The following is a 112,950-nucleotide window of genomic DNA, read 5'->3' as shown; positions in this document are numbered from 1 at the left end:
GGCGGCGGACATGGTCGACGACGTCAGCGAAGAAGAGAAAAAGCAGCGGCTGTACATTCTGCAGGATCGCATCAACCAGCAGGCGCTGCAGTTCAGCCGTCGCATGCTCGGCACCGTCCAGCGCATTCTGGTGGAGGGCACCTCGCGTAAAAGCGTGATGGAGCTGGCCGGGCGCACGGAGTGCAACCGTGTGGTAAACTTCGAAGGCACGCCCGACATGATCGGCCAATTTGTCGACGTGGAAATTACCGAGGTGCTGACCAACACCCTGCGTGGCGCAGTGGTGCGCACCGAACAGCAGATGGATCTGCGCGTACATGAATCCCCGCAGTCGGTGATCGCCCGTACCCGCAAAGAAAACGCGCTGGGCGTCGGCATTTACCAGCCCTGACGCCGCGGCGGCCGCCTTATCGCCGCCCGTTCGCGCTACTCCTTACCGTTTCTCCGCCGGGCGTCCGCGCCCGGTGATGTTCTTTTTTTATTTTTTTATTGTTGAAGAGGCGACATAACATGCAACTCCCACACTGCCCGAAGTGCAACTCCGAATACACCTACCAGGACAATGCCCTGTTCATCTGCCCTGAGTGCGCCCACGAGTGGAGCGACAGCGCCCCGGCGGAAGATCAGGACGCGCTGATCGTCAAAGACGCCAACGGCAACCTGCTGGCGGACGGCGACGCGGTCACCGTGATCAAGGATCTGAAGGTCAAAGGCAGCTCCTCGATGCTGAAGATCGGCACCAAGGTGAAAAACATTCGCCTGGTGGAAGGCGATCACAACATCGACTGCAAAATCGACGGTTTCGGCCCGATGAAGCTGAAATCCGAGTTCGTGAAAAAGAACTGATTCCCAGCGGCCTTGTTCTGTGATGACGCGGCGGGCTTTGCGCCCCGCCGCGTTTTTTCCTTATCTTCCCTTGAATTCCGCCGACGGCGCACAGATAGATCAGCGGTAAACTTGCGCCGTTGCGGCGCACCATGAATAATTCAAGAAAGAGAGTATTCAGGCTCGCCCTGAACGCGCGCGTCCCGGACGCGCTATGTGACATCAACCAGGCCCGATGTGACCTAGAGGAATAGTTTGAACGTCGCAACACAAGAAATTTTGTTAGAGCCCGCAGACAACAAGCGTTTGCTCAGCCTGTGCGGCCCGTTTGATGACAACATCAAGCAACTCGAGCGCCGATTGGGCATCGAAATCAATCGCCGCGACAACCGTTTCAAGCTGGTCGGCAAAAACCTGTGCGTGGTTGCCGCCGCCGATATCCTGCGCCATCTGTACGTGGATACCGCGCCGATTCGCGGCGTGATCCCGGATATCGATCCGGAGCAAATCCATCTGGCGATCAAAGAGAGTCGGGTGCTGGAACAGGTGGCGGACAGCGTGCCGGATTACGGCAAGGCGGTCACCATCAAAACCAAGCGCGGTATGGTGAAACCGCGCACGCCTAACCAGGCGCAGTACATCGCCAATATTCTCGATCACGACATCACCTTCGGCATCGGCCCGGCGGGCACCGGCAAAACCTACCTGGCGGTCGCCGCTGCGGTGGATGCGCTGGAACGCCAGGAAATTCGCCGCATACTGCTGACCCGCCCTGCGGTCGAAGCCGGCGAAAAGCTGGGCTTCCTGCCCGGCGATCTGAGCCAGAAGGTCGATCCTTATCTGCGCCCGTTGTACGACGCCCTGTTCGAAATGCTGGGCTTCGAGCGCGTGGAGAAGCTCATCGAACGCAATGTGATCGAAGTCGCGCCGCTGGCCTATATGCGCGGCCGCACGCTGAACGACGCCTTTATCATCCTGGATGAGAGCCAGAACACCACCATCGAGCAGATGAAGATGTTCCTGACACGCATCGGCTTCAACTCGAAGGCGGTCATCACCGGCGACGTCACCCAGATCGACCTGCCGCGCAACCAGAAATCCGGCCTGCGCCATGCGGTGGAAGTGCTGTCGGACGTGGAGGAGCTGAGCTTCAACTTCTTCCACAGCGAAGACGTGGTGCGCCACCCGGTGGTGGCCCGCGTGGTCATCGCCTATGAGGCCTGGGAAGCCGCCGAACAGAAACGCAAAGACGCGATTGCCGAGCAACGTAAGCGCGAGGCGCTCGCCGCCTCCGAGCAGGAGACACCATGAGTCAGGTGATTTTGGATCTGCAGATTGCCTGTGAAAGCAGCGACGGCCTGCCGGATGAGGCCACCTTCCAGCGCTGGCTGGAAGGCGTGCTGCCGCAATTTCAGGAAGAGGCCGAGGTCACCGTGCGTCTGGTGGACGAAGCGGAAAGCCACGAGCTGAACCTGACCTACCGCGGCAAAGACAAGCCGACCAACGTGCTCTCTTTCCCGTTCGAAGCCCCGCCGGGCATCGAGCTGCCGCTGCTCGGCGATCTGATCATCTGCCGCCAGGTGGTTGAGCAGGAAGCGATTGAGCAAGGCAAAACGCTGGAGGCCCACTGGGCGCATATGGTTGTCCACGGCAGCCTCCATCTGCTAGGGTATGACCACATCGAAGACGATGAAGCCGAAGAAATGGAGTCTTTGGAAACCGAAATCATGCACGGACTGGGTTATCCTGATCCGTACCTGGCGGAAAAAGACCCCGTCTGACGTCAGCCGTTTACCCCACAGCCCCCATGCGGGGCTGTCGCTGACGCCCCTTAACTCTGACATGAGTGACAGTAACTAAAACGCCATGAGCGACGACCATTCACAAAGCAATGACAGCCCCAGTCCCAAGAAGGGGTTCTTTACTCTTATCCTTAACCAGCTGTTCCACGGCGAGCCCAAAAACCGTGGCGATCTGGTCGAGCTGATCCGTGATTCCGAACAAAACGACCTGATCGATCCCGATACCCGCGACATGCTGGAAGGCGTGATGGATATCGCCGAACAGCGCGTGCGCGACATCATGATCCCCCGCTCCCAGATGGTGACGCTCAAGCGCAACCAGACGCTGGAAGAGTGCCTGGACGTGATTATCGACTCCGCCCACTCGCGCTTCCCGGTAATCAGCGAAGATAAAGATCACATCGAAGGCATCCTGATGGCCAAGGATCTGCTGCCGTTCATGCGCGCAGACTCCGAGCCGTTCAGCATCGACAAAGTGCTGCGCACCGCGGTGGTGGTGCCGGAAAGCAAGCGCGTCGACCGGATGCTGAAAGAGTTTCGCTCCCAGCGCTATCACATGGCGATTGTCATTGACGAATTCGGCGGCGTGTCCGGCCTGGTCACCATCGAAGATATCCTGGAGCTGATCGTCGGCGAGATTGAAGACGAATACGACGACGAAGACGATCTGGATATCCGCCAGCTCAGCCGCCACATGTACACCGTGCGCGCGCTGGCGCCGATCGAAGACTTCAACGACGCCTTCGGCACCCATTTCAGCGACGACGAGGTCGATACCATCGGCGGTCTGGTGATGCAGGCCTTCGGCCACCTGCCGGCGCGCGGGGAAACCATTGAAATCGAAGGTTACCTATTTAAAGTTGCCATGGCAGACAGTCGACGTATCATCCAGGTTCATGTAAAAATTCCGGACGACTCTCCACCACCGAAACTGGAAGATTAAATCCAACATGGCTAAAGCCTCATTACTTGAACGCCAGTGGGTTCGCGCCCTGCTGGCGCTGTTGTCAGGTGCCGGCGGGACGCTGGCGTTCTCGCCCTACGATTTCTGGCCCGCGGCCATCGTCTCCCTGTTCGGCCTGCTGGCCGTTACCCTCAATCGCACCACCAAACAGTCTGCCCTGCTCGGCTTTGTCTGGGGCTTCGGGTTGTTCGGCAGCGGGATCAACTGGGTGTATGTCAGCATCGCCGATTTCGGCGGCATGCCCTTCGCCGTCAACATCTTCCTGGTGGCGCTGCTCGCCGCTTACCTGTCGCTGTATACCGGGCTGTTCGCCGGGCTGCTGACGCGCCTGTGGCCGGCCACCCGCTGGTGGCGGCTGGCCATCGCCGCGCCGGTGCTGTGGCAGGTGACCGAATTCCTGCGCGGCTGGGTGCTGACCGGCTTCCCGTGGCTGCAGTTCGGCTATAGCCAGATCAACGGCCCGCTGAAAGGCATCGCGCCGCTGCTGGGCGTCGACGCCATCACCTTTGTGCTGATGGCCATCGCCGGCCTGCTGGTGTACGCCGTCAATCAGCGCCGTCTCTCGGCAGCCGTGATTGCCGCCGCGCTGCTGCTGTTGCCGTGGCCGCTGCGCCAGCTGCAGTGGTTTACCCCGCAGCCGGAGAAAGCGGTGAACGTCGCCATGGTGCAAGGCAACATCGCTCAATCGATGAAATGGGATCCGAAAGCGCTGGTCAGCACGCTGCAAACCTATCTGGACGAAACCCGTCCCTACATGGGCAAGGCGCCGATCGTCATCTGGCCGGAATCCGCCATTCCGGATTATGAAGCCAATCAGAACGGCTTCCTGACGATGATGGACGACCTGATGCGGGCGAAGAACAGCAGCCTGATCACCGGCATCGTCGACGTGCGTGCCACGCCGCAGGGCCAGCAAATCTACAACAGTGCCATCGTGCTCGGTGAACCGACGCCGTACAGTTACCCGGCCAACGATCGCTACAACAAGCACCACCTGGTACCGTTCGGCGAGTTCGTGCCGCTCGAGACGCTGCTGCGGCCCCTGGCGCCGTTCTTCGACCTGCCGATGTCCTCCTTCAGCCGCGGCGACTACGTACAACCGCAGCTCAGCGTACGCGGCTACAACCTGACGGCGGCCATCTGCTACGAAATCGTGTTGGGCCAGCAGGTGCGCGATAACTTCCGCCCGGACACCAACTTCCTGCTGACCATCTCCAACGATGCCTGGTTCGGCCACTCCATCGGCCCGTGGCAGCACTTCCAGATGGCACGCATGCGGGCGCTGGAGCTCGGCCGACCGCTGCTGCGCAGCACCAATAACGGCGTCACCGCCGCGGTGGACGCGAATGGCGAGGTGATCGCCGAGATCCCGCAGTTCACCCGTCAGGTACTCGAAGTGAAAGTCACGCCGACCACCGGCTTCACGCCTTATGCGCGCTTCGGCGCCACGCCGCTGTGGGTGATGACCCTGTTGCTGGGCGGCTGGGCGCTGATATTGGGCCTGCGCCGCAAATAGCCCTCTTCGTCGGGGCGCACCCGCTGCGCCCCGCTTTCCCGTCAAATCTTCCCTCAGTCAGAAAACGCCGTTAAATCAACGCGGCTGGCACACTCCTTGCTTTTATCTATGGCGACATCGCGCGCCGGTTTACTTTTGCTGACGTTTTGTCGCACCTGCGCACATTTTGGGTGCATTGAACGCACCGCATGGGTGCGCCGGCGTTTTGTTGCATTGATTTGGTGCGCGCGGCGTCTCAAAAAATGAAACATTTTAGTTTCAAGGTGTTCACAATCGGTTATTTTTTAACAGCGTTCAGTTCATAAGACTATCTTTATAACTTGAGCAATAAACAGTCGATTTAACCTGACGCTCTTTAGTCAGAGCCACAACAACAGTAAAGGAGTTGGACCATGCAAATGCGTAAATTGGCGTTATCGTTACTGCTGCTCGGTGCGGCAGGTAGCGTGGCGCACGCGGAAGACCTGACCGGTACGCTGAAGAAAATCAAAGACAATGGCGTGATCGTTGTCGGCCACCGCGAATCGTCAGTGCCGTTCTCCTACTACGACAACCAACAAAAAGTTGTGGGCTACTCTCAGGACTACTCCAACCAAATCGTTGAAGCCGTTAAGAAAAAGCTGAATGCACCGAATCTGCAGGTGAAAATGCTGCCGATTACCTCGCAGAACCGCATCCCGCTGCTGCAAAACGGCACCTATGATTTCGAGTGCGGCTCCACCACCAATAACCTCGAGCGCCAGAAACAGGCCGCCTTCTCCGACACCATTTTCGTGGTCGGCACCCGCTTGCTGGTGAAAAAAGGCTCCGACATCAAAGACTTTAAAGACCTGGCCGGCAAACCGGTGGTGGTCACCTCCGGCACCACCTCTGAAGTGCTGCTGAACAAGCTGAACGACAGCGGCAAGATGAACATGCGCATCATCAGCGCCAAAGACCACGGCGACTCCTTCCGCACTCTGGAAAGCGGCCGCGCGGTGGCCTTCATGATGGACGACGCCCTGCTGGCGGGCGAGCGCGCCAAGGCCAAGAAGCCGGATCAGTGGGAAATCATCGGCACACCGCAGTCGAAAGAAGCCTACGGCTGCATGCTGCGTAAAGACGATCCTGCGTTCAAGAAACTGGTCGATGACACTATCGCCCAGGCGCAAACCTCCGGCGAAGCGGCCAAGTGGTTTGATAAATGGTTCAAGCAGCCGATTCCACCGAAAAACCTCAACATGAACTTCGAACTGTCGGACGACATGAAGCAGCTGTTCAAAGAACCTAACGACAAGGCATTGAACTAAATAGAATGACAGCCGGGGCGGCCGCCAGGCCAAACCGGCCCAGTTGATGACTGGGACAGACAGGTATGAGGGGGGCCGTTCCCCTCCCTCATTTTCCCCAAGGCGCATCACCGACATCCGCACACAATAAGCCAGCCAGACTGGCCGCGCGGCGATCGGCGCTCATCAAGTCATCAATCTTCGGCGCTCTGCGCCCGTTTACCGGAGTTTGTTATGTCAATAGATTGGAACTGGGGTATCTTCCTGCAGCAGGCCCCGTTTGGGAACACCACTTACCTCGGCTGGATCTGGTCCGGCTTTCAGGTCACGGTGGCCCTCTCCGTCTGTGCATGGATTATCGCTTTCTTCGTCGGTTCGCTGTTCGGTATCTTGCGTACCGTACCCAACCGCTTTCTTTCCGCCCTCGGCACCTGTTACGTCGAACTGTTCCGCAACGTGCCGCTGATCGTGCAATTCTTTACCTGGTATCTGGTGATCCCCGAGCTGCTGCCGGCCAATATCGGCACCTGGTTTAAAAGCGAGCTGGATCCCAACGTGCAGTTCTTCGTCTCTTCCATGCTTTGCCTGGGATTGTTTACCGCCGCCCGCGTTTGCGAACAGGTGCGCGCCGCCATCCAGTCCCTGCCGCGCGGCCAGAAAGCGGCCGGGCTGGCGATGGGCCTGACGCTGCCGCAAACCTACCGCTACGTGTTGCTGCCGAACGCCTACCGGGTGATCGTGCCGCCGATGACCTCGGAGATGCTCAACCTGGTCAAAAACTCCGCCATCGCCTCTACCATCGGGCTGGTGGACATGGCCGCGCAGGCCGGCAAGCTGTTGGATTACTCCGCACACGCCTATGAATCCTTTACCGCCATCACGCTGGCTTATATCGGCATCAACGCCGTTATCATGCTGTTTATGCGTCTGGTCGAAAAGAAAGTGCAGTTGCCTGGCAACCTGGGGAGTAAATAATGTACGAATTTGACTGGGCGTCGATCGTCCCAAGCTTCCCGTTTCTGCTGCAGGGTATGGTAATCACGCTGAAGATCACCGTGACCGCCATCGTGGTCGGCATTCTGTGGGGTACCGTGCTGGCGGTGATGCGCCTGTCGCCGTTCAAACCGATCAGCTGGTTCGCCACCCTGTACGTCAACCTGTTCCGCTCGGTGCCGCTGGTGATGGTGCTGCTGTGGTTCTACCTGGTGGTTCCAAGCTTATTACAACAGGTTCTAGGCTTATCGCCGAAAACCGATATTCGCCTGATCTCGGCTATGGTAGCCTTTTCCCTGTTTGAAGCGGCCTATTACTCGGAAATCATCCGCGCCGGCATCATCAGCATCTCGCGCGGCCAATCCTCCGCCGCGCTGGCGCTGGGCATGACCCATTGGCAATCCATGCGGTTGGTGATCCTGCCGCAGGCGTTCCGCGCCATGGTGCCGCTGCTGCTGACCCAGGGCATCGTCCTGTTCCAGGATACCTCGCTGGTTTACGTACTGAGCCTGGCCGACTTCTTCCGCACCGCGTCGACCATCGGCGAACGCGACGGCACCCAGGTTGAAATGATCCTGTTCGCCGGCTTTGTCTATTTTGTTATCAGCCTCGCCGCCTCGGCGCTGGTAAGCTATTTGAAGAAAAGGACTGTTTGATGATATCCCTGAAAAATGTTTCTAAGTGGTACGGTCACTTTCAGGTGTTGACCGATTGCACCACCGAAGTGAAAAAGGCGAAGTGGTCGTCGTCTGCGGTCCTTCAGGTTCCGGCAAGTCCACCCTGATCAAAACCGTCAACGGCCTCGAGCCGATCCAGCAGGGCAATATCCTGGTGAACGGCACGCCGGTCAACGACAAGAAAACCAACCTGGCGCAGCTGCGTGCCAAGGTAGGCATGGTGTTCCAACACTTTGAGCTGTTCCCGCACCTGTCTATCATCGACAACCTGACGCTGGCGCAGGTGAAAGTGCTCAAGCGCGACAAATCCGCCTCACGCGAGAAGGGTCTGAAGCTGCTGGAGCGCGTCGGCCTCTCCGCCCATGCCAACAAGTTCCCCGGTCAGCTGTCCGGCGGCCAGCAGCAGCGCGTCGCCATCGCCCGTGCGCTGTGCATGGATCCTATCGCCATGCTGTTCGATGAGCCGACCTCTGCGCTCGATCCGGAAATGATCAACGAAGTGCTGGACGTGATGGTCGAACTGGCGAACGAAGGCATGACCATGATGGTGGTAACCCACGAAATGGGCTTCGCCCGCAAGGTGGCGAATCGAGTGATCTTTATGGACGAAGGCAAAATCGTCGAAGACCGCAACAAAGACGATTTCTTCAACAACCCCGAGTCCGATCGCGCCAAGGATTTTCTGGCCAAGATCCTGCACTAAACGCTCTGCCTATGCGCCCCGCCAGGGGCGCATCTTTTCCCCCGGCACTAAAAGCGCTTGTTTCTCCCCGGTTTTGATCCGATGCTCGCTGGATAACAAACAGAGGAGAAAGAACATGCCCCGCCCTATTATCATCGATTGCGATCCCGGCCTCGACGACGCCATCGCGCTGGCTATGGCGCTGCGTTCGTCAGAACTGGACATCAAAGCCATCACCACCTCCGCCGGCAACCAGACGCCGGAGAAAACCCTGCATAACGCGCTGGGCCTGTTGACCCTGATGCAGCGCGAGGACATACCGGTCGCCGCCGGCGCCAGCGGCCCGCTGATGCGCGAACTGGTGATCGCCGACTATGTCCACGGCAAAACCGGCATGGGCAACACCCACCTGCCGACGCCGACAATCAAACCCGATCCCCGCGGCGCCGTCGAGCTGATCGCCGACTTGCTGCGCGCCAGCCCGCAGCCGATAACCCTGGTGGTGACCGGCCCGATGACCAATATCGCCCTGCTGCTGGCCCAGCATGCCGAGCTGAAAAGCCATATCGAACGCATCGTATTCATGGGCGGCGGTATGAACGCCGGCAATACTACGCCTGTCGCGGAGTTCAACATCTTCGTCGATCCCGAAGCCGCCGAAATGGTGCTGAAATCCGGGGTGCCGCTGACCATGGCCGGGCTGAACGTCACCCATCAAGCGCTGGTGTTGCCGCAGGATATCGAGCGCATTCGCCAGATAGACAATCCGGTCGCGCAGGCGGTCGCGGAGATGCTCGATTTTTACCTGCCGCTGTACCTCAGCCATCCGCGCGGCCTGCCCGGCGCTGCGATGCACGATCCCTGCACCATCGCCTGGCTGCTGGCGCCGCAGCTGTTCACCGGCGTAGAACGCTGGGTCGGTGTGGAGACCAAAGGGGAATACACCGTCGGCATGACGGTGGTGGACTATTTCCAGCAAACCGGCAACGCGGCCAACGTGGAAGTGCTGACCAGCATCAACCGCGAGGGTTTTATCGATCTGCTGGCCGAGCGCCTGGCGCGTTATTGATCCCATCGGGGCGCGCTCGCGCCCCTCATTCAACTTTTTTGATTTAACTCAGCGAATTTTTGCGCTATCACTGTTGATGGCTTGCCTCTACCATGCGTTTACACCGACTGACATCGTCACCGATTAAACTTCGCCTGGAGATAAGCCAATGAGCCGCGTACTGGTCCTGAAATCAAGTATTCTGGGTGAATATTCCCAGTCTGGAAAATTAGTCGATTTTTTTGTTGAACAATGGCATGAAGCTCACCCAGAAGACACGTTCACCGTGCGCGACTTGGCTAACCCAACGCTGCCGGAGCTGGATGGCGAAGTGATGGCTGGCTTTACCGCCGGCGACAACCCGCTGACGCCGCATCAGCAGAGCACCCTGGCGCTTTCCGATGAGCTGATTGCCGAGCTGAAGTCGCACGACACGCTGATCATCAGCGCCCCGATGTACAACTTCAACATCCCGACGCAGCTGAAAATCTACTTCGATCTGATCGCCCGCGCCGGTCAGACGTTCCGCTACACCTCCGCCGGTGCCGAAGGGCTGGTGACGGGCAAGAAAGCGATCGTCATCTCCAGCCGCGGCGGCATCCACGCCGACACGCCGACGGATCTGATCACGCCGTACGTGAAGCTGTTCCTGGGCTTTATCGGCATCACCGACGTTGAATTCGTACTGGCGGAAGGCTTCGCCTACGGCCCGGAAGCGGCGGAGAAAGCCGCCCAGGACAGCCGCGTCGCGGTCGCGCAGAAAATCCCGGCCGGCGTCGCCGTACCGGCCAGCGCACCGGCGCAGGCGCAAGCCGCCCCAGCAGCCGTCAGCGGCGGTTTCCTGAGCAACCTGCTGAAGAAACTGTTCCGTTAAACGCCGGCCTTAGTGTTCCCCGCCCTGGCGGGGAACGTCATCAAGGCTCAAACGGCCGACGCTGGAACTGGTCGTGACCGCATTTCGGGCAAAGCGGCAGCACCTCCGGCGTGTAAAACGCCAGATGGTAGTGACACTGCTCGCACACCAGATTGCCCAACCCCACCACTTCACCGCTGTGATAAACGCCGTGATGGCTGACATCCTTGAACACTTCACGCCACTCCAGCTGGGTTTTGTCGGTGATATCCGCCAGTTCCTGCCACAGGCTCTCTTTGATCACCCGCATAAACACGCTGTCGGTAAACTCGTCCCGGCTTTCCTGATAGCTGCGGGCGAACTCTTCCAGATCGCGCCGCACCGCCTGCGTCACCTGCCGCACCTCGTCGCGGGTCAGATCTTCGGCCTCGTTCAACCGCCGCTCCGCGCTGGCCACCAGTTCGTCGATATCGCGTTCACCGTTTTTCAGGCGTTCGGTCAGTGATGCCACCAATTCGCGGTAATACTGAGCAACCTTGTTCATAGACTCTCCTCGATAAACGCTGCGCCGGGCTTGGCTGTAGGGATACCCCTAAGCTACTTGTTCTTATTTTAGCCGTAAATGACTGATGTCACTTGGCAAGACGCGGGATCCGCAGGTTGTGAGCCGCGTCATGGCGGCGTTTTTTTTAAATGCGCCGAGTCAGGCGCTTGGAGTTGTTGCCGAGAGGTCTTATCAGCTATGCTATGCGGATCTACGAATACTAAATGTTCATTGCGTTGCCTCTGACCGGGGCAACGGTTTACACCTACAGGACCACCGGCCGCCATGCAAGAGCAATACCGTCCAGAAGACATAGAATCGAACGTACAGCTTCACTGGCAAGAGAAGCAGACTTTCAAAGTTACCGAAGACGACAGCAAGGAAAAGTACTACTGCCTATCCATGCTGCCTTACCCGTCCGGCCGACTGCACATGGGCCACGTTCGTAACTACACTATCGGCGACGTGATCTCGCGCTATCAGCGCATGCTGGGTAAAAACGTACTGCAGCCGATCGGCTGGGATGCGTTCGGCCTGCCGGCGGAAGGTGCGGCGGTGAAAAACAACACCGCACCGGCCCCGTGGACCTACGACAACATCGAATACATGAAGAACCAGCTGAAACTGCTGGGCTTCGGCTACGACTGGGATCGCGAAATCGCTACCTGCCAGCCGGAATACTACCGCTGGGAACAGTGGTTCTTCACCAAGCTGTATGAAAAAGGCCTGGTCTACAAGAAGACCTCGGCGGTGAACTGGTGTCCGCACGATCTGACCGTGCTGGCCAACGAACAGGTTATCGACGGCTGCTGCTGGCGCTGCGACACCAAGGTCGAGCGTAAAGAGATCCCGCAGTGGTTCATCAAAATCACCGCTTACGCCGATCAGCTGCTGAACGATCTGGACACGCTGGAAAGCTGGCCGGAGCAGGTGAAAACCATGCAGCGCAACTGGATTGGCCGCTCCGAAGGCGTGGAAATCACCTTCGACGTGGCGGACAGCGAAGAGAAGCTGACGGTTTACACCACCCGTCCCGACACCTTCATGGGCGCCACCTACGTGGCGGTCGCCGCGGGCCACCCGCTGGCGCAACAGGGCGCGCGCAACAATCCGGCGCTGACCGACTTCATCGACGAATGCCGCAACACCAAAGTGGCCGAAGCCGAAATGGCGACGATGGAGAAGAAAGGCATGCCAACCGGCCTGTTCGTTGTCCACCCGCTGAGCGGCGAGAAGCTGCCGGTGTGGGTCGCCAACTTCGTGCTGATGGAATACGGCACCGGCGCCGTGATGGCGGTACCGGCGCACGACCAGCGCGACTGGGAATTCGCCACCAAATACGATTTGCCGATCAAACCGGTGATCCTGAACCTCGACGGCAGCCAACCTGACGTGAGCGCCGAAGCGATGACCGACAAAGGCGCGCTGTTCAACTCCGGCGAGTTTGACGGTCTGGACAACGAAGCCGGCTTTAACGCCATCGCCGACAAACTGGTCGCCAAGGGCGTGGGCCAGCGCAAGGTCAACTACCGTCTGCGCGACTGGGGCGTCTCCCGTCAGCGTTACTGGGGCGCGCCAATCCCGATGGTGACGCTGGAAGACGGCACCGTGATGCCGACGCCGGAAGATCAGCTGCCGGTGATCTTGCCGGAAGACGTGGTCATGGACGGCATCACCAGCCCGATCAAGGCCGACCCTGAGTGGGCGAAGACCACCGTTGACGGCCAGCCGGCGCTGCGTGAAACCGACACCTTCGACACCTTTATGGAGTCTTCCTGGTACTACGCGCGCTATACCTGCCCGCAGTACGACCAGGGCATGCTGGATCCGGCCGCCGCCAACTACTGGCTGCCGGTCGATCAATATATCGGCGGTATCGAACACGCCATCATGCACCTGATGTACTTCCGCTTCTTCCACAAGCTGATGCGCGATGCGGGCCTGGTGGATTCCGACGAGCCGGCCAAGCGCCTGCTGTGTCAGGGCATGGTGCTGGCCGACGCCTTCTACTACACCGGCAACAGCGGCGAGCGCGTCTGGGTATCTCCGGTTGACGCCACGGTCGAGCGCGACGACAAGGGCCGCATCATCAAGGCCACCGATCCGCAAGGCCGTGAACTGGTCTATGCTGGCATGAGCAAAATGTCGAAGTCGAAGAACAACGGCATCGACCCGCAGGAAATGGTGGAAAAATACGGCGCGGACACCGTGCGTCTGTTCATGATGTTCGCTTCACCGGCAGAAATGACGCTGGAGTGGCAGGAATCCGGCGTGGAAGGGGCTAACCGCTTCCTGAAACGCGTGTGGAAACTGGCCTACGATCACGTGGCAAAAGGCGCGGTACAGCCGCTGGATGTGGCGTCGCTGAACGAAGATCAGAAAGCGCTGCGCCGCGATCTGCACAAAACCATCGCCAAGGTGACCGACGATATCGGCCGCCGTCAGACCTTCAACACCGCGATCGCCGCCGTGATGGAGCTGATGAACAAGCTGGCCCGCGCGCCGCAGGAGAGCGAGCAGGATCGCGCGCTGCTGCAGGAAGCGCTGCTGGCCGTGGTTCGCATGCTGTATCCGTTCACCCCGCACGTGTGCTTCACCCTGTGGCAGGCGCTGGGCGGCGAAGGCGACGTGGACACCGCGCCATGGCCGGTTGCCGACGAACAGGCGATGGTCGAGGACTCCAAGCTGGTGGTGGTGCAGGTGAACGGCAAGGTTCGCGCTAAAATCACCGTATCTGCCGATGCGACCGAAGAGCAAGTGCGCGCGCGCGCTGCCGAAGAGCATCTGGTGGCTAAATATCTGGACGGCGTCACGATTCGCAAAGTGATCTACGTTCCGGGCAAACTGCTTAACCTGGTTGTGGGTTAACACAAGGAGGAGTTGTGCGACAACGTATTCTGACGCTGTTGCTGGGGTTGGCGGTGCTGGTCACCGCCGGCTGCGGTTTTCACCTGCGTGGCACCACGCAGGTGCCTAATGAAATGAAAACGCTGATCCTGGACAGTTCGGATCCTTACGGACCATTGACGCGCGCGGTGCGTGAGCAGCTGCGTTTGAACGCCGTGACCATCGTCAGCGATCCGAAGCGTAAAGACGTGCCTTCTCTGCGCATCGTCGGCGCGACGGAAAGCCAGGATACCGCCTCGATCTTCCAGGACGGTAAAACCGCCGAGTACCAGCTGGTGCTGACCGTGCAGGCCCAGGTGCTGCTCCCGGGCCACGACCTGTACCCGCTGTCGGTAAAAGTGTTCCGTTCGTTCTTCGACAACCCGCTGACCGCGCTGGCCAAAGACTCCGAGCAGGAGATCATTCGCCAGGAAATGCGTGAGCAGGCGGCGCAACAGCTGGTGCGCAAACTGCTGACCGTGCACGCGGCGGAAGAAGAAAACCGGCAGAAAGCCGCTGCCGTCGGCGAACGAGCGGCAAGCCAAACCGCACAATGATCCGCATTTATCCGGAACAACTTGCCGCGCAGCTCCGAGAGGGGCTGCGCGCTTGTTATTTATTGAGCGGCAATGAACCGCTACTGCTGCAGGAAAGCCAGGATCTGCTCCGGCAGGCTGCGCAACAGCAGCAGTTCAGCGAGCACTACAGCATTTCCCTCGACGCCCATACCGACTGGGACGCCATCTTCGGCATCTGCCAGGCGATGAGCCTGTTCGCCAGCCGCCAGACGCTGCTGCTGATCTTCCCGGAAAACGGCCCGACGGCGCCGATCGGCGAACAGCTGACCAAGCTTGCCACGCTGCTGCACGAGGATATTCTGCTGATCCTGCGCGGCCCGCGCCTCACCAAAGCGCAGGAAAACAGCGCCTGGTTCAAGGCGCTCAGCCCACACGGCGCCCTCGTCAGTTGCCAGACGCCGGAACAGGCACAGCTGCCGCGCTGGGTCGCCACGCGCGCCAAGGCGATGAAGCTGGAATTGGACGACGCGGCCAATCAGCTGTTGTGCTACTGCTACGAAGGCAACCTGCTGGCGCTGTCGCAGGCGCTGGAGCGGCTGTCGCTGCTGCACCCGGACGGCAAACTCACGCTGCCGCGCGTCGAACAGGCGGTGAACGACGCCGCCCACTTCACGCCGTTCCACTGGCTGGATGCCCTGCTGGCCGGCAAAAGCAAGCGCGCCTGGCATATCTTGCAGCAGCTGCAGCAAGAGGACGTGGAGCCGGTGATCCTGCTGCGCACCTTACAGCGCGAACTGCTGCTGTTGCTGACGCTGCAGCGCCGCATGGCGTCCGCGCCGCTGCGCACGCTGTTCGATCAGCACAAGGTTTGGCAGAACCGCCGCCCGCTGGTGACCCAGGCGCTGCAACGCCTGTCCGGCGCCCAGCTGCAGCAAGCGGTACAGCTGCTGACGCAAATCGAGCTGACTCTTAAGCAGGACTATGGCCAGTCGGTCTGGCCGGAACTGGAAACCCTGTCGATGCTGCTGTGCGGCAAACCCCTGGCCACGAGTTTTAGCGATGCCCACTAATCCGGAACACCCCACCGTTTTGCACGCGCTGTTCGGCGGCACCTTCGATCCGATCCACTATGGCCACCTGCGGCCGGTGGAGGCGTTGGCCGCCGAAGTGGGCCTGAATCGCGTCACGCTGCTGCCTAACCACGTGCCGCCGCACCGCCCGCAGCCGGAGGCCAATGCGCAGCAACGCTTGAAGATGGTCGAGCTGGCGATCGCCGGCAACCCGCTGTTTGCGGTCGACGATCGCGAACTGCACCGCACTACCCCCTCCTACACCATCGAGACGTTGGAAACGATTCGTAAAGAGCGTGGCGCCGCCCAGCCGCTGGCGTTTATTATTGGCCAGGACTCGCTGCTGACATTGCATAAATGGCACCGCTGGCAGGCGCTGTTGGACGTCTGCCACCTGCTGGTGTTGGCGCGCCCGGGCTATAACGATCGCATGGACACGCCGGAACTGCAGCAGTGGCTGGAACGCCATCGCACCGTCGATCCGGCGCAGCTCAGTCGTCGCCCGCACGGCCACATCTATTTGGCCGATACGCCGGAATTGGAAATTTCCGCCACCGAGATCCGCCAGCGCCGCCATCAGGGCCTCAACTGCGACGACCTGCTGCCACGCCCGGTGCAGCGCTATATCGAGTTGCAGGGTTTATATCGCTAGCGAAAGGTGCGTGATATACTGCGCCGCTATTTTTCAGGTATCCGCTGAAAACCCCGGAAACCTTAGCTGGCCGGGCAGTCACCAGTTAGCTGGCTTTCAGCGGCAGCCTGCCGAAATCATTATCCGGTTACGCCGCAGCGTGCGCATATTGCCCGCTGCAGTCGACTGAACAGAACACACCCGAGGGGGAACCTTTGCAAGGTAAAGCGCTCCAAGATTTCGTCATCGATAAAATCGATGACCTGAAAGGCCAAGACATTATCGCTCTGGACGTACAGGGCAAATCCAGCATCACCGATTGCATGATCATCTGCACCGGCACATCGACTCGCCACGTGATGTCGATCGCCAACCACGTGGTACAGGAATCCCGTGCCGTAGGCATGGAGCTGTTTGGCATGAAAGGCCAGGAAGCCTCCGACTGGATCGTAGTCGATCTGGGCGAAGTGATCGTGCACGTGATGCAGGAAGAGAGCCGTCGCCTGTACGAGCTGGAAAAACTCTGGAGCTAAGCGGTGAAACTGCAATTGGTGGCGGTCGGCACCAAAATGCCAGACTGGGTGCAAACCGGCTTTATGGATTACCTGCACCGCTTTCCCAAAGATATGCCGTTTGAGCTGACCGAGATCCCGGCGGGCAAACGCGGCAAAAACGCCGACATCAAGCGCATTCTGGACAAGGAAGGCGAACAGATGCTGGCGGCGGTGGGCAAAGGCAACCGCATCGTTACGCTGGATATCCCAGGCACGCCGTGGGAAACGCCGCAGCTGGCGCAGCAGCTTGAGCGCTGGAAGCAGGATGGCCGCAACGTCAGCCTGCTGATCGGCGGCCCGGAAGGGCTGGCGCCCGCCTGCAAAGCCGCTGCCGAGCAGAGCTGGTCGCTTTCTCCGTTGACGCTGCCGCATCCTTTGGTGCGCGTCCTGGTGGCCGAAAGCCTCTACCGCGCCTGGAGTATTACAACAAATCATCCTTACCACCGGGAATAGCCGGTGGTGACCGTGACAGAGTGAAATAAAGCAGCGGGATGAAAATAGAACGTAACCCTTTTCGCGACTATACGGCTGAATCCGCCCTGTTTGTACGCCGCGCCCTGGTGGCGTTCCTGGTCATCCTGGTGCTGTCCGGCATCCTGATCGCCAACCTGTATAATCTGCAAGTGGTCCGCGTCGAGGATTACCGCACCCGCTCCAACGAAAACCGCATCAAGCTGGTGCCCATCGCGCCCAGCCGCGGCATTATCTACGATCGCAACGGCACCCCGCTGGCACTCAACCGCACCATTTATCAGCTGGAGCTGATGCCGGAGAAGGTTGACGATCTCAAAGCCACGCTGCAGGCGCTGCGCACGGTGGTCGATCTGACCGACGACGACATCACCAATTTCGAAAAAGAGCGCAAGCGTTCGCGTCGTTTCGTCTCCATTCCGGTGAAAACCGCGCTAACCGAGGTGCAGGTCGCCCGCTTTGCGGTCAATCAGTTCCGCTTCCCCGGCGTGGAAGTAAAAGGCTACCAGCGCCGCTACTACCCCTACGGTTCCGCCCTCACCCACGTCACCGGCTATGTGTCGAAGATCAACGACCGCGACGTCGAACGCCTGGATAAAGACGGCAAGCTGGCCAACTACGCCGCCACCCACGATATCGGCAAGCTGGGCATCGAACGCTATTACGAAGACACGCTGCACGGCAAAACCGGCTATGAAGAGGTCGAGGTCAACAACCGTGGCCGGGTGATCCGCCAATTGCACGAACAGCCGCCTTCCGCCGGTCAGGACGTTTACCTGACGCTCGATCTTGATTTGCAGCGCTATATCGAGCAGCTGCTGGTCGGCAGCCGCGCCGCGGTGGTGGTGAGCGATCCACGCACCGGCGCCATCCTGGCGATGGTGTCCAACCCGAGTTACGATCCAAACCTGTTCGTCGACGGCATTTCCAGCAAGGACTACCAGGGGCTGTTGAACGATCCGAATCGCCCGCTGATCAACCGCGCCACGCAGGGGGTCTATCCGCCTGCATCAACGGTGAAGCCTTACATCGCGGTGTCGGCGCTGAGCGCCGGAGTGATCACCAAAAACACCGTGGTGTTCGATCCCGGTTGGTGGCAACTGCCCGGCTCGGAAAAACGCTTCCGCGACTGGAAAAAATGGGGCCACGGCCGCCTGAACGTCACCAAGGCGCTGGAAGAGTCCGCAGATACCTATTTCTATCAGGTCGCCTATGACATGGGGATCGATCGGCTGTCGACCTGGCTGACCAAATTCGGTTACGGCCAGTACACCGGCATCGATCTGTCCGAAGAACGATCCGGCCTAATGCCGACGCGCGAGTGGAAGCTGAAACGCTATAAAAAGCCGTGGTATCAGGGCGACACCATTCCGGTGGGTATCGGCCAGGGTTACTGGACCGCCACGCCGATCCAGATGGCCAAAGCACTGAACACCCTGATCAACGACGGCACCGTCAAAACGCCGCACCTGCTGCAGAGTACCCGCGTCAACGGCGCGCTGGTGCCGTTCAAACAGGAAGAGAGCACGCAGATCGGCGATATTCACTCCGGCTTCTGGGAAATCGCCAAAGACGGCATGTATGGTGTGGCCAACCGTCCGAACGGGACGGCGCGCAAATACTTTGCGGACGCACCTTATAAAGCCGCGGCGAAATCGGGTACCGCACAGGTATTCGGCTATGAAACCTACAACGCCCACAAACTGGCGGAGCACCTGCGCGATCACAAACTGATGACCGCCTTCGCACCGTTCAACAATCCGACGGTGTCGGTCGCCATCATTCTGGAAAACGGCGGCTCCGGTCCGGCGGTGGGAACCATCACCCGCCAGATCCTCGACCACATTCTGCTGGGCGACAACAATACGCAATTGCCAAGCGAGGCCCCGCTGCCGCCTGGCGTAGAAGGTGACTAAGGTAGAACATGACTGAAAGCCAACAAAAAGGCTCGATCTGGACCAAAATCCACATCGACCCGACGTTCCTGCTGCTGATCCTGGCCCTGTTGGTCTACAGCGCCTTCGTGATGTGGAGCGCCAGCGGCCAGGACATCGGCATGATGGAGCGCAAGATCGGGCAGATCGTCATGGGGCTGATCGTGATGGCCGTCATGGCGCAAATCCCGCCACGCGTGTACGAAAGCTGGGCGCCCTATCTGTATATTTTCTGCGTGATTTTGCTGATCCTCGTGGACGCCTTCGGCCAGATAAGTAAAGGCGCGCAGCGCTGGCTGGATCTCGGCGTGGTGCGCTTCCAGCCGTCGGAAATCGCCAAGATCGCCGTGCCGCTGATGGTGGCGCGCTTTATGAACCGCGATGTCTGCCCGCCTTCGCTGAAAAACACCGCCATCGCGCTGGTGCTGATCTTCCTGCCAACGCTGCTGGTGGCCGCGCAGCCAGATCTGGGCACCTCGATCCTGATCGCCGCCTCCGGCCTGTTCGTGCTGTTCCTGTCGGGCATGAGCTGGAAATTGATCGCCGTCGCCGCCGTCGCACTGGCGGCCTTTATCCCGGTGCTGTGGTTCTTCCTGATGCACGGCTATCAGCGCGACCGCGTCATGATGCTGCTCGATCCGGAGAGCGACCCACTCGGCGCCGGCTATCACATCATTCAATCCAAGATAGCCATCGGCTCCGGCGGCCTGTCCGGCAAGGGCTGGCTGCACGGCACCCAGTCGCAGCTGGAGTTTCTGCCGGAGCGCCATACCGACTTTATCTTCGCCGTGTTGGCCGAAGAGCTGGGGCTGATCGGGGTATTGGTGCTGCTGGCGCTCTACCTGCTGGTGATCATTCGCGGGCTGATGATCGCCGCCAAGGCGCAAACCACCTTCGGCCGCGTCATGGTCGGCGGCTTGATGCTGATTTTGTTCGTTTATGTCTTTGTTAACATCGGTATGGTCAGTGGCATTTTGCCGGTAGTTGGCGTACCTTTGCCTCTGGTCAGTTACGGGGGTTCGGCGCTGATAGTATTGATGGCCGGTTTCGGCATCATCATGTCGATCCACACGCATCGGAAAATGCTGTCTAAAAGTTTATAAGAGGTGAGTAATGCGTAAGGAATGGCTTTGGATCGGCGTCGCGGCGGTGTTGCTCTCCGCCTGTACCGCCCCGACCACGGAACAGCAAGCCCCTCCGCAGCCGTACAACGGCCCGGTGGTGGAGATCGGTGGCGTCGAGCCTCAATATGAACCCTATAACCCTAATAACATGCAGGATTATAAGGTTAATGGCGATACTTACCGCATCGTAAAAGATCCGCAGAACTTCTCGCAGACCGGCCTGGCGGCCTGGTATGGCGAAGAAGCCAACGGCAACACCACGGCGCTGGGCGAGCAGTTCGACCCCAACGGTCTGACTGCGGCGCACCCGACCTTACCGATCCCAAGCTATGTGCGCGTCACTAACCTGGCCAATGGCCGTCAGTTGGTGGTGCGCGTCAACGATCGCGGGCCTTACACCAAGGGCCGTATTATCGATCTGTCGAAAGCCGCCGCCGATCGCCTCAACCTGTCGAACAACACCAAGGTCAAAGTCGATTTCATCAACGTGGCGCCGGACGGCACGCTGAGCGGCCCAGGCACCATCGGTACCATCGTGGCGAAGCAGAGCTATGCCCTGCCGTCGCGCCCGGATCTCGGCGCCAGCGGCATGGGCACCCCCATCCAACAGGACGTGCCGGTCGCCAGTGGCGCGGCGGTACGCCCGATCGATAACAGCACCCTGCGCACCGACGACGACAACGCCCCAGCAACCGGCGGCAACGCCGGTAGCGGCCGCAGCGGTTTCCTCGGCGCGCCAAGCGCATTGCCGGCCGGCGTGCTGGAAGGTTCGGAGCCTGAAGCCGCCGCCGTGGCTGCACCGGTCGCGGCCGGCGCCGCAGCTGCCGGCATGGCTGCCGCTTCCTCCTCCGGCGGTTACGTGGTACAGGTCGGTGCGCTGAGCAGCGCCGAGCGTGCCCAGAGCTGGCAGCAAAGCCTGAGCCAACAGTTTGGCGTCCCGGGCAAAGTGGCGGCCAACGGCAACGTTTATCGCGTCCAGCTCGGCCCGTTCAGCAGCCGTCAGCAGGCGGCCCAGCTGCAGCAACGCCTGGCGAGCGAAGCGCAACAACAGTCTTTCGTTACTGCTGCACCCTGAGCATTAAGCCCGGTGGGCATTCACGGCCGATAAGCGGTTATTTAGCTGAAACATTTTCTTGCAGCTAAAAGGGCACTAACCGCAATTAGTCAGATGAATGGGTAATGCCTGCCGGGATCGCATCTGCTATAGTGTGGCTCGTTTTTTAACTTTACTTTCACGGATGTTGTAGTCCCGATCATGAAACAAGTAACTTCTTTTCGCTTAATCAAAAGCATCGCCCTCGGCACCGTTATCGCAATGAGCGCAGCCTCCGTTGCGCACGCCGATGACGTTAACATCAAAACCATGATCCCAGGTGTCCCGCAGATCGATGCGGAAGCGTACATCCTGATTGATTACAACTCCGGCAAGGTGCTGGCCGAGATGAACGCCGATGCGCGTCGCGATCCGGCCAGCCTGACCAAAATGATGACCAGCTACGTCATCGGCCAGGCGCTGAAAGCGGGTAAAATCGGCCAGGACGATCTGGTGACCGTCGGCCAGGACGCCTGGGCGACCGGCAACCCGGTGTTCAAAGGCTCCTCGCTGATGTTCCTGAAGCCGGGCGATCGCGTGCCGGTCTCCAAACTGACCCGCGGCATCAACCTGCAGTCCGGTAACGACGCCTGCGTGGCGATGGCCGACTACGTCGCCGGCAGCCAGGACGCGTTCGTTAACCTGATGAACACCTACGTCAGCAAGCTGGGCCTGCAGAACACTCACTTCCAGACGGTACACGGCCTGGATGCCCAGGGCCAGTACAGTTCGGCGCGCGACATGGCGCTGATCGGCCAGGCGCTGATCCGCGACGTGCCGGAAGAGTACGCGATCTACAAAGAAAAAGAGTTCACCTTCAACAATATCCGCCAGATGAACCGCAACGGTCTGCTGTGGGATAACAGCCTGAACGTCGACGGCATCAAAACCGGCCATACCGACGCGGCGGGTTACAACCTGGTGGCTTCGGCGACCGAAGGCCAAATGCGCCTGATCTCCGCCGTGATGGGCGGCCGCACCTACAAAGGCCGTGAAGCCGAAAGCAAGAAACTGCTGACCTGGGGCTTCCGCTTCTTCGAAACCGTGGCGCCGCTGAAAGTCGGTAAAGAGTTCGCCTCCGAGCCTGTCTGGTTCGGCGATGCCGACCGCGTTGAGCTCGGCGTGGACAAAGACGTCTACCTGACCATTCCGCGCGGCCGCATGAAAGATCTGAAGGCCAGCTACGTGCTGAACACGCCGGAAATTCACGCGCCGCTGGCGAAAAACCAGGTGGTGGGCAGCATCAACTTCCAGCTGGACGGCAAAACCATCGATCAGCGCCCGCTGGTGGTGATGAACGAAGTGAAAGAAGGCGGTTTCTTCAGCCGCATCGTGGACTACATCAAACTGATGTTCCACCACTGGTTCGGTTAACGGTTGAAACGGGCGAAATTGCCCCCATATACTGAATAACATTAACTCCCGCCCCGGCGGGAGTTATAATTTATAGATTAGCTAGCACTCTGGAGCGCACGCACATGCAAAAAACTAAACTGAACGAACTGCTCGAATTCCCTTGCTCGTTTACCTACAAGGTGATGGGCCTGGCGCAGCCTGAGCTGGTTGACCAGGTAGTTGAAGTGGTGCAGCGCCATGCGCCGGGCGATTACAACCCGCAGGTCAAGCCAAGCAGCAAAGGCAACTACCACTCCGTCTCCATCACCATCAATGCCACTCACATCGAGCAGGTCGAAACCCTGTACGAAGAGTTAGGCAACATTGAAATTGTTCGCATGGTGCTGTAATTCCAGCATAAACCCCTGCTTATCAACCCGGGATGGCGCAGCGTCTTCCCGGGTTGCGCATTTTTGGTCAGCGAAAGGCTGGCCGCAAGCCGGAGCGCCCGGTATAATGGCTTTACCACTTCTGTAACCTGACGATGACTCTTTTGCAACCAGACAAGATCATTTTGCGTCAGCTGGGGTTGCAGCCCTACGCGCCTGTATCCCAAGCCATGCATAACTTCACCGACAGTCGTACCGAGACTACGCCGGACGAACTGTGGCTGGTACAGCATCACCCGGTGTTCACCCAAGGCCAGGCCGGCAAAGCCGAGCATGTGCTGATGCCCGGTGATATCCCGGTGGTCCAGAGCGATCGCGGCGGCCAGGTGACCTACCACGGCCCGGGTCAGCAGGTGATGTACGTGATGGTCGATCTGAAACGCAACAAGGTCGGCGTGCGTCAATTGGTCACGGCGATAGAAGATACGGTTATCAACACCCTCGCCCACTTTCGCCTCGCATCGCGCGCCCGTCCGGATGCGCCTGGCGTGTATGTGGGGGAGCAGAAAATCTGTTCGTTGGGTTTGCGGATCCGCAAAGGCAGCTCATTCCACGGCCTGGCCCTGAATGTGGCGATGGATCTCAGCCCCTTCCAACGCATCAACCCTTGCGGTTACGCCGGCATGCAGATGACGCAGGTCAGCGCGCTGGCGCCCGGCGTTGGCCTTGAAGACATACACCCAATCCTGGTACAGGAATTTGTTCATTTACTCGGCTACCAGACGGTCGAGCTTCGTAACTGGAACCTGCACGATTATGAGTAAACCAATTCAGATGGAACGCGGCGTCAAATACCGCGATGCTGACAAAATGGCGCTGATCCCGGTCAAAACGGTGGTCACCGAACGGCAGGAGCTGTTGCGTAAACCCGAGTGGATGAAGATCAAACTGCCTGCCGACTCAACGCGCATTCAGGGCATCAAAGCCGCGATGCGTAAAAACGGCCTGCACTCCGTCTGTGAGGAAGCCTCGTGCCCTAACCTGTCCGAGTGTTTCAACCACGGTACCGCCACCTTTATGATCCTCGGCGCTATCTGCACCCGCCGCTGCCCGTTCTGCGACGTGGCCCACGGCCGCCCGATCGCGCCAGACGCTAACGAGCCGGAAAAGCTGGCGCAAACCATCGCCGACATGGCGCTGCGTTACGTGGTGATCACCTCGGTTGACCGCGACGACCTGCGCGACGGCGGTGCTCAGCACTTTGCCGACTGCATCTCGGCCATCCGCGCCAAGAGTCCGAACATCAAAATTGAAACGCTGGTGCCGGACTTCCGCGGCCGTATGGATCGCGCTCTGGAGATCCTCACCGCCACGCCGCCGGACGTGTTTAACCACAACCTGGAAAACGTGCCGCGCGTCTACCGCCAGGTGCGCCCGGGCGCCAACTATGAGTGGTCGCTGAAGCTGCTGGAGCGCTTTAAAGAAGCTCACCCGGATATCCCGACCAAATCCGGCCTGATGGTCGGCCTGGGCGAAACCAACGCGGAAATCGTTGAAGTGATGCGCGATCTGCGTCGCCACGGCGTGACCATGCTGACGCTGGGCCAGTACCTGCAGCCGAGCCGTCACCACCTGCCGGTGCAGCGCTACGTCAGCCCGGCCGAGTTTGACGAGATGAAAGAAGAAGCGATGGCGATGGGCTTCACCCACGCCGCCTGCGGCCCGTTCGTGCGTTCGTCTTACCACGCCGATCTGCAGGCCAAAGGAATGGAAGTGAAATAACGCGTAATAGTTTGTTACGCTAAAGACGGCGGAAACGCCAAAAAACGGATGTCCGCAAGGCATCCGTTTTTTATTGCGCGCAGTCAGACGGAATTAAACGTCTTTCTTTTCGACGCTCTGCTGAGCGGACTGGCTCTCGGCGGTGCTGTTGCCGGCGGCCGGCGGCGTGCTGTCGTCGCCCACCGCTTTTTTAAAGCCTTTCAGCGCCGCGCCAAGATCGGCGCCGAGCGTGCGCAGTTTGCTGGTGCCGAACAGTAAAATCACCAACACCGCAATCACCAGAAGTTTGGTAATGCTGATACCTTCCATACTCACCTTCTTATCATAGAGCGCTGTGTGAACAGCGAGAAAAACTGACCTTGCCTGCGAATATTTAGCGACTTTCCTTCGGCTCACACAACCGCAACATGTAACAGAGTGAGATCCGTTGCAGGAATGTCACGCAACCTCGCGGCGTGAATCCCAGACTATTCTTAGTTTATCACCCGCATGATACGCTGCCGTGATACTCATCAGGGAGATGCCGGATGTATATTGCCCCATCCATTTTCGATGCCCGAAAATCCGGCCTCAGCTTCGCCAAACGCACCTATCTGCCCCGCGTCGCCGGTCTGGGGCTCGGATTTATCTGCGTTTGCGCCGCGCTCTATCCCTTGGCTCCGCCCGCGGCGGTCTGGCTATTGCTGGCCTTTCACGGCTTTCTCTGGCCGCATCTGGCCTATCGCCTGGCCTACCGCGCCAAAGATCCGTTCAAAGCCGAGATCCGCAACCTCTTGATCGACTCCGCCTTCGGCGGCTTCTGGGCAGCGATGATGGCGTTCAACGCGCTGCCCGCCATCGTCATCCTGTCGATGATGAGCATGAACAACATCGCTTCGGCCGGCAAAGCGCTGTTTGTCAAAGGATTGGCGATTCAATTGGCCACGGCGATGCTCACCGGCGCGCTGCTCGGCTTCCCGTTTCATCCATACAGCACGCCGCTGCAAGTCTATCTGTGCCTGCCGATGATCTACCTTTATCCGACGTTGCTGGGGCTGGTGACCTACCGCACCGCCAAACGGCTGGCGGAAAAAAAACAGGAGCTGCAACACATCAGCACCCGCGATGGGCTGACCGGCTTATATAACCGTCGCCACTGGGAACATCTTCTGCATCGCCAGTTCGATAGCTGCCGCCGCTACCAGGACAACGCCACGCTGATCCTGATGGACATCGACCGCTTCAAAACCATCAACGACACCTTCGGCCATGCGCTGGGGGATGAAGCCCTGGCGGTATTGGCGGAAGAGCTGCTGATCGGCTTGCGCAACGTGGATATCGTCGGGCGCTACGGCGGCGATGAGTTTGGCGCGGTGCTGCCGAACACTAACGCCGAACAGGCGGAAATCGTCCTGCACCGCATCCAGCAGCGGCTGGACGCGGTCAGTTTCAAGGAGGCGCCGCAGCTGCGGCTGCAGATCAGCGCAGGCATCGCTAACTACCACCCCGCGCTGGGCGGCTATCTTGACTGGCTGAAAGCGGCCGACGGTGCGCTCTATCGGGCGAAGCATAATGGCCGCAACCGGCTGGAAACGGCAGTGCCGCCAGGGGAGTAACTTACTGACTTAATAACTTGGCAAAATACTTCGGCGCTTCGACAAAGCCTTCGCGCCGGTAAAACGTATGCGCTCGCTCGCGGCGACTGTGGCAATGGACCTCTAACCGATCGCAGCCGCGACGGTGCGCCAGCGCCTCGCCCTCCGCCAGCAGCCGCCGGCCTACGCCCGCGCCGCGCGCTCGGTCATCGACGCAAAAATAGCTGATGCGGCCAATGTCGCCGGCCAACGCCAGCTGCGGCAGGAAATGCAGCGACAACACGCCCAACACCTGCTCCCCGTCCGTCGCCACCAGCAGCGCCTCATCCGGATGCGCCAACAGTTGCTGCATGCGCTGCGTCAGAAACGCCTCGGTGCCGGGATAATCCAACGCCGTCATTAATTCGGCGATAGCATGGCGATCGCTCAGGCGCGCCGTTCTGATTTGCATAGGGTGACCTCGCAGAGTGTCGATACTACAAAATAGATGGCGTTAGGTGTAACATCCACCGGGTACGGCAAAAAAGGCCGTGCGGCACGCTGGAGATGACATTCCTCCCTAACCGCCTTCACAGGCTGATGATGTCTACGTAACCTCTCGGAGAGAGGCGCGTAGCGTTACGCCTGTCCCTTTCCGAGTCCCGTGAATTTCTCTGATTGAAAGGTAGTTGCCCCATGTTGAGTTCTTTACTGGCCGTATTTATCGGCGGCGGCGTCGGCAGCGTTTTGCGCTGGGCGGTAAGCATGAAAATGAATCCGCTGAATGCCCACATTCCGCTCGGTACGCTGATGGTCAATCTGATCGGTGGTTTTATCATCGGTCTGGCGATGGCGATTTTCACCCGCATGACGCATCTGGATCCCACCTGGAAATTACTGATTACCACCGGATTCTGCGGCGGCCTGACTACCTTCTCCACCTTTTCGCTGGAGGTGGTATACCTGATGCAAGATGGCCGCTTCGGCTGGGCGCTGGCCAACATGCTGCTCAACCTGGCCGGCTCGCTGGCGATGACGCTGCTGGCCTTTATGCTGGTGATGTGGCTCAACGGGCGCTAAGCCCTTAATGTTTCCTTAATCTTGCATGCGCATAATCTCATCCAGTACTCCTGACTGGATGAGAAACCGCTATGTTTAGCCTGCCGAAAACCGCCGCCGAAGCGATTGCCATTGCGCTGTGCGTCCTGATCGTCGCCGCCTTTATCAAATCCTATCTGTTCGCTTAAGCGCCCTTACCCGCAGCACGCGTTCATCTTGCGTCTTTCCGGCCGTTTACACTACAATTGAGAATGAACGTTCACACCCAAAAATGTGAACCCGGCTCACGCGTAGCAAAGGATCGGGCAGATGCTCTCCCCCAACGACAGTAAACAGGCCAAGGTGCAGGCGCGCCGCGATCAGATCGTCGAAGCGGCGAAAATCAGTTTCCGCCGCCACGGCTTCCACGCCGCCAGCATGGCGGAGATCGCCCAAGGCTCGCAGCTCAGTGTCGGTCAAATCTATCGTTATTTCGCCAATAAAGACGCGATTATCGAAGAGATCGTCAACCGCATCATCACTAACAAGATGCAGCGGCTGGAAAACCTTGGCGATCACATCAACCTGATCGCCGGTACGTTGGCGGCGCGCACGCTGTTTCAGCAGCCGGGCGAGAGCGAAACCGATCACATGCTGATGCTGGAAGTGACCGCCGAGGCCACGCGCAACCCGGTGGTGGCCAAACTGCTCAGCGATGCGGAAGCGCGGCTGTTTCGCCACGTGTGCCACAATCTGCAGCGGCTGTATCCCCATTTCAGCGCGGAGGAGATCGCCGCCCGGGTGGAATTTATCGCCGTCATGAGCGAAGGCACCGGTTACCGTATCCTTACCACGCAAAAAGCCGATGCGTCCCTGCTGCGCGATCTGTATCAGCAGGCCATTTCTCACCTGTTCAGGAAACTCTAATCTCCCATGACCAAACACTTAGCCAGACAGCGTCTGGTGTACGCCGTCGTGCTTGGCCTGCTGGCCGCGCTGGGGCCGCTGTGCACCGATCTCTACCTGCCCGCCCTGCCGGAAATGGCGGGTGAGCTGAATACCTCTACCGCCGCCGCGCAGCTCAGCCTGACCACCGGGTTGCTCGGCCTGGGCGTCGGCCAGCTGATTTTCGGCCCTTACAGCGACAAACTGGGCCGCATGCGCCCGCTGCTGCTGTCGCTGATCCTGCTGCTGGGCGCTTCGCTGTGGTGTGCCCTCGCGCCCAGCATCGACCAACTGCTGATCGCCCGCCTACTCCAGGGCATCGCCGGCGCCGGCGGCGCGGTGATTTCCCGCGCCATTGCTCGCGATCTGTACGCCGGCCATGAGCTGACCCGTTTCTTCGCCTTGCTGATGCTGGTTAACGGCCTGGCGCCGATCGTCGCACCGGTGCTGGGCGGCGTGATGCTGCAGGTAATGAATTGGCGCGGTATCTTCGGCGTGCTGGCGGCCATCGCCGTGCTGCTGTTCAGCCTGTCGGCGCTGAAGCTGCGCGAATCCCTGCCGATCGAGCGCCGCAGCCAGGGCGGTATCCTGGCGATGCTGATGTCGCTCGGCGGGTTGCTGACCCAGCGCTATTTCATGGGCCTGTGCCTGACACAGGGCTTCGTGATGGCCGGCATGTTCGCCTATATCGGCGCCTCGCCTTTCGTCTTGCAGCAGATCTACGGCCTCAGCCCGCAGATGTTCAGCCTATGCTTCGCCATTAACGGCGTCGGCTTGATCATTGCGGCACAGCTGGCCAGCCGTCTCAGTGCGCGTTGGGGGGAACGCAGGGTGTTGAGGGGCGGGTTAACGCTGGCGGCCGTCGCGTCGCTGTTGCTGCTGTTGGCCGCCGCGCTGCATGCGCCGCTGGTCGTGTTGCTGGTGCCGCTGTTCTTCTCGGTAGCGGTGATCGGCATCGTCGGCCCGACCGCCTCTTCGCTGGCGATGCAAAGCCAGGGAGACAAAGCGGGCAGCGCCTCGGCCTTGATCGGCGTGTGCATGTTCGCCCTCGGCGCCTGCGCCGTGCCGCTCACCGGGCTGGGCGGCACCTCGGGCCTGTCGATGGCGCTGACCATCGTCGGCTGTTACGCCATCGCCATCCTGCTGTTCGGCCTGTTGGCCCGCCGCAACGACGCATAACGCGCCCAATAAAAAACCCGCTCAATGAGCGGGTTTTAAGAAATTCAGCTACGCAGCTTAGATAGCAGTAACGTTAGCGGCAGATGGGCCCTTGGCACCGTTCGTGATTTCAAATTCTACACGCTGGCCTTCAGCAAGCGTTTTGAAACCGTTGCTAACGATGGCAGAGAAGTGGACGAAAACGTCCTTGCTACCATCTTCCGGAGTAATGAAACCGAAGCCTTTGGATTCATTAAACCACTTAACGCTACCTTTAATCTTAGACATCAAACTTACCTTTAACGTGAATGAAAGACACAAAACCTGTGTCGATTACAGTACAGCAAGCAGGCAGGATTTTGTCCACCACCGCGATCACAGAAATCCGATAAAGAGTGAAAAAATCCGTGTTGTCCGGTGTAAATGGATTGCACCGGTTGCGATACGTTACCGTTCCAGGCCAAACCTCTCCCTGCGCCGGCGAACAACGAGCGAACGCCCAAACTCGCCCGCTTCCCCCAGCGTTGACGCCCCCATGCAGACGCAATCGCTATGAAATATAACCAGATGGTCTTTTTGCTTCGGCGGTCCCTGCACTAGGGTTAGGGTTTATTTCCCACTGTGAGCCAAGCCTATGACCAGCCAATTGGCAGACAAAATCATCGCCTATCGGCGTGAGCTGCACCAAAACCCGGAACTTTCCAATCACGAATTCGCCACCACCGCCCGGCTGACCCGCTGGCTGGAAGAGGCAGGCATCCGTCTGCTGCCGCTGGCGCTGAAAACCGGCGTCGTGGCGGAGATCGGCAGCGGCAAGGGGCCGATTATCGCGCTGCGCGGCGACATTGATGCCCTGCCGATCGACGAAATCGCCGACGTGCCCTTCAGCTCGCAAAACAGCGGCGTAATGCACGCCTGCGGCCACGACTTTCACACCTCGGTGATGCTCGGCGCCGCGCACCTGCTCAAAGCGCGTGAGGCCGAGCTGCCCGGCACGGTGCGCATCTTCTTCCAGCCGGCGGAAGAGACCTTCAACGGCGCCCGGCACCTGATCGACGCCGGCGCGCTGGATAACGTTGCAGCGGTATTTGGCCTGCATAACGCGCCGGAGCTGCCCACCGGCACCTTCGCCACCCGCGCCGGGCCGTTCTACGCCAACGTCGATCGCTTCCAGATCCTCATCACCGGCAAAGGCGCCCACGCCGCCAAACCGGAACAGGGCGTCGATACCATCGTCACCGCCAGCCAGATCGTCGGCGCGCTGCAGACGCTGCCCAGCCGCAGCTTCAGCTCGCTGGAATCGCTGGTGGTGAGCGTGACGCGCATCGAAGGCGGCAATACCTGGAACGTGCTGCCGCAAACCGTGGAGCTGGAAGGCACGGTGCGCACCCACAGCGACGCGGTGCGCCGCCAGGTGCCTGATAAAATTCGCCAGGTGATCGACGGCGTTGCCGCCGCGCTCGGCGCGCAGGCCGAACTCCACTGGCAACCGGGGCCGCCGGCGGTGATCAACGACGCCCATTGGGCGGCGTTCAGCAAAACCGTCGCCGCCGAGGCCGGCTACCGGGTCGAAGAGGCGGAGCTGCAAATGGGGGGTGAAGATTTCGCGCTGTATCTGCATCACGTGCCGGGCGTCTTCGTCAGCATCGGCTCCGCCAGCGAGTTCGGCCTGCATCATCCGCGTTTCAATCCCGATGAACGCGCCCTGTTCCCCGCGGCACAATATTTTACGCTGCTGGCGGAACGCACGCTGCAACAGCTCACTACCGCGCCAGAAAAAGCCCTCAGCAACGCCTGAATAACGTGAAATAGTATTTCCCCGACGCCGCAGATACCGCGCCGGGGATTATTATTTTCGCTCGCCGTGATATTTGCAGTTTTCAACATTTGAATATGCTGTTTTGTTGTTTTACATCCCGTTGCCGCTCATCAATAGTGGACACATCAGACACCGCGCGCCTTTGCGGCGCATGACAGGATAATCACGATGAGCGACAACGCGAATAATCAACGGCAATTACGGCTGGGCGCCATTCTGCACGGCGCATCGGGAAATATGTCCGCCTGGCGCCACCCGGATGCCACCGCCGACGCCAGCATCAACCTCGAATTTAATATCGCCTCGGCGAAAAAAGCCGAACAGGGGAAATTCGATTTCGTCTTCGTCGCCGATGGCTTATATATCAACGAAAAATCCATTCCGCATTTTCTTAATCGTTTCGAACCGCTCACCCTGCTGGCCGCGCTGGCCGCCGCCACCGATAAAATCGGCCTGGTAGGCACCCTTTCCACCTCTTACAGCGATCCGTTCACCGTCGCCCGCCAGTTCGCCAGCCTCGACCACCTGAGCAACGGCCGCGCCGGCTGGAACGTGGTGACGTCGCCGCTGGAAGGCTCGGCCAAAAACTTCTCGCGCGCCGAACACCCGGAACACAGCCTGCGTTACCGCATCGCCGGCGAATTTCTCGACGTCGCCAAAGGGCTGTGGGATTCCTGGGAAGACGATGCCTTTGTGCGCAACAAGGCTAGCGGCGAATTCTTCCGCACCGGCAAGCTACACACCCTCAATCACCAGGGAGAGTTCTTCTCGGTGCAGGGGCCGCTGAACATCGGCCGCACGCCGCAGGGGCGCCCGATCCTGTTCCAGGCCGGCGCCTCCGAAGACGGCAAACGGCTGGCGGCTCAACACGCCGATGCGATCTTCACCCATCACGACACGCTGGAACAAGCGCAGGATTTTTATCAGGACGTGAAGCGGCAGCTGGTGGAACAGGGGCGCGAGCCGGACGACCTGCGCATCTTCCAGGGCGTCAGCGTGATCGTCGGCGACGACGACGCGGACGTCGAGCGCCAGTACCAGGAGACCGCCCGCCTGGTCAGCATTGAGAACGCCCTCAACTATCTTGGCCGCTACTTCGAGCATTACGACTTTTCCCGCCATCCGCTGGACGCCCCCTTCCCGGACATCGGCGATCTGGGGCAAAACAGCTTCCGCAGCACTACCGACGCCATCAAGCTCAGCGCCCGCGAACGTAACCTCACGCTGCGCCAGGTGGCGCTGGAAGCCGCCTCGCCGCGCCCGGTGTTCAGCGGCACGCCGGAAGCGGTGGCGGACGGTCTGCAACGCTGGTTCGACGGTGAAGCCGCCGACGGTTTCATCATCAGCGGCGGTACGCCCAGCGCCTTCGGCCACTTCGTCGATCGGGTGGTACCCATCCTGCAACAGCGTGGCCTGTTCCGTCAGGCGTACCACGGCGATACGCTGCGCGAGCACCTGGGCCTGAAGCGCCCGTTGAACAGATTCACCCAATAATAAGATCGTTTTCAGGGATATCCGCTATGCAGAAAACCGTTACCGCCGCCCTCGTGGCGGCCTTGCTGAGCCTGACCGGCGCCGCGCAGGCGGGCACCGGCATCGATTTACAGGCCAATGAAATCCCGATCCACGCGCCGAAAAACCCGCAGGCGATCGCCAAACTGCCGGCCGATTTCCACTTCGTGAAGCCGGGCCAATTCACCGTTGCAATCGCCGCGCTCAACACGCCGCCGCTGGCGCTGTTCGCCGCCGATAACCGGCGGCTGATCGGCAGCGAAGTGGATATCGCGCAGCTGGTGGCCGACAGCCTGGGGCTTGAATTAAACGTGGTGCAAACCTCGTGGGAAGACTGGCCGCTGGGGGTGGTTTCCGGCAAATATGACGCAGCCATCACCAACGTCACCGTCACCAAAGAGCGCAAAACCCGCTTCGACTTTGCCACCTACCGCATCGATTCGCTCGGCTTTTACGTCAAAACCGGCGGCAAGATCGCGACGATCAAACAGCCTGCCGATATCGCCGGATTAAAGATCATCGTTGGCTCCGGCACCAATCAGGAAGCAATTTTGCTGGCGTGGGACAAACAGAACCGGCAGCAGGGGCTCAAACCCTTCCAGCCGATCTACGTGACCGACGATGCGGCCGCCACGCTGGCGATCCAGTCCGGCCGCGCCGACGCCTACTTCGGGCCGAACGTGCTGGGCGCCTATAAAGCGGCGCTGAACGGCCGCACCCGGCTGGCGGGCACGGTGGAAGGCGGTTGGCCCAAGGCGGCACACATCGCCGTCACCACCCGTAAAGGCAACGGCCTGGTGCAGGCGGTGAACGAAGCGCTGAACGGCACGATCCGCGGCGGGCAGTACGATCGGGTGCTCAACCGCTGGGGCGAGAGCGTCGAACGCCTTGCGCAGTCGGAAATCAACCCGCCCGGCCTGGGCGATTAGGAGCGCGCGATGACGCAAGACACTTTCATTCAGACGCTGCCGACCGACCCACTGATCGCCCCGGTGATCGAGGGGCTGTTCGGCGAATATCGCCAGCGTTACGGCGACTATTTTGGTGACCAGGAACCGGAAGCGCTGGATCTGTACGCGCCGCCGCAAGGGGCCTTCATCGTGCTGCTGCGCGCCGGTGCGCCGATTGCCATGGGCGCCTTCAAACGCTATGACGCACAGACCGCCGAGCTGAAGCGCATCTGGACGCGAGGCGATCTGCGCCGCCAGGGCCTGGCACAGCGGGTGTTGCAGCAGTTGGAAACGCTGGCGTTGGCGCAAGGATATCGCCAGCTCTATCTGACCACCGGCTTTCGCCAGCCCGAAGCGGTGGGCCTGTATCTGAACAACGGGTATCAGCCGCAGTTCGATCCCACCGTCGACAGCGAGGTTTACAGCCGCCCGCCCTACGATGGCCGCCTGCCGTTCCGCAAAAGCCTGATTGCAGAGGATGCGTGTTGTTGCGCGTCGGAAAGGAAAATCGCCTAAGGCCCCTTTATCTGTATCAGGAGACATGACATGTCCAAACAAGAAGTCTTGAAAGTGGTGCCCGCCCGCTATCCGCTGCGGCTGATCGGCGCGCTGTTTTCGCTGTTTATTCTGGCCGCCATCGTACAATCGGTGGCGGGTAACGCGCGCTGGGAATGGGGCGTGTTCGCCGAGTGGTTCTTCGCGCCGGCGGTACTGGCGGGGCTGGGGCAAACCCTGCTGCTGACGCTGCTCGGTACGCTGTTCAGCATCCTGTTCGGCACCCTGTTGGCGCTGGCGCGCCTGTCGCGCTCCTACCTGCTGGCGTCGCTGGCCTGGGGCTATATCTGGCTGTTTCGCTCTCTGCCGCTGATCCTGGTGCTGATCATTCTGTACAACTTCTCCTATCTGTATGACGCCATCTCGCTGGGCATTCCCTTCACCTCCGTGGTGTTCGCCAGCTTTCCCACCATCGACATTCTCGGCCAGTTCGCCGTGGCGGTGCTGGGCCTGACGCTGGTGCAGTCCGCCTACACCGCCGAGATCATCCGCGGCGGCATCCTGGGCGTGGATTACGGCCAGCACGAGGCGGCGGCGGCGCTGGGCCTGCCGGGCTATCGTCGCACCTTCCGTATCATTCTGCCGCAGGCACTGCGCTCCATTATTCCGACCGGCTTCAACGAGATCATCAGCCTGGCGAAAGGCACCTCAATCGTTTACGTGCTGGCGCTGCCGGAGCTGTTTTACACCATTCAGGTTATCTATAACCGCACCCAGCAGGTGATACCGCTGCTGATGGTCGCCACCGTCTGGTACCTGTTCATCACCACCGCGCTGTCGGTGATCCAATACTATATCGAGCGCTATTTCGCCCGGGGCGCGGTGCGCGAACTGCCGCCGACGCCCTGGCAGAAACTGGCCGGCTGGCTAAAACGTTAGGAGACCCACATGTCTGAAGCCATTGATTATTATGCCTTGCCCGAGCAGCCGGTACGCAATCTCACCCCGGTGCCGGCACGCGGCCTGATCGAAATCAGCAACGTCAGCAAGTTCTTCGGCAAACACAAGGCGCTGGACGACGTCAGCCTGACGCTGCAGCCGGGCACCGTTACCGTGATCCTCGGCCCTTCCGGCTCCGGCAAATCGACGCTGCTGCGGGCGATCAACCACCTGGAGCGCGTCGACGAGGGCTTTATCCGCATCGACGGCGACTACGTCGGCTACCGCCGCAAGGGCAACCGGCTGTACGAGCTGAAGGAAAAGGCCATCCTCCGGCAGCGCATCAACGTCGGCTATGTGTTCCAGAATTTCAATCTGTTCCCGCACCTGACGGTGCTGGAAAACATCATCGAAGCGCCGGTGGTGCACAAAATTCACTCCCGTGAGCGGGCTAAGGCGGTCGCCTATGAGCTGCTGGATACCGTCGGACTGCGCCACAAGGCGGATGCCTACCCGCGCCACCTCTCCGGCGGCCAACAGCAGCGCATCGCCATCGCGCGCGCGCTGGCGCTGAACCCGAAGGTAATCCTGTTCGATGAGCCGACCTCCGCGCTCGATCCCGAGCTGGTCGGCGAAGTGCTGGACGTGATTAAAGGGTTGGCGGATCTGGGTGTCACGCTGGTGGTGGTCACGCATGAAATCGGCTTTGCGCGCGAAGCGGCGGATCGGGTGGTGTTTATGGTCGACGGGCAGATCGTCGAACAGGGCGACGCCAGGCAGGTGCTGTCCCAACCGCAGCATCCGCGCACCGTTAACTTCCTCAACAAAGTGCTGTGATCGTCGGGGCGCCGTGGCGCCCCGCACCTGAGCCGCTTATAGGCCGGCGAAACGCCGCTTCTCGGCGGCGAAATCCAGCGGGCGGATCCCCTGCTGGTTTTTATCCTCGTCGGTCAGCAACGCCGGCGGAATAAACCAGGTCACCTCGAACAGCAGTCCGTCCGGATCGTGACCATAAATGCTTTTGTGCACGCCATGATCCTCTTCCAGCCCGAGAATACCGCGTTCGGCCAACTGGTGACGAATGCGCTCCAGCTCTTCCAGACTGTCCACCTCCCAGGCCAGATGGTACAGCCCGGCCGGTGGCTCATGCTCCGCCGGCGGCTCGTTGTTGGCGCGAAACACCCCGGCGCGCTGCTGGCCCAGATTCTTGCTGAACAGCGCCAAATCGTGATCGTTTTCCGAATCGGCGGCCTGGGTAAATACCGCGCGATCGGGGCTGTCGGACGGCTTCAGCTTGAAGCCCAAGACCTGATGATAAAAGTCGGCGCTCTGCCGCACATCGCTGACATACAGCACGGCGTGATTGAGACGTTTGATGCCCATCGATATTCCTTTTTCGCATTGAATGAAGTCAGCATGAACATAGCATGTGGCCAGGAAGCCGCTAAATGCCGTTATCGCATGACTAAATGCCGCCCGCGCAATCTGTCGCTGCAAGGCATTCCGCGCTATCATAAGCGCTGTATTGAACCCTTTTGTGAGAATAGCGATGAACGGCAAGATAACGACTTTTTTTGAAGACAAAGGCTTCGGCTTTATTACCGACGAGAACGGAGAAAATCGTTATTTTCACGTGATTAAAGTGCAGAATCCGGAGCTGATTAAGAAAAACGCGGCGGTCACCTTCGAGCCAACCAACAACACCAAAGGCCCGTCGGCTTATGCGGTAAAAGTGTTGGCGCCCAGCAAATACATCATCATCGCCAATGAAAGAATCAAGATCACCAGCATCAAGTCTTTTAATACCTTCACCAAGGAAGTGCCGGTCAAAGCCGACGTGGATAAAGAGAACACCGTGCTGTCGGTCGGCCTGCTGATGAACCGCATTCGCCCACAGTCCGAAGATCAGGCGCAGACCATGCAAACGCTGCGCATGCTGACCATTACCACCTTCCAGAACACCACCCATACCTTCTCCGAGCACGAGATCGATATGGATGAAACCATCAAGGCGCTGAAAAGCCTGTAAATATCTGCGTACGGAAAATAACCAACGAAATTTGTCGTTGCCTGTGTTAGCGTGAGTTTTCACCTGACACAGGCTATTGATATGTCCGATTCCAGCAGCGTCAAAGGTTTTATCAACCGCTCCACCCAAATCGTCTGCCCTAAATGCGGCTATGTTACCCGGCAAAAATGCGCAGCAATGCTGCAAGATGTGATACTGATTTGCCCTAATTGCGAAACCCGCTTCGAGCCCAGGCAAGGCTGAAAACGGTTAACGGAACAGGATATGCTCGACGCTGTTGCCGTTGATCACGTTGAACGACTCCACCCGATTACGCCCCTGCGATTTGGCGCGATACAGCGCGATATCCGCCATATTCATCAGCTGTTCCAACGATTTCACCTCATTCATCGCCAGGCTGGCGACGCCGACGCTGATGGTGATTTTCAACGTCTGCTTGCCTTCCGCCTGCAGCTCCGTCTGCTCCACCAGCCGGCGCAAATGTTCCCCCAGCGCCACGCCCTGCGCCGCCAGCGCGCGCGGCAGCATGATAGCAAACTCTTCCCCGCCCAAGCGGCCGAACAGCTGATCGTGACGCAGCTCGCGCCGCACGATGTGCGCGAACGACGCCAAAACCTGATCGCCGGCGCTGTGGCCGTGCGTATCGTTGATCTGCTTGAAATGATCAATGTCGATCAGCAGCAGCGACACCGCCTCTTTGGAACGGTGTTTATGCTCCAGCAACTCGCCCGCTTTGCGGGTCATCGCGCTGCGCGCCAGCACCCCGGTCAGAAAATCGTGGTTGGCACTGTGCTCCAGACGTCGCATCAGCTTGCGGTTGGCGGCGATGGAGCTGGCGAGGATCAGCGGCCCCATCACCAGCATGGCGATGCCCAATCGGGCGGACATCAGGGTATCGAGGAAGGCGTTGTGGTTGTTCGGCGTTTCATAAAGCACCAGGTTGGCAGAAATGCTGCTGATCTCGGTCATGCCGGTCAACAACGTCAGCAACGTCACGGGGAACAGCGGGTAGCGTACCGCGCACCACAGCAGCGCCGGGATCGGGAAGGCGATGGCGCCCGGCCCGCCGATATAGACGCTGAACGCCAGCGACAGCAGCAACGCCAGCAACGGCAGGCAGCCTTTCAGGCGCCAACGTACCTGCATGCGCAGCAGTTGCTTCAGCCGCGGCGCCGCCATCAGCACCGGCAACAGCAGCAAGGTCGTCGAGAATTGCTCACTGAACCAAGCCAGCCAGGCGATCACCACCGTGTTGTTATAGAGGCTATCATTACGCAGCACCGACAGCGTCGACGCCACCGCCGCGCCGGCCAAACTGGCGCTGAACATATAGAGTATCGCCTGGGGCTTGCCCATGCGCCGTTGAGATTGTGGCAGCATCAGCATGATGCCGTAACCGACGGCGATCAGCGACATGTTGCAGGCGTTCAGCCACAGCGCCAGAGACCAACCTTCGCCGGTGCTGAGATCGGCGGCGACCATGCCCAGATAGGTGGTAAGCCAGCCGAGCGGCGTGCCGTAAATGGGTTTGCGCAGCAGCAGACCGAGCAGAATCGCATTCACTGGCCAAAATAAGGAAAGCGAGCCAATCGGCCGGCTAAGAATACCCACCAGGGAAAGCAAAAAAGCCAGCATGAAAAGATTGATCAGCTGAACCGTTAGCGGCAGGCCATGCCTGGCGTTTATTCTGGCGTTCATCGCCTTGCCCATATTTTGCTAATAACCAGAATAATAATGTGCATACTCTCTCGCCCGGCCAGTGAGGGATAGTCAACCCGGATTTCAACCAAAAAAGCCAGACAAATCAATAATAAAAAACGTTAACATTTAATTAACAGACTTTTCTTAGCCCCGTTCGGCTGCGGCGGGCACACCCGCGTAGCGTCAGCAAATAATGGCTACTCTGCTGTCAGCATAGCGCATAGCGTAATAGGTCGCCGACGGCGTCAATTACATTAATAAGCTTGTGGTTATTGGTCGTTGAATGATGTTTGAATAACTGCGCGATTATTTTCCTGCAACTGGGCCGCCCGTGCAATAACAACCCAAAAAAAGCCCGCATGAAGCGGGCTTGCTTGAACAACAGCAAATCGACAGTTACAACACGGCCATGCCTTGCATGCCCGTGTTGCCACGCAGTATAGCGGTGAAAGCTTAAGCAGACCTTAGCAACAAAAAACCCGGCCTAGGAACCGGGAATATTTGTACGAAATGCAGTGTTAGCCCAAGCAGGCTAATAACATTTCGCAGCCTACACGCCAATTGTGCAGAGAAAATGAACGCGGCATCCGTTCAACCGCACCGCCACCCCATCTACACGGCAAGGCCTTACGCCAGTTTGGCGGCAAAGCCCGCTACGCGCTGGCCATAGAGCTTGGCGGTCGCCAGATCGCCCGACAGCATCTCATCCACGCCGGCATCCGCCGGGGTCTGCACCAGCAGCCCCACCGAACCGCCCAGGTTATTGACGTCGGTACGCTGCGCCGATTTGGTGTTGGCCGGCAGCAGCCCCAGACTGACCCACAGGCCGCCATGTTGCGAAGCCAGCGTCTGCAGCGCGATCAACGTGACCTGCTTGTCGCCGTTCAGGCTGGCGCTGTTGGTAAAGCCGCCGAACACTTTGTCCTGCCACTTGCGGCCGAACCAGGCTTTGGAGCTCGCGTCGGCGAATTTCTTGAACTGCCAGGACGGGCCGCCCATATAGGTCGGCGAGCCAAAGATGATGGCGTCCGCCTCATCCAACGTCTGCCAGGCTTCGTCGCTGATGTCACCGTTCTGATCGATGGCGATCAGTTCCGCCCCCGCACCTTCCGCCACGACTTTCGCCAAACGCTCGGTATGGCCGTAGCCGGAATGAAACACCACTACTGTCTTCGCCATAGAAATTCTCCACTCATTGCACAAAGGCACCGACGGCGCCCCCTCTCGCGTTCAATCTAATCAAGCGCGCAGCGGCTGAATACCGAATAAAACTGACGGTGTTATTCAAAAAAATCGCGTTACGCACCGCCGGGTATGCGCAGATAAAAAAAATCCCGCACAAGGCGGGATAAACTTAACAGGGATGGGGTAATACACTACAGGGAATGGATAACACACAACATCATCGGGTAGAGCTACAGTACCAATCCCAATGTATAGAACTGTCATCCCCGCGTAAGTTTGCTCGGCCAGATGTAACGCCGAATGGGAAATATGACATTTTGCTCAACGCACCACGAACAGGCGCGATTCGAAACCGCCGCTCTTGAAGGTGCCGGTATTGACCCACCCTGTCGGCGAACGGCCGAAGTCCTGATTGAAATCCCCGCCGCTGACCAGCCAGACCCGGCGATGGCCTTTCGATAAAACGCTGAGCTTATCGACATAGGTCTGCGCCGCTCGATCGTGGAAAAAGGTACCGAAGCCATAGGCATTGGGCTTGCCCGAAATGCCGTTGGGCCTGGCCGGGGTATACAACAGGGCGCGATAGCCCTGCTTGTTGTAATACACGTAGCTCAGGTAGTTGAACATGTTGCTGACCACCACCGCATCGTTAGGCTGATAGTGGCTGTTGATGTAGTGCACCATCACTTTGAACTCATCTTTCTCGACCGGGTAGTCGTTACGCACGCCGCAGCCGAACAGCAAACTGAAGAACAGCAGCAAAGAAATCCCGCGCACCCGGCTTTTCGTGCCGGCGATCAGCACGCCCAACACCAGCGGAATGCCCAGCGCGGCCGAATAGAGGTAGCGATCGACAAACAGCGGCGAGCGCCAGGAAATGGCGAATACCAACGTCACCGGGATCAGAATGCCGCCGAGCAGCAGCAGCGAGAATGTTCTCGGCGTCTCCCGCCGCCACAGTAGCAATGAACATAAGGCGATAAACATCGCCGGCAGCAGCCAGAGAATGACCGTCGGATAATTGCTGCCATCATGCCCAGTGAGAAAACGCCAATACATCGCCGGCAGATCGCCCCAGGAAACCTGAGGGATCCAACCGACGTCGCCGCCGACCCGCAGCTCGGCGATATGCGCCAGCAGATTGAACAGCACCAGCAGCCAGGGAATGTAGGCCACCCCGATCGCCACATTGGCCAGCCACCACGCCGGCTGCTTGATGTAACGTACGCCTTCGCGGCGGCACGACAGCGCCAGCAGCACCAGCCAGTGAGCGATCAGCGTAAAAATCGTGAAGTAGTGGGTATAAAAGCTCAGCGTCATCAACAGCGCATACAGCGCCAGATAGCGGCGGTTATCCGGTGTTTTCAGCCATTTCGCCAGCACCATGGCGGCGGCGATCGCCAGCATCCCCATCAGCGCGTACATGCGCGCCTCCTGGCTGTAACGCACCGCCATCGGCATGATTGCCATCAGCCACCCCGCTATCAGCGCCGCCCGCTCATTGGTCAACCAACGGGTAAAACGCATCGCCAGCGCCACCGTCATTACGCCGAACACCAGGCTCAGCGAGCGGGCCGCCATGATGCCGTCGCCAAACAGCGCCATCCAGCCATGCAGCAACAGGTAATAAAGCGGCGGGTGAACATCGAAAGAAGCGTGGTACAGCAAAGCGCCCACGTCATAGCGGCTGGTCAGTACGCTGGAGGCTTCATCGCACCAAAAATACCGATCTGATAAGGAAATAAATCGCACGATCGCCGAAAACGCCACGATCGCCAACGCGTAATGTTTGTAACCGATGCCCTTTAAGCCGTTGTTGCTCAAAGAAACATTCGATACCTGCTGCAGTGACATAACGGCATTCCGCCCAAGAGAACCACACCGTGTGGAGACGCAGCGTCATCATTGCCGACGGCGGGTAAATGGCGGGTAAATCAGTGCGAAAAAGTCGGTGCAATCACCGCGGCGCCGCACGGCCCTCAGCGGATTTCAACGCTGATATCCGGGTAGGCTTTCTCCCCGTCGCTGAGGTAATGCCCCAACGCCCGGTAAGCCATGACGTACAGCACGGCGGCGGCGCACAGGCACAGCAAGGTCACGAGCAGGAATCTGGATTTGCGCACGATAGGCTCCATGGGGAAATTTTCGCCTATTGTAGCGCGGCAAAATAAACGAAAGTTCAATTGCCGGCGGGTCAAGCGCCTCGCACTCACTCGGCGAGGCGGCTTCATCTCATTTCTTCAACATGTAGATAAACGAATCGACGGTTTCGCCGCCGGCGGTGGAGACGCTGACCGCCACCCGTTCATACCCCTCACCTTCGAACGCATCGATAGTCGGCCAGTGGTTGACGAGATTAGCTGAACGGAACAGAAAACCGTTCACGCGATTGCCGCTGTTATCCAACACGATGCCTGGGTAGCCCATCTCGGCGCCCCAGCCTTCGTTAAGCAGCGATCCGCCGACGCTGCCTTCTTCCCAGCTGCCGCCGATGGCTTCCATAATGTGCGCGTTGGGTCTGCCCGGCCCCAGGGTGCCGTAAACGAATAAGCTTTGCATGTTGCTCTCTGCCACTGACTAAAAGTTAGCGAACGAACATAGCATGGCGCTCAATGGCGAGCCAACGAGAGTATGGATTACGCAGTCGAATTTTTGAGGGAACAAGTCGGGGGGAAGAAAATCAAGGAAGTAATGGCACGCCCTATAGGATTCGAACCTATGACCTACGGCTTAGAAGGCCGTTGCTCTATCCAACTGAGCTAAGGGCGCATTGAGATGCGGCAACCTGTGGTTGCGGGTTGCGATTATACGGTCAGAGGTTAGCGAGTCAATGCCTTTTCATGACGTTACGGCGGCGACGGCGCTTTATGGCGTTTTTTCCGCCAGCGCCCGCGCTATGTTACGGTGCGCCAGGCCGACCGCGGTATCGCCTGGTGTGCGCTCAGCCTCTTGCCGCCCACCGCCCCGCCGCAGACAAAGGCGCGTAGACTGTACCACTGCGGCAATATCCCCCCAATCGGCATGCTCAACCACCTGCATATTGCAGGTCGCTTCCCCCCTTTCCCCCAATGCGGAGTCAGGGCGTGCGCTGTTTAAGGATGCCTGGCTCCACGGCGCCCAAGCCAGCAATAGCGCGCAACCTCCCCATGCGCTGCCGTTCATGCGCACAGCTTCCGCCACAGCGCGCTCAGGCGCGCCCGCCACGACGGCGCTGCCTGGTGCTGGCCGAGCTGATGCAGCGCGGTGAGTTGCGCACTGCCCGCCGGATGCCGTGAAGAATCGAACACCGTCTCCCCTACGTGTTTAGGCTCCGCCGGTTGCTGATCAGGTTGATGATGCAACGGATAAAGCCGGGTTATCGCTCTCATGATCCTGCCCTCTTTCGCCCTGTGTATGGCCCCAGCGTATGCAAATGCAGGTAAAAATGGCGTAGAGGATCCTGAGGCCGATATAAAAAAAGCGTAAATCGCCGTCGGCAACGGCGGCGAGGGTGATTCTGCGCCTGACAGCGCGCTCAGCTTCTGCCAGAATAGCGGCATCCCCGCTTTTCTTAATTGATGGATTTCCACACTGATGTCAGCAAAGATTATTGATGGTAAAACGATTGCGCAGCAGGTTAGAAACGAAGTGGCTGAGCAAGTGAAACAACGTCTGGCGGCCGGCAAGCGCGCCCCAGGGCTGGCGGTTGTGTTGGTCGGCGAGAATCCGGCTTCGCAAATTTACGTCGCCAGCAAGCGCCGCGCCTGCGATGAAGTCGGCTTCCTTTCCCGCTCCTACGACCTGCCCGCTGCCACCAGTGAAGCCGAGCTGCTGGCGTTGATCGACCAGCTGAACGCCGACGCAGAAATCGACGGCATTCTGGTGCAGCTGCCGCTGCCGGCCGGCATCGATAACGTCAAGGTGCTGGAACGCATCCACCCGGACAAAGACGTCGACGGCTTCCACCCGTACAACGTCGGCCGCCTGTGCCAGCGCGCGCCTAAGCTGCGACCGTGCACGCCGCGCGGCATCGTTACCCTACTGGAGCGTTATAACATCGATACCTACGGCCTGAATGCCGTGGTGGTCGGCGCGTCCAACATCGTCGGTCGCCCGATGAGCATGGAGCTGCTGCTGGCCGGCTGCACCACCACCGTCACCCACCGCTTCACCAAGAATCTGCGTCATCACGTCGAGAACGCCGATCTGCTGGTGGTGGCGGTCGGCAAACCGGGCTTCATTCCGGGCGACTGGATCAAACCGGGCGCCATCGTGGTGGACGTCGGCATCAACCGCTTGGAAAGCGGTAAAGTGGTGGGCGACGTCGATTTCGACGCCGCCAGCGAGCGCGCCGCCTACATCACCCCGGTGCCGGGTGGCGTTGGCCCGATGACCGTTGCTACACTGATCCAAAATACCTTGCAGGCCTGCGAGGAATATCACGACGTTCAACCTAAATAAGTAAGGCAGTATGGAAATTTTCAATCTGGACAATCATCCCCACGTCGAACTGTGCGATCTGCTGAAGTTCCAGGGCTGGTGTGAAAGCGGCGGCGCCGCCAAAGAAGTGATCGCCGAAGGGCGGGTGAAAGTCGACGGCAAGGTCGAAACCCGCAAACGCTGCAAGATCGTCGCCGATCAGGTAGTGGAGTTCAACGGCGGCAAGGTCATGGTTAAACCCTAACCCGCAGCCATAGAAAAAGGCGCTGAATTCAGCGCCTTTTTTGTTTTTCCCTGCGGCCGGATTACTTACGGCGCCAGGTGGTGCCCTGCGGGCCGTCTTCCAGCACGATGTTCATCTCGTTCAACCGATCGCGAGCGGCATCCGCCAGCGCCCAATCCTTCGCGGCGCGCGCTTCGTTACGCTGTTTGATCAGCGCTTCAATCTCCGCCACTTCGCCGTCGTCAACCTGAGCGCCCCCTTGCAGGAACTGCTCCGGCTCCTGCTGCAGCAGGCCGAGCACGTTCGCCAGCTTGCGCAGTTCCGCCGCCATGCCGTTGGCCGCCGCCATGTCTTCACCCTTGAGGCGGTTAACTTCGCGCGCCAGATCGAACAGCGCCGAGTAGGCTTCCGGGGTGTTGAAGTCGTCGTCCATCGCTTCGCGGAAGCGGGCTTCGAACGCTTCGCCGCCGGCCGGTGCGGCGTCGGCATCGGTGCCGCGCAGCGCGGTATAGAGGCGCTCCAGCGCGGTGCGCGCCTGTTTGAGGTTCTCTTCGCTGTAGTTCAGCTGGCTGCGATAGTGGCCGGACATCAGGAAGTAACGCACCGTCTCCGCATCGTAATGGCCGAGCACGTCGCGGATGGTGAAGAAGTTATCCAGCGATTTGGACATCTTCTCTCTGTCGATCATCACCATGCCGGAGTGCATCCAGTAATTGACGTACGGCCCGTCGTGGGCGCAGCTCGACTGTGCGATCTCGTTCTCGTGGTGCGGGAACATCAGATCGGAACCGCCGCCGTGAATGTCAAAGTGGGTGCCCAGCTGCTTGCAGTTCATGGCGGAGCATTCGATGTGCCAGCCTGGACGGCCCGGCCCCCACGGCGACTGCCAGCTCGGCTCGCCCGGCTTGGACATCTTCCACAGCACGAAATCCATCGGGTTGCGCTTCACGTCGTCGATTTCCACGCGCGCGCCGGCCTGCAGCTGATCCAGATCCTGGCGCGACAGCAGCCCGTATTGCGGATCGCTGTCGATGGAGAACATCACGTCGCCGTTGCTGGCCACATAGGCGTGATCGCGATCGATCAGGCGCTGGGTGATCTCGATGATCTCGGCGATATGCTGGGTCGCGCGCGGCTCTTGATCCGGGCGGTCGATCAGCAGCGCGTCGAAGTCGGCGTGCATTTCCGCCAGCATGCGTTCGGTCAGCTGGTCGCAGGTTTCATGATTTTCCGCCGCGCGGCGGATGATTTTGTCGTCCACGTCGGTGACGTTGCGCACGTAGTTCAGCGAATAGCCGAGGTAGCGCAGGTAACGCGCCACCACGTCGAAAGCGACAAAGGTACGACCGTGGCCGATGTGACACAGGTCATAGATGGTTACCCCGCACACGTACATGCCCACTTTCCCGGCATGAATGGGTTTGAATTCCTCTTTTTGACGACTCAGGGTATTAAAAATCTTTAGCATCGGGAGATTCCGTGGTGTGCGTGATAACAAAAAAGATAACCGGGCTTCAGGTTTCCGCCCGGTAGCGTATTGAAACCTGAAGCCTGATCTATTGCAAGGTTAAGGCCATGCTTTGCTGGCTTCACGCGAAGAAAACGCGCAAAATTCGGCGGTCAGCGCAATTGTTATAATATAACATAAACACAATTACCACAGACAGTGCACGGTTGAGCCGCTGCTGACTCGCTAGGGCGGATATGTTATAAGGGCGGTCTGAATGTTCACTCGCTTTACGTGACGTCTCACTTCACCTTGTTAGGATTAAAACTATGGTTACTTTCCACACCAATCACGGCGATATCGTTATCAAGACCTTTGCTGACAAAGCGCCGGTTACCGTTGAAAACTTCCTGAACTACTGCCGCGCCGGTTTCTACGACAACACCATCTTCCACCGTGTGATCAACGGCTTCATGATCCAGGGCGGCGGTTTCGAGCCGGGCATGAACCAGAAAGCGACCAACGCGACTATCAAGAACGAAGCCAACAACGGTCTGAAAAACACCATCGGCACCCTGGCAATGGCACGTACCAACGATCCGCACTCCGCCACCGCACAGTTCTTCATCAACGTGGCTGACAACGACTTCCTGAACTTCCGCGGCGAAAACGCGCAAGGTTGGGGCTACTGCGTGTTTGCAGAAGTGGTTGAAGGCATGGACGTGGTCAACAAGATCAAAGGCGTGAAAACCGGCCGCAGCGGCATGCACCAGGACGTACCGGTAGAAGACGTCGTGATCAACAGCGTGACCGTCAGCGAGTAATCGCGGCTGCATGAGTACGCTGTTCATCGCAGATCTGCACTTGTGCGCACAGGAACCGGCAATCACTGCCGGTTTTCTGCGTTTTTTACGGCGCGAAGCGGTGCACGCCGACGCGCTGTACATCCTCGGCGACCTGTTTGAAGCCTGGATCGGCGACGACGATCCCGAGCCGCTGCATGCGGAGATCGCCGCGGCGCTGAAAGCGCTGCAACAGGCCGGTGTGCCCTGCTATTTCATCCACGGCAACCGCGATTTTCTGCTCGGCAAACGCTTCGCCCGCGCCAGCGGCATGCAGCTGCTGCCGGAAGAAAAAGTGCTGGAGCTGTACGGCCGCAGGATCCTGATCCTGCACGGCGACACCCTGTGCACTGACGATCAAGCCTATCAGCAATTCCGTCGTAAAGTGCACAACCCGCTGATTCAAAAACTGTTCCTCGCGATGCCGCTGCGCTGGCGACTGAAGATCGCCGCCAAGATGCGCGCCCGCAGCCAGCAATCCAACCAGTACAAGTCGGACGCCATCATGGACGTCAACCCGCAGGCGGTCGAGCAAACCATGCTGCGCCACGACGTGCACTGGATGATCCACGGCCATACCCATCGCCCGGCGGTGCACCGGCTGGCATTGAGCAACGGCGAAGCCCATCGCGCGGTGCTGGGTGCCTGGCACGTCGAAGGATCGATGATCAAAGTCAGCGCCGACGCCGTCGAGCTGATCTCATTCCCATTCTGAATTCCGCACTGGCGCGCGAGTAAAAATTCGCGCTTTCGCCGGTGAAAACCGGCGACGCAACCGTTTTCCTCGCCGTGCGCTCATGGTATGCTCTACGCCCTCATTCGGCCCTCAGCCGACGCCAGAAAAATCACAGGAGCCTTACACCCATGGGAGCCAACGCCGCTTCAGCCGCCACTACCGGGGCTAAAATCGCAATTGTAATGGGATCGAAAAGTGACTGGGCCACCATGCAGTTCGCCGCCGAAGTCCTGACCCAGCTCGATGTCCCCTTCCATGTCGAAGTCGTTTCCGCTCACCGCACGCCGGACAAGCTGTTCAGCTTCGCCGAGCAGGCTGCCGCCAACGGCTTTGACGTGATCATCGCCGGCGCCGGCGGTGCGGCGCACCTGCCGGGCATGCTGGCGGCGAAAACCCTGGTGCCGGTGCTGGGTGTGCCGGTGCAAAGCGCCGCGCTGAGCGGCGTAGACAGCCTGTACTCCATCGTACAGATGCCGCGCGGCATTCCGGTGGGCACGCTGGCGATCGGCAAAGCCGGCGCCGCCAACGCCGGGCTGCTGGCGATGCAGATCCTGGCGCTGCACGACGCCGCGCTGGCGCAGCGTTTGGCGGACTGGCGTCAGGCGCAGACCGAAGACGTCTTGAACCACCCCGATCCGCGGGAGGACGCATGAAGCCGGTTTGCGTACTGGGCAACGGTCAACTGGGGCGCATGCTGCGCCAGGCCGGCGAACCGCTGGGCATCGCCGTCTACCCTGTCGGCATCGATGCCGAACCTGAAGCGGTGCCGTATCAGAACAGCGTCATTACCGCCGAGATCGAACGCTGGCCAGAAACCGCGCTGACGCGCGAGCTGGCGACCCACAGCGCCTTCGTCAACCGTGACATCTTCCCGCGTCTGGCGGATCGCCTGACGCAAAAACAGCTGCTCGACCAGCTCGGCCTGGCGACCGCGCCGTGGCAGCTGCTGGCGAGCGCCGCCGAATGGCCGCAGGTGTTCGCTGCGCTGGGCGAGCTGGCGATCGTCAAACGCCGGGTCGGCGGCTATGACGGCCGCGGCCAATGGCGCTTGCGCCCGGGCCAGGAAGCCGAACTGCCGGCCGACGCCTATGGCGAGTGCATCGTCGAGCAAGGCATCAATTTCTCCGGCGAAGTGTCGCTGGTGGGCGCGCGCGGCCACGACGGCCGTTCGGTATTCTACCCGCTGACCCACAACCTGCATGAAGACGGCATCCTGCGCACCAGCGTGGCGCTGCCGCAGCCCAACCCGGCACTGCAGCAACAGGCCGAGCAGATGCTGGCGGCGATCCTGAACGAGCTGAACTACGTCGGCGTGATGGCGATGGAGTGCTTTATCGTCGGCGATCGGCTGCTGATCAACGAACTGGCGCCGCGCGTGCACAACAGCGGCCACTGGACGCAAAACGGCGCGTCCATCAGCCAGTTCGAATTGCACCTGCGCGCGATTCTCGGCCTGCCGCTGCCGCAGCCGGTGGTGAGCACGCCGTCGGTGATGGTCAACCTGATCGGCACCGCCGTCAACGAACAGTGGCTGTCGCTGCCGCTGGTGCATCTGCACTGGTATGAGAAAGAGGTGCGCCCGGGCCGCAAGGTCGGCCACCTCAATCTGAACGACCCGAGCGCCGCCGATCTGCGCCAGGCGCTGCAGGCGCTGGCACCGCTGCTGCCAGGTGAATACCAAAGCGGGCTGGCCTGGACACAGCAGAAGCTGGCTTAACGGTTTATACCGCCGAAAAGAAGAAGGTTCAGCCCAGGCTGAACCTTTTTTTTGCCGCAAAGATCAACGCGAGCCGATGTTGCGCAACGGTTTGCCGGCCATCAGATTGCGTTCAATATGTTCCAGAGAAATATTTTTCGTTTCCGGGATCAGCGCCAGCGTGATGAAAACAAACAGCACGTTAAGCCCCGCATAGACCCAAAAGGTGTGAGCGCTACCCAACGAATTCAGCATGGTCAGGAATGTCGCCCCCACGATCATATTGGCGATCCAGTTAGTGGCGGTGGAACAGGTGATGCCGAAATCGCGGCCTTTCAATGGCTGGATCTCTGAGCACAGCACCCAAATCAGCGGGCCGGCACTCATGGCAAAGCCGACGATAAACATCAGCAGCATGACGATGGCGAAATATTGCTCCGCCGCCGAGTTCATGCCGATGTTCATCATGGTTCCCAGCGCCCCCATGCCGACGGCCATCACGATAAACCCAAGGATCAAAGTGGGCTTGCGGCCCCAGCGGTCTACCAGCCCAATAGCGATAAAGGTGGCCAGCACGTTGACCAGACCGACGATCACCGTGCCCCACATCTGCTGTTCCGTACTGGCGAAGCCCGCCAGACCGAAAATCTTCGGCGCGTAATACATGGTGACGTTCATCCCGGTGAACTGCTGCATCACCTGAAGAAGAATGCCAAGGAAAACCGCGCGGCGGAAATTTTTATTGCCTTTGAACAACGCCCAACCGCTTTGCTTCAGTTTGAGGCTTTCACGAATTTCATTCAGTTCATACTGCGCCTGGGCACTGCTGTCGCGCAGCTTCTCCAACACCTGACGCGCCTGCTCATGACGATTGCGCGAAGCCAACCACCGCGGGCTGTCAGGTAAAAAGAACACGCCGACCAACAACAGCCCGGCCGGGATGGTGATGACGCCCAACATCCAGCGCCAGGCACCGGTATAGCTGAATGCCGTATCAGACAGGTAAGCGGCCAGAATGCCGATGGTGATCATCAATTGATACATCGAGATCATGCTGCCACGGATTTTCTCCGGCGCGATTTCAGAAAGATAAATCGGCGCGGTATAAGAAGCGATCCCCACCGCCAATCCCAGCAGAATACGTGAAACGATCAACACCTCCACGTTGGGGGCGAACGCAGAACACAGCGATCCCGCCACGAAGAGGATAGCGCCGATCATCAAACTGTATTTGCGCCCCAGCCGGAAGTTCATCCAACCGCTGCCGATAGCGCCGACGGCGGCGCCAAACATCATTGAGCTGACCACCCACTCCTGCTGAGAGCTGGTGATCTGAAAAGTCTCGGTAATAAACGGCAGGGCGCCGGCGATCACGCCGATATCAAGACCGAACAGCAGGCCGGCCAAGGCGGCTAAAAAACAGACGAAAAAAGTCATGCCGACATGAGTCGGGCTTTTCTCCGCCGGTGTCACTTTGACGGTATCGCTCATACAGCCTCCAGGAGAAAACGGTCATCAGTGTGCGACATGATAGGAGGCAATGCGTCGAAGATAAGTGAGTGCGATCACATTAGTGAAAACGGTTACATTCCATTAAAAATGGATATGCTGTTTTTCAAGGTGGATAAAGTCGCTTAATTTATGCATAACCCTATAAATTAATGCATAAAATAGGCGAAACCGACCTGATATCCGTTGCACCGATTATCAAAGGTAGCCGTATTGACACAACATAAATGTAATCGATTTCACTCAAGGTAGGCATGAAGAGGAATAGCACCAGTAACGCGCCCAAGAAAAACGGCAGGCCCGGCCACGCTTGGCGGCAACGGACCTGCGACAGCAAGATCAGCCCTCATAACTGCGGAACAGCGCCCGGCCGCGCAGCAGGCGCACGCCCAGCCAGCCGCCGCACAGCGACAGCAGCAGCGCGCTGGCCAGCGGCAGCGCCCACCACAGCACCGGCGTCGGCGTCCACGGGAAGTCAAACACCCGGCTCTGCAGCAGCCACAGCGCCGCCTCGGCGCCTACCGCCGCCGCGATGCCCGCCACCAGCCCCAGCAGGGCGAACTCGCACCACAGCGTGCGGCGCAGCAGCCGTTTGCCGGCCCCCAGCGTGCGGTACACCACCAGCTCCTGGCGGCGCTGACGCATGCCGACCTGCACCTGTGCCAGCAGCAGTAGGCCGCCGCACAGCACCACCAGAACCACCATCACCTCCAGCGCGCGGCTGACCTGTTGCAGCACGCCGCCGACCTGTTTCAGGATCGCGCCGATGTCCAGCAGGCTGAGCGTTGGGAACTGGCGGTTGAGCTGGGTCAGCATCTGGCCGTCGCCGTCGTAGCGGAAGCTGGTGAGCCAGGTCTGCGGCTGGCCGTCCAGCGCGCCCGGCGGGAAGATAAAGTAAAAGTTCGGCTTCAGGCTTTCCCAATCCACCTGGCGCAGGCTGGTGACTTTGGCGCTGAACGCCTGGGTATCGCCGCTGAAGGTCAGCGTGTCGCCCAGCGTGATCTTCAGCCGCCCGGCGATACCTTCATCCATCGAGACTTCGCCGCTTTTCGGCGGCCAATTGCCCGCCACCAACGGATTGTGATCCGGCAGTTCGGCCAGCCAGGTCAGGTTCAGCTCACGGTTCACCGCCTCGCCGCCCGGATCGTCTTCATGCACCCGTTCGGTCGCCACCTGCTGGTTTATCTCGGTCAGGCGCACCCGGACGATCGGGTAATAGGTTTCCGGTTTGATCTGGTGCTGCTGCAGGAAGGTTTTCACCTGCGGCACCTGCGCCTCGGTCATGTTGAGCAGGAAATAGTTCGGGCTGTCCGGCGGCAGCTGTTGCTGCCAGCGTTCGAGCAGATCGCCGCGCAGCACCAACAGCAGCGCCAGCAGCATGAACGACAGCGAGAACGCCGCCAGCTGGCTGATGGTCACCCACGGCTGATGCAGCAGGCGGTTGACCGCCAGCCGCAACGCCAGGCTCTTGAGCGTGATGCGGCGCAGCAGCAACAGGCTGCCCCAGCCGATGCCGCCCAGCAGCAGCGCCAGTACCGCCATACCCGCCAGGATCGCCCACAGCAGCGTGCTGGCCCCCATCAGCGTCACCAACAGCGCCACCACGATCGCCACCGTCACCGGCAGGAAGTAGCGCAGCGGCCAGACGTTGGCCACCACATCGCGGCGCAGCACCCGCAGCGGCTGGGTAGCCAGCAGTTGGCGATACGGCCGCAACCCGACCAGCAGCGAAATCAGCACCAGCGCGCCGAGCGCCCACAGCCACGGCCAGGCGCCGGCGGCGGGCAATGCAGCCGGCAACACCGGTTTCAGCAGGCGAATCAGCAGCGCTTCGAACGCCAGCCCGATCGCCCCGCCGCACACCGCCGCCAGCGCCATCACCGCCAGCCACTGGCCGACGATCAATTTACGCAGCGCGCCGCGCCCGGCACCAAGAGTTTTCAGCACCGCAATCAGATCGTAGCGGCTGCGGCAATAGTGGCTCATCGCCACCGCCACGGCAGCGATCGACAACAGCAGCGTCAGCAGAGCCGACAGCAGCAGGAACTGTTGGGAGCGCTGCAGCGACTTGCCGAGCGCGCTGCCGGACTCCTGTAGCCCGAACCAACGCTGATCCGGCGTCAACTGCGGCGTCAACCGCGCTTCGTAACGCTGAATATCCGGCTCGGCGCCGGCGAACATGTAGCGGTAGGTCAGCCGGCTGCCCGGCTGCACCGCGCCGGTCTTATCGACGTCCGCCAGGTTGATCATGATGCGCGGCGCGGTCTGGAACGGGTTGAAGCCGGCGTCCGGCTCCTGAATGATTTCACCGGCGATGCGCAGCGTGGTGTCGCCCACCTCGAGCGAATCCCCCACTTTCACGTTCAGCAGCGCCAGCAAACGCGGTGCCACCAGCACGCTGCCCGGTTCGGGCTGGATGTTGGCCGGGCGCGTTTCCAGCTTGCCGTACAGCGGATAGGCCAAATCGGTGGCTTTCACGTCCGCCAGCTGCGGCCGATCGCCGGCATAGGTCATGGTGGTGAACGACAGCTGACGACTCACCTTCAGCCCCTGTTGCTGCGCGTCCAGCAGCCAGCCTTCCGGCACCGGATGCGCGCTGCGCAACACCCGATCGCCGGCGATAAAGTCACGGCTCTGCTGGCTGAGCCCTTTGTCCATGCGATCGCTGATGCTGCCCAGCGCCAGCACGCAGGCCACGGAGAGCGTCAACGCCAACCAAACGATCAGCAGCGACGGCGAGCGCCATTCGCGCCAGAACCAGCGCCAGATCATGCTTCCTCCCACAGCTTGCCTTCACGCAGCCGCAGCCGCCGCTGGCAGCGCGCCGCCAGGGTTTCGTCATGGGTCACCAGGATCAGGGTAGTGTCAAAATCGCGGTTGAGGGAAAACAGCAGGTCGGCGATGCGATCGCCGGTCTGACGATCGAGGTTGCCGGTCGGTTCATCGGCGAACAGCACCCGCGGTCGGCCGCTGAAGGCGCGCGCCAGCGCCACGCGCTGCTGCTCGCCGCCGGACAGCTGCGCCGGCAGGTGATCGAGCCGTTTCCCCAATCCCAGCTGTTCCAGCAACTGCACCGCCTGCTCGCGGCTCTGTCTGTCGCTCTCGCCGCGCAACAGCGCCGGCAGCTGCACGTTCTCCAGCGCGTTCAGCGTCGGCACCAGCATGAACGACTGAAACACGAAGCCGACATTCCTGGCGCGCAGCGCGGCGCGCCCCTCTTCGTCCAGCGCGGTCAGCGACTCGCCGAGCAAGCGCACCTCGCCTTCGCTGCCGTCATCCAGCCCGGCCAAAATGCCCAGCAAGGTCGATTTCCCCGATCCGGATTCGCCGATCAGGGCGATCGTCTGCGCGGGTTTGACAAGCAGCTCGACTCCGGTAAGGATGGTGAGCTGATGCTCACCCTGACCAACGTGTTTACTAAGATGATGAACTTCAAGAACGTTTTCCGCTGGCATCTTCCCTTCCTTTTGCTGTTGGGATTATTCAGTTTACGCGCTGCCGCCGCCGATACCTTGTTGATTTTGGGCGACAGTTTAAGCGCCGGCTACCGCCTGCCGATCGAGCGGGCGTGGCCGACGCTGTTGGCCGAACAGTGGCAGAAAAAATCGGGCGCGCCGCAGCTGGTCAACGCCAGCATCAGCGGCGACACCGCCGCGCAGGGGCTGGCGCGTCTGCCCGCGCTGCTGAAACAGCATCAGCCGCGCTGGGTGCTGATCGAGCTGGGCGCCAACGACGGCCTGCGCGGCTTCCCGGCGCAGGACGTACAGCGCGATCTCGGCCAAATCATCACGTTGGTGCAGCAAGCCGGCGCGCAGCCGCTGCTGATGCAGATCCGCATCCCGCCGAACTACGGCCGCCGCTATACTGAAGCGTTCAGCGCCGTCTACCCGGCGCTGGCCAAACAGTTCAACATTCCGCTGCTGCCGTTCTATATGGAACAGGTGGTGGTGAAGCCGGAATGGATGCAGGATGACGGATTGCATCCCAATGGGGACGCCCAGCCGTTTATCGCCACCTGGATGGCGGAGCGCCTGGAGCCTCTAGTAAAGCATGAGTCTCACTAAATTAGGGTCGTACACTAGGTAAAGTTATGCAAAAAGCGGTATTGATAACCGGCTGTTCCAGCGGGATAGGCTTGATTGCGGCGCAGGATCTGCGCAACCGCGGCTACCGGGTGCTGGCTGCCTGCCGCAAACCGCAGGACGTGGAAAACATGCGCCAGCTCGGGCTGGAAGGCATCGAGCTGGATCTGGACGACAGCGCCAGCGTCGAGCGCGCCGCCGCCGAGGTGATCGCGCTGACCGACGGCCGCCTGTACGGCCTGTTCAATAACGGCGGTTTCGGCGTTTACGGCCCGCTCAGCCGTATTTCGCGCAGCCAGCTGGAGCGGCAATTCGCCACCAACCTGTTCGGCACCCACCAACTGACCCAACTGTTGTTGCCCGCGATGTTGCCGCACGGCGAAGGGCGCATTATTCAGACCAGTTCGGTGATGGGCCTGGTTTCCAGCGCCGGGCGCGGCGCCTACGCCGCCAGCAAGTTCGCGCTGGAAGCCTGGTCGGACGCGCTGCGCATGGAGCTGCACGGCAGCGGCATTCAGGTCAGCCTGATCGAACCGGGGCCGATCTCCACCCACTTTAGCCAGAACGTCAACCAGGCGCAGAGCGACAAACCGGTGCACAATCCCGGCATCGCCAAGCGCCTGACGCTGCCGCCGGAGGCCATTCTGCCCAAACTGCGCCACGCGCTGGAAAGCCCGCGCGCCAAACTGCGCTATCCGGTCACCCTGCTGGCGCACGCGATGAGCGTGCTGCGCCGCATTTTGCCGGGCCGCTGTCTGGATTGGCTGCTGCGCAGCAACGCTTAATTCGCCCGACGGGGTTGAAGAATGGCGGCGCGCCCCCATCTACACCCCATGGCTCCGCACGATCAGAGAGAAAAAAGATGCTAGCTCAAGCTGTTGTTGATATTAACGAAACTAACCTGCACCAGACGCTGGAACAGTCGATGTCCATTCCGGTGCTGTTCTACTTCTGGTCCGAGCGCAGCCAACACTGCCTGCAGCTCACGCCGGTGCTGGACAAGCTGGCGGCGGAATACGCCGGTCAGTTCATTCTGGCCAAGGTGGACTGCGACGCCGAACAGATGATCGCCTCCCAATTCGGGCTGCGTTCGATTCCGACGGTCTACCTGTTTAAAGACGGTCAGCCGGTCGATGGCTTCCAGGGCCCGCAGCCGGAAGAAGCGATCCGCGACTTGCTGCAGCGTTTCCTGCCGAAGGAAGAAGATCTGAAACTGGCGCAGGCGCAAGAATTGCTGGCCGCCGGCAACGCCGCCGAAGCGCTGCCGCTGCTGAAAGACGCCTGGCAGAGCAGCCAGCAGCGCAGCGACATCGGTCTGACGTTGGCCGAAACCCAGATCGCCCTCAGCCGCAGCGAAGATGCCGAAGCTGTGCTGGCGACCATCCCGCTGCAGGATCGCGATACCCGCTATCAGGGCCTGGTGGCGCAGATTGAACTGTTGAAGCAGGCGGCGGACACGCCGGAAATCCAGCAGCTGCAACAACAGGTGCAGCAGCAGCCGGACAACGTCGAACTGGCGGTGCAGCTGGCGCTGCAGCTGCATCAGGTCGGGCGTAACGAAGAAGCGCTGGAACTGCTGATGGGGCATCTGAAGAAAGATCTGGCCGCCGCCAACGGCAGCGCGCGCAAAACCCTGATGGACATTCTGGCCGCGCTCGGCACCGGCGACGCGCTGGCCGCTAAATATCGCCGCCAGCTGTACTCCCTGCTGTACTGATATCCGTCATACTTGAAGCTGCATCCAGGCGGCAAATGTGAAAAGCCCTGGGAGCTTAGATAACTAAGTGACCAGGGCTCGAACGTGCAGCCAGCTTGAAATATGACGGGGATTAGCGATAGACCCGCACCCCGCCCTCCACGCCCGCCGGGCTGAACAACACCTGCCACAGCTGAATGTTGCGCGAACGGAACGCGCCGGCGCAGGCGTTCAGGTAATAGGTGAACATGCGTTCGAAGCGCTCGGAATAACCGCCCATCAGATCCGGCCACGCCCGTTTGAAATTCTCCAGCCAGGCCATCAGCGTGCGATCGTAATCGGCGCCAAAGTTGTGCCAATCCTCCATCACGAAACGCCCTTCGCTGGCCTCGGCGATATGCCGCACCGAAGGCAGGCAGCCGTTGGGGAAGATGTATTTGTCTATCCAGGCGTCGACGTTGAGATCGGTTTGATTGGAACCGATAGTGTGCAGCAGGAACAGACCGTCGGGCTTCAGGTTGCGCGCCGCGACGCTGAAATAGGTGTCGTAGTTTTTCGGCCCGACGTGCTCGAACATGCCGACCGACACGATGCGATCAAACTGACGATCCAGATCGCGGTAATCCTGCAGCAAGATCTCGACGTCCAGCCCGGCGCAGCGTGCCTGCGCCAGCTTCTGCTGCTCGGCCGAAATGGTCACGCCGTGCACCGAGACGCCGTAGTTTTGCGCCGCAAACTGCGCCAATCCGCCCCAGCCGCAACCGATATCCAGCAGCGTCATGCCCGGTTTCAACTGCAGTTTTTCGCAGATCATCCTGAGCTTGGCCTGCTGCGCCTGCTCCAGCGTCTGCGCCTCTTTCCAGTAGCCGCAGGAGTATTGCATATAAGGATCGAGCATCGCCCGGAACAGGTCGTTGCCGATGTCGTAGTGCTCTTTGCCCACCTGCCAGGCACGCTTGCGCGATTGGCGATTGAACAGCCGGGCATAGGCGATGCGCGCGATGTCGCTCAGGCTTTTCGGCAACCGTTCATCGACGCCGGCCTGCAGAATGCGGGTGAACAGCATGTCCAGCCGTTCGCACTCCCACCAGCCGTCCATATAGCTTTCGCCGAAGCCGAGCGAGCCTTCCTGCAAAATGCGTTTGAACAGCGCCGGGTTATGCACCCGGATATCCCAGGCGCGCGGGCCGTTGATGGCGACGCCGGCTTCCGCCAACATCTCCTCCACAATGCGATACCAACGATCCTTCTTCTGGGCGAGTTCATCAACACTGAGCGAATCCATAACAATCCTTGGCCGAAATGTCATTTCAAAAAGCATAGTCGCAAATAAAAATGACAACTTTTTGACGGTAAATACAGGGGGTGTTTTTACTCTAGCCAAGGCGAGCAACAGCATGAAATGAATAAAAATTATTGAAATCATGCCATTTAGGCATACTTATTTTTCAGCTGTGCCACACTTGTCGTGACAACACTCTGTTCCAGACGCGGGATCCACCGCTCGCGGGTTGCGTCAGCGCCCTGGATTAAGTCGCGGTATCAGTAGGCATTTTTCCGGCGCTGACGTAATATCTGTTTACATATGTCTGACAGGAGGTTTGCATGCTTACTTTTATTCCCATCGTGATCGTCGTCGCGCTGATTGTGGTGTTCGCCGGCGTCAAAATTGTGCCGCAGGGGTTCCAATGGACGGTAGAACGCTTCGGCCGCTACACCAAAACGCTGATGCCGGGGCTGAACCTGGTGGTGCCGTTCATGGACCGCATCGGCCGCAAAATCAACATGATGGAGCAGGTGCTGGATATCCCTTCCCAAGAGGTGATTTCCCGCGATAACGCCAACGTCGCCATCGACGCGGTGTGCTTCATCCAGGTGGTCGATCCGGCGCGCGCCGCCTACGAGGTTAGCAACCTCGAACAGGCGATCGTCAACCTGACCATGACCAACTTCCGCACCGTGCTCGGCTCGATGGAGCTCGACGAAATGCTGTCGCAGCGCGACAGCATCAACAGCCGCCTGCTGCACATCGTCGATGAAGCGACCAATCCTTGGGGGGTGAAAATCACCCGTATCGAGATCCGCGACGTGCGGCCGCCGGCGGAACTGATCGCCTCGATGAACGCCCAGATGAAGGCCGAGCGCACCAAGCGCGCCGACATTCTGGAGGCAGAGGGGGTGCGTCAGGCGGCCATTCTGCGCGCCGAGGGGGAGAAACAATCGCAGATCCTGAAGGCCGAGGGCGAACGCCAGTCGGCGTTCCTGCAGGCGGAAGCGCGTGAACGCGCCGCCGAGGCCGAGGCGCGCGCCACCCAGCTGGTATCCGACGCCATCGCCAGCGGCAACATTCAGGCGGTGAACTACTTCGTGGCGCAGAAATACACCGACGCGCTGCAAAAGATTGGTTCCTCCAACAACAGCAAAGTGGTGATGATGCCGCTGGACGCCAGCAGCCTGCTCGGCTCGATCGGCGGCATTACCGAATTGCTGAAAGAAAGCAAAGGCAAATAATCATGCTCGAACTGATCGCGGCGAATCCGCTGTGGTTCTGGCTCTCTCTCGGGGGCGTGTTGCTGGCGGCGGAAATGCTCGGCGCCGGCGGCTACCTGCTGTGGAGCGGTGTGGCGGCGCTGTTGGTCGGCGCCCTGATCTGGCTACTGCCGCCGCTTTCCTGGGCATGGCAAGGCATGATCTTCGCCGTCCTGACCGTCGTCGTCGCTTACCTGTGGTGGTACTGGCTGCGTCGGCGCCCGGCAGCCGCATCCGGCGGGTCGCCGGTGCTCAACCAGCGCAACCGCCAGCTGATCGGCACCCGCGCCACGCTGACGGAGCCGATGCACAACGGTATGGGGCGCATTAATATCGGCGACAGCAGCTGGCGCGCGCAGGCGGCGGAAGATCTGCCCGCCGGCACCGAGGTGGAAGTGGTGGCGGTGGAAGGGGTCACGCTGGTGATCCGCGCCATCAGCCGTTAATTAGAACGACAACACCCCGCCAGGTTATTGATGATGGGGCACTCCGCCCCCTCATCGCCCGGGCATTGTTCCGCCAGCGTCAGCAGGCGCTGGCGCATGTTCCCCAGCTCGCTGATGTGCTTTTCGATCTCCGCCACCTTCTGCAGCGTGCGCGCCTTCACGTCGGCGCTGTGGCGGGCCGGATCGTTGAACAACGCCACCAGTTCGCGGCACTCGTCCAGGTTGAAGCCCACCTGCCGCGCCTGACGCAGCAGCGTCAGCTCTTCGACATGCTTGGCGGAATAGTGGCGGTAACCGTTGTCGCTGCGGATCGGGGCGGTAATCAGCGCTTTCTCTTCGTAAAAACGAATCGTCTTGCTGGTTAACCCGGTTTTTTTCGCGACGTCGCTAATATTCATTTCCCCTCCTTGACCTTACCCTTGCTGGAAGGTTTAAGCTCCATTCTTAGTGAAAACAGGTCCGGCGGTCAACCTTTAAACACCGCCCTTTAAGCAAGGAGTTCAATCATGTCACACACCACTATGCTGGCATTGCAGGGGCTGTCCTGCATGAACTGCGCACAGCGGGTGAAAAAAGCCCTGGAAAGCCGCAGCGATGTCGAACAGGCGGAGGTTAACGTCCATTACGCCAAAGTGACCGGCGAAGCGCCGGACAGCGCGCTGATCGACAGCGTGATCGCCGCCGGTTATCAGGCAGAAGTCGCGCCGCGCGCCGACACCGAACTGCAGCTGAGCGGTCTGAGCTGCATGCACTGCGTCGGCAGCACCCGCAAGGCGCTGGAAGCGGTGCCGGAGGTGTTCGCCGCCGAGGTCGAGATCGACAGCGCGAAAGTGTACGGCGATGCCGATCCGCAGGCGCTGATCGCCGCGGTGGAACATGCCGGTTATCACGCCAGCGTGGCGGGTGCCGTCGTCCCAAAAACTGAGCCGTTGACTGACGCAACACCTTCGTTGCCGGACGTTCAGCCAGCGGCGCAGCCTCCCCTTCCGGCAACCGACAACGCGGACGACAGCGTACAGCTGCTGCTCAGCGGCATGACCTGCGCCAGCTGTGTCAATAAAGTGCAGCATGCGCTGCAAAGCGTCCCCGGCGTTGAACACGCGCGCGTCAACCTGGCGGAGCGCAGTGCGCTGGTCACCGGCGCCGCCGATGCGCAGGCACTGGTAGCGGCGGTGGAAAAAGCCGGCTACGGTGCCGAGATGATTCAGGACGAGACAGAACGTCGCGAACGCCAACAGCAGACCGCACGCGCCAACATGAAGCGCTTTAGCTGGCAGGCGGCGCTGGGGCTGGCGTTGGGTATCCCGCTGATGGCCTGGGGGCTGTTCGGCGGCAGCATGACGCTGACGCCGGAAACCCAGCGCCCCTGGCTGCTGGTCGGCGTCATCACCCTGGCGGTGATGGTGTTTGCCGGCGGGCACTTCTACCGCAACGCCTGGCGCGCGCTGATGAACGGCAGCGCCACCATGGATACCCTGGTGGCACTCGGCACCGGCGCCGCCTGGCTTTACTCGATCGCCGTCAACATTTGGCCCGATTTCTTCCCGACGGAAGCGCGCCACCTCTATTACGAGGCCAGCGCGATGATCATCGGTTTGATCAACCTCGGCCATGCGCTGGAGCAGCGCGCTCGTCAGCGTTCTTCACAGGCGCTGGAGCGGTTACTGGATCTGACACCGCCCACCGCGCGGCTGGTGACCGACGACGGCGAACGCGATATCCCGCTGGCGGAGGTGCAGCTCGGCATGACGCTGCGGCTGACCACCGGCGATCGCGTGCCGGTCGACGGTGAAATCGTGCAGGGCGAAGTCTGGCTCGATGAAGCGATGCTGACCGGCGAAGCGGTGCCACAGCAGAAAGGCCCCGGCGATACGGTGCATGCCGGGACGGTGGTCGACGACGGCAGCGTGCTGTTCCGCGCCGCCGCCATCGGTAGCCAAACCACGCTGGCGCGCATCATCAAACTGGTGCGTCAGGCGCAGAGCAGTAAACCGGCGATTGGCCAGTTGGCTGACCGCGTCTCGGCGGTGTTCGTGCCGGCGGTGGTGGCGATCGCCCTGTTCAGCGCAGCGATGTGGTACTTCTTCGGCCCGCAGCCGCAGCTGGTCTATACGCTGGTGATCGCCACTACGGTGCTGATCATTGCCTGCCCGTGCGCATTGGGCCTGGCAACGCCGATGTCGATCATCTCCGGCGTCGGCCGCGCGGCGGAGTTCGGCGTGCTGGTTCGCGACGCCGACGCCCTGCAACAGGCCAGCCAGTTGGACACCCTGGTGTTCGACAAAACCGGCACCCTGACCGAAGGGAAACCGCAGGTGGTGGAGATCCTGACCTTCAATCAGGTCAGCGAGCAGCAGGCGATCGGCTGGGCCGCCGCGCTGGAACAAGGCTCCAACCACCCGCTGGCGCGCGCCATCATGGAACGCGCCGCCGGGCAAACGCTGCCGCAGGTGGCGCAGTTCCGCACCCTGCGCGGCGCCGGGGTCAGCGGGGAGATCGACGGCGCGCAGTTGCTGCTGGGTAACGCCGCGCTGCTGGAACAGCATCAGGTCGCGACCGCCGAACTGGATGCGCCGATGCGCGCCCAGGCCGAACGCGGCGTGACGCCGGTGCTGCTGGCCGTTGACGGTAAACCGGCCGCGCTGTTCGCCATTCGCGATCCGCTACGCGAGGACAGCGTCGCGGCGCTGCAGCGCCTGCACCAGCAGGGATATCAGCTGGTGATGCTGACCGGCGACAACCCGGTGACCGCCAACGCCATCGCCAAAGAGGCCGGTATCGATCGGGTGATTGCCGGCGTGCTGCCGGACGGCAAAGCGGCGGCGATCAAACAGCTGCAGGCGCAGGGCCAACGCGTGGCGATGGTCGGCGACGGCATCAACGACGCCCCGGCGCTGGCGCAGGCCGACGTGGGCATCGCGATGGGCGGCGGCAGCGACATCGCCATCGAGACCGCTGCCATCACCCTGATGCGCCACAGCCTGAATGGCGTAGCGGATGCAGTGGAGCTGTCGAAGGCCACGCTGCGCAACATGAAGCAGAACCTGTTCGGCGCCTTTATCTATAATACGCTGGGCATTCCAATCGCCGCCGGCGTGCTCTACCCGCTGACCGGCACACTGCTCAGCCCGGTGGTGGCGGGTGCCGCAATGGCGCTGTCGTCGATTACCGTAGTCAGCAACGCCAACCGGCTGCTGCGTTTTAAACCCAGGAAGTAAGCTCCGGGGCGCCGTCAAGGCGCCCCGCTGTTTTCCGGGCTTCCCTGCGCGGCAGATAGCGTTTAGCATGAATGACGATTTTCCCTTGCCTTGCACGCGAAAACGCGCACCCGTTATTCAGGAGCCACGCCGTATGGGTCAACTGTTACGCCACCTCGCCGCCTTTCTCGGCCTGATCTCGCCCAAAAGTTACGCTTATCCGGCGCTGGACATCACCCTGCCGGGCGAACGTCGGCTGCATCTGGTGGGCAGCATCCATATGGGCACCGTCGATATGTCGCCGCTGCCGCCCCGGCTGGCCGCCCGGCTGCAACAGGCCGACGCGCTGATCGTCGAAGCCGATATCACCGGCGCCGCCTCCCCTTTCGACCACGCCGAACAGCAGCCGGAGCTGGAACAGCGCCTGTCCGCCGAAGAGTATCAACAGCTGCTGGCGCTGTGCCACGAACTGGGCGCCGATCCGCACGCCTTCGCCACCCTGCCCGGCTGGCAGGTGGCGCTGATGATGCAGGCGCGGCAGGCTCAGCGTCTGGGGCTGCGCGCAGAGTACGGCGTAGATTATCAGCTGCTGCAGGCCGCCCGGGCGCAGGACAAACCGGTGATCGAACTTGAAGGGGCGCAGCAGCAGTTGGCAATGCTGGAACAGCTGCCGGAAGGCGGCATCGCACTGCTGCGCGATACGCTGGAACACTGGCATACCAACGCGCGGCTGCTGCAAACCATGGTGAGCTGGTGGCTGGACGCCAAACCGCGCGGCACGCTGGACACGCTGCCGGCCACCTTCAGCGCTGGGCTGTACGACGTGCTGATGCATCAGCGCAATCGCGACTGGCGGCGTCAGCTGGAGGCGCTGCCGGCCGGGGACTATGTGGTGGCGGTTGGCGCATTGCACCTGTATGGCGAGGATAACCTGCCGGCGATGCTGCAGCCACAGGGGTAAAAAAGTGGCCAATATCGCTATTGGCCAGTCAAAGAGGAATTTCTTGTATTCTAGTTATACGCATAGCAACCGTGTTAACGGTTACAGTAAACAGGGTAGCAACCCGGTGAATATCTTGGCAACCCGCTTTATGTAACAGCCGCTCAGGTTGCCGGGCAGGTTGGATTTTTGTATTTTTAAGGCTGGTTATCACCCCTTCCCCGCTGGGGACATTTTGGACAACACATCATGACGCCCGCAGTCGTTCTGCTTGAGAAACAAAAGGTCGCCTTCACCCTCCATCCTTATCACCACGACAGCGACGAAACCAACTTCGGCGATGAGGCGGTGAGAAAGCTGGGGCTGGATGCCGATCGGGTTTACAAAACCTTGCTGGTGGCGCTGAACGGCGACGCCAAACACCTGGCGGTGGCGGTCACGCCGGTCGCCACCCAGCTGGATCTGAAAAAGGTTGCCCGCGCCCTCGGCGCCAAAAAGGCCGAGATGGCCGATCCGCAGCTGGCGCAGCGCGTCACCGGGTATCTGGTGGGCGGCATCAGCCCGCTGGGGCAGAAAAAACGGCTGCCGACGGTGATCGACAGCCCGGCGCAAGCGTTCGCCACCATCTACGTTTCCGGCGGCAAACGCGGGCTGGACATCGAGCTGGCCGCCGCCGATCTGTGCCGCCTGCTGGCCGGCAGCTTCGCCGACATCGCCAAACGCGACTGACGACGCGTACTCAGCGGCACACCACCGTGGCGTCACAGGCTGCCAGCGTCTCCACCAGGCGGTCCTCCAGCGCCTTCACCTCCGCGCCGGGCACCAGATAGTTGTTGCTGATAATGGCGAACGCCAGCGGCCGCCCGGTCGCCGAATCGACATAGCCGCTGAGCGACGAGACCCCGGTCATGGAGCCGCTCTTGGCGTGGGCGCGGCCCGCCGCCGCCGTCTTCACCATACGGCTCTGCAGCGTGCCGCCCACCAGCAACCCCGGCTGGCCCGCGACGGGCAAAGCGCGATACCAGTCGGCGAACCACGGCTGTTTCCTGGCCGCCAGCAGCAGCAGTGTCAGCTGCTGCGCCGTGATCTGGTTCATGCGCGACAGCCCGGAACCGTCCACCTGACGGTACGCGCCGGCCTCGATGCCCTGGCTTTGCACAAACTGGCCGATCGCCTGCAGGCCGGCGGCCCAATCCCCCTTACCCTGCGTCTTGCGGCCCATCGCTTTGGTCAGTACCTCACCGTAACCGTTATTGGACACTTTCAGGAAGGTGACGATCAGGCGGGAGAGCGGCGGCGAGTTTTTTTGCGCCAGCAGCTGTGCGCCGGCCGGCGTCACCCCCTCTTCAGCATTACCGTGCAGGGTAATGCCGTGCGCGCGCAGGGCATTTTGCAGTAAGGCACCAACCACGCGGGTGGGTTGATCGACAGTGATCAATCGCGAACGAGCCTCCGCCTGCGCGGCAATGGTGCCGCTGACCACAACCCAGTTACTGCCCGGTTGGCGTTCGAACGTCAGTGCGGTGTCGCCGCCGGTGCTGGTACGGTTGACCAGCGTCACCGCGTCATTGGCGGGATAGAAGCTCACCCGCCCCGGCGCACCGGCGCGGGCGCCCGGTTGCACATCCACCCGCACCACGTTGATATCGCCGCCGGGGGTAAAGGCGTAGTTTAGCGCCGAGATCGGTGCAGCGAAGGCAAAGGGTTCATCGTCCCAGCTCCAGCCGGCGCCGAATGGCGTTTGATCGAACGCGCTGGCGTCCAGGATCAGCCGCCCATGAATCTGGCGAACGCCGCGCTGCGCCAGCGTGGCGGCGAAGGTGTCGAGATCGTCAGGATGCAACGTCGGATCGCCGCTGCCCTGCAGATAGAGATCCCCCTGCAAGGTGTTGCCGCGCTGTTCACCGGTGGTCAGCAGCCGGGTTTCAAACCGGTAATCCGCCCCCAGCACGCCGAACGCCGCCAGAGAAGTGAACATCTTCATGTTGGAAGCCGGCGCCAAACGCTGCTCCGCGTGCGCCTGATAAAGCACGGTGCCGCTCTCGGCATCGCGCACCATCACGCCGCTCGACGCCCCAACCAGCGCCTTGTCCTGGCCGAGGGCCGCCAGCGCCTGGCTAAGCGTTTGCTCATGACCTTGGCCGGATGACGAACACCCCGCCAGCGCCAGGATGGCGGGCAGCAGCCAGCCTGCGGTTTTCAACATGTCATCTTCCTGTTTGCGTTATCAAAACCAAATTGTCGCTCAGGCTATCATTGGAAGGCAGCGGTGGCGAGAATGTCCGCCCCGTTTATCATTCAGCTACGCGCAGGCAACGCCAAACGACGCTCGTTGTGCGCCACCCGCCACGCCAACAGCAGCACGCAGAGACTGCAGAGCGACAGCACGGCACCCAGGTGCAGCGACAGCCCCGCCAGCACCAGGCCACCGCCGAGCATCAGGTAATACATCAGGCCAAGGATGGCGCCGGCAGTGCCCATGCAGTCTTTATAATGGCGCAGCGCGCGCGCCAGAATATTGGGAATGGCGATGCCGTACGCCATCACCACCAGCATCATCGGCAGAACAAACCACAAGGTCCCTTCCAGCAGCAATACCAGCAGGCCGCCGGTCAGCGACAGCGCGCAGGCCAGCATCAACAGTGCGGGGAACAGCCAGCGTTTGCCGATCAAAAACTTGTTGATCGCCGCGCCGATACCCACTCCGACCGCCAATACCAAACCGGTATAACCGAACCACTGCGCCGGCAATCCCAACGCTGAGAAGTGGAATGGCGCCAGTTGGTAATAGCTGAACATGCAAATATTGAACAACGCCACCAACAGCGCACTGAGCCAAATATCCCCGTCCTTGATCATCCGCCCCAGCGTGCCGAAAAATGAACTCTTCACCACCTGTTGCGGACGCGTCTCCGGCAGTTGCCAACCGGCATAGCCCAACAACAGCGCCGCCAACAGCGCCAAACCGCCGAACACCCCCTGATAGCCCCAATAGTAAGTCAGCACTGCGCCGCTCAACACGCCAACCGCCGGACTGATCGCCATGGCGATCCCCATCACCGAGAACACCCGCGCCAACTCATAACCGTCGAAGCGATCGCGAATCGCCGTTTGCGTCCCGACCGAACCGACCGCCGCGCCAAAGGCGGCCAGCACACGCGCCGCCAGCAGCACGCTGAAGCTGTCGCTGAACAGCGCGATGATAGAAGCCAGCAGATAGAGCGTCAGCCCGGCCAAAATGGTGGGACGGCGTCCGATGACGTCGCACATCCGCCCCCATACCACCACGCCGAGCGCAAAAGCGAAAAAGTAACAAGAGAGCGTTTGCGCCGCCATCTCCGCACTGACCCGGAAACCGTGCGCAATGTGCGTCAATGCCGGGCTGTAGATGGTCTCCACCACCTGGGGAAACATCATCATCGACGTCGCCAACGTCAGCGTCAGTTTACGTTGCATAACAGATCCTGTAGCCAAGAATAGGCTGCACAAGGTAGCATCAGCTCCCCGGTGCCGATTACAATATAAAAGACAATAAATTTACAAAATCGGACATACTATGGCGTGGCTTCAGGCGCAGGACAGTTTTAATCCGGATACGCTCGACAACGGGGTACTCGGGATCGCCGCCGAACTGGCGCAGCACGACTCGGGCACGCATTGGCATGACAGGGGGCAGTTGCTGTTCTGTCAGCAAGGCAGCATGCGCATCACGCTCAACCAAAGCATCTGTATGCTGCCGCCGGGCAGAGTCGCCTGGATCCCGCCGCAGGTGGCTCACCGCGTTCAGGTCAACGGCGTCGTCGGTTACCGTTCGCTTTATCTCGACGCCGATCGCTATGCCTGTCTGCCTGCGCAGCTTGCCGTACTGACAGCCTCGCCGCTGCTGCGCGAGGTGTTGGAACGCATCGCGTCCGCCGCTTTCGACACCGACTGGCAGCACGGGCCTCACGCCAATATTCTGGCGGTCTGCCTCGACGAGATCGCCGCCGCACCGCGCGAACTGACGTTGCTGCCGCTGCCCAGCGACCGGCGCCTGCGCCATCTGGCCAATCTGGACATGCTTCCGCCGCTGCACGAGCTATCGCGCTATAGCGGCGCTTCCGAGAAAACCATCAGCCGGATTTTCCGCCGTGAAACCGGTCTCAGTTATCAACAGTGGCGTCAGCAATGGCGCCTGATCAAAGCGATAGAGATGTTGGCCGCAGGGCTGAGCCAATCCGAGGTCGCCGGCCAGCTGGCGTTTTCCAGCGACAGCGCCTTCGCCACTTTTTTCAAGAATATGATGGGTTGCCCAGCGAGGGCGTATATGGAGAGACGAAAGTAAGACGCCGTCTAAAACGGCAACGCCGACAGAAGGCGTTGATGGAGAGGAGGCTCGCGAAGGCGGGCACGGCGCCCCCGCGACAAGCGAGAACGCCGTTCCGCTACACCTCTATCGATAGACGATCTCGCCCTTTGGCTCGTAGGCCGCCGCATCCAGCGGCGAGTGTTTCTCGATGTACTGCTTCAGCACTTCGGCATCGATAAAGCCGGTGTTGACGTAGCTCGGCAGCCCGTCCAGCTTCGGATAGCCGTCGCCGCCCAGCGCATTGAAGTTCAGTGTCGCCATGCGGTAGGTTTTATCCGCCTGCAGCGGCTGGCCGTTAATCTTCACCTCGCTGACGCCCTTGCCGTCCGCCACTAGGCTGACGTTGGCGAACTGGGCGTAGGCGCCGGAGTCCGGCTTCATGTTGGCCACCACCGCCAGATACTGTTCAACCTCACGGCCTTTCATATCGACATGCACCAACGTGTTGCCAAACGGCTGCACCTTGAGCACGTTCTTGTAGGTGATATCGCCGCTTTCAATCGAATCGCGCACCCCGCCGCCGCTCATCACGGCGAAGTCGGCGTCGGCGCGCTCCCTCTGCGCCGCCAGCATCACCCGAGCCAGGTTGGTCTGCACGAAGCGCACCTTGCTGCGATCGCCTTCAAGCTTGCCGTTGACGCTGCCGATCTTCACGCCCAGCTGCGCCTTGCCCTTATCCTGGAACGGCGTCAGCAGCTTCATCATGGTCGGATCTTCCGCAATCTGCTGGGTGTAGTACACCCGCTCGCTGGTGCCGTCCGCCTTCTCCACCTTCTTCTTCAGGTTTACCGGGATCAGCTGATAATGCACCAGCTTCAGCTCGCCGTTGCGGAATTCGAAGTCGGCGCGACCCACGTATTTCCCCCACTCATGCGCTTGCACGATCCAGGTGCCGTTCTGGCGATCCGGCGAGCACGGCGTGCCCGGCACATAATCCACCTGTTTGCGGTTGTCGCCGGCCATACACACCGGATCCTGTGAGTGGCCGCCGACGATCATGTCGAGATATCCGGCCGGCAGGCTGCGCGCCATCTCCACGTCGCCCGGCGCGTTCGAGCCGTGTTCGCCGTTATCGTAGTGCCCCATGTGGGTGGCGGCGATAATCACGTCCGGCTTCTCGTCCTTGCGCAGTTGCTCCACCACCTGCTTCGCTTCCTGCGCCGGCACGCGGAACTCCATGTCGGTGAAGTACTCCGGGTTGCCAATCTTAGCAGTGTCGTCGGTCGTCAGGCCGATAACGGCAATCTTGATGCCCTGCTTGTCGAACAAGGCGTAAGGCTTGAACAGGCGTTGGCCGGTGCTTTTCTGATAGATATTGGCGGACAGCAGCGGGAAAGTTGCCCATTTCTCCTGCTGGCGCAGTACGCTCAGCGGGTTGTCGAATTCGTGGTTGCCGATCGCCATCGCGTCATAGCCCACCAGGTTCATGCCGCGGAAGTCCGGCTCGGCGTCCTGCAAATCCGATTCCGGCACGCCGGTGTTGATATCGCCGCCGGACAGCAACAGCAGGCTGCCGCCCTGCGCCGCCACTTCCTGACGAATGCCGTCCACCAGCGTTTTCTGCGCGCCCAGACCGTATTCGCCGTGATCGTTCTGCCAGAAGTGACCGTGATGATCGTTGGTATGCAGAATGGTGATGGCGTAGGTCTTATCCTTTTCCCAGGCACTGGCGGCCCCCGACAGCAACGTCAGGGAAACGGCCAGCGCGCATGCGGTGGTTTTCAGCGAAAAACGCATGGCGGATCTCCGTGTATTCAATAGCTTTTATGATGAGGGCGGAATTGTAGCGCGAATTAATGACAGCTGATTTCAAATTTTTGCGATGTGAGTCTGATTATTTCAGATATGGTAAAAATTGGGCGCCCTGCCTAAGATGTCATCTCTGTGCTCAACAACTTCTCAGGCTAATAATAATATGACCGACAGTAGCCAAAGCGCGATGCCGCCCGCCAAGGGCAGTGCGGTGAAGGGAACCGCCTTCTCCATCCTTGGCGCCATCAGCGTGTCTCACCTGCTCAACGATATGATCCAGTCGCTGATCCTGGCGATCTACCCGATCCTGCAAGCCGATTTCCACCTCAGTTTCGTGCAGATCGGCATGATCACCCTGACCTATCAGCTAACCGCCTCGCTGCTGCAGCCGCTGATCGGGTATTACACCGATAAACACCCGCAGCCTTACTCGTTGCCGATCGGCATGGGCTTTACCCTGTCCGGCCTGCTGCTGCTGTCGGTGGCGAGCACCTTCCCGCTGGTGCTGCTGGCGGCGGCGCTGGTGGGCACCGGCTCATCGGTCTTCCACCCGGAATCCTCGCGCGTGGCGCGCATGGCCTCCGGCGGACGACACGGCCTGGCGCAGTCGCTGTTCCAGGTCGGCGGCAACTTCGGCAGCTCGCTCGGCCCGCTGCTGGCCGCGCTGATCATCGCGCCTTACGGCAAAGGCAACGTCGCCTGGTTCACGCTGGCGGCACTGCTGGCGATCGTGGTATTGCTGCAGGTCAGCAAGTGGTATCAACATCAGCACCGGGCAACTAAAGGGCAGCCGAAAAGCCCGTCGATGCTGAAACCGCTGCCAAAACGTACCATTGCCTACTCGCTGGGCATTCTTCTGGTGCTAATTTTCTCCAAATACTTCTACTTGGCCAGCATTAGCAGCTATTACACCTTTTATCTGATACATAAGTTCGGCGTTTCAGTGCAGAATGCGCAAATTCATCTGTTCGCCTTCCTGTTCGCAGTAGCGGCTGGCACCATTATCGGCGGGCCTCTTGGCGATAAGATAGGCCGTAAATACGTTATTTGGGGCTCTATTCTCGGCGCTGCGCCATTTACCCTTGTTTTACCCTATGCATCACTCTATTGGACCGGCATTTTAACGGTGATCATTGGAGTTATTCTCGCCTCGGCGTTCTCCGCCATTCTGGTCTACGCTCAGGAGCTTATCCCCGGTAAAGTCGGCATGGTTTCCGGCTTATTCTTCGGTTTTGCTTTCGGTATGGGCGGGTTAGGCGCGGCAGTTCTTGGTTATGTCGCCGATTTAACCAGTATCGAACTGGTCTACCAAATCTGTGCTTTCCTACCGCTGATCGGCATTATTACCGCGCTACTGCCCAATATGGAGCATAAACCGCAATAACCCCGCGAACCGCCCGGATGAAATTATTTATTCATCCGGGTTATCCTACGGATAAATCAATGTTATTTGGCTTATCTGACACAAAACTCCCTTATTGCCCCGCCTTAAGTGAAATCCTCTGCTTTTTTACAAAAAAGGCCAAATTAGCCAAGCAAGCCGCGAACAAATGCAATAAACTAAATGTATCTTTTCGTAACTTTGTTGCGTTTCTCCCGTGCCGCGATGCATAGCCAGAAGGAGTATGGATGCATAATTCAACACCGCTCATTACCACCATCGTCGGAGGGTTAGTACTCGCCTTCCTCCTCGGCATGCTGGCGAACCGCCTGCGCATCTCCCCTCTGGTGGGGTATCTGGCCGCAGGGGTACTCGCCGGCCCGTTCACCCCCGGTTTCGTTGCTGATACCTCACTGGCGCCGGAACTGGCGGAAATCGGCGTTATCCTGTTGATGTTCGGTGTTGGCCTGCACTTCTCTTTGAAAGACCTCCTCGCAGTAAAATCTATCGCCATACCCGGCGCCGTGGCGCAGATAGCCGTCGCTACCCTGCTCGGCATGGGGCTGTCCAAGCTGCTCGGCTGGGATCTGATCTCCGGGCTGGTGTTCGGCCTCTGTCTCTCCACCGCCAGCACCGTGGTGCTGCTGCGCGCGCTGGAGGAACGGCAGCTGATCGACAGCCAGCGCGGGCAAATCGCCATCGGCTGGCTGATCGTCGAAGATTTGGCGATGGTGCTGACGCTGGTGTTACTGCCGGCCTTCGGCAACATGCTGGGCAACAACAACGCCAGCAGCGGCCAACTGCTGATGGAGCTGGCGCTGACCATCGGCAAGGTCATCGCCTTCATCGCGCTGATGATCGTGGTCGGCCGCCGTCTGGTACCGTGGATCCTGTCGAAAACCGCCAGCACCGGCTCGCGCGAACTGTTCACCCTGGCGGTATTGGCGCTGGCGCTCGGCATCGCCTACGGCGCGGTGAAACTGTTCGACGTCTCCTTCGCCCTGGGCGCCTTCTTCGCCGGCATGGTGCTGAACGAGTCCGAACTGAGCCACCGCGCGGCGCACGATACCCTGCCGCTGCGCGACGCGTTCGCGGTGCTGTTCTTCGTCTCGGTCGGCATGCTGTTCGATCCGATGATCGTGATTAACGAACCGCTGGCGGTGCTGGCGACGCTGGCGATCATCGTGTTCGGCAAATCCGCCGCTGCGTTCCTGCTGGTGAAAATGTTCGGCCACTCCAAGCGCACCGCGCTGACCATCTCCGCCAGCCTGGCACAGATCGGCGAGTTCGCCTTTATTCTGGCGGGCCTCGGCATCACGCTCGGCATGATGTCGGAACACGGTCGCAATCTGGTGCTGGCAGGCGCTATCCTGTCGATCATGCTCAACCCGCTGTTGTTCACCCTGCTGGAGCGCTATCTGGCCAAGACCGAAACCATCGAAGAGCAAATCCTCGAAGAGGCGGTGGAAGAAGAGAAGCAGATCCCGGTAGAGATGTGCAACCATGCGCTGGTGGTCGGCTACGGCCGCGTCGGCAGCCTGCTGGGCGGCAAACTGGCCGAGGCGGGCATTCCGCTGGTGGTGATCGAAAACTCCCGCCCGCGGGTGGAAGCGCTGCGCGAGCAAGGCATCAAGACGGTGTTGGGCAACGCCGCCAATCCGGAAGTGATGGATCTGGCGCGGCTCGACTGCGCACGCTGGCTGCTGCTGACTATCCCCAACGGCTATGAGGCCGGCGAGATCGTCGCCTCGGCGCGCGCCAAGCGCCCGAACATCGAGATCATCGCCCGCGCCCACTACGACGACGAGGTGGCCTACATCACCGATCGCGGCGCCAATCAGGTAGTGATGGGCGAACGGGAGATCGCCAACAGCATGCTGAACATCCTGCAGCTGGACACCCTGAGCGAAGAAGAAAAAATGGGCGGCTGCCCGATCTGAAACGCCCCGCGCGCACAAAAAAAGGTCCGGCATGCCGGACCTTTTCTTTTTGTATGCAAAAACCCCCAGCTAGGCTGGGGGTTCCGTAAAGCTTTCAGCTTTGAGCCAGTTATAAAGACCCCTTTTGATTTGTTAAAACAGTTTGCGGTCTGGCAACTGCGAACGTTCAACAAGAAATCAAAAGGGGGTCCCTATGAGGGACGAAAAGAGCTTAGCGCACACGCGCTGGAACTGTAAATATCACATAGTATTTGCGCCGAAGTACCGAAGACAGGTGTTCTACGGGGAAAAGCGCAGAGCAATTGGCAGTATCTTAAGAAAGCTTTGTGAATGGAAAAGCGTGAATATTCTGGAGGCGGAATGTTGTGTGGATCACATCCATATGCTTCTGGAAATTCCCCCCAAGATGAGTGTATCGGGGTTTATGGGGTATCTGAAGGGCAAGAGCAGCCTGATGCTTTATGAGCAGTTTGGGGATTTGAAGTTCAAATACCGTAACAGGGAGTTTTGGTGTCGAGGGTATTACGTTGATACGGTGGGTAAAAATACAGCCAAGATACAAGAATACATAAAGCACCAACTGGAAGAGGATAAGATGGGTGAGCAGTTGTCGATCCCCTATCCAGGTAGCCCGTTTACGGGTCGGAAGTAACCGATAGAAGCAAATGTCAGATCGCGATGCGCCTGTTAGGGCGCAGCTGGCAAGAGAGCCTTATAGGCGCATATGAAAAACCTCCGGCTATGCCGGAGGATATTTATTCAGCGGGTTAACGCTCCCAGTAAGACTCTTCCAGGCTGTCTTCGCGCTCCGGCAGGCCGCGAGTGAGGCGCGGCGAATGCTGGTTCAACACCTGGTAGCTGACGCGGTTGGCGTATTTGCACACCTGCGCCAATGAGGAGTATGTCAGGTAACTGCGCACGTGCTTGCTGGAATTCGGCACGTTATGGCGGTGATAGCCGTTGGCGGCGATATCGTGCAGCAACGCCGACAGTGCGCCGTCGCCGGCGCCGTTGGTGTTCATGATCCTCTCGGGGCCGCCCATATAAGGCGCGATGTGCGAATAAACGCGCAGCGGATTTTCACAGTGTTCGCGGCGCATGGCGCGGCTGAATTCGTAGCGGTTGAACTCGGCGATATGCCCCGGCAGCAGCGGGTGCTGGGTCTGGCGCTTGTTGGCTTCTTCGGTGTAACCCGCCATATACAGGCCGTTCGGCCCGGCGGTGCACAGCACCAGATCCACCCACTCCAGCGCCATGTCCGAGGCGGTCAGCGGATCGCTCAGCCCGGTCAGCTCCAGCGCTTCGTCTTCATTCATCGCCAGAATCGTCACGTTTTCCTTCAGGAAGTCGCGCCACCACTGCGGGTTGTCGGCGATCACGTACTTGGTGCCCAGCGTCAACACCACCGGCACGTCGTGTTTTTTGGCATATTCGATCGCCTGCAGGGTGGCGGCCTTCATCGGCTCCCCCTCCTTACAGCGCACCAGATAAGAGCTCAGCACCAGCGCCGACGCGCCGGCGATCACCTCTTCAGGAATGCTTTCCGGGCGCAGCTGGTTCATTTGGCCAGGGTTGATGGCGAAGGTGCGCTCGCCGCTTTCCCCGATCAGCGTGAAGCAGCGGCCGATGGCGCCGTCTACGCCCTGCAGATAGTTGAGATCGGTACGGCTGGAGGTATTGCACAGATAACGGTAGGCGTAGCTGCCGATTTTCACGTTGCTGCACATCACGCCGAGCAGCACCGAGCGATCGTCCGCCAGCACCGAATAGTTGTGCATGGTGTTACCGATGGTGCCGCCGGCGAACTGATGGGTAACCAGGTTGTTTTCGTTCAGTTCCTGATACAGCGCCTCGGCGACGTCGTCTTCGATCACCAGAGAGTGGCCCAGGCTCAGGCCGTAGCGCTGGACAAAAGCGTCGTCCACTTTCGCCTCGATATCCACCAGCGTCTGATCGATGCCGACGATATACGAGGTGCTGATTTCACTTTCGGGCTGAGCCTGCTGCAGAAGCGGATCGCGGGCGCTCACCGGGAAATAGTGTTTGGACTTGCGTTTACCAGGAAATTTCATGTGATTGGCGGTGGTGACGGTTTAACAAGCGGAGAATGTTAACACATCCCCGCCCGATCACGATGCATCTAATAGACAGATTATGGATGATTACAGGCGCTGCGCCACCAGCTGCTGCATCATATCGATATGCGCCGGCTCGTCGTTCAACGCCGAGATATATTCAAACTTCTCGCCGCCGGCCTTGAGGAAGATCTCGCGGTTCTGTTCTTTGATCTCTTCCAGCGTTTCCAGGCAGTCCGCCGAGAAACCGGGGCAAATCAGCTGAATGTGCTTCACGCCCTGCGCCGGCAGCCCCTTCAGGGTCTCATCGGTGTATGGCGTCAGCCACGGCTCGCGGCCAAAGCGCGATTGGTACGTCATCATCACGCGCTCCGGCGCCAGCGGCAGCGTGGCGCTCAGCGCACGCAGCGTATCCTCGCAGCGCTGCGGGTAGTCGTCGCCCAGGCGCGCATAGCGTTTGGGGATGCCGTGGAACGACAACACCAGCCGATCCGGCTGGCCGTGCTCGGCGAACGAGCGCTCCACGCTTTGCTGCAGCGCGGCGATATAGGCCGGGTGTTCGGCGTAATCGCGGATGAAGGCCACCGACGGCAAGCGGCGATAGCCTTTCAGCACTCGCGCTACGCCATCCCATACCGCCGCGCTGGTGGAACAGGAGTATTGCGGGTAGAGCGGCAGCACCACCAGGTTGGTCACACCTTGCGCCAGCAGCTTGTCGATGGCTTCCGCCAAACTTGGCGAGCCGTAGCTCATTCCCAGCTCCACCGGCGTATTCGGCATGCGCGCCGCCAGCGCCCGCTGTTGGCGGCGGCTGTATACCAGCAGCGGCGAGCCTTCTTCCATCCACACCGACTGATAGAGCTTCGCCACGCGCGGCGAGCGGATCGGCAGGATCGCGCCGTTGAGGATCGGCCACCAGATCAGCGGCGCCGTGTCGACCACGCGATCGTCACTGAGGAATTCCTTCAGATAGCGTTTGACCGCCGACGAGGTCGGCGCATCTGGTGTGCCCAGGTTCACCAGCAATACGCCGTGTTTCTCTTGCTTCATCTCAGTTCCCCTCATTTCCTTTCCGGCCGGCATTCCGTTCTGGGTCGGGATGTCAGCAGCCATTAATGCCGGCTATTGTAACGGAAAAGTCCTGCGTCGGAACCGATAACAGCAACAGGCTATCCCTGTGGGCTTCCCCCTTGCGCCAGTTGCCATACCGCCGCCACGTTGCGCGCCGTCACCTGCAGATTGCGATCGGCGTCCGCCAGCGCTTCTTCCAGCGTCACGATGCGATCGAGCACCGAAAACGCCGCATCGATGCCGTGTTGATGCACCACCGAATAATCCGGCGTCAGGCTGCCGGCGATGGCGATCACCGGCACGCCGTGACGCTTGGCCACTCGCGCCACGCCGATCGGCGTTTTGCCGTGGATCGACTGGCTGTCCAGCCGCCCTTCGCCGGTGATCACCAAGTCGGCATCGCGCACCGCTTCATCCAGGCGCAGGGTTTCGGTGACAATCTCGATGCCCGGCCGCAAGCGCGCTTCGAGCATGCCAAGCAGCGCCGCCCCCATGCCGCCCGCCGCGCCCGCCCCTGGCTGGGTCAGCACGGCGCGGCCGGTTTCCCGCTCCAGCAGTTCACCATAGTGATGCAGCGCCGCATCGAGCTGGGCCACCATCTCCGGCGTCGCCCCCTTCTGCGGCCCGAACACCGCCGACGCGCCCTTTTCGCCGCACAGCGGGTTATCCACGTCGCAGGCGGCGGTTACGCTCACCCGTTGCCAACGCGCGTCCAGCCCGGCGAGATCGAGATGCACCAGCTGCGCCAGTGCCGCACCGCCCACCGGCAGCGGCCGGCGATCCTTATCCAGCAATTTAACGCCCAGCGCCTGCATCATCCCAGCGCCGCCGTCGTTGGTGGCGCTGCCGCCGATGCCGAGAATGATCGCCTTCACGCCGCGCTCCAGCGCCGCCAGCATCAGCTCACCGGTGCCGTAACTGGTGGTGATGCGCGGATCGCGCCGGTTGGGCGGCGCCAAATGCAGCCCGGAAGCGGCGGCCATTTCAATCACCGCGGTTTCGCCGTCGCCCAGCAGGCCATAAAATCCCAACACCGGCTCCCCCAGCGGCCCGGTGACCGTCACCTGGACGATTTCGCCGCCGGTGGCCGCCACCATCGACTCCACTGTGCCTTCGCCGCCGTCCGCCATCGGCAGCTTCACGTAGTGCGCCTGCGGGTAAATTTGGCGGAATCCCCGCTCGATGGCGTCAGCGACGCCGAGCGCGCTCAGGCTCTCTTTGAAAGAATCCGGGGCAATAACCACTTTTTTCAGCGTTTTCATCACTGTTCCTTATCCCGCCAGGTTAAATACGCCAAACATCAGCGCCGAGATTGCCGCAATGGTGAACCCCACCAGCGTTTCATACGGCAGCAGCTTCAGCCGCTCGTGCACCGCCATATTGACGCTGCCGCCGGTGGCGTGGAAGAAGCTGCCGTGCGGCAGGTGATCCAGCACCGTGGCGCCCGCATGGATCATCGCCGCACCGGCCAATCCGCTCACCCCCAGCTCGAGCAGCGTGGAGCTGAACACCCCGGAAGCCACGGCGGTGCCGGCGGTGGTCGAGGCGGTCGCCATCGACATCAGCGCGCCGGACAGCGGCGCCAGCAGCCAGGCCGGTAGCCCGGTGTGCGTCAAACCGTTAATCAAGACATCCTTCAGCGCCGAGTTGGCGATAATGCCCGCCAGCGTGCCGGTGCCGAGCAGCATAATCGCCACCGGCGCCATGCGCGACAGACCGGAAACCATAAACTGATTGCACTGGCGGATGCGCCCCATCAGCAGCGCGCCCGCCAACCCGCCAGCAGGCAGCGCGATCAGCGGATCGACGGCGATACCGGCGATCGGCCGCAGCGACAGCAGCAGGATCGCCACCAGCGGCGCGCTGATCGCCGCAGCGAAGCCCGGCCGCGCCCCTTCGGCATGCTGAGTCAGCTCTTCAGCCATCACCCTGCCGCCTTTATCGCTCAGGCGGCGCGCCAGCAGATAGGCCACCACCAGGCCGCACAGCCCCGGCACGATGCCGGCCATCATCACCGAAGTGAGCGGCACGTGGAAGTTGTCCGCCGCCGCGATGGTGTTCGGGTTGGGAGACATCACGTTGCCGGCCTTGCCGCCGCCGATCATCGCCAGCAGGATCGCCGCGCGTGAAATGCCAGCCCTCTGGGCGATCGACAGCGCGATCGGCGCGACGGTGATCACCGCCACATCGATAAACACCCCCACCGCCGTCAGGATCAGTGTAGCCACCGCCAGCGCCAGCAGCGCGCGGGTTTCGCCCACTTTGCGCACGATGGTTTCGGCGATGGTGTGCGCCGCGCCGGATTCGATCAGCACCCCGGCCAATACCCCCGCCGCCAGAATGCGCATCACGGCGTTGGTGATGCCCTGCGCCCCGCCGATCATCAGCGTTACGGTCTGCACCAGATCGGCGCCGCCGCACAGCCCGCCCGCCAGCGCGCCGGCAATCATGCCGTAAGCCGGCGGCACCTTGCGTAGAATCAGGACGATGGCGACGGCTAACGCCACCAGCGCTCCCAGAGTGGATACGGTTGTCATTGTTGTTTTCTCCGTGGTTGATGTGCAGGCCAACATATCCCGCGCGCCCGGCGTTGACCTGAGGGGAAACAACAAAAAATTGCCGAAGGAACGGCGCGAAATTTGTGGGTTGGCACAACTCAGTCGTGCATCAGCATGCCGATATACAACCGCAGAGCGTCGGTTAATTTATTGATTTTCATGCCAGTTATGGCTTCGATGCGCTGCAGGCGGTAGCGCAGGGTATTGACGTGAATATGCAGCTGCGCGGCGGCCTGCGTCTGATCACAATTCTGCGAAAAATAGTGACGCAGCGTGGCGCGCAGCACGCCTTTTTCATCCTGTTCGCCCAGCGTCCGCCAGGGGCGCCCCAGCTCTTGCGCTCGCCAGTCCTCCCCGAGATCGCACAGCAGCGACGGCAGCGGATAGTCGTGGTAGAACAGCGTGGCGTGACGCAGTTTCAGGCGCTGCGCCATTGCCTGGGTGGCACGCGCCGTCAGGCTGGAACGGTAGGCGCTTTGCGGATCGTCATAAAAACCGCCGACGATCAGCCGCACCCGAAAGCGGTGTTTTAGCTGGTTTTGCAAACGCTGCGCCTGCTGGCGCTCCAGCTTCAAACTCCATTCGCCCTGAGCCATGCAGGCCGGGCGCAACAGGGTCATTTCATTGAAGCCGGTAATGGCGATCAACGCGTCGCGCTGGGTGGCCTCCAGCTCCGCCAACAGCTCACGCAGCAGGTGCGGCTGCGCCTCTTGCAGCTCGACGATCCAGACGATGCGCGCCTGGCGCAGATCCAATCCCAGATACGCCGCCATCGCCTCCAGCGACGCCGTGTTCGGCTGCGGTTGCAGCAGCTGATTCGCCAGCTCTTCCCGGTAACGTTTTTCCCACTGGTGCTGATCCAGCAGCGCCGCCTGCTCCACCATCATCTCCGCCGCCATCTTCACCAGCTCGGCATAGGCGCGCACCTCGGCCGGCTCGCCGGAGATGCCGATCACCCCCACCCGCTGATTGCGAAAGCTGAACGGCAGGTTGATGCCGGGCCGCACGCCCTTCAGGTGTTCGGCGGTGGCGCGGTCGATTTCCACCACCCGGTTCTCCGCCAGCGCCAGCACCGCGCCTTCATGACGCTGGAACAGGCGCTGCGGGTTGCCGGAGGCGATGATCACGCCGTTGCTGTCCATCACGTTGACGGAATGGCTGATGATGCCCATCGCCCGCTGGACGATCTGGCGCGCGGTGGCTTCCGCCAGAAGATTGGTTTGTCTGAGCATGCCCGGCTCCCTGCTGAGGGTGAAAACGCAGGCTTGTTATACGCCATTTGGCGCGGGCGATTAACGGGCACGGCCGCAACAAGCTGCCGCGATCACAATTTGGCGGGAAAACGGCAAAAAAAACGCCGGACCACAGGCCCGGCGTCATGCACTGCCAGTTTGCTATCAACCGAGGATAGTCGCCAGCTCTGCGCTCACTTCGGCCACCTTGCGGGTGCCGTCGATTTTGCGGTATTGGGTGTTGCCCGCTGCCGCTTCTTTGCTGTAGTAAGAGATCAGCGGCGCGGTCATCTGATGGTATTCCACCAGGCGCTTGCGCACGGTCTCTTCCTGATCGTCCTTGCGCGTGGTCAGCTCTTCGCCGGTCACGTCGTCTTTGCCTTCCACCTGCGGCGGGTTGAACTTCACGTGGTAGACGCGGCCGGACGGCGCGTGTACGCGGCGGCCAACGATGCGGTCAACGATCAGCTCGTCCGGCACGTCGAACTCCAGCACGAAGTCCACGTTGATGCCGGCTTCTTTCATCGCGTCAGCCTGCGGAATGGTGCGTGGGAAGCCGTCCAGCAGGAAGCCCTTGCGGCAATCTTCCTGCGTGATGCGCTCTTTGACCAGCGCGATCACCAGCTCATCGGTCACCAGCTTGCCGGCGTCCATGATCTCTTTCGCCTGCTTGCCCAGTTCACTGCCGGCCTTCACGGCTGCGCGCAACATGTCACCGGTGGAGATTTGCGGAATGCCGTATTTCTCCATGATGAATTGAGCCTGAGTACCTTTACCAGCGCCCGGAGCGCCCAGCAGAATGATACGCATTGCGTAAATCCCCTTGCTATGTAGTTTTTATAAAATTGCGAAAACGCTCAACGATACCATTTCAGGGGGGGCAGGCTCAAGGCGCGCGAAGGAAATCGATTGCGGAATGTGCAAAAAAACGGACGAACAAAAGGCAAGAAAAAGCGGGGAAAAACCGGAAATACGCCCCTAACGGTGCCGTTAAGGGCGCATATCTTCAGCTTTTAAGCGGACAGCAACTTATTCATGCGACGGATGAACAAGTTCGGATCCTCCAGCGTGCCGCGTTCAGCCAGCAGCGCCTGATCCAATAACAGGTCGATCCATTCGGCGAAATGTTCGTTATCGCCCACGTCGGATGCTCGTTTGACCAGCGCATGCTCGGGATTAAGCTCGAAAATGTACTTCACTTCCGGCGCCTGCTGACCGGCGGCGGCGAACAGCTTGGCCATCTGGGTGCTCATTTCGTCGGCGTCGGTCACCACGATCGCCGGCGTATCGGTCAGGCGGTGCGTCAGGCGTACATCCTTCACACGCTCGCCCAGCAGGGTTTTCACACGTTCGATGAACGGTTCCAACTGCTTCTCGGCCGCCTTCTGCTCTTCGGTTTCATCCGCCAGTTTATCCAGCGTTTCATCCGCTTTGCTGACCGACTGGAACGGCTTGCCGTCGAACTCGGTCAGGTAGCTCATCATCCACTCGTCGATGCGATCGGACAACAGCAACACTTCGATGCCTTTCTTGCGGAACAGCTCCAGATGCGGGCTGCTCTTGGCGGCGGCGTAGCTGTCGGCGGTGATGTAGTAAATCTTTTCCTGCCCTTCCGCCATGCGGCCGACGTACTCTTCCAGCGACACGGTCTGCGCCGAGCTGTCGCCGTGGGTGGTCGCGAAGCGCAGCAGTTTGGCGATCGCTTCCTGGTTGCCGTTGTCTTCCGCCGGGCCTTCTTTCAGCACCAGACCGAACTGCTGCCAGAATTTCTGGTAGCCTTCGGCGTCGTCTTTGGCCAGCTTATCCAGCATCTGCAGCACACGCTTGGTCAGCGCACCGCGCAGGTTCTGCGTCACACGGCTGTCTTGCAGGATCTCGCGCGACACGTTCAGCGGCAGATCGTTGGAATCGATCAGGCCGCGCACGAAGCGCAGGTAGTTCGGCATGAACTGCTCGGCGTCGTCCATGATGAACACGCGCTGCACGTACAGCTTCAGGCCGTGCTTGTGATCGCGGTTCCACATGTCCCACGGCGCCTGCGCCGGGATATACAGCAGGCTGGTGTACTCCTGCTTGCCTTCCACCCGGTTATGGCTCCAGCTCAGCGGATCGGTGAAGTCATGGGCGATGTGCTTGTAGAACTCTTTGTACTCTTCGTCGGTGACGTCAGCCTTGCTGCGGGTCCACAGGGCCTGCGCCTTGTTGATCTTCTCCCAGGTGACGGTGCCGTCTTCTTCGTTCTTGCTTTCGATCTCTACCGGCAGGGCGATGTGATCGGAATATTTGCCGATCACCGAGCGCAAGCGCCAGGCGTCGAGGTACTCATCTTCACCTTCGCGCAGATGCAGGGTGATTTCGGTGCCGCGGGTCTCTTTGGTGATGTCGGCGATGGTGTAGTCGCCTTCACCGGCGGACTCCCAGAACACGCCTTCGTCATCGGCGGCGCCGGCAGCGCGGGTGCGCACGGTCACTTTGTCCGCCACGATGAACGCCGAGTAGAAACCGACGCCGAACTGGCCGATCAGCTGGCTGTCTTTCGCCTGATCTGAACCGATGGATTCCAGGAACGCTTTGGTGCCCGATTTGGCGATGGTGCCGAGGTTTTCGATCACTTCTTCGCGGCACATGCCGATACCGTTGTCGGCGATGGTCAGGGTGCGCTGCTCTTTATCGAAGGACAAGCGCACGCGCAGCTCGCCGTCGCCGGCATACAGTTCTGGCGCGGACAGGGCGCGGAAGCGCAGCTTGTCGGCGGCGTCAGAGGCGTTGGAAATCAGCTCGCGCAGGAAAATTTCTTTGTTGGAGTACAGCGAATGGATCATCAAATGAAGCAGCTGTTTTACTTCAGACTGGAACCCGCGGGTTTCTTGACCTTTCATACTCATTGATTACCTCAAAAGACAATGGCTACCAAAATCGAACAATGAGGATCAGATGAGGGTCAGGGTCTTGTTTTTCAAGCGGACGGCGGGAAATTTTTGGCAAAAAAACGACGGGGCCGAGTGGCCCCGTCCGGGAAAACATCAGAACTTGATGGCGTGACGCCCGGCCAGCGAATGCGACAGCGTGGTGCCGTCGACCATCTCCAACTCGCCGCCCACCGGTACGCCGTGGGCGATGCGGCTGGCGAGCACGCCATACTGGCCGCACATCTCGGCGATGTAGTTGGCAGTCGCTTCCCCTTCCACCGTCGGGTTGGTGGCGAGGATCACTTCGGTGATGCTTTCCTTTTCCAGCCGTTGCTCCAGGCGATCGAGACCGATATCCCCCGGCCCGATGCCATCTAGCGGCGACAGATGGCCCATCAGCACAAAGTAGCGCCCGGCGAACTGGCCGGTCTGCTCGATGGCGTGAATATCCGCCGGGCTTTCCACCACACAAATCTGGCCGTTTTGCTGACGGCGCGGATTGGCGCAGATGGTGCAGATGTCCTGCTCGGTGAAGGTGCGGCAGTCGGCGCAGTGGCCGATTTCCGACATCGCGCGCGTCAACGCCTGCGCCAGGCGCATGCCGCCGCTGCGATCGCGCTGCAGCAACTGAAACGCCATGCGCTGCGCCGATTTCGGGCCGACGCCCGGCAGGCAGCGCAGCGCCTCCATCAGGGATTCAAGGAGCGGGCTGGTTTGCATCAGAACGGCATCTTGAAGCCAGGCGGCAACTGCATGCCGCTGGAAACGGAGGCCATTTTCTCTTTCTGAGTCTCTTCGATGCGGCGCGCGGCGTCGTTAAACGCGGCGGCGATCAGATCTTCCAGCATGTCTTTGTCATCTTCCATCAGGCTAGGATCGATCTCCACGCGGCGGCAGTTGTGTGCGCCGTTGATGGTGACTTTCACCAGGCCTGCGCCAGACTCGCCGGTCACTTCCAATTTGGCGACTTCTTCCTGCATCTGCTGCATTTTTTCTTGCATTTGCTGGGCTTGCTTCATCAGGTTGCCCAGACCGCCTTTACCAAACATAGTCGTCTCTCGTCGCTAGGGCCGCGCACCTCGCGCGGCGTTTAAAGGGGGCGGATACTCTCTTCATCCAGATCCGCGTCGAAGAACCGGCACAGCGTCTGGATATGGGTATCCGCAACGATGGACTGGCGCGCCTGCGCCAGCTTTTCTTCATAGATGGCTTGTCGCCACTCCAGCGGGGTGCGCTCCGCCGGATTATCGTCCTCCACCACGGTCAGCTCAACCGGGCTGCCGTACAGCTCGCCGAGCGCTTCGGCCAGCGTCTTCTGCGCCGAAGGCGAATTCAGATGGCGCTGCGAAGACCGCAGATGGAGGTTAATCTTGCCCGGTTCCGGCTGCTGCTTGAAGGCGTTCAACGCCAGCTGCTGCACCAGTTTCGGGATCTTGAGCTTATCGATTTCCGCCGCCCAGGCGTCGCGCTCCAGCGATTCCACCACCAGCTTGGCGGCCAGCTCCGGCGTTTTCTCGTGCTCCAACGCCGTGCGCAGCGCTTTCGGCGTCGCCAACGGTTCCGGCGCCGCTTCCGGCTCGGTCTGCGCGCGCCAGCGATAGGCTTCCGGCTTCGCCGGTTTTTCCGGCACCTTCTTCTCCGCCAGGCGCTGCTGGCTACGCTCGGTCACGGAAGCCAAACGCCCCAGCGCCGAGTTTGCCGGCCGCGCTATTCCTGGCGCCGCCGGCTCATTCTTTTTTGGTGTGGATGCTCCCTGCTGCCGTTGCAGCTGGGACCGCGCTTTCAACAGCTGGGCGGTGGCATCCGGTAAAGGGGTCGATGATTGTCGCTGCGACGCGGCCGGCTGCCCTAACGGGGGCGGCGCGTCCTGAAACTGCGGCGGCTGTGGCGATGTGGCCTGCTGCGGTTGCGCCATCGGCGCCGGCGCGGTCTGCACCAACGCCACCGGCTCCGGGATCACCGCTTTCGGGTGAAACGCCAGCGCACGCAGCAGGGTCATCTCAACCCCCATGCGACGATCCGGCGCATAGGCCAGCTCTTTGCGGCCCACCAACAGCGTTTGGTAATAGAGTTGCACATCGGCCGGCGGCAGAGTGCGCGCCAGCTCACGCAGCCGTTGTTCTACGGCGGCGTAGTGGTTGTCGAGCATCGAAGGCAGCAGTTGCACCATCGCAATGCGGTGCAGCAACGCCAGCGTCTCCACCAGCAGGTTTTCCCAGTCCACGCCGCGCGAAGCGGCCTGCGCGACCTGCGCCATCACCTTTTCGCCGTCGGCGCTGACCAGCGCTTCGAGGATCGCCAGCGGCTGCTCGTCATCGAGCGTGCCGAGCATCTGGCTGACGGTGGCGGCGGTCACCTGCCCCTGCCCCATGGCGATCGCCTGATCGGTCAGGCTCAGCGCATCGCGCATGCTGCCGTCGGCGGCGCGCGCCAGCAGTTGCAGCGCGCGGGCGTCGCTGGTGATCTGCTCCGCCGTCAGCACCGTTTCCAGCTGCTGACGGATCTGATCGACGTCCAGCGCTTTGAGGTGAAACTGCAGGCAGCGGGAAAGAATGGTCACCGGCAATTTTTGCGGATCGGTGGTGGCCAACAGGAATTTCACGTGCGATGGCGGCTCTTCCAGCGTCTTCAGCAACGCGTTGAAGCTGTGGCGCGAGAGCATGTGCACTTCATCGATCAGGTAGACCTTGAAGCGGCCGCGCGCCGGCGCGTACTGAACGTTGTCCAGCAGATCGCGGGTATCTTCCACCTTGGTTCGGGAAGCGGCGTCGATCTCGATCAGATCGACGAAACGCCCCTGTTCGATCTCACGGCAGTTGTCGCATTGGCCGCACGGCGTGGCGGTGATGCCGGTTTCACAGTTCAGGCCTTTGGCCAGCAGGCGGGCGATGGTGGTTTTCCCCACGCCGCGGGTGCCCGAGAACAGATAGGCGTGATGGATCCGCCCCAGCGAGAGGCCGTTGGCCAGCGCGGTCAGGACATGTTCCTGGCCGACCACGTCTGCGAACGTTTGAGGGCGCCACTTACGGGCGAGAACCTGATAGCTCATTAATACCGGAGAAGTCGAGTAATCTGGAGGGTCATGCTAACACAGCCCCGCGGCGATCCGCGAGGCCGTTGTGCCCAAGGGGCGATGCCGCATCAATGGCCGGCGAAGTCCACCAGGCAGTAGCAGTCGATACCCAGCTTGTTCAGACGCGCTTCCCCGCCCAGATCCGGCAGGTTGATGATGAACGCGGCGTCTTTTACTTCACCGCCCAGGCGGCGGATCAGTTTGGTGGTCGCTTCGATGGTGCCGCCGGTCGCCAGCAGATCGTCCACCACCAGCACTTTGTCACCCGCGGTGATGGCGTCGGTGTGGATCTCCAGCTTGTCGGTACCGTACTCCAGCTCATAGCTTTCGCTGAGCGTGGCACGCGGCAGTTTGCCCGGTTTGCGCACCGGCACGAAACCGACGCCCAGCGCCAGCGCGACGGGCGCACCGAACAGGAAACCACGCGCTTCGGTACCCACCACCTTGGTCACGCCCGCTTCGCGATAGCGCTCAACCAGCAGCTCGATGCTGGCGGCGTAGGCCAACGGGTTTTCCAGCAGGCTGGTCACGTCGCGGAACAGGATGCCCGGCTTCGGATAATCCGGGATGGTTTTGATACTGTCTTTAATAAACTGAAGCTGCTGCGCAGTAGCGGTCATAATTGTTGCCTGATAAAGCTGCCTGAAAACCGGCGCGCCGCTCACCCGCCGCCTCTGGGTGAAACACACCGGAGAAGGAATGGCAGGCGATCCGCGCACGAAAACGCCCAAATCTATGCAAACTGGCGGACAAATGCAACCAGCGGCGCACAATCAGCGCTGTTTTTGTTGCGACAGGTCAATAACCGGCAGGCGCAGCATAAAGGTCAGCAAAATAGCCAACATCAGCAGCAACAGACCGCGCACCCACCAGATTTTCACCAGCCACAGCGAACAGGCGAAGGTCAGCACGATCACTAGCACCGCCTTCCACTTCGCTCCCGGCGGCAGCGCGCGATGCTGCTGCCAGTGGCGCAGATAAGGGCCAAACCAGGAACGGTACAGCAGCCAGTGATGAAAGCGCGGCGAAGAGCGGGCGAAGCACCAGGCAGCCAACAGCAGGAACGGCGTGGTCGGCAACAGCGGCAGCACCACGCCCAACGTCGCCAGCACCACCGCCAGCCAGCCCAAAATGATCAATAACCCTCGCTTCATGCGGCTCTTCGCTCCTCAATCGGTTGCGGCTTACTGTAGCATCGGCGCCGCGCCGGCGGAATATGCATGCGGCGCTTGTTTCAGGGCGGCATCGCGGGCAAGCTTACGCCTGTTGAAATCAAGAGGGAGCTTATGTGAGCACTCAGCGTCTATTACAGGTGTTGGCGCAGCAGATCGCGGCGCTGGCGGCCGAAGTCACTCCGCGCGGCGACGCCCCGATCCCGCAGGCGCGGTTCGACGTCGCCCTGTTCGCCAACCGCGGCACGCGGCTGCGCGACTACCTGGCCGAGGTGGAGAAAAACTTCGCCCAGCTGCAAAACGCCGCTAACGACAGCCGCGCCAGCCAGGTGGCCTTTCTGGCCGAAAAACTGGTTGCCCAAATCTCTGCCCTGCAGCGCGAGCTGGCAACCCAGGCGCTACGGCGCAAGAATCAGCCGAAGGAAGCCCCCGAGGCCGATCTGTACCACAAGCTGGCCGAGCACCAGGATTACGAACGCCGGCTGATCGCCATGATTCAGGATCGGGAAAGCCTGCTGGGGCGCCAGACCACACTGGCGGCGCAGCAAAAGCTGCAGCACGAGCTGGCGGCGCTGGAGGGGAGACTGATGCGCTGCCGTCAGGCGCTGGCGCGCATCGAGCGCAATATCGAGCGCAAAGAAAACGGTTTTTGAAGATTTATCACAATATTTTAATGATTATTCCCGGTTGCGCGCCGGGTTCACTATACTCTGGCGAGACACGAGTTTTTCATCCCATTAATTAATAAGCGCAGGTGCTATGTCTCTGGAAAATGCCTCACCCGAACTGCAGCTGGCGGTAGACTTGATTTACCTGCTGGAATGCAACGAGATCGATCCGGCTACCGCGTTGGCAGCACTGGATATCGTCAAACGGGATTATCAGGAAAAGCTGCAGCGCGCCGGCGTCACCTCTCCCTATCTGCCTGCCGGACAGTAACCAGGGACAGCACCGCTGTCCCTTCCATCTTTCAACGCACATCAGCCCGCCGTCTGGCCGCCTTCATCCGGCGAGAGCGTTCTTTTCACTTCCTGCACTTCATTGCCCTGCTGGTTATGCAGATACACCTCCAGCTGATTGAAGGCAATGTCGATGTCGTTTTCCCGGCACAAGCGGTCGATTGAGCGGTTCAGTTCGTCCACCGTGTAGCTGCGATCGCGCAGTTCCCGCACATAGAGCCGCAGTTCGTGATCCAGCGTGCTGGCGCCGAAGTTGAGGAAGAACACCTGCGGTTCGGGATCGGTCATCACCCGCGGGTTGTCGTGCGCCGCCTGCAGCAGCACCTTTTTCACCTTGTCGAGATCGGAACCGTAGGCCACGCCCACCTTGATCAGCACGCGGGTGATGGTGTCGGACAGTGACCAGTTGATCAGCCGCTCGGTGACGAACGCCTTGTTCGGAATGATCACCTCTTTACGGTCGAAGTCGGTAATGGTGGTGGCGCGAATGCGGATCTTGCTGACCGAACCGGAGAAGGTGCCGATGGTGATGGTATCGCCGATGCGGATCGGGCGTTCGAACAGAATGATCAGGCCGGAGACGAAGTTGGCGAAGATCTCCTGCAGGCCAAAGCCCAGCCCGACCGTCAGACCGGCGGCCAGCCATTGCAGTTTGTCCCAGGATACGCCGAGCGATCCCAGCGCAACCACGGCGCCCACGGCGGTAATCAGGTAAGTGAGCACGGTGGTGATGGCATAAGACGCCCCCTGCCGCAGCTGCAGCCGCGACAGCACCACCACCTCCAGCAGGCCGGGCAAGTTGCGGGTGAGCACATAAGCGACGATCACCGCGGCGATCGCCACCATCATGTTACCCAGCGTCACCGCCTGCGACACGCTGCTGCCCGCTACGGTGCTGGTGTAATGCCACAGCGTGATGCTGTCCAGATAAGCGATGACCGTCACCAGATCCGACCAAATGGCGTAGAAGGCGCTGGCGAAGATGGCGAACAGCACCAGGGTGGTCAGGCGCAGCGACTGCTGGTTGATCTGATCGAGCGCTAGCGGCGGCTCTTCCACCACCGCTTCGCCGCCTTCGGCCCCCTCTTTCACCACGTTTTGCCGCCGCGCCAGCGCGCGCCGGTAGGCCAAACGCCGCGCCGCCACGCTCAGGCCGCGCAGGGCAGTCAGATACACGATATTCCACAGGAAGAACAGATACAGGCTGTCTATCCAGCGGCTGGCCAGCCGCAGCGTGGTATAGAAGTAACCGGCGAACATCAGCCCCAGCAGGATCAGCGGTGTGGCTGCAAGCGCGGTCACCACCACCAGCCGCACGGCATGCGAGCCCTTTTCACGCCAGCTGTCGCGGCACAGCGGGAACACCAGCACCGCAAGCAGCGCCAGCGTCAACATCACCACGATCTGGCCGATGACGTCTTCCACCAGACGCAGCGGCGCTTTCTCGCCCAATACCGACCAGAAGATCAGCGGCTGCAGCGCCAGCCCCAGCCGCAGCGTCTGGCGGCGGTAATGCGCGCACAGGTTAGCGCCGAAGTTGAAATGCCGCTCGGCGATGCCGCCCGGTTTCAGCATGCGATAGCTGAAGCCGAACACCAGCCACGACAACGCCAGCTGCTGCGACAACGCCCAAATAAAGTCGCTGATACCCAAATCCGCGCGATACATCCAGAAACCGACGCCGAGCAGCAGCGCGGCGCCAGGCAACACCTTCAGCAAGGTCAGCGCGATGGCCTTCGGCGTGTGCAGCTGGCCGTCGCGCTTCAGTTGCCCCACGTCGTTGGCCAGCTTTTGCAAATGACTGTCGATCAACCGGTAGCGCCAGCGCAATACCCCGATCGCCAACAGCAACGGGATCAGGAACACCAGCGCATTCAAGCCGCCCTGCAATAGCTTGCCGCCGTCGAATTTGATATCGAGCCCGGCGAGCTGATCGCGCACCGCCTCCGGCATTGCCTTCAGCCACGCCAGATCGACCGGCTTGTTGCTGTTGACCCAGAAAATCTGTTGGGTCAGCGTATCCTGCAGCGAGCCGTAGACGCTGGTGAGCTGCTGTTGGTTGATCTGCAGGTTGATCGACAGCGACAGCTGGTTGCTGAGCTGCTTGTTCAGCTGATCCAGCAGTTCGCGGCGCATGTCGACAATCTCGTTCAGCGCGTCGATCACTTCCGGGCCGGCCTTTTCCTTGCTCTCTGCCACCAGCTGATTGATGTAATCTTCGCCCTTGAACAGATCGTCGCGTTGCTGATTGATATCGAACTGCTCCAGCCGCAGATCGGCGATGCGCGTGTCTATATCAGCCAGCAGCGTGCCCTGCGGCAGGCTCTGCTGCTGCTGATACAGAATGCGCGACAGCACCAGGCTGCCCTTCAGCACCTGGATCTGCTCTTTCAGGTTACGTTCCGCCTGCAGACCGCGATCGAGCCAGTTTTTGACCCGAATATTCTGCTGGAACAGGGTGTTGCTCTCTTCGGTGGCGGCAATCAGCTGTTGGCTCAACTGTCGGTTGACGTCCAGCTGCTTGCTGACCAGCTGATCGTGCTGGATATCGGTGGCGTCTTCCGGGTTCTGCGCCTCTTTGGCGGTTTTTTCAGACAGCGTCAGGCGCTTGCTGTTGACGAGCTCCTGCAGCAGCTGCACCGACCGATCCAGCGCATCGATATGTGCCGTGGTGTAATCACGCTGTTTTTGCAGCAGATCTTGTAGCGTGGTGTTGGCTTCCAGGCTCTTGCGCTGCAGCTCCAACTGCGCGTTGAGCAGCGCCTGTTCGGTGGCCAGCATGACCTGCTGGCTATTGCGCAGCGAATCTTGCCCCGGCGTCTGGCCGCTGAGCTGGCTGCGGATCTCCTGCAGGCGCTGCGAAGCGGCGTACATGGTGCTCTGCACCCGTTCAGGCTGGGTTTGCAGCGACACCAGTTGGCTGTTGTAGGTCGAGAGGCTCTCCTGCGCGCTTTGCAGCTCGTCGAGCGTTTGATACAGCCGGCTTTCCAGCTGGCGCAGCGACAGCGGCAACAGCGCGGCGCGCGCGGCCGCGTTGTCCGTCGGCTGCTTCAGCGCATCCAGTTCGGCGGTGACCTGATTGAGCTTCGCCGGCGCCTGCTGCACCTGCTGTTTAAGCTGTGCGACGTCTTGCCGGTTGCGCTCGATGGCATCCAGCAGTTCCAGCGTGCGGGTCAAATCCTGCTGGGAGAGCTTTTCGACCGGCGTCAGGGCTTTTTGTTTGTTCAGCGTTTCCAGCTGGCTTTGCACTTCGCTGCGCTGCGGCAGATCGCCGTTCAGCGCCGCCTGTGCCGGCAAGCAACACGCAAAAATCAGGAAAAAGAGTGTCACGGCGGCGATGCGCCGCCGGCATGCGCCGACAAACGAGAGCGGCGCCAGAGAAGGCAGAGTCAACCAGCGATGCATGATTTGGCTTCGGATCGGTAAAGAAGCCTGAAGATTATCACGACCGCCGGCGGGCAACGAACAACAAAAACGTTGCCGGTGATGTCTCGTTGTCGCGAAATCAGAAAGTCAGCACTTTCTCCGCCGCCAGCGTCCACTGCGCCAGCTCGACCAAGGTGCCGATCGCCACGCCGTCCGCCAGCGGCAAGCGGCTGACGCCGCGCGCGTCGGCGCAGGTCTTGCACAGCTTGACCGGCACCTGCTGCGCGGTGAGGATCTCCAGCATCTGCTGCAGATGGTACCCTTCGTGCGGCTGCTGTCCGGCCAGCCCGGCCACCACCGCGTCGGACATCAGAAACAGCCGCAGGTCGAGGCTGCTCTGCTGCTCTTTCATGGCGATGGCCAACCGCAGCGCATTGAACAAGGATTCATGGCCATAGGCGGCGCCATTGGCAATAAGAACAACTGATGACATGAAATCTCTCCTTATAAAGGAAGGCGGTCGGCGTCAGGCGTCACCGCGTTGGGTTTGAGGCGCAAGGTGGGGCAAAACTGCAGCATCTCCAAAAACGCGTCCACCAGCGCTTCGGCTTCGGCCCGCAGATCGAAACTTTCCGGCATAAACAGCCAGTTTTCCATCAGGCCGGTGATATAACCGCGCAGGATGATCGCCGCACGGCGGGTATGTAAATCGGCGGGCAATTGCCCGTGGTGAATGCAGTTATACAGCACCGCTTCGATGCGTTCATAGCCGGCGAGGTACAGCACCTTGCGCGAATCCAGCAGCGGCATCATTTCACCGACAAACTCGCATTTGTGGAATATAATTTCCATCAACGCCCGCCTACGGCCGTCTTCAACCGTAGACGTCAGAATGTAAATCAGAATTTCTCGGATAACCCGCAGTGGATTATCGGGAAACTTTGCCTGATACTCTGTTTCGAGCTGGTCAATTTTCGGCTCGGTAGATTCCCAAACTTCATTAAACAGGTCTACCTTATTCTTGAAGTGCCAGTAGATGGCTCCACGCGTAACCCCGGCAGCGGTGGCAATATCTGTCAGTGACGTTGCAGCAACGCCACGTTCAGAGAACTCTCTCACCGCAGCATCAAGGATTTGCTGTCGGGTTTCTTGCGCCTGCTGTTTGGTTTTTCGTGCCATGGCATTGTTATTTAGGGGGAGTGTGATTTACATACATTCGCGAATGTATGTACCATAGCACGCACATATAATTAACGCAGCAATGGGTTTTAAAGCTTGTGATCCATTGATCATTTTGAAATCGGACACTTGAGGTTTTTCTATGAACAAAAACAGAGGGTTAACGCCTCTGGCGGCCGTTCTGATGCTTTCAGGCAGCTTAGTGCTAACAGGATGTAACGATAAAGAAACCCAACAGCAAGGCGCCCAACAACAGGCGCCTGAAGTGGGCGTAGTCACCTTGAAGGCTGAGCCTCTCAACATTACTACCGATCTTCCTGGCCGCACCGCTGCGTATCGTATCGCCGAAGTTCGCCCTCAGGTCAGCGGCATCATCCTGAAGCGCAACTTCGTTGAAGGCAGCGATATCAAGGCCGGGACGTCTCTGTACCAAATCGATCCCGCAACCTATCAAGCCAGCTACGACAGCGCGAAAGGCGATTTGGCCAAAGCACAGGCCAGCGCTTCCATCGCACGCGTGACGGTAAACCGCTACAAGCCATTGCTGGGCACGAGCTACATCAGTAAACAGGACTACGACAACGCCGTCTCCACGCTGCAGCAGGCGGACGCCGCCGTCGTGGCCGCCAAGGCCGCCGTGGAAACCGCGCGCATCAACCTGGCGTACACCAAGGTGACCTCTCCGATCTCCGGCCGCATCGGCAAGTCCGCCGTGACCGAAGGCGCACTGGTCAGCAACGGCCAGGCAACCGCACTGTCTACCGTGCAGCAGCTGGATCCGATGTATGTCGACGTCACCCAGTCAAGCACTGATTTCCTGCGCCTGAAGCAAGAGCTGGCCAGCGGCGCGCTGAAGCAGGAAAACGGCAAGGCAAAAGTGAAACTGATGCTGGAAAACGGCACCGAATACGCGCAGGAAGGCACGCTGGAGTTCTCTGACGTCACCGTCGATGAAACCACTGGCTCCATCACCATTCGCGCCCTGTTCCCTAACCCGAACGATACGCTGTTGCCGGGCATGTTCGTACGCGCCCGTCTGGACGAAGGCGTGCGCAGCGATGCGCTGCTGGTGCCTCAGCAAGGCGTTACCCGCAACCCGCGCGGCGACGCGACGGCGTTGGTGGTAGGGGCAGACGACAAAGTTGAACTGCGCACGCTGAAGGCCGACCAGGCGATCGGCGACAAATGGCTGGTTACCGATGGCCTGAAATCCGGCGATCGCGTGATCGTCTCCGGCCTGATGAAAGTGCATCCGGGCGCGCAGGTAAAAGTGCAGGAAGTTGACACTCAGGCGCAAAAACAGCCGCAGTCTGAAGCGCAGAAGTCATAAAAAGGAGCCTGTAATACATGGCTAAGTTCTTTATAGATCGCCCGATTTTCGCCTGGGTAATCGCCATCATCGTCATGTTGGCGGGGGTGCTTGCAATAATGAAACTGCCAATCGCGCAGTATCCCACTATTGCACCGCCGGCGGTGAGTATTTCCGCCAACTACCCGGGCGCAGATGCCAAAACGGTGCAGGATACCGTCACGCAGATTATCGAACAGAACATGAACGGTATCGATAACCTGATGTACATGTCCTCCACCAGTGATTCCTCTGGTAGCGTCACCATTACCCTGACGTTTGATTCCGGCACCGATCCTGACATCGCGCAGGTTCAGGTTCAGAACAAACTGTCGTTGGCCACCCCGTTGCTGCCGCAAGAAGTTCAGCAACAGGGCCTGAAAGTAGAAAAATCCAGCAGCAGCTTCCTGATGGTGGCCGGCTTCGTTTCCGACGATCCGAACATGACTCAGGACGATATTGCGGACTACGTGGCGTCCAACATCAAGGACCCGATCAGCCGTTCGTCCGGCGTGGGTGAAGTGCAGCTGTTCGGTGCCCAGTACGCGATGCGTATCTGGCTGGATCCGAACAAGCTGAACAACTTCCAGCTGACGACCACGGACGTGACCTCCGCCATCACCGAGCAGAACAACCAGATCGCCGCAGGCCAGCTGGGCGGCCTGCCGCCGGTGCCGGGGCAGCAGTTGAACGCCTCGATCATCGCGCAGACCCGTCTGACTTCGCCGGAAGAGTTCGGCAAGATCCTGCTGAAAGTGAATACCGACGGTTCTCAGGTACGCCTGCGCGACGTCGCTCACATCGAGCGCGGCGCGGAAAGCTATGCCGTTACCGCTCGCTACAACGGCAAGCCTGCCGCCGGCCTGGGTATCAAACTGGCGACCGGCGCCAACGCCTTGAACACTGCCAAAGGTGTGAAAGACGAGCTGGCCAAGATGGCGCCATTCTTCCCGCAAGGGATGAAAGTGGTTTATCCGTACGACACCACCCCATTCGTTAAAATCTCCATCAACGAAGTGGTGAAAACGCTGATCGAAGCCATCATCCTGGTCTTCCTGGTGATGTATCTGTTCCTGCAGAACTTCCGCGCGACGCTGATCCCAACCATCGCGGTGCCGGTAGTACTGCTGGGGACCTTTGCGATCCTCGCCGCGTTCGGCTTCTCGATAAACACCCTGACGATGTTCGGCATGGTGTTGGCGATCGGCCTGCTGGTGGATGACGCCATCGTGGTGGTGGAAAACGTCGAGCGCGTCATGTCCGAAGAGGGGCTGCCGCCGAAAGAAGCTACCCGTAAATCGATGGGCCAGATCCAGGGCGCGCTGGTGGGTATCGCCATGGTGCTGTCGGCGGTATTCGTGCCGATGGCGTTCTTCGGCGGTTCAACCGGCGCCATCTATCGCCAGTTCTCGATCACCATCGTGTCCGCGATGGCGTTGTCGGTGCTGGTGGCCTTGATCCTGACGCCGGCGCTGTGCGCCACCCTACTCAAACCGATCCCGAAAGGCGATCACGGGGTTAAAACAGGCTTCTTCGGCTGGTTTAACCGCATGTTCGAGAAGAGCACGCATCACTATACCGACAGCGTGGGCAACATCCTGCGCAGCACCGGCCGCTATCTGATCATCTACCTGTTGATCGTGGTTGGCATGGGCCTGCTGTTCCTGCGCCTGCCTTCCTCGTTCCTGCCGGACGAAGATCAGGGCATCCTGTTGACCATGGTGCAGTTGCCTGCCGGTGCCACCGAGTCCCGTACCAACAAAGTGCTGGAAGAAGTCTCCGACTACTTCCTGAACAAGGAAAAGGACAACGTGGTTTCGGTGTTTACCGTCGCGGGCTTCGGCTTCAACGGTAACGGCCAGAACAACGGCCTGGCATTCGTCAGCCTGAAAGACTGGGGTGAGCGTCCAGGGGCCGGGAACAAGGTCGAGGCGATCGCGGGCCGTGCCATGGGTGCCTTCTCGCAGATTAAAGAAGGCCTGGTGTTCCCGTTCAACCTGCCGGCGATCATCGAACTCGGTACCGCAACCGGCTTCGACTTCGAGCTGATTGACCAGGGTGGCCTGGGGCACGAAAAACTGACCGAAGCGCGTAACCAGCTGTTGGGCATGGTTGCTCAGCATCCGGACGTGCTGGTGGGTGTGCGCCCGAACGGCCTGGAAGATACACCGCAGTTCAAACTGATCGTCGATCAGGAGAAAGCCAAGGCGCTGGGCGTCAGCATCACTACCATCAACAGCACGCTGAGCACCGCCCTGGGTGGTTCGTACGTCAACGACTTCATCGACCGCGGTCGTGTGAAGAAGGTGTATGTACAGGCCGACGCGCCGTTCCGTATGCTGCCGGAAGACATCAACAAGTGGTACGTGCGCGGTACCAGCGGCCAGATGGTGCCATTCTCCGCCTTCTCTTCGGCGAAGTGGGAATACGGCTCACCGCGTCTGGAACGCTATAACGGCCTGCCGTCGATGGAAATTCTGGGCCAGGCCGCACCGGGCAAGAGTACCGGTGAAGCGATGAACCTGATGGAACAGCTGGCATCCAAACTGCCAAGTGGCATCGGTTACGACTGGACCGGTATGTCCTATCAGGAACGTCTGTCGGGCAACCAGGCGCCGGCGCTATACGCCATCTCGATTCTGGTGGTGTTCCTGTGTCTGGCAGCGCTGTATGAAAGCTGGTCCGTGCCGTTCTCGGTCATGCTGGTATTGCCGCTGGGGGTTATCGGGGCGTTGCTGGCCGCGACGATGCGCGGCATGAACAACGACGTGTACTTCCAGGTGGGGCTGCTGACCACCATAGGTCTATCGGCGAAGAACGCCATCCTGATCGTTGAGTTCGCCAAGGATCTGATGGAGAAAGAAGGCAAAGGTCTGATCGAAGCGACGTTGGAAGCGGTGCGTATGCGTTTGCGTCCAATCCTCATGACATCTCTGGCCTTCATCCTCGGGGTTCTGCCGCTGGTTATCAGCAGCGGCGCAGGCTCCGGCGCACAGAACGCGGTAGGTACCGGCGTAATGGGCGGGATGATCACCGCCACCGTCTTGGCGATCTTCTTCGTGCCGGTGTTCTTCGTGGTGGTTCGCCGCCGCTTCAGCAAGAAGAACGAAGACCTGGAACACAGCCATCCGGTAGAACACCACTGATCGCTCAGTGAAGGGATCTCTACCCGATAACCGAAAAGGCCGCGCATGCGGCCTTTTTCTTTTGCTTCAGTTGCTTAATGCAAACCGTTCTCATTAATTCACTTTTGTGTGCAATTTGCGCTTGATCGCGATGCCAGGTCGGCGCATAATTATTGTTATAGTATAACATTACACGAGAGAGCCATTATGAAACCCGGCATCCACCCCGATTACCGCACCGTGGTGTTCCACGACGTCAGCGCCAATGCCTACTTCAAAGTGGGATCGACCATCAAAACCGATCGCACCATCGAACTGGACGGCGAAAGCTGGCCGTATGTCACCCTTGACGTCTCTTCTGCTTCGCATCCGTATTACACCGGCAAGCAGAAAGACTATTCCAAAGAAGGCAGCACGGCGCGCTTCCAGCAGCGCTTTGGCCGCTTTATCGGCAATAAGTAACAAGGAAATCCCATGCAGGTATTGAGTTCATTGCGTTCGGCGAAAAACCGCCACCCGGATTGCAAAGTCGTGCGTCGTCGTGGCCGCATCTATGTGATCTGTAAAAGCAATCCGCGATTCAAAGCGGTACAGGGACGTAAGAAAAAGCGTTAACTCCAAAGTGTCATCTGTCGCAAAGCCCCGTTGCTGCTCAACGGGGCTTTTTTTTTACGGCGAGAAAGTACCTGCAAGCCGTCCCCCGCCGGCAGGCGGGGGCGGAGATTACTTCATGCTGCTCAGCAGCGCGTCGACATTGTGCTTGAACGCCTGCTCATAGGTGGCCGCCGGGCCGCCCGCGCGGGAGAGCGCTTCAGGGTACAGCTCGCCGCCCGCCTTGGCGCCGGTGGCGGCGGCGATCTGTTTCACCAACCGCGGATCGGTCTGATTTTCGATAAAGTAAGCGTTGACCTTTTCCTGTTTGATTTGCTTGATCAGATTGGCCACGTCGCTGGCGCTGGCTTCGGCCTCGGTGGAAAACCCGACCGGGGCAAGGAAGGTGACGCCATACTCTTGCCCAAAGTAGCCAAACGCATCATGGCTGGTCAGCACCTTACGTTTCTGTGGTGGCACTGCGGCGAACTGGGTTTTGGCCCACTGGTCCAGCTTTTGCAGCTGCTGAATGTATCCGGCTCCGCGCTGGCGAAAATAGTTGGCATCCTCGGGATCGGCGGCAATCAGGGCGTTCATCACGTTAGTGGCGTACTGTACGCCGTTTTTCATGCTGTTCCAGGCGTGAGGATCGGTAATCGGTTTGCCGTCCTCTTCCATCTGGCGGGTACTGATCCCCTGTGAAGCGGTGATCACCTGCCCTTTATAACCCGAAGCGCTGACCAAGCGATCGATCCACCCTTCCAGCCCCAGACCGCTGACGAACACCACATCAGCCTGAGCCAGCTTCTTGCCGTCCTGCGGCGAAGGCTCGAAGCTGTGCGGATCGCCATCCGGCCCCACCAGCGTGCTGACCTTGACGTGATCGCCGCCCACCTCTTTGACGATATCACCCAGAATGGAAAAGCTGGCGACGGCGTCGACGGTCTTCGCCATCGCCCATGGGCTGGCCAGCAGAGCAGCAACCGCCAGCGATATAGGTAAACGTTTCATACTTTCTCCTTGCAAATGGCACTTCTCAACGGCGCGCGAAGGCGCAAATGCCTCCGCGCGTTCCAAACAGGATCGAGACGAAAAAGATGACGCTGGCGCTGAGCACGATCGCCGGGCCGGCAGGCAACGACGCGTAATAGGACCACACCAGCCCAATCACGCTGGACAGCGCGCCGATACCCATCGCCGTCGCCAGCGTCTGCGGCAGATTGCGCGCCCAGAAGCGCGCGCTGGCGGCGGGCAGCATCATCAGCCCCACCGACATCAGGGTGCCGAGGATCTGGAATCCTGCCACCAGATTGACCACAACCAGCGCCAGAAATAGGCCGTGGATCAGCGCCAACCGGCGCGGGGCGTTGACGCGCAGAAAAGTGACGTCGAAGGATTCGATCACTAACGCGCGGTACAGCGCCGCCAATGCCAGCAGCGAAACCGAGGCGATCGCACCGACCATCAGCATGGCCTGCGCATCCACCGCCAAAATCGAACCGAACAGCACGTGCAGCAGATCCACGCTGGAACCGCGCAGCGAGACCAGCGTGACCCCCAGCGCCAGTGACCCCAGATAGAACCCGGCGAAGCTGGCATCTTCTTTTAACGGCGTGCGGCGGCTCACCAGGCCGGACAGCATCGCCACCGCCAACCCGGCGATAAAACCGCCCACCCCCATCGCCACCAGCGACATGCCGGAGATCAGATAACCGATCGCCGCGCCCGGCAACACCGCGTGGGACAATGCGTCCCCGACCAGGCTCATGCGGCGCAGCAGCAGAAACACGCCCAGCGGGGCGGCGCTGAGCGACAACGCCAGACAGGCCATGAGCGCGCGGCGCATAAAACCGAAAGAGAGGAAAGGATCGATAAGCCCATGCAACAACATCATGGCGCCACCGCCCGCAGATCCGGCTGCCGTTCGGCGGCGTGATACCTCGGCACCTGTTCCAGCACCCGCTTGGCCGCGCCCCAGTGGCAAGCCTGCGGCGTCAGCAACAGTACCTGTGAAAAATGCTCGGCGACCATCGACATATCGTGCAGCACGGCGATCACCGTTTTCCCCTGCCGGTGCAGTTGTGCAATCACCTGCAGCAAAATTTGCGTGGTGGCGCTGTCGATACCGGTGAAAGGTTCATCCAGCAAAATCAGCGGCGCCTGTTGGACCAGCAGGCGCGCAAACAACCCCCTCTGCAGCTGGCCGCCGGACAGTTCACCCACCGGAGTGTGCGCCAGCGCGCTCATGCCAACGCTCGCCAACGCCTCGTTGACCTGGCTCGCCGCACGCTTGCTCATGCCGCCGAACATGCCACTTTGCGGCCAACAGCCCATCGCCACCAGATCGCTTACCGCAATCGGGAATTGCCGATCCAGCTCCGCCTGTTGCGGTAGATAAGCTCTGCGCGGCGGCTTTCCGCCGATAAAACTCAGGCTGCCGCCCAGCGGCGGCAACAATCCGGCGAAGGTTTTCAGCAGCGTCGACTTACCTGCCCCGTTGACGCCCACCACCGCGGTGAGCGATCCGGCGGTAAACTGCCCGCTCAGCGGCGGGAAAAGCGGCGTGGCGCCATAGCCTATCGCCAGCTGACGCAAGGTAATCATGGCAGCGACACCGCCCAGAAGATGCCGAGCCACAGCAGGGCCAGCAGCATAACGGCACCTGCGCAACGCGCGGCAGCAGAGGTGGTGAACAACGAATTCAGTGACGGCGTGGCGTCATGTTGCGAAGTGGGAGTCAATGTCGTAGCCAAAAATGATGGGTTTATAGTTATAATATAACATCACATACACTGTCGCATCTCAAGCTATGGCGCGACAATAATGCAACGGAACGTAACAATCTCTCGCGCAGCGGCACTTTCCCCCCAAGCTTCCTTATCAAATCCAGGGATATTCCCATTCGGTTGAAATGTTGGCGTAAGGTAAAGAACAGCGGTAAATCGAAAAATTTACCGACGAGGGAGGAAAAGGAGTAAGATAAGCAGATAACATTGCTGTTGGCCGAGATTAATGCTTGTTACCCTTGCCTGTAACCTGGATGTCAACGCACTTTCTGTTAACAAATTAAAGAAAGTGATTAATGACAATATAGCGGAGTTAGTGCCTGCGCTGACCAGCGGACTCAGTTTTTATTCTGAAAGCGCACGCTATGCCGAAGATTCATTAGAAATACTTGATATAGTGCAACAGGGTGGTAGCGATTATTCAATGAGTTATCGTTATAAGTGGGGCATTTTTAATGCCTGCCTGGATATCAACAGCGAAGACACTCTCAGCGATAGCGTCCGGTTCCGTGTGACAGAACGGGGTTTAATCTTCGACATCATTGATAACTCACGTCCATCTACAGCGGATGAATTGTAAGTTTACGTAATAACTACAGGCCAAACGCGAAAAAATGATTTATATTCACTTTACGGGAAGTTTATTTAAAGACCGTTAAGCTGCCTCCGTCCATGATGTAAATCAGCTTACTCACATAGTGTTATCACACCGCAATTAAGACTTACGGAGGGGATGATATGGATGAGTATTCGCCTAAGCGACACGACATTGCTCAGCTCAAATTCTTGTGCGAAAATTTGTATGATGAAGGTATCGCTACCCTGGGAGACAGTCATCATGGGTGGGTCAACGATCCGACGTCCTCCGTCAACCTGCAGCTTAATGAGTTGATCGAACATATCGCTTCGTTTGTGATGAGCTATAAAATTAAATACATGGACGAATCTGACCTGTCGGAGTTAGTCGAAGAATATCTCGATGATACCTATACGCTGTTCAGCAGTTACGGTATCAATGATTCCGACCTGCGCCGCTGGCAAAAAACCAAGGCGAGATTATTCAGAATGTTCTCAGGAGAGGACATCTGTACGACAATGAAAACTTAAGGGATAATTATTCCCGAGCTATTTTTACGGTTATTAAACTAAAGGCCACCATGACTAAAACCGACTATCTGATGCGTTTACGTAAATGCACCACGATTGATACTCTCGAACGTGTTATTGAGAAAAATAAGTACGAGCTTTCCGATGATGAACTGGAGCTGTTTTACTCAGCGGCCGATCACCGTCTGGCAGAGCTCACCATGAACAAACTGTATGACAAAATCCCCACCTCCGTTTGGAAATATGTCAGATAATCAGACCCCCAACGCGTTGAGCCGATGCTTTTATCGGCTTCAATGTTCAAGCTGAATACGTACTTTTCCTATTGACAGTAAAACTTCATTTGCACTCCCCCTTTCAATAATAATATTGCCTGGAAGCAATTTTCTTTTTAAATCGAGACAGGTTACGCCATCGCCCCCTCATTATGCTTGCATCCAGAACCGCTAATTCATTATCCAAAAGAATTGAGGGCGGGAAGAAAAGAAATGCCTTGTCGCTCTGCCTGATGACAGAAAGGGATAATCGATGAGTAGAAGAGAAACGGCAAAAGTGCGGATTGGCGAAGGCCAAATGGGTGGGGACCCTGCCAGCTACATCCCGGCACACACGTCACCTGCTGCGGCTGCTTCCTTCCGGACCTGACCGAGTTCACAAGTTAGTGTTGCGGGAGAACCAACAGGGCCCCCATTGACGGCTTCTGTACTCCGAAGCGGTGGGCATTATCGGCGATGCCCCGCCAAATAGCAAGCCAACCGGGGCTAACCGCTGTTTTCTTACCCACCTGCACTGTGGCACACTCTTCGCCTGGGTTTTGACTCGCGCAGGAACAGCAATATGCAACCAGAAGACGCCTCTTTCAGCCAGCGGGTATTCCACATCGTGGCCGCCATTCCTTACGGCAAAGTCACCACCTACGGCGAAGTCGCCCGGCTGGCCGGTTCACCGCGCGCCGCGCGCCAGGTTGGCGGCGTGCTGCGGCGTTTGCCGGAAGGCAGCGCGCTGCCCTGGCACCGGGTGATCAACCGGCACGGACAGATCTCGCAGCAGGGGGAGGATTTTCAACGGCAACAGCAGGCACTGCTGGCGGAAGGGATTATTTTCGGCCCGCACAGCACGGTCGATTTCGAGCGCTACGGCTGGCGCTGGTAAAACAAAACAGCCTTTGGCCGAAGCGCAAAGGCTGTTGATTTCATCTTGCTGTACCGCAGGAAATTTACTGCATGGCGGTTGGCGCAGCCTGAATCGGCACACCCTGAACCGGAACCAGCAGCAGATCGGCGCGGGTACCGTTGCGGTTAACCACTTCCTGGATAGTGTCGGTAATAAACATCAGTCGCCCGTTGACCGTCACCGCCGCGCTCAGAATGATACGCGCATTCGGTTGGATGTCGGACGGATTGTACGGTAGCGTAAAGTTGAATGGCGCCTGTTGCCCTTCAGTACGTATCGCGCGCTGTGCAATCACTTTGGACGGTGCATCCGCCAGCGAGGCGTCAGAGAGGGTGACCGTCAGTACGGCGTCCGGCGGCAGCGCAATACGCTGACGTATATTAACCGAACCTGTCACCGCCGGGCCTTGAATCTGCGTTTGCGCAGCCGCCGGATTACCGGCCGCCTGTGTAGGCACATCAGCACTCTTTTGCGCGCATCCTGCCAGCGTGATCGTCAGTGCCGCGGCACCGCCTACGATTTGCCAGAGTTTCATGGATCGGTCTCCTTTTTTATTATCAACATGTTGGTGGCTTTCACCACCGCACTTATTAAACCTAGCACAAAACACTGATAAATCCACTTTACCCCGCCTATTAATCACTTAAACAGCCCAGGGCGCCCACGATTAAGAGCATTCTCATCGGCCCTGTAATGCAAAATGTTGACGCCACGCCGTGATATTCCGCACACTGCGCAAAATGATTATTAGAAAGGTAACAATTTTATGAGCCAGGCATTGCAAAACCTCCTTGATCTGCTGGATCTGGAGAAAATCGAAGAAGGGCTGTTTCGCGGCCAAAGCGAAGATCTGGGGCTGCGCCAGGTGTTCGGTGGACAGGTTGTCGGCCAGGCGCTCTACGCCGCCAAGCAGACGGTGCCGGACGAGCGCAGCGTGCACTCGTTCCACAGCTACTTCCTGCGCCCGGGCGACAGCAGCAAACCCATCGTTTACGACGTAGAAACCCTGCGCGACGGCAACAGCTTCAGCGCCCGTCGCGTCAGCGCTATTCAGCACGGCAAACCTATTTTCTATATGACCGCCTCTTTCCAAAGCCCGGAAACCGGTTTCGAGCACCAGAACCTGATGCCGGACGTGCCGCCTCCAGAAGGGCTGCTGTCCGAGTCAGAGATCGCCCAGAAGCTGGCGCATATGCTGCCGGAAAAAGTACGCGAAAAATTTATCGGCCAGAAGCCGATCGAAATGCGCCCGGTGAAATTCCACAATCCGTTGAAAGGCAGCGTGGAAGAGCCGCATCGCTACGTGTGGTTCCGTGCCAACGGCAGCATGCCGGACGATCAGCGCATCCACCAATATCTGCTGGGCTACGCGTCGGACTTTAACTTCCTGCCGACGGCGCTGCAGCCACACGGCGTCGGCTTCCTCGAGCCGGGCATGCAGGTGGCCACCATTGACCACTCAATGTGGTTCCACCGTCCGTTCCGTATGGATGACTGGTTGCTGTACGCGGTGGAGAGCTCCTCCGCCTCCGGCGCACGGGGCTTTGTGCGCGGCCAGATCTACACTCGCGACGGAGTACTGGTCGCCACCACCGTGCAGGAAGGGGTGATTCGCCAGCGCGACGCCTAATCCGCAATATAAAGTAAGGGGAGATGTTTCCATCGCCCCTTTTTGCTTCATCATTATTTTAGTCTTTCGCGCACTGCCCTGCTTCGAGTCTTATTGGTTGTAGGCGCTCTCGCCGTGGCTGTTGACATCCAGCCCTTCGCGCTCCTGCTCTTCCGGTACTCTCAGCCCCACCATCGCGCCCGCAATCTTGAAGGCGATAAAGGCGGCGACGCTTGACCACACCAGCGTAATCACGACGCTCAGCAGCTGGATCCACACCTGATGGCCCATCGTCACGCCTTCGGCATAGCCGGTGCCACCGAGGGAAGAAGCGGTGAACACGCCGGTCAGCAGACAGCCGACAATGCCGCACACCCCGTGCACGCCGAACACGTCGCAGGTGTCGTCCACTTTCAGCCATTTCTTCAACGTCACGACGCCCCACAGGCCGGCAACGCCGCCTACCAGGCCGATGATCAACGCCCCACCCACGCCCACGGTGCCCGCCGCCGGCGTCACCGCAACCAGCCCGGCGATCATGCCGGAGCAGGCGCCCAGCAGCGAAGGCTTGCCGCGCAGCCCCCACTCTGCGAAGGTCCAGGAGAGAATGGCGCCCGCGGTAGCCACCACCGTGTTGAGGAATGCCAGGGCCGCGATGCCGTTGGCCGCGCTGGCGGAACCGGCGTTGAAACCGAACCAGCCGATATACAGGATGGACGCCCCGGTAAACACCATCGGCAGGTTGTGCGGTTTGAACGCCTCTTTACCGAAGCCGGCGCGTTTGCCGAGCAGATAGGCGCCGATCAGCCCCGCGCTGGCGGCGTTGATGTGTACCACGGTGCCGCCGGCGAAGTCCAGCGCGCCGTCGGTGGCCAGATAGCCACCGCCCCACACCATGTGCGCGATCGGCAGGTAAGACAGGGTGAACCACAGGATCGCGAAGATCAGCACCGCCGAGAAGCGAATGCGTTCGGCGAAGCCCCCCACCACCAGCGCCACGGTAATGCAGGCGAAGGAGGCTTGGAAAGCGACGTGGATCATCTGGCTGATGCTGCCAGTGACGCTGTCGATGCCGATGCCTTTCAGCATCGCCGTCTCGAATCCGCCGAACACCGCATTGCCTTCGCTGAACGCCAGGCTGTAGCCATACAGCACCCACAGCACGCAGACCAGCGCGAAGGTGACGGTGACCTGCGTCAGCATCGACAGCACGTTTTTGCCGCGCAGCAGGCCGCCGTAAAACAGCGCGATGCCCGGCAGCGTCATGAACAGCACCAACGCGGTGCAGATCATCATAAAGGCGTTGTCGGCCTTATCGGCGACCGCCGGGGCGGCCAGGGCCAAAGAAGGAACCAGGGTTACCGAACTCAGGCCCAACATGGATAACAGTCTTTTCATTATCAATCCATCCCCATTGCTTAACTGAGTTCGTGGTTACAGTGCCGATTCGTCGGTTTCGCCGGTGCGAATGCGGATCACGCGTTGCAATTCGGCAACGAAAATTTTGCCGTCGCCGATTTTGCCGGTATAGGCGGCTTTGCTAATCACATCAACCACTTCATCCAACTGATCGTCGGCGATAGCGATATCGATTTTGACCTTGGGCAAGAAATTGACGTTATATTCGGCGCCGCGATACAGCTCGGCATGCCCCTTCTGGCGGCCAAAGCCCTTCACTTCGGTTACGGTCAACCCCTGAATGCCCACGGAGGACAGAGCCTCGCGCACATCCTCCAGCTTGAACGGTTTGATTACCACGGTCACCAGCTTCATATTGCCCCTCCACGAATTAAGCCCAAACTCACCCCTGGTACGCGTCATATGTAGCAAAGGCTGTGCCAAATTTAATTTTGCATGACGATTCAGCGGATTAGCGCACACGCGGGCGCCGCCGCGACGCAGCGCAGCGCCGATACCTTGAATGGGTTAAATAATGCGCACTGATTTGGTGCACATCGCGTCGAAAAAGTGCAGAAAGGGGGCATGGCACAGGCGGGTTGCCTGCTTGTGGTGCGTGGGAAAGAAACAAGGGCCGCGATCGCGGCCCCTGGGATCAGGCGGGTTGACTCTCCTCGCGCACCGCTTCCGCCAACTGCTCGCCCGCCAGCTGCAGCTGATACATCTGGTAGTAGCGCCCCTGCTGCGCCAGCAGCTGTTGATGGTTGCCCTGCTCCACCGCGTGGCCACGATGCAGCACCAGAATGGAATCGGCATCGACGATGGTTGAGAGGCGGTGGGCGATCACCACCAGCGTGGTGTGCTCGCGGATCGCACGCAGCGCCCGCTGGATCGCCTGTTCGGTGCCCGAGTCGATATTGGCAGTCGCCTCGTCGAGAATCAAAATCTGCGGCGCCTGCACCAAGACCCGCGCCATCGCCAGCAGCTGTTTCTGCCCGACCGACAGGTTATTGCCCTGCTCCCCCAGGCGGGTGTGGATACCCTGCGGGAAGCCGCGCACCAGACTCGCCAACTGCACCGTTTCCAGCGCCCGCCAAACGGCGTCTTCCTCGATGTTACGCCCCAACGTGACGTTGGCCAGTACCGAATCGGCGATCACCACCGGATCCTGCTGCACCATCGCTACACCCTGACGCAGCGTGCGGTGCGACAGGCTGGATATCGGGCGTCCATCGAGACGCACTTCCCCCTCGCTGACCGGGTAATAGCCCATCAGCAAGTTGGCCAAGGTGCTCTTGCCGCTGCCGGTATGTCCGACCAGCGCCACGAAGCCGCGTGAGGGCACCGCCAGCGAAATATGCTGCAGCACCTTTTTGTCCGCACGGTAAGCGAAGCTCAGATCGGTGATGTCGATGCGGCCACCGGCCAGAGGACGATCGTCGGCACCGTAACTCTGCTGGCTGCGATCCATCAGCTCGAAAATGCGTTCGCCGGCCACCACCGCCTGCTGCAGGATCGACTGCTGTGACGTCAGCTCGATCAGCGGTTCATTCAGGCGCCCCAGGTAGTTGATGAAGGCGTAGAGGACGCCGACGCCAATCACGCCCTCGCCGCTGAAGCCGAACAGCATCAACAGGCCGCACAGCACCAGCGCCGAAAACAGGCTGAGCAGCGGCCGCAGCAGAAAACCGTCGAGCCGCAGGGTCTGCATGCGCGCAAGATAATGCGACTGGCTGGCGGCGCTCATGCGCTCGCCGAAGCGCACCTGCTGGCGGAACTGCTGAATCACGCCCATGCCGTTGATCACTTCGTTGAAACCGTCGTTGATGTCCGCCAGATAACTGCGCACCCGGCGCACAATCGGCGTGCTGTAGTATTGATAGATGCCCATCACCACGAACACCGCCGGGAAGATGCAGATAGCCACCAGCGCCATGCGCCAGTCGAGGCTGAACATCGCCACCAGCATGGCGCCGATCAGCGCGGCGCTTTTCAGCACCGTGGAGACCACCATCACGTACAGATCCTTGATCACTTCGGTGTCGTTGGTAACGCGCGAGATCAATTGCCCGACCGGTTGTGTGTCAAAGGCGCTGAGCGGTTGGCGCAGCGCGGCGTCCATCACGTCGGTACGCAACCGCTGCACCACGCCCACCGCCGCCTGGTTGAACAACAGCGCCTGGAAGTAGTGCAGCGCCGCCGCCAGCAACTCCAGCAGAATGTAGGCCGCCGCCAGCCCGCCGACAATCATCAACGGCAGTTGCCCTTTGGCGACGTAATTATCGATAAAATAGCTGACCAGGATCGGCCCAGCAACTTCCGCCGCCGCCGCTATCCACAGCATCAGCACCGCCAGCCCCAGCGGTTTGCGGTACGGCGAGCCGTAGGCCAGCAGCCGCTTCAGCGTCGGCCACAGCTTTTGCACTTTATTCATTGGCCAACGCCTCCTCGCCGTTTTCCGGCGCTTCGTCCAGCGCCGCTTCCAGCTGCTGATAACGGTACATATCGCGATACCAGCCCGGCTGCGCCGCCAGCGCCGCCGGATCGCCGCGCTGTGCAACGCCACCGTGCTGCATCACCAAGATTTCGCTGGCCTCGGTCAATGCCGACAGCCGGTGCGCGCTGATGATCACCGTGCGATCTTGCCCCCAGCTGCGCAGGTTGTGCAGGATTTGGTGTTCGGTACGGCCGTCCACCGCCGACAGCGCGTCATCGAGGATCAAGATCTCTGCATCCAGCAGCAGCGCACGCGCAATGGAGATGCGCTGTTTCTGCCCGCCCGACAACATCACGCCGCGTTCGCCCACCTCGGTGTCATAGCCCTGCGGCAACCGCAAAATGTCCTCATGGACGCTGGCCAGCCGCGCTGCCTGTTCGATCTGCGCCTGCGTCGCGCCCGGATGGCCCAGCGCGATGTTGTTCGCCACGGTATCGGAGAACAGGAACGGCGTTTGGCTCACCACCGACAGTCGCGAACGCCAGTCGTCAAGTTTGACCTGCGGCAACGGCAGGCCGTGATAGCGGATCTGCCCTTGGTCGACGTCGAACTGACGCTGGATCAGCGACAACAGCGTCGATTTACCGGCCCCGGTCGGCCCGCACAGCCCCAGCATTTGCCCTGGTTTCAGCGTCACCGCCACATCGTGCAGCGCCGGATGTGGGTTTTCCGGGTAGTGGAACGCGCGGATATCTACGTCCAGCACGCCGCGCCCGGCCGGCAGCGCCTGTGGGCCATCCTGCACCGCCGGCGCCTCATCAAGCAGGCTGCGGATGCGGCTGTAGGCCGCGCTGCCGCGTTCGACGATGTTGAACATCCAGGCCAGTGCCAGCATCGGCCAGATCATCAGGCCGAGATACATCACAAAGCTGGTCAGTTGCCCGAGCGTCAGCGAACCGTTCACCACCATCCAGCTGCCGCCGCCAATGGCCAGCAGGTTAGACGCACCGATGGCGATATAAATGGTCGGATCGAAGCGCGCATCCACCCGCGCCACGTGCATGTTCTTGGCCCCGGTCTGCGCCGCCACCTCGGCGAAGCGGTTGGATTGGTGATCTTCCAGCCCGAAGGCCTTGATCATGCGGATGCTGGTCATGCTTTCCTGCGCCTGATCGTTCAGGCTGGAAAACGCCGCCTGTGCCGATTTAAAGCGCTGGTGCAGCTGATCGCCGTAATATTTGATGGCGATCGCCATCAACGGCATCGGGATCAACGCCAGCACTGTCAGTTGCCAGCTGATTTGGGTGCTCATCACCACCAACACCACCAACCCCATCACCAGCGAATCCACCAGCGTCAGCACGCCTTCACCGGCGGCGAATACCACGCGATCCACGTCGTTGGTGGCGCGCGCCATCAGATCGCCAGTGCGGTGACGCAGGTAAAACGCGGGGTTTTGCCGGCTGAGCTGACGGTAAAAGTTTTCGCGCAGCTCGACCGCGAGCTGGTAGGACGCGCCGAACAGCAACACCCGCCACACATAGCGCAGCAGGTAAACGACGATCGCGGTACCGATCATCAACCCGAGCCAGGCCATCAGCACGCCGGTGGACATCTGTTTTTCGGTGACGCCGTCCACGATGATGCCGACCAGCTTAGGCGGCAGCAGTTGCAGGATGGCGATGACGATCAGCAGCACCACCGCCCCGAGGTAGCGGCGCCACTCCCGGCGGAAGTACCAGCCGATTTGAGCAAATAATCTCACGCAGTTTGATTCCAGGGTTTTATGGGATTTGTCTCTTTTTCTGCTTCAGCAGAGCAGGATACCACCGTTGAGCCGCCCGTCCGGTGAACTTTTCACTCCGGCACCGGCAGCGCGGTGGTGTATTTGATTTTTTCCATGGCAAAGCTCGAGGTGACGTCGATGAGGCCCGGTACGCCGTTCACCAGACGCTTATAAAAGCCGTCGTAGCTTTTCATGTCCGCCACTTCGACCTGCATCAGGTAGTCGTACTCTCCCGCCATGCGGTAAAACGCCAGCACCTCGGGCATCTGGCTGGTCAGCTGCACAAAAGCCTGATACCACTCGCTGCTGTGCTGCTGGGTTTTGATCAGCACGAACGCCGTCAGCCCCAGGCCGAGCTTTTCATTATCCAGCAAGGCCACCCGACCGCGGATATAGCCCTCGTCTTCCAGACGCTTCAGGCGTTTCCAGCACGGCGTCGAGGTCAAATTGACCGCATCCGCCAGCGCCTGCAGCGACTGGGTGCAATCTTGCTGCAGCATGCACAGCAGCTTACGGTCTGTTTTATCTAACATAGCGGCCACCAGGAGAAAAATTTTCTCTCATTAGGCGATTAAACAGGAAAAATGGCAATCCTTTTTTCCCGCCGACAGGCTATGCTACGCCATAAATCAGCCCCCTATTCTGAGGCCAAATCATGACAAACTCTTGGGTAAAATATGCTATCGGTGAAATAGAAGCGGATTTTCAACGCTCCGCCGATACGCACCTGATTCGCCTGAACCTGCCGGCGTTTCCTGGCATCTGCCTGTACCTGAAAGATGAGAGCACCCACCCGACCGGCAGCCTGAAACACCGCCTGGCGCGCTCGCTGTTCCTTTACGGCCTGTGCAACGGCTGGATCACCGAGAACACCACCATCATCGAGGCCTCTTCCGGCAGCACCGCGGTGTCCGAAGCCTACTTCGCTCGCCTGATCGGCCTGCCGTTCATCGCGGTGATGCCGTCCTGCACCGCGCGCCGCAAGGTGGAACAGATCGCCTTTTACGGCGGCCGCTGTCACTTCGTCGATCACGCCGCCCAGATCTACGCCGCCTCCGAACTGCTGGCGAAAGAGCTGAACGGCCACTATATGGATCAGTTCACCTACGCCGAGCGCGCCACCGACTGGCGCGGCAACAACAACATCGCCGACAGCATCTTCCGCCAGATGGCGCGCGAACCCTTCCCGGTGCCGAAACACATCGTAATGAGCGCCGGCACCGGCGGCACCTCCGCCACGCTGGGGCGCTACATCCGCTATCAGGGGCACGACACCCGGTTGACGGTGGTCGATCCGGAAAACTCGGTGTTCTATGACTGCTTCCACCACGGCGATCGCACCCTGATCGGCAGCTGCGGCAGCCGTATCGAAGGCATCGGCCGCCCACGCGCCGAGCCGTCGTTCATCCCATCGGTGGTCGACAACATGCTGCGCGTGCCGGATGCTGCCAGCGTCGCCACCATTCACTGGCTGGAAGGCGTGCTGGGCCGCAAGGTTGGCGCCTCTACCGGCACCAACGTTTGGGGTGCGCTGCAGTTGGCGAAGCAGATGCGGGAAAACGGCGAGCAAGGATCGATCGTCACCCTGCTGTGCGACAGCGGCGAGCGTTACCTGGATACCTATTACAACCCGGAATGGGTCAGCAACAACATCGGCGATCTGCAGCCGTATCTGGCGCAGCTGGCGGATTTGTAACGCCAGGCGTTAGGTAAAAAAAAAGCCGGGTAGTCATACCCGGCCGGCTGTAAGGAGAACCTCATTCTTCGGGGGAATAGGTGAGGCAAGGTGAACGCAGCCAATGTTGTAAATAGTGGGCCACCGCCTGTTGCTGGCAATGGCCGATAACCGGTAGCTGCGGCAGCAGGGATTTCAGCTGCGGCAGGGCGTTGCCCATCACCACGCCGTGCCCCACCGCCCCCAGCATCTCTTTGTCGTTCATTGCGTCGCCGAACGCCATGCAGTCGGCCATCGTCAGCCCCAGATGGCGGCTCAGCCGGTCCAGCGCCGTACCCTTGTTGCAACCGAGCGGCAACACCTCCAGGCAGTCGTAGGCGGAAAAGCACAGATCGGCCTCACCACCCAGCTGTGCCCGCAGCTGCACCTGCAAGGCCAGCAATTCCTCATGCGGCGCGACAAAACACACCTTGCTGTTGCCGAACGCCGGCAGGCGGCGCACGTCGGCCAACTGAAAACGAAAGCCGCTCAGGTGATGCGCCCGCAGCATCTCTTCCGGCACGGGGAATTCGGTCAGCCAACCTTCGTCGCGGAACACATGCATGCTGGCGCAGGTGCGCCAATGATGATGCAGCACCTCTTCGGCGACCGCCGCCGGCAGATCGGTAGCATGCAGCTGTTGGCCGCGGTTGTCATACACCCGCGTGCCATTGCCGGTGATCAGGTAGCCCTGCAGCCCCAGCTGCGCCATGATCGGTTGCGCATCGAGGTAGTGCCGTCCGGTGGCGAACGTCACCACCATCTCCCGTTCCACCAGCTGGTTCAGCACCGCCAGCGTTTCCGGGCCAACCCGGT

112 protein-coding genes, 1 tRNA gene, 1 other RNA gene, 1 pseudogene, 1 riboswitch and 1 other annotated feature (2 of these 117 only partly in view) are annotated in these 112,950 nt (G+C 60.1%); of the genes and pseudogenes, 67 read left to right on the top strand and 48 right to left on the bottom strand.

The window, feature by feature from the left end:
- From miaB to ACSJLU_RS05645, 12 genes and pseudogenes are all read left to right on the top strand, one after another.
- Positions 1-391, top strand: the final stretch of a protein-coding gene (gene miaB / locus ACSJLU_RS05700) for a tRNA (N6-isopentenyl adenosine(37)-C2)-methylthiotransferase MiaB (protein WP_025301853.1). The gene continues 1,034 nt to the left of window position 1, outside the view; 391 of the gene's 1,425 nt are visible here — the last part of the coding sequence; the start codon falls outside the window, past its left edge; its stop codon occupies positions 389-391.
- Between the two features lie 119 nt (positions 392-510).
- Positions 511-846, top strand: coding sequence for a zinc ribbon domain-containing protein YjdM (locus tag ACSJLU_RS05695; RefSeq protein WP_004939967.1), 336 nt, complete (start codon positions 511-513; stop codon positions 844-846).
- A gap of 234 nt (positions 847-1,080) precedes the next feature.
- Positions 1,081-2,136, top strand: coding sequence for a PhoH family protein (locus ACSJLU_RS05690; RefSeq protein WP_025301852.1), 1,056 nt, complete (start codon positions 1,081-1,083; stop codon positions 2,134-2,136).
- Positions 2,133-2,606, top strand: coding sequence for an rRNA maturation RNase YbeY (gene ybeY / locus ACSJLU_RS05685; protein ID WP_016928766.1), 474 nt, complete (start codon positions 2,133-2,135; stop codon positions 2,604-2,606). Before ACSJLU_RS05690 ends, ybeY begins: the two co-directional genes overlap by 4 nt.
- Before the next feature lie 85 nt (positions 2,607-2,691).
- Positions 2,692-3,570: a CNNM family magnesium/cobalt transport protein CorC gene (gene corC, locus ACSJLU_RS05680; RefSeq protein ID WP_025301851.1), complete on the top strand. Its 879-nt coding sequence runs from the start codon at positions 2,692-2,694 to the stop codon at positions 3,568-3,570.
- A gap of 7 nt (positions 3,571-3,577) precedes the next feature.
- The gene (gene lnt, locus ACSJLU_RS05675) at positions 3,578-5,107 is read left to right on the top strand and encodes an apolipoprotein N-acyltransferase (protein WP_043135765.1); all 1,530 of its coding nucleotides are present in this window, start codon (positions 3,578-3,580) and stop codon (positions 5,105-5,107) included.
- A 392-nt stretch (positions 5,108-5,499) separates the two neighbouring features.
- Complete coding sequence (locus ACSJLU_RS05670) at positions 5,500-6,396, top strand: amino acid ABC transporter substrate-binding protein (protein ID WP_025301849.1); 897 nt, start codon at positions 5,500-5,502, stop codon at positions 6,394-6,396.
- A 213-nt stretch (positions 6,397-6,609) separates the two neighbouring features.
- Positions 6,610-7,350, top strand: coding sequence for an amino acid ABC transporter permease (locus tag ACSJLU_RS05665; RefSeq protein ID WP_019454074.1), 741 nt, complete (start codon positions 6,610-6,612; stop codon positions 7,348-7,350).
- The gene (gene gltK, locus ACSJLU_RS05660) at positions 7,350-8,024 is read left to right on the top strand and encodes a glutamate/aspartate ABC transporter permease GltK (RefSeq protein ID WP_025301848.1); all 675 of its coding nucleotides are present in this window, start codon (positions 7,350-7,352) and stop codon (positions 8,022-8,024) included. Before ACSJLU_RS05665 ends, gltK begins: the two co-directional genes overlap by 1 nt.
- Positions 8,024-8,748 (top strand): annotated as a pseudogene (locus tag ACSJLU_RS05655) (amino acid ABC transporter ATP-binding protein). The gene gltK and the pseudogene ACSJLU_RS05655 overlap by 1 nt, the downstream one beginning before the upstream one ends.
- Positions 8,749-8,863: 115 nt before the next feature.
- Positions 8,864-9,796 carry a pyrimidine-specific ribonucleoside hydrolase RihA gene (gene rihA, locus ACSJLU_RS05650; RefSeq protein ID WP_043135761.1) on the top strand — a complete coding sequence of 311 codons (933 nt, stop codon included), beginning with the start codon at positions 8,864-8,866 and terminating at the stop codon, positions 9,794-9,796.
- 148 nt (positions 9,797-9,944) lie between these two features.
- Positions 9,945-10,649, top strand: a complete 705-nt coding sequence (locus ACSJLU_RS05645) for an FMN-dependent NADH-azoreductase (protein ID WP_197826203.1) — start codon at positions 9,945-9,947, stop codon at positions 10,647-10,649.
- Between the two features lie 40 nt (positions 10,650-10,689).
- Here ACSJLU_RS05645 and ACSJLU_RS05640 read toward each other — a convergent pair whose 3' ends face one another.
- Positions 10,690-11,172: a zinc ribbon-containing protein gene (locus tag ACSJLU_RS05640; protein ID WP_025301844.1), complete on the bottom strand. Its 483-nt coding sequence runs from the start codon at positions 11,170-11,172 to the stop codon at positions 10,690-10,692.
- Positions 11,173-11,457: 285 nt separating this feature from the next.
- On the opposite strand from ACSJLU_RS05640, the gene leuS reads away from it, so the two are divergent.
- The 13 genes from leuS to lipA all read left to right on the top strand — a co-directional run bounded on the left by leuS (position 11,458) and on the right by lipA (position 24,959).
- Positions 11,458-14,040, top strand: a complete 2,583-nt coding sequence (gene leuS, locus ACSJLU_RS05635; RefSeq protein WP_164099554.1) for a leucine--tRNA ligase — start codon at positions 11,458-11,460, stop codon at positions 14,038-14,040.
- 14 nt (positions 14,041-14,054) lie between these two features.
- Positions 14,055-14,615, top strand: a complete 561-nt coding sequence (lptE, locus tag ACSJLU_RS05630; protein ID WP_049242706.1) for an LPS assembly lipoprotein LptE — start codon at positions 14,055-14,057, stop codon at positions 14,613-14,615.
- Positions 14,612-15,646: a DNA polymerase III subunit delta gene (holA, locus tag ACSJLU_RS05625; protein ID WP_149570297.1), complete on the top strand. Its 1,035-nt coding sequence runs from the start codon at positions 14,612-14,614 to the stop codon at positions 15,644-15,646. The genes lptE and holA overlap by 4 nt, the downstream gene beginning before the upstream one ends.
- Positions 15,636-16,298, top strand: a complete 663-nt coding sequence (gene nadD, locus ACSJLU_RS05620; RefSeq protein ID WP_049206179.1) for a nicotinate-nucleotide adenylyltransferase — start codon at positions 15,636-15,638, stop codon at positions 16,296-16,298. The genes holA and nadD overlap by 11 nt, the downstream gene beginning before the upstream one ends.
- Before the next feature lie 194 nt (positions 16,299-16,492).
- Positions 16,493-16,810 carry a ribosome silencing factor gene (gene rsfS / locus ACSJLU_RS05615; RefSeq protein WP_025301839.1) on the top strand — a complete coding sequence of 106 codons (318 nt, stop codon included), beginning with the start codon at positions 16,493-16,495 and terminating at the stop codon, positions 16,808-16,810.
- Positions 16,811-16,813: 3 nt separating this feature from the next.
- Positions 16,814-17,284, top strand: coding sequence for a 23S rRNA (pseudouridine(1915)-N(3))-methyltransferase RlmH (gene rlmH, locus ACSJLU_RS05610; RefSeq protein ID WP_004940002.1), 471 nt, complete (start codon positions 16,814-16,816; stop codon positions 17,282-17,284).
- 38 nt (positions 17,285-17,322) lie between these two features.
- Positions 17,323-19,218: a peptidoglycan DD-transpeptidase MrdA gene (gene mrdA / locus ACSJLU_RS05605; protein WP_025301838.1), complete on the top strand. Its 1,896-nt coding sequence runs from the start codon at positions 17,323-17,325 to the stop codon at positions 19,216-19,218.
- A gap of 8 nt (positions 19,219-19,226) precedes the next feature.
- Positions 19,227-20,339, top strand: a complete 1,113-nt coding sequence (gene mrdB / locus ACSJLU_RS05600; protein WP_004940006.1) for a peptidoglycan glycosyltransferase MrdB — start codon at positions 19,227-19,229, stop codon at positions 20,337-20,339.
- A gap of 10 nt (positions 20,340-20,349) precedes the next feature.
- On the top strand, positions 20,350-21,435 hold the full coding sequence (rlpA, locus tag ACSJLU_RS05595) for an endolytic peptidoglycan transglycosylase RlpA (protein WP_060447629.1): 1,086 nt from the start codon (positions 20,350-20,352) through the stop codon (positions 21,433-21,435).
- A gap of 180 nt (positions 21,436-21,615) precedes the next feature.
- Positions 21,616-22,827 carry a D-alanyl-D-alanine carboxypeptidase DacA gene (gene dacA / locus ACSJLU_RS05590; RefSeq protein ID WP_004940010.1) on the top strand — a complete coding sequence of 404 codons (1,212 nt, stop codon included), beginning with the start codon at positions 21,616-21,618 and terminating at the stop codon, positions 22,825-22,827.
- Between the two features lie 104 nt (positions 22,828-22,931).
- On the top strand, positions 22,932-23,198 hold the full coding sequence (ybeD, locus tag ACSJLU_RS05585; protein ID WP_004940012.1) for a DUF493 family protein YbeD: 267 nt from the start codon (positions 22,932-22,934) through the stop codon (positions 23,196-23,198).
- Between the two features lie 134 nt (positions 23,199-23,332).
- The gene (gene lipB, locus ACSJLU_RS05580; RefSeq protein WP_049206180.1) at positions 23,333-24,001 is read left to right on the top strand and encodes a lipoyl(octanoyl) transferase LipB; all 669 of its coding nucleotides are present in this window, start codon (positions 23,333-23,335) and stop codon (positions 23,999-24,001) included.
- On the top strand, positions 23,994-24,959 hold the full coding sequence (lipA, locus tag ACSJLU_RS05575) for a lipoyl synthase (protein ID WP_025301835.1): 966 nt from the start codon (positions 23,994-23,996) through the stop codon (positions 24,957-24,959). Before lipB ends, lipA begins: the two co-directional genes overlap by 8 nt.
- A gap of 93 nt (positions 24,960-25,052) precedes the next feature.
- Here the strand turns inward: lipA and tatA are convergent, their stop codons facing one another.
- On the bottom strand, positions 25,053-25,268 hold the full coding sequence (gene tatA, locus ACSJLU_RS05570) for a Sec-independent protein translocase subunit TatA (protein ID WP_025301834.1): 216 nt from the start codon (positions 25,266-25,268) through the stop codon (positions 25,053-25,055).
- A gap of 218 nt (positions 25,269-25,486) precedes the next feature.
- On the opposite strand from tatA, the gene ACSJLU_RS05565 reads away from it, so the two are divergent.
- The gene (locus tag ACSJLU_RS05565; RefSeq protein WP_342096837.1) at positions 25,487-26,554 is read left to right on the top strand and encodes a diguanylate cyclase; all 1,068 of its coding nucleotides are present in this window, start codon (positions 25,487-25,489) and stop codon (positions 26,552-26,554) included.
- A gap of 1 nt (position 26,555) precedes the next feature.
- Here the strand turns inward: ACSJLU_RS05565 and ACSJLU_RS05560 are convergent, their stop codons facing one another.
- Positions 26,556-26,984, bottom strand: a complete 429-nt coding sequence (locus ACSJLU_RS05560; protein WP_049206182.1) for a GNAT family N-acetyltransferase — start codon at positions 26,982-26,984, stop codon at positions 26,556-26,558.
- Positions 26,985-27,066: 82 nt separating this feature from the next.
- A riboswitch (Fluoride riboswitch) is annotated at positions 27,067-27,129 on the top strand.
- Positions 27,130-27,208: 79 nt separating this feature from the next.
- Between ACSJLU_RS05560 and crcB the strand changes: the two genes are divergently transcribed.
- From crcB to ACSJLU_RS05545, 3 genes are all read left to right on the top strand, one after another.
- Complete coding sequence (gene crcB / locus ACSJLU_RS05555) at positions 27,209-27,592, top strand: fluoride efflux transporter CrcB (RefSeq protein WP_016928782.1); 384 nt, start codon at positions 27,209-27,211, stop codon at positions 27,590-27,592.
- Between the two features lie 288 nt (positions 27,593-27,880).
- The gene (locus ACSJLU_RS05550) at positions 27,881-28,477 is read left to right on the top strand and encodes a TetR/AcrR family transcriptional regulator (RefSeq protein ID WP_025301831.1); all 597 of its coding nucleotides are present in this window, start codon (positions 27,881-27,883) and stop codon (positions 28,475-28,477) included.
- Between the two features lie 6 nt (positions 28,478-28,483).
- Complete coding sequence (locus ACSJLU_RS05545; protein ID WP_089180615.1) at positions 28,484-29,674, top strand: multidrug effflux MFS transporter; 1,191 nt, start codon at positions 28,484-28,486, stop codon at positions 29,672-29,674.
- 57 nt (positions 29,675-29,731) lie between these two features.
- On the opposite strand, the gene cspE is transcribed toward ACSJLU_RS05545, so the two are convergent.
- Positions 29,732-29,941, bottom strand: coding sequence for a transcription antiterminator/RNA stability regulator CspE (gene cspE / locus ACSJLU_RS05540; RefSeq protein ID WP_004940030.1), 210 nt, complete (start codon positions 29,939-29,941; stop codon positions 29,732-29,734).
- Between the two features lie 346 nt (positions 29,942-30,287).
- On the opposite strand from cspE, the gene ACSJLU_RS05535 reads away from it, so the two are divergent.
- The 6 genes from ACSJLU_RS05535 (at position 30,288) to ACSJLU_RS05510 (ending at position 36,205) form a co-directional block, all read left to right on the top strand.
- Complete coding sequence (locus ACSJLU_RS05535; RefSeq protein WP_043135741.1) at positions 30,288-31,451, top strand: M20 peptidase aminoacylase family protein; 1,164 nt, start codon at positions 30,288-30,290, stop codon at positions 31,449-31,451.
- Between the two features lie 189 nt (positions 31,452-31,640).
- Positions 31,641-32,966, top strand: a complete 1,326-nt coding sequence (locus ACSJLU_RS05530) for an LLM class flavin-dependent oxidoreductase (protein ID WP_164063576.1) — start codon at positions 31,641-31,643, stop codon at positions 32,964-32,966.
- Between the two features lie 26 nt (positions 32,967-32,992).
- The gene (locus tag ACSJLU_RS05525) at positions 32,993-33,913 is read left to right on the top strand and encodes an ABC transporter substrate-binding protein (RefSeq protein WP_025301827.1); all 921 of its coding nucleotides are present in this window, start codon (positions 32,993-32,995) and stop codon (positions 33,911-33,913) included.
- Between the two features lie 9 nt (positions 33,914-33,922).
- Positions 33,923-34,450, top strand: a complete 528-nt coding sequence (locus ACSJLU_RS05520) for a GNAT family N-acetyltransferase (RefSeq protein WP_025301826.1) — start codon at positions 33,923-33,925, stop codon at positions 34,448-34,450.
- Between the two features lie 30 nt (positions 34,451-34,480).
- On the top strand, positions 34,481-35,368 hold the full coding sequence (locus tag ACSJLU_RS05515; protein WP_019454099.1) for an amino acid ABC transporter permease: 888 nt from the start codon (positions 34,481-34,483) through the stop codon (positions 35,366-35,368).
- Between the two features lie 9 nt (positions 35,369-35,377).
- Positions 35,378-36,205, top strand: coding sequence for an amino acid ABC transporter ATP-binding protein (locus ACSJLU_RS05510; protein ID WP_025301825.1), 828 nt, complete (start codon positions 35,378-35,380; stop codon positions 36,203-36,205).
- Between the two features lie 36 nt (positions 36,206-36,241).
- On the opposite strand, the gene ACSJLU_RS05505 is transcribed toward ACSJLU_RS05510, so the two are convergent.
- Entirely contained in the window at positions 36,242-36,751 is a 510-nt protein-coding gene (locus ACSJLU_RS05505; protein ID WP_043135732.1) for a VOC family protein, read from the bottom strand.
- A gap of 166 nt (positions 36,752-36,917) precedes the next feature.
- Here ACSJLU_RS05505 and ACSJLU_RS05500 point away from each other — a divergent pair, with 166 nt between their 5' ends.
- On the top strand, positions 36,918-37,397 hold the full coding sequence (locus ACSJLU_RS05500; RefSeq protein WP_025301823.1) for a cold-shock protein: 480 nt from the start codon (positions 36,918-36,920) through the stop codon (positions 37,395-37,397).
- An 81-nt stretch (positions 37,398-37,478) separates the two neighbouring features.
- A complete protein-coding gene (locus ACSJLU_RS05495) occupies positions 37,479-37,640 on the top strand; it encodes a YnfU family zinc-binding protein (RefSeq protein WP_015376921.1) in 162 nt (53 codons plus the stop codon).
- Positions 37,641-37,646: 6 nt separating this feature from the next.
- On the opposite strand, the gene ACSJLU_RS05490 is transcribed toward ACSJLU_RS05495, so the two are convergent.
- The 8 genes from ACSJLU_RS05490 to ACSJLU_RS05455 all read right to left on the bottom strand — a co-directional run bounded on the left by ACSJLU_RS05490 (position 37,647) and on the right by ACSJLU_RS05455 (position 43,651).
- Complete coding sequence (locus ACSJLU_RS05490) at positions 37,647-39,095, bottom strand: GGDEF domain-containing protein (RefSeq protein ID WP_038628979.1); 1,449 nt, start codon at positions 39,093-39,095, stop codon at positions 37,647-37,649.
- 630 nt (positions 39,096-39,725) lie between these two features.
- On the bottom strand, positions 39,726-40,277 hold the full coding sequence (locus ACSJLU_RS05485) for a flavodoxin family protein (protein WP_004940045.1): 552 nt from the start codon (positions 40,275-40,277) through the stop codon (positions 39,726-39,728).
- Between the two features lie 327 nt (positions 40,278-40,604).
- Positions 40,605-42,137, bottom strand: a complete 1,533-nt coding sequence (locus ACSJLU_RS05480; protein WP_311271925.1) for a glycosyltransferase family 39 protein — start codon at positions 42,135-42,137, stop codon at positions 40,605-40,607.
- A 125-nt stretch (positions 42,138-42,262) separates the two neighbouring features.
- Positions 42,263-42,406 (bottom strand): hypothetical protein, encoded by a 144-nt coding sequence (locus ACSJLU_RS05475; RefSeq protein WP_016928795.1) that lies wholly within the window; start codon positions 42,404-42,406, stop codon positions 42,263-42,265.
- A 109-nt stretch (positions 42,407-42,515) separates the two neighbouring features.
- Positions 42,516-42,842 carry a gamma-glutamylcyclotransferase family protein gene (locus tag ACSJLU_RS05470; RefSeq protein ID WP_025301820.1) on the bottom strand — a complete coding sequence of 109 codons (327 nt, stop codon included), beginning with the start codon at positions 42,840-42,842 and terminating at the stop codon, positions 42,516-42,518.
- Between the two features lie 133 nt (positions 42,843-42,975).
- Positions 42,976-43,052 (bottom strand) — tRNA-Arg (locus tag ACSJLU_RS05465).
- 96 nt (positions 43,053-43,148) lie between these two features.
- Positions 43,149-43,445 (bottom strand): hypothetical protein, encoded by a 297-nt coding sequence (locus ACSJLU_RS05460; RefSeq protein ID WP_043135724.1) that lies wholly within the window; start codon positions 43,443-43,445, stop codon positions 43,149-43,151.
- A complete protein-coding gene (locus tag ACSJLU_RS05455; protein WP_025301819.1) occupies positions 43,442-43,651 on the bottom strand; it encodes a hypothetical protein in 210 nt (69 codons plus the stop codon). Before ACSJLU_RS05455 ends, ACSJLU_RS05460 begins: the two co-directional genes overlap by 4 nt.
- A gap of 205 nt (positions 43,652-43,856) precedes the next feature.
- On the opposite strand from ACSJLU_RS05455, the gene folD reads away from it, so the two are divergent.
- Both folD and ybcJ read left to right on the top strand, forming a co-directional pair.
- Entirely contained in the window at positions 43,857-44,723 is an 867-nt protein-coding gene (folD, locus tag ACSJLU_RS05450) for a bifunctional methylenetetrahydrofolate dehydrogenase/methenyltetrahydrofolate cyclohydrolase FolD (protein WP_016928798.1), read from the top strand.
- A gap of 10 nt (positions 44,724-44,733) precedes the next feature.
- Positions 44,734-44,946, top strand: coding sequence for a ribosome-associated protein YbcJ (gene ybcJ / locus ACSJLU_RS05445; protein ID WP_004940179.1), 213 nt, complete (start codon positions 44,734-44,736; stop codon positions 44,944-44,946).
- Positions 44,947-45,007: 61 nt separating this feature from the next.
- Here the strand turns inward: ybcJ and cysS are convergent, their stop codons facing one another.
- Positions 45,008-46,393, bottom strand: coding sequence for a cysteine--tRNA ligase (gene cysS, locus ACSJLU_RS05440; protein ID WP_025301817.1), 1,386 nt, complete (start codon positions 46,391-46,393; stop codon positions 45,008-45,010).
- A 308-nt stretch (positions 46,394-46,701) separates the two neighbouring features.
- Here cysS and ppiB point away from each other — a divergent pair, with 308 nt between their 5' ends.
- From ppiB to purK, 4 genes are all read left to right on the top strand, one after another.
- Positions 46,702-47,196, top strand: a complete 495-nt coding sequence (gene ppiB / locus ACSJLU_RS05435; RefSeq protein ID WP_025301816.1) for a peptidylprolyl isomerase B — start codon at positions 46,702-46,704, stop codon at positions 47,194-47,196.
- A 10-nt stretch (positions 47,197-47,206) separates the two neighbouring features.
- Entirely contained in the window at positions 47,207-47,929 is a 723-nt protein-coding gene (locus ACSJLU_RS05430; protein ID WP_060432577.1) for a UDP-2,3-diacylglucosamine diphosphatase, read from the top strand.
- A gap of 149 nt (positions 47,930-48,078) precedes the next feature.
- The gene (gene purE / locus ACSJLU_RS05425) at positions 48,079-48,603 is read left to right on the top strand and encodes a 5-(carboxyamino)imidazole ribonucleotide mutase (RefSeq protein ID WP_025301815.1); all 525 of its coding nucleotides are present in this window, start codon (positions 48,079-48,081) and stop codon (positions 48,601-48,603) included.
- Positions 48,600-49,667, top strand: a complete 1,068-nt coding sequence (purK, locus tag ACSJLU_RS05420; protein WP_151429010.1) for a 5-(carboxyamino)imidazole ribonucleotide synthase — start codon at positions 48,600-48,602, stop codon at positions 49,665-49,667. The genes purE and purK overlap by 4 nt, the downstream gene beginning before the upstream one ends.
- Before the next feature lie 63 nt (positions 49,668-49,730).
- On the opposite strand, the gene ACSJLU_RS05415 is transcribed toward purK, so the two are convergent.
- The 3 genes from ACSJLU_RS05415 to ybbA all read right to left on the bottom strand — a co-directional run bounded on the left by ACSJLU_RS05415 (position 49,731) and on the right by ybbA (position 54,610).
- Complete coding sequence (locus tag ACSJLU_RS05415; RefSeq protein ID WP_043135713.1) at positions 49,731-51,137, bottom strand: sugar porter family MFS transporter; 1,407 nt, start codon at positions 51,135-51,137, stop codon at positions 49,731-49,733.
- A 357-nt stretch (positions 51,138-51,494) separates the two neighbouring features.
- Positions 51,495-53,927, bottom strand: coding sequence for a putative ABC transporter permease subunit YbbP (ybbP, locus tag ACSJLU_RS05410; RefSeq protein ID WP_025301813.1), 2,433 nt, complete (start codon positions 53,925-53,927; stop codon positions 51,495-51,497).
- On the bottom strand, positions 53,924-54,610 hold the full coding sequence (gene ybbA / locus ACSJLU_RS05405) for a putative ABC transporter ATP-binding protein YbbA (protein WP_004940192.1): 687 nt from the start codon (positions 54,608-54,610) through the stop codon (positions 53,924-53,926). Before ybbA ends, ybbP begins: the two co-directional genes overlap by 4 nt.
- Between ybbA and tesA the strand changes: the two genes are divergently transcribed.
- The 3 genes from tesA (at position 54,581) to ACSJLU_RS05390 (ending at position 56,954) form a co-directional block, all read left to right on the top strand.
- A complete protein-coding gene (gene tesA / locus ACSJLU_RS05400) occupies positions 54,581-55,219 on the top strand; it encodes a multifunctional acyl-CoA thioesterase I/protease I/lysophospholipase L1 (protein WP_161800806.1) in 639 nt (212 codons plus the stop codon). The genes ybbA and tesA overlap by 30 nt on opposite strands.
- Before the next feature lie 26 nt (positions 55,220-55,245).
- The gene (locus ACSJLU_RS05395; protein WP_004940195.1) at positions 55,246-56,022 is read left to right on the top strand and encodes an SDR family oxidoreductase; all 777 of its coding nucleotides are present in this window, start codon (positions 55,246-55,248) and stop codon (positions 56,020-56,022) included.
- Between the two features lie 77 nt (positions 56,023-56,099).
- Complete coding sequence (locus tag ACSJLU_RS05390; RefSeq protein WP_025301810.1) at positions 56,100-56,954, top strand: co-chaperone YbbN; 855 nt, start codon at positions 56,100-56,102, stop codon at positions 56,952-56,954.
- A gap of 112 nt (positions 56,955-57,066) precedes the next feature.
- Here ACSJLU_RS05390 and cfa read toward each other — a convergent pair whose 3' ends face one another.
- Positions 57,067-58,218, bottom strand: coding sequence for a cyclopropane fatty acyl phospholipid synthase (cfa, locus tag ACSJLU_RS05385; protein ID WP_089180611.1), 1,152 nt, complete (start codon positions 58,216-58,218; stop codon positions 57,067-57,069).
- A 320-nt stretch (positions 58,219-58,538) separates the two neighbouring features.
- On the opposite strand from cfa, the gene ACSJLU_RS05380 reads away from it, so the two are divergent.
- Both ACSJLU_RS05380 and ACSJLU_RS05375 read left to right on the top strand, forming a co-directional pair.
- A complete protein-coding gene (locus ACSJLU_RS05380; RefSeq protein ID WP_004940203.1) occupies positions 58,539-59,444 on the top strand; it encodes an SPFH domain-containing protein in 906 nt (301 codons plus the stop codon).
- A 2-nt stretch (positions 59,445-59,446) separates the two neighbouring features.
- On the top strand, positions 59,447-59,908 hold the full coding sequence (locus ACSJLU_RS05375; RefSeq protein WP_025301808.1) for an NfeD family protein: 462 nt from the start codon (positions 59,447-59,449) through the stop codon (positions 59,906-59,908).
- Here the strand turns inward: ACSJLU_RS05375 and cueR are convergent.
- Positions 59,905-60,306 carry a Cu(I)-responsive transcriptional regulator gene (gene cueR / locus ACSJLU_RS05370; RefSeq protein WP_025301807.1) on the bottom strand — a complete coding sequence of 134 codons (402 nt, stop codon included), beginning with the start codon at positions 60,304-60,306 and terminating at the stop codon, positions 59,905-59,907. The two genes, ACSJLU_RS05375 and cueR, sit on opposite strands and share 4 nt — an antisense overlap.
- Positions 60,307-60,414: 108 nt before the next feature.
- On the opposite strand from cueR, the gene copA reads away from it, so the two are divergent.
- The 3 genes from copA to ybaK all read left to right on the top strand — a co-directional run bounded on the left by copA (position 60,415) and on the right by ybaK (position 64,774).
- Positions 60,415-63,126, top strand: a complete 2,712-nt coding sequence (gene copA, locus ACSJLU_RS05365) for a copper-exporting P-type ATPase CopA (protein WP_380827665.1) — start codon at positions 60,415-60,417, stop codon at positions 63,124-63,126.
- A 133-nt stretch (positions 63,127-63,259) separates the two neighbouring features.
- A complete protein-coding gene (locus ACSJLU_RS05360) occupies positions 63,260-64,066 on the top strand; it encodes a TraB/GumN family protein (protein WP_342096832.1) in 807 nt (268 codons plus the stop codon).
- Between the two features lie 228 nt (positions 64,067-64,294).
- Entirely contained in the window at positions 64,295-64,774 is a 480-nt protein-coding gene (gene ybaK, locus ACSJLU_RS05355) for a Cys-tRNA(Pro)/Cys-tRNA(Cys) deacylase YbaK (RefSeq protein ID WP_004940240.1), read from the top strand.
- A gap of 10 nt (positions 64,775-64,784) precedes the next feature.
- Here ybaK and dacB read toward each other — a convergent pair whose 3' ends face one another.
- Together dacB and ACSJLU_RS05345 are read right to left on the bottom strand one after the other, a co-directional pair.
- Positions 64,785-66,251, bottom strand: coding sequence for a D-alanyl-D-alanine carboxypeptidase/D-alanyl-D-alanine endopeptidase (dacB, locus tag ACSJLU_RS05350; protein ID WP_380827669.1), 1,467 nt, complete (start codon positions 66,249-66,251; stop codon positions 64,785-64,787).
- A gap of 92 nt (positions 66,252-66,343) precedes the next feature.
- Positions 66,344-67,501: a multidrug effflux MFS transporter gene (locus ACSJLU_RS05345; protein ID WP_149570289.1), complete on the bottom strand. Its 1,158-nt coding sequence runs from the start codon at positions 67,499-67,501 to the stop codon at positions 66,344-66,346.
- A gap of 100 nt (positions 67,502-67,601) precedes the next feature.
- Here ACSJLU_RS05345 and ACSJLU_RS05340 point away from each other — a divergent pair, with 100 nt between their 5' ends.
- Complete coding sequence (locus ACSJLU_RS05340; protein ID WP_197790680.1) at positions 67,602-68,369, top strand: AraC family transcriptional regulator; 768 nt, start codon at positions 67,602-67,604, stop codon at positions 68,367-68,369.
- A 108-nt stretch (positions 68,370-68,477) separates the two neighbouring features.
- Here the strand turns inward: ACSJLU_RS05340 and ushA are convergent, their stop codons facing one another.
- Positions 68,478-70,130, bottom strand: coding sequence for a bifunctional UDP-sugar hydrolase/5'-nucleotidase UshA (ushA, locus tag ACSJLU_RS05335; RefSeq protein ID WP_025301800.1), 1,653 nt, complete (start codon positions 70,128-70,130; stop codon positions 68,478-68,480).
- A gap of 178 nt (positions 70,131-70,308) precedes the next feature.
- On the opposite strand from ushA, the gene ACSJLU_RS05330 reads away from it, so the two are divergent.
- The 3 genes from ACSJLU_RS05330 (at position 70,309) to tnpA (ending at position 74,118) form a co-directional block, all read left to right on the top strand.
- Entirely contained in the window at positions 70,309-71,529 is a 1,221-nt protein-coding gene (locus ACSJLU_RS05330; protein WP_197790682.1) for an MFS transporter, read from the top strand.
- 245 nt (positions 71,530-71,774) lie between these two features.
- On the top strand, positions 71,775-73,466 hold the full coding sequence (gene ybaL / locus ACSJLU_RS05325; RefSeq protein ID WP_025301798.1) for a YbaL family putative K(+) efflux transporter: 1,692 nt from the start codon (positions 71,775-71,777) through the stop codon (positions 73,464-73,466).
- 193 nt (positions 73,467-73,659) lie between these two features.
- A complete protein-coding gene (gene tnpA / locus ACSJLU_RS05320; protein ID WP_141997679.1) occupies positions 73,660-74,118 on the top strand; it encodes an IS200/IS605-like element IS1541B family transposase in 459 nt (152 codons plus the stop codon).
- Positions 74,119-74,233: 115 nt separating this feature from the next.
- On the opposite strand, the gene ACSJLU_RS05315 is transcribed toward tnpA, so the two are convergent.
- The 12 genes from ACSJLU_RS05315 to ACSJLU_RS05260 all read right to left on the bottom strand — a co-directional run bounded on the left by ACSJLU_RS05315 (position 74,234) and on the right by ACSJLU_RS05260 (position 87,538).
- The gene (locus ACSJLU_RS05315) at positions 74,234-75,538 is read right to left on the bottom strand and encodes an inosine/guanosine kinase (protein ID WP_025301797.1); all 1,305 of its coding nucleotides are present in this window, start codon (positions 75,536-75,538) and stop codon (positions 74,234-74,236) included.
- Between the two features lie 90 nt (positions 75,539-75,628).
- Complete coding sequence (gene hemH, locus ACSJLU_RS05310; protein WP_004940253.1) at positions 75,629-76,591, bottom strand: ferrochelatase; 963 nt, start codon at positions 76,589-76,591, stop codon at positions 75,629-75,631.
- A 119-nt stretch (positions 76,592-76,710) separates the two neighbouring features.
- On the bottom strand, positions 76,711-77,874 hold the full coding sequence (locus tag ACSJLU_RS05305) for a glycerate kinase (protein ID WP_273830837.1): 1,164 nt from the start codon (positions 77,872-77,874) through the stop codon (positions 76,711-76,713).
- Between the two features lie 9 nt (positions 77,875-77,883).
- Entirely contained in the window at positions 77,884-79,149 is a 1,266-nt protein-coding gene (locus tag ACSJLU_RS05300; RefSeq protein ID WP_025301795.1) for a GntP family permease, read from the bottom strand.
- Positions 79,150-79,268: 119 nt separating this feature from the next.
- Positions 79,269-80,402 (bottom strand): sugar diacid recognition domain-containing protein, encoded by a 1,134-nt coding sequence (locus ACSJLU_RS05295; RefSeq protein ID WP_342096678.1) that lies wholly within the window; start codon positions 80,400-80,402, stop codon positions 79,269-79,271.
- Between the two features lie 165 nt (positions 80,403-80,567).
- Positions 80,568-81,212 (bottom strand): adenylate kinase, encoded by a 645-nt coding sequence (gene adk / locus ACSJLU_RS05290; RefSeq protein ID WP_025301793.1) that lies wholly within the window; start codon positions 81,210-81,212, stop codon positions 80,568-80,570.
- Between the two features lie 203 nt (positions 81,213-81,415).
- Complete coding sequence (htpG, locus tag ACSJLU_RS05285) at positions 81,416-83,281, bottom strand: molecular chaperone HtpG (RefSeq protein WP_342096679.1); 1,866 nt, start codon at positions 83,279-83,281, stop codon at positions 81,416-81,418.
- A 144-nt stretch (positions 83,282-83,425) separates the two neighbouring features.
- Positions 83,426-84,031 carry a recombination mediator RecR gene (gene recR, locus ACSJLU_RS05280; RefSeq protein ID WP_025301791.1) on the bottom strand — a complete coding sequence of 202 codons (606 nt, stop codon included), beginning with the start codon at positions 84,029-84,031 and terminating at the stop codon, positions 83,426-83,428.
- Positions 84,031-84,360, bottom strand: coding sequence for a YbaB/EbfC family nucleoid-associated protein (locus tag ACSJLU_RS05275; protein ID WP_025301790.1), 330 nt, complete (start codon positions 84,358-84,360; stop codon positions 84,031-84,033). Before ACSJLU_RS05275 ends, recR begins: the two co-directional genes overlap by 1 nt.
- A 41-nt stretch (positions 84,361-84,401) precedes the next feature.
- Entirely contained in the window at positions 84,402-86,360 is a 1,959-nt protein-coding gene (gene dnaX / locus ACSJLU_RS05270) for a DNA polymerase III subunit gamma/tau (protein ID WP_167324881.1), read from the bottom strand.
- Positions 85,005-85,069, bottom strand: a sequence feature (DnaX frameshifting element). It overlaps the preceding gene by 65 nt.
- A gap of 92 nt (positions 86,361-86,452) precedes the next feature.
- Positions 86,453-87,004 (bottom strand): adenine phosphoribosyltransferase, encoded by a 552-nt coding sequence (gene apt / locus ACSJLU_RS05265; RefSeq protein WP_019454166.1) that lies wholly within the window; start codon positions 87,002-87,004, stop codon positions 86,453-86,455.
- Between the two features lie 153 nt (positions 87,005-87,157).
- The gene (locus tag ACSJLU_RS05260) at positions 87,158-87,538 is read right to left on the bottom strand and encodes a DUF454 family protein (protein WP_043135674.1); all 381 of its coding nucleotides are present in this window, start codon (positions 87,536-87,538) and stop codon (positions 87,158-87,160) included.
- Between the two features lie 134 nt (positions 87,539-87,672).
- On the opposite strand from ACSJLU_RS05260, the gene priC reads away from it, so the two are divergent.
- Both priC and rsmS read left to right on the top strand, forming a co-directional pair.
- Positions 87,673-88,209, top strand: a complete 537-nt coding sequence (gene priC, locus ACSJLU_RS05255) for a primosomal replication protein PriC (RefSeq protein WP_049209315.1) — start codon at positions 87,673-87,675, stop codon at positions 88,207-88,209.
- A gap of 106 nt (positions 88,210-88,315) precedes the next feature.
- Complete coding sequence (gene rsmS, locus ACSJLU_RS05250; protein ID WP_016928837.1) at positions 88,316-88,495, top strand: pleiotropic regulatory protein RsmS; 180 nt, start codon at positions 88,316-88,318, stop codon at positions 88,493-88,495.
- Between the two features lie 41 nt (positions 88,496-88,536).
- Here the strand turns inward: rsmS and mscK are convergent, their stop codons facing one another.
- From mscK to acrR, 3 genes are all read right to left on the bottom strand, one after another.
- Positions 88,537-91,920, bottom strand: a complete 3,384-nt coding sequence (gene mscK, locus ACSJLU_RS05245) for a mechanosensitive channel MscK (RefSeq protein ID WP_342096680.1) — start codon at positions 91,918-91,920, stop codon at positions 88,537-88,539.
- Between the two features lie 100 nt (positions 91,921-92,020).
- Positions 92,021-92,374, bottom strand: coding sequence for a DsrE/DsrF/TusD sulfur relay family protein (locus tag ACSJLU_RS05240; protein ID WP_004940282.1), 354 nt, complete (start codon positions 92,372-92,374; stop codon positions 92,021-92,023).
- 11 nt (positions 92,375-92,385) lie between these two features.
- A complete protein-coding gene (gene acrR / locus ACSJLU_RS05235; RefSeq protein WP_342096681.1) occupies positions 92,386-93,060 on the bottom strand; it encodes a multidrug efflux transporter transcriptional repressor AcrR in 675 nt (224 codons plus the stop codon).
- A gap of 142 nt (positions 93,061-93,202) precedes the next feature.
- On the opposite strand from acrR, the gene sdeX reads away from it, so the two are divergent.
- The 4 genes from sdeX to ykgO all read left to right on the top strand — a co-directional run bounded on the left by sdeX (position 93,203) and on the right by ykgO (position 98,148).
- A complete protein-coding gene (sdeX, locus tag ACSJLU_RS05230) occupies positions 93,203-94,390 on the top strand; it encodes a multidrug efflux RND transporter periplasmic adaptor subunit SdeX (protein ID WP_025301784.1) in 1,188 nt (395 codons plus the stop codon).
- Positions 94,391-94,407: 17 nt separating this feature from the next.
- Positions 94,408-97,554 carry a multidrug efflux RND transporter permease subunit SdeY gene (gene sdeY / locus ACSJLU_RS05225; RefSeq protein WP_025301783.1) on the top strand — a complete coding sequence of 1,049 codons (3,147 nt, stop codon included), beginning with the start codon at positions 94,408-94,410 and terminating at the stop codon, positions 97,552-97,554.
- 186 nt (positions 97,555-97,740) lie between these two features.
- Positions 97,741-97,995: a type B 50S ribosomal protein L31 gene (locus tag ACSJLU_RS05220; RefSeq protein WP_004940303.1), complete on the top strand. Its 255-nt coding sequence runs from the start codon at positions 97,741-97,743 to the stop codon at positions 97,993-97,995.
- Positions 97,996-98,007: 12 nt separating this feature from the next.
- A complete protein-coding gene (ykgO, locus tag ACSJLU_RS05215) occupies positions 98,008-98,148 on the top strand; it encodes a type B 50S ribosomal protein L36 (RefSeq protein WP_004940304.1) in 141 nt (46 codons plus the stop codon).
- A 108-nt stretch (positions 98,149-98,256) separates the two neighbouring features.
- On the opposite strand, the gene ACSJLU_RS05210 is transcribed toward ykgO, so the two are convergent.
- Genes ACSJLU_RS05210 through ACSJLU_RS05200 form a run of 3 tightly spaced genes read right to left on the bottom strand, consistent with a single transcriptional unit; the run spans position 98,257 to position 100,728 of the window.
- On the bottom strand, positions 98,257-99,135 hold the full coding sequence (locus tag ACSJLU_RS05210; RefSeq protein WP_049209312.1) for a metal ABC transporter substrate-binding protein: 879 nt from the start codon (positions 99,133-99,135) through the stop codon (positions 98,257-98,259).
- A 25-nt stretch (positions 99,136-99,160) separates the two neighbouring features.
- A complete protein-coding gene (locus ACSJLU_RS05205) occupies positions 99,161-100,018 on the bottom strand; it encodes a metal ABC transporter permease (protein WP_043135664.1) in 858 nt (285 codons plus the stop codon).
- Complete coding sequence (locus tag ACSJLU_RS05200; protein ID WP_025301780.1) at positions 100,015-100,728, bottom strand: metal ABC transporter ATP-binding protein; 714 nt, start codon at positions 100,726-100,728, stop codon at positions 100,015-100,017. Before ACSJLU_RS05200 ends, ACSJLU_RS05205 begins: the two co-directional genes overlap by 4 nt.
- Before the next feature lie 408 nt (positions 100,729-101,136).
- Between ACSJLU_RS05200 and ACSJLU_RS05195 the strand changes: the two genes are divergently transcribed.
- The 3 genes from ACSJLU_RS05195 (at position 101,137) to ACSJLU_RS05185 (ending at position 102,271) form a co-directional block, all read left to right on the top strand.
- Positions 101,137-101,490 (top strand): hypothetical protein, encoded by a 354-nt coding sequence (locus ACSJLU_RS05195; RefSeq protein ID WP_025301779.1) that lies wholly within the window; start codon positions 101,137-101,139, stop codon positions 101,488-101,490.
- Positions 101,491-101,648: 158 nt separating this feature from the next.
- Positions 101,649-102,017 carry an Hha toxicity modulator TomB gene (gene tomB / locus ACSJLU_RS05190; RefSeq protein WP_004940312.1) on the top strand — a complete coding sequence of 123 codons (369 nt, stop codon included), beginning with the start codon at positions 101,649-101,651 and terminating at the stop codon, positions 102,015-102,017.
- Positions 102,018-102,067: 50 nt separating this feature from the next.
- Entirely contained in the window at positions 102,068-102,271 is a 204-nt protein-coding gene (locus ACSJLU_RS05185) for an HHA domain-containing protein (RefSeq protein ID WP_004940313.1), read from the top strand.
- A gap of 330 nt (positions 102,272-102,601) precedes the next feature.
- Here the strand turns inward: ACSJLU_RS05185 and ffs are convergent.
- Positions 102,602-102,698: signal recognition particle sRNA small type (gene ffs / locus ACSJLU_RS05180), an RNA gene on the bottom strand.
- A gap of 156 nt (positions 102,699-102,854) precedes the next feature.
- Here ffs and ACSJLU_RS05175 point away from each other — a divergent pair.
- The gene (locus tag ACSJLU_RS05175) at positions 102,855-103,169 is read left to right on the top strand and encodes an MGMT family protein (protein ID WP_342093690.1); all 315 of its coding nucleotides are present in this window, start codon (positions 102,855-102,857) and stop codon (positions 103,167-103,169) included.
- A 64-nt stretch (positions 103,170-103,233) separates the two neighbouring features.
- On the opposite strand, the gene ACSJLU_RS05170 is transcribed toward ACSJLU_RS05175, so the two are convergent.
- Entirely contained in the window at positions 103,234-103,725 is a 492-nt protein-coding gene (locus ACSJLU_RS05170; protein ID WP_025301777.1) for a YbaY family lipoprotein, read from the bottom strand.
- A gap of 231 nt (positions 103,726-103,956) precedes the next feature.
- Between ACSJLU_RS05170 and tesB the strand changes: the two genes are divergently transcribed.
- On the top strand, positions 103,957-104,820 hold the full coding sequence (tesB, locus tag ACSJLU_RS05165) for an acyl-CoA thioesterase II (protein ID WP_016928847.1): 864 nt from the start codon (positions 103,957-103,959) through the stop codon (positions 104,818-104,820).
- A gap of 90 nt (positions 104,821-104,910) precedes the next feature.
- Here tesB and amtB read toward each other — a convergent pair whose 3' ends face one another.
- The 5 genes from amtB to ACSJLU_RS05140 form a co-directional block, all read right to left on the bottom strand.
- Positions 104,911-106,197 (bottom strand): ammonium transporter AmtB, encoded by a 1,287-nt coding sequence (amtB, locus tag ACSJLU_RS05160; protein ID WP_342093689.1) that lies wholly within the window; start codon positions 106,195-106,197, stop codon positions 104,911-104,913.
- A 36-nt stretch (positions 106,198-106,233) separates the two neighbouring features.
- Complete coding sequence (gene glnK, locus ACSJLU_RS05155) at positions 106,234-106,572, bottom strand: P-II family nitrogen regulator (protein ID WP_004940327.1); 339 nt, start codon at positions 106,570-106,572, stop codon at positions 106,234-106,236.
- Between the two features lie 280 nt (positions 106,573-106,852).
- On the bottom strand, positions 106,853-108,631 hold the full coding sequence (smdB, locus tag ACSJLU_RS05150) for a multidrug efflux ABC transporter permease/ATP-binding subunit SmdB (RefSeq protein WP_025301775.1): 1,779 nt from the start codon (positions 108,629-108,631) through the stop codon (positions 106,853-106,855).
- Positions 108,624-110,399, bottom strand: coding sequence for a multidrug efflux ABC transporter permease/ATP-binding subunit SmdA (gene smdA / locus ACSJLU_RS05145; protein ID WP_043135657.1), 1,776 nt, complete (start codon positions 110,397-110,399; stop codon positions 108,624-108,626). The genes smdB and smdA overlap by 8 nt, the downstream gene beginning before the upstream one ends.
- A 92-nt stretch (positions 110,400-110,491) precedes the next feature.
- Positions 110,492-110,953: an Lrp/AsnC family transcriptional regulator gene (locus tag ACSJLU_RS05140; protein ID WP_004940330.1), complete on the bottom strand. Its 462-nt coding sequence runs from the start codon at positions 110,951-110,953 to the stop codon at positions 110,492-110,494.
- A gap of 122 nt (positions 110,954-111,075) precedes the next feature.
- On the opposite strand from ACSJLU_RS05140, the gene ACSJLU_RS05135 reads away from it, so the two are divergent.
- Positions 111,076-112,116, top strand: a complete 1,041-nt coding sequence (locus ACSJLU_RS05135) for a PLP-dependent cysteine synthase family protein (RefSeq protein ID WP_043135655.1) — start codon at positions 111,076-111,078, stop codon at positions 112,114-112,116.
- A gap of 61 nt (positions 112,117-112,177) precedes the next feature.
- Here the strand turns inward: ACSJLU_RS05135 and cof are convergent, their stop codons facing one another.
- Positions 112,178-112,950, bottom strand: partial view of an HMP-PP phosphatase gene (gene cof / locus ACSJLU_RS05130; protein ID WP_025301772.1) — the 3' portion only. 52 nt of this gene lie beyond the right edge of the window; 773 of the gene's 825 nt are visible here — the last part of the coding sequence; its start codon lies off the right edge, out of view — the gene reads right to left on this strand; the stop codon is at positions 112,178-112,180.

Origin of the sequence: Serratia bockelmannii (assembly GCF_051803255.1) — a bacterium.
GTDB lineage: Bacteria > Pseudomonadota > Gammaproteobacteria > Enterobacterales > Enterobacteriaceae > Serratia > Serratia bockelmannii.
This window is presented reverse-complemented; position numbering and strand designations above follow the sequence as displayed.

Coding starts and splice junctions, on each gene's coding strand:
- ACSJLU_RS05695 (WP_004939967.1), top strand. CDS start 511: ATGCAACTCCCACACTGCCCGAAGTGCAACTCCGAATACACCTACCAG.
- ybeY (WP_016928766.1), top strand. CDS start 2,133: ATGAGTCAGGTGATTTTGGATCTGCAGATTGCCTGTGAAAGCAGCGAC.
- corC (WP_025301851.1), top strand. CDS start 2,692: ATGAGCGACGACCATTCACAAAGCAATGACAGCCCCAGTCCCAAGAAG.
- lnt (WP_043135765.1), top strand. CDS start 3,578: ATGGCTAAAGCCTCATTACTTGAACGCCAGTGGGTTCGCGCCCTGCTG.
- ACSJLU_RS05670 (WP_025301849.1), top strand. CDS start 5,500: ATGCAAATGCGTAAATTGGCGTTATCGTTACTGCTGCTCGGTGCGGCA.
- ACSJLU_RS05665 (WP_019454074.1), top strand. CDS start 6,610: ATGTCAATAGATTGGAACTGGGGTATCTTCCTGCAGCAGGCCCCGTTT.
- gltK (WP_025301848.1), top strand. CDS start 7,350: ATGTACGAATTTGACTGGGCGTCGATCGTCCCAAGCTTCCCGTTTCTG.
- rihA (WP_043135761.1), top strand. CDS start 8,864: ATGCCCCGCCCTATTATCATCGATTGCGATCCCGGCCTCGACGACGCC.
- ACSJLU_RS05645 (WP_197826203.1), top strand. CDS start 9,945: ATGAGCCGCGTACTGGTCCTGAAATCAAGTATTCTGGGTGAATATTCC.
- ACSJLU_RS05640 (WP_025301844.1), bottom strand. CDS start 11,172: ATGAACAAGGTTGCTCAGTATTACCGCGAATTGGTGGCATCACTGACC.
- leuS (WP_164099554.1), top strand. CDS start 11,458: ATGCAAGAGCAATACCGTCCAGAAGACATAGAATCGAACGTACAGCTT.
- holA (WP_149570297.1), top strand. CDS start 14,612: ATGATCCGCATTTATCCGGAACAACTTGCCGCGCAGCTCCGAGAGGGG.
- nadD (WP_049206179.1), top strand. CDS start 15,636: ATGCCCACTAATCCGGAACACCCCACCGTTTTGCACGCGCTGTTCGGC.
- mrdA (WP_025301838.1), top strand. CDS start 17,323: ATGAAAATAGAACGTAACCCTTTTCGCGACTATACGGCTGAATCCGCC.
- mrdB (WP_004940006.1), top strand. CDS start 19,227: ATGACTGAAAGCCAACAAAAAGGCTCGATCTGGACCAAAATCCACATC.
- rlpA (WP_060447629.1), top strand. CDS start 20,350: ATGCGTAAGGAATGGCTTTGGATCGGCGTCGCGGCGGTGTTGCTCTCC.
- dacA (WP_004940010.1), top strand. CDS start 21,616: ATGAAACAAGTAACTTCTTTTCGCTTAATCAAAAGCATCGCCCTCGGC.
- ybeD (WP_004940012.1), top strand. CDS start 22,932: ATGCAAAAAACTAAACTGAACGAACTGCTCGAATTCCCTTGCTCGTTT.
- lipB (WP_049206180.1), top strand. CDS start 23,333: ATGACTCTTTTGCAACCAGACAAGATCATTTTGCGTCAGCTGGGGTTG.
- lipA (WP_025301835.1), top strand. CDS start 23,994: ATGAGTAAACCAATTCAGATGGAACGCGGCGTCAAATACCGCGATGCT.
- tatA (WP_025301834.1), bottom strand. CDS start 25,268: ATGGAAGGTATCAGCATTACCAAACTTCTGGTGATTGCGGTGTTGGTG.
- ACSJLU_RS05565 (WP_342096837.1), top strand. CDS start 25,487: ATGTATATTGCCCCATCCATTTTCGATGCCCGAAAATCCGGCCTCAGC.
- ACSJLU_RS05560 (WP_049206182.1), bottom strand. CDS start 26,984: ATGCAAATCAGAACGGCGCGCCTGAGCGATCGCCATGCTATCGCCGAA.
- crcB (WP_016928782.1), top strand. CDS start 27,209: ATGTTGAGTTCTTTACTGGCCGTATTTATCGGCGGCGGCGTCGGCAGC.
- ACSJLU_RS05550 (WP_025301831.1), top strand. CDS start 27,881: ATGCTCTCCCCCAACGACAGTAAACAGGCCAAGGTGCAGGCGCGCCGC.
- ACSJLU_RS05545 (WP_089180615.1), top strand. CDS start 28,484: ATGACCAAACACTTAGCCAGACAGCGTCTGGTGTACGCCGTCGTGCTT.
- cspE (WP_004940030.1), bottom strand. CDS start 29,941: ATGTCTAAGATTAAAGGTAGCGTTAAGTGGTTTAATGAATCCAAAGGC.
- ACSJLU_RS05535 (WP_043135741.1), top strand. CDS start 30,288: ATGACCAGCCAATTGGCAGACAAAATCATCGCCTATCGGCGTGAGCTG.
- ACSJLU_RS05530 (WP_164063576.1), top strand. CDS start 31,641: ATGAGCGACAACGCGAATAATCAACGGCAATTACGGCTGGGCGCCATT.
- ACSJLU_RS05525 (WP_025301827.1), top strand. CDS start 32,993: ATGCAGAAAACCGTTACCGCCGCCCTCGTGGCGGCCTTGCTGAGCCTG.
- ACSJLU_RS05520 (WP_025301826.1), top strand. CDS start 33,923: ATGACGCAAGACACTTTCATTCAGACGCTGCCGACCGACCCACTGATC.
- ACSJLU_RS05515 (WP_019454099.1), top strand. CDS start 34,481: ATGTCCAAACAAGAAGTCTTGAAAGTGGTGCCCGCCCGCTATCCGCTG.
- ACSJLU_RS05510 (WP_025301825.1), top strand. CDS start 35,378: ATGTCTGAAGCCATTGATTATTATGCCTTGCCCGAGCAGCCGGTACGC.
- ACSJLU_RS05505 (WP_043135732.1), bottom strand. CDS start 36,751: ATGGGCATCAAACGTCTCAATCACGCCGTGCTGTATGTCAGCGATGTG.
- ACSJLU_RS05500 (WP_025301823.1), top strand. CDS start 36,918: ATGAACGGCAAGATAACGACTTTTTTTGAAGACAAAGGCTTCGGCTTT.
- ACSJLU_RS05495 (WP_015376921.1), top strand. CDS start 37,479: ATGTCCGATTCCAGCAGCGTCAAAGGTTTTATCAACCGCTCCACCCAA.
- ACSJLU_RS05490 (WP_038628979.1), bottom strand. CDS start 39,095: ATGAACGCCAGAATAAACGCCAGGCATGGCCTGCCGCTAACGGTTCAG.
- ACSJLU_RS05485 (WP_004940045.1), bottom strand. CDS start 40,277: ATGGCGAAGACAGTAGTGGTGTTTCATTCCGGCTACGGCCATACCGAG.
- ACSJLU_RS05480 (WP_311271925.1), bottom strand. CDS start 42,137: ATGTCACTGCAGCAGGTATCGAATGTTTCTTTGAGCAACAACGGCTTA.
- ACSJLU_RS05470 (WP_025301820.1), bottom strand. CDS start 42,842: ATGCAAAGCTTATTCGTTTACGGCACCCTGGGGCCGGGCAGACCCAAC.
- ACSJLU_RS05460 (WP_043135724.1), bottom strand. CDS start 43,445: ATGAACGGCAGCGCATGGGGAGGTTGCGCGCTATTGCTGGCTTGGGCG.
- ACSJLU_RS05455 (WP_025301819.1), bottom strand. CDS start 43,651: ATGAGAGCGATAACCCGGCTTTATCCGTTGCATCATCAACCTGATCAG.
- folD (WP_016928798.1), top strand. CDS start 43,857: ATGTCAGCAAAGATTATTGATGGTAAAACGATTGCGCAGCAGGTTAGA.
- ybcJ (WP_004940179.1), top strand. CDS start 44,734: ATGGAAATTTTCAATCTGGACAATCATCCCCACGTCGAACTGTGCGAT.
- cysS (WP_025301817.1), bottom strand. CDS start 46,393: ATGCTAAAGATTTTTAATACCCTGAGTCGTCAAAAAGAGGAATTCAAA.
- ppiB (WP_025301816.1), top strand. CDS start 46,702: ATGGTTACTTTCCACACCAATCACGGCGATATCGTTATCAAGACCTTT.
- ACSJLU_RS05430 (WP_060432577.1), top strand. CDS start 47,207: ATGAGTACGCTGTTCATCGCAGATCTGCACTTGTGCGCACAGGAACCG.
- purE (WP_025301815.1), top strand. CDS start 48,079: ATGGGAGCCAACGCCGCTTCAGCCGCCACTACCGGGGCTAAAATCGCA.
- purK (WP_151429010.1), top strand. CDS start 48,600: ATGAAGCCGGTTTGCGTACTGGGCAACGGTCAACTGGGGCGCATGCTG.
- ACSJLU_RS05415 (WP_043135713.1), bottom strand. CDS start 51,137: ATGAGCGATACCGTCAAAGTGACACCGGCGGAGAAAAGCCCGACTCAT.
- ybbP (WP_025301813.1), bottom strand. CDS start 53,927: ATGATCTGGCGCTGGTTCTGGCGCGAATGGCGCTCGCCGTCGCTGCTG.
- tesA (WP_161800806.1), top strand. CDS start 54,581: ATGAACTTCAAGAACGTTTTCCGCTGGCATCTTCCCTTCCTTTTGCTG.
- ybbA (WP_004940192.1), bottom strand. CDS start 54,610: ATGCCAGCGGAAAACGTTCTTGAAGTTCATCATCTTAGTAAACACGTT.
- ACSJLU_RS05395 (WP_004940195.1), top strand. CDS start 55,246: ATGCAAAAAGCGGTATTGATAACCGGCTGTTCCAGCGGGATAGGCTTG.
- ACSJLU_RS05390 (WP_025301810.1), top strand. CDS start 56,100: ATGCTAGCTCAAGCTGTTGTTGATATTAACGAAACTAACCTGCACCAG.
- cfa (WP_089180611.1), bottom strand. CDS start 58,218: ATGGATTCGCTCAGTGTTGATGAACTCGCCCAGAAGAAGGATCGTTGG.
- ACSJLU_RS05380 (WP_004940203.1), top strand. CDS start 58,539: ATGCTTACTTTTATTCCCATCGTGATCGTCGTCGCGCTGATTGTGGTG.
- ACSJLU_RS05375 (WP_025301808.1), top strand. CDS start 59,447: ATGCTCGAACTGATCGCGGCGAATCCGCTGTGGTTCTGGCTCTCTCTC.
- cueR (WP_025301807.1), bottom strand. CDS start 60,306: ATGAATATTAGCGACGTCGCGAAAAAAACCGGGTTAACCAGCAAGACG.
- copA (WP_380827665.1), top strand. CDS start 60,415: ATGTCACACACCACTATGCTGGCATTGCAGGGGCTGTCCTGCATGAAC.
- ACSJLU_RS05360 (WP_342096832.1), top strand. CDS start 63,260: ATGGGTCAACTGTTACGCCACCTCGCCGCCTTTCTCGGCCTGATCTCG.
- ybaK (WP_004940240.1), top strand. CDS start 64,295: ATGACGCCCGCAGTCGTTCTGCTTGAGAAACAAAAGGTCGCCTTCACC.
- dacB (WP_380827669.1), bottom strand. CDS start 66,251: ATGTTGAAAACCGCAGGCTGGCTGCTGCCCGCCATCCTGGCGCTGGCG.
- ACSJLU_RS05345 (WP_149570289.1), bottom strand. CDS start 67,501: ATGCAACGTAAACTGACGCTGACGTTGGCGACGTCGATGATGATGTTT.
- ACSJLU_RS05340 (WP_197790680.1), top strand. CDS start 67,602: ATGGCGTGGCTTCAGGCGCAGGACAGTTTTAATCCGGATACGCTCGAC.
- ushA (WP_025301800.1), bottom strand. CDS start 70,130: ATGCGTTTTTCGCTGAAAACCACCGCATGCGCGCTGGCCGTTTCCCTG.
- ACSJLU_RS05330 (WP_197790682.1), top strand. CDS start 70,309: ATGACCGACAGTAGCCAAAGCGCGATGCCGCCCGCCAAGGGCAGTGCG.
- ybaL (WP_025301798.1), top strand. CDS start 71,775: ATGCATAATTCAACACCGCTCATTACCACCATCGTCGGAGGGTTAGTA.
- tnpA (WP_141997679.1), top strand. CDS start 73,660: ATGAGGGACGAAAAGAGCTTAGCGCACACGCGCTGGAACTGTAAATAT.
- ACSJLU_RS05315 (WP_025301797.1), bottom strand. CDS start 75,538: ATGAAATTTCCTGGTAAACGCAAGTCCAAACACTATTTCCCGGTGAGC.
- hemH (WP_004940253.1), bottom strand. CDS start 76,591: ATGAAGCAAGAGAAACACGGCGTATTGCTGGTGAACCTGGGCACACCA.
- ACSJLU_RS05305 (WP_273830837.1), bottom strand. CDS start 77,874: ATGAAAACGCTGAAAAAAGTGGTTATTGCCCCGGATTCTTTCAAAGAG.
- ACSJLU_RS05300 (WP_025301795.1), bottom strand. CDS start 79,149: ATGACAACCGTATCCACTCTGGGAGCGCTGGTGGCGTTAGCCGTCGCC.
- ACSJLU_RS05295 (WP_342096678.1), bottom strand. CDS start 80,402: ATGCTCAGACAAACCAATCTTCTGGCGGAAGCCACCGCGCGCCAGATC.
- adk (WP_025301793.1), bottom strand. CDS start 81,212: ATGCGTATCATTCTGCTGGGCGCTCCGGGCGCTGGTAAAGGTACTCAG.
- htpG (WP_342096679.1), bottom strand. CDS start 83,281: ATGAAAGGTCAAGAAACCCGCGGGTTCCAGTCTGAAGTAAAACAGCTG.
- recR (WP_025301791.1), bottom strand. CDS start 84,031: ATGCAAACCAGCCCGCTCCTTGAATCCCTGATGGAGGCGCTGCGCTGC.
- ACSJLU_RS05275 (WP_025301790.1), bottom strand. CDS start 84,360: ATGTTTGGTAAAGGCGGTCTGGGCAACCTGATGAAGCAAGCCCAGCAA.
- dnaX (WP_167324881.1), bottom strand. CDS start 86,360: ATGAGCTATCAGGTTCTCGCCCGTAAGTGGCGCCCTCAAACGTTCGCA.
- apt (WP_019454166.1), bottom strand. CDS start 87,004: ATGACCGCTACTGCGCAGCAGCTTCAGTTTATTAAAGACAGTATCAAA.
- ACSJLU_RS05260 (WP_043135674.1), bottom strand. CDS start 87,538: ATGAAGCGAGGGTTATTGATCATTTTGGGCTGGCTGGCGGTGGTGCTG.
- rsmS (WP_016928837.1), top strand. CDS start 88,316: ATGTCTCTGGAAAATGCCTCACCCGAACTGCAGCTGGCGGTAGACTTG.
- mscK (WP_342096680.1), bottom strand. CDS start 91,920: ATGCATCGCTGGTTGACTCTGCCTTCTCTGGCGCCGCTCTCGTTTGTC.
- ACSJLU_RS05240 (WP_004940282.1), bottom strand. CDS start 92,374: ATGTCATCAGTTGTTCTTATTGCCAATGGCGCCGCCTATGGCCATGAA.
- acrR (WP_342096681.1), bottom strand. CDS start 93,060: ATGGCACGAAAAACCAAACAGCAGGCGCAAGAAACCCGACAGCAAATC.
- sdeX (WP_025301784.1), top strand. CDS start 93,203: ATGAACAAAAACAGAGGGTTAACGCCTCTGGCGGCCGTTCTGATGCTT.
- sdeY (WP_025301783.1), top strand. CDS start 94,408: ATGGCTAAGTTCTTTATAGATCGCCCGATTTTCGCCTGGGTAATCGCC.
- ACSJLU_RS05220 (WP_004940303.1), top strand. CDS start 97,741: ATGAAACCCGGCATCCACCCCGATTACCGCACCGTGGTGTTCCACGAC.
- ykgO (WP_004940304.1), top strand. CDS start 98,008: ATGCAGGTATTGAGTTCATTGCGTTCGGCGAAAAACCGCCACCCGGAT.
- ACSJLU_RS05210 (WP_049209312.1), bottom strand. CDS start 99,135: ATGAAACGTTTACCTATATCGCTGGCGGTTGCTGCTCTGCTGGCCAGC.
- ACSJLU_RS05205 (WP_043135664.1), bottom strand. CDS start 100,018: ATGATGTTGTTGCATGGGCTTATCGATCCTTTCCTCTCTTTCGGTTTT.
- ACSJLU_RS05200 (WP_025301780.1), bottom strand. CDS start 100,728: ATGATTACCTTGCGTCAGCTGGCGATAGGCTATGGCGCCACGCCGCTT.
- ACSJLU_RS05195 (WP_025301779.1), top strand. CDS start 101,137: ATGCTTGTTACCCTTGCCTGTAACCTGGATGTCAACGCACTTTCTGTT.
- tomB (WP_004940312.1), top strand. CDS start 101,649: ATGGATGAGTATTCGCCTAAGCGACACGACATTGCTCAGCTCAAATTC.
- ACSJLU_RS05185 (WP_004940313.1), top strand. CDS start 102,068: ATGACTAAAACCGACTATCTGATGCGTTTACGTAAATGCACCACGATT.
- ACSJLU_RS05175 (WP_342093690.1), top strand. CDS start 102,855: ATGCAACCAGAAGACGCCTCTTTCAGCCAGCGGGTATTCCACATCGTG.
- ACSJLU_RS05170 (WP_025301777.1), bottom strand. CDS start 103,725: ATGAAACTCTGGCAAATCGTAGGCGGTGCCGCGGCACTGACGATCACG.
- tesB (WP_016928847.1), top strand. CDS start 103,957: ATGAGCCAGGCATTGCAAAACCTCCTTGATCTGCTGGATCTGGAGAAA.
- amtB (WP_342093689.1), bottom strand. CDS start 106,197: ATGAAAAGACTGTTATCCATGTTGGGCCTGAGTTCGGTAACCCTGGTT.
- glnK (WP_004940327.1), bottom strand. CDS start 106,572: ATGAAGCTGGTGACCGTGGTAATCAAACCGTTCAAGCTGGAGGATGTG.
- smdB (WP_025301775.1), bottom strand. CDS start 108,631: ATGAATAAAGTGCAAAAGCTGTGGCCGACGCTGAAGCGGCTGCTGGCC.
- ACSJLU_RS05140 (WP_004940330.1), bottom strand. CDS start 110,953: ATGTTAGATAAAACAGACCGTAAGCTGCTGTGCATGCTGCAGCAAGAT.
- ACSJLU_RS05135 (WP_043135655.1), top strand. CDS start 111,076: ATGACAAACTCTTGGGTAAAATATGCTATCGGTGAAATAGAAGCGGAT.